This is a genomic window from Bradyrhizobium sp. STM 3561, from assembly GCF_045571455.1.
GTDB classification, from domain to species: domain Bacteria; phylum Pseudomonadota; class Alphaproteobacteria; order Rhizobiales; family Xanthobacteraceae; genus Bradyrhizobium; species Bradyrhizobium vignae.
Window position 1 is genome coordinate 2,897,634 of record NZ_CP120695.1, and the last position, 112,510, is coordinate 3,010,143.

Below are 112,510 nucleotides of genomic sequence, written 5' to 3' on the forward strand. Positions count from 1 at the left end.
GAGCCGGGAGAGCGAGGAATCGATCGACAGGTCCACGGGAGCGCCGACCAGGACCAGCCGCCGCACCTTGGCCGGAAAGCGCGCCGCGTAGAGCAGCGACAGCCATCCGCCTTGGCAGAGCCCGACGAGATCGACCGGCGCGCCGATCTCGTCGACGGCGACGTTGAGATCGCCGAGATAGCTGTCGATCGAGAGATAGCGCATGTCTGATGTCGCCGACCGCCAGTCGGTGAGATAGACCCGGTCGATACCGCCATTCTGCAATGACTGCACCACGCTGTGGCCCGGGGCGAAATCGGCGATCAGGGCCCGATGCAGCGCATAGGGCGCGCAGACCAGCGCCGGCTGGCCGGACCGAATCTGCGAGCAATCGCGCAGCTGCATTGTTGCGAGCTCCAATGCAACGCTGTTGGGTGTCGTCCATGCCAGGCTGCTGTCACGCGGCTCCGCGGGTCCACGATCCAGCCACCAGAAGCAGGCGTCCATGGCAAGCTGCGCTGCCGCAAACGGCCACAGCCGCGGATCATCAGCAGCATGCCCTGATCCGCGTGTCTGTTTGGCGGTCTTTTCCACCATGGCTACCTCGATGTCCTCACAGGAAAGCCTCGAGGCTGACGACGGCGATCCCGAGATCCCGAAAGCTTTGATGGGTCGCGGCCACCGAGCCGTCGAGATCGATGCCTCGGCAGGCATCCTCGATGACGGCCACCTCCAACCCCGCCTTGCGCGCATCCTCCGCCGAGAAGCGGACGCAGAAGTCCAGCGCCAGACCGGCGACGAAGACGGTCTTCAGCTCGCGTTCGCGCAAATAACCGAGCAGTCCGGTCGGCGTCCGATGGTCGTTCTCGAACAGCGCCGAATAGGAATCGATGCCACGGCGAAAGCCCTTGCGCACCACGAGGCTCGCCCGGGTCACGTCGAGATCGCGATGAAATTCAGCCCCCGCCGTGCCTTGCACGCAATGCGCTGGCCATAACACCTGCCGGCCGTAGTCGAGCTCGATCGCCTGGAACGGCTGCTTGCCAACATGGTTCGACGCGAACGAGACGTGGTCGCGCGGATGCCAGTCCTGGGTCAGTACTACATTGGTGAATTTTTGGGCGATCCGATTGATGGCGGGGACGACCTTTTCGCCGCTGGGAACGGCAAGCGCTCCACCGGTACAGAAATCGTTCTGTACGTCGATCACCAGCAGCACGTCGCGGTCGGAAATCTTCATCGCAAGGTCCCGTTCGAGCCGCCCGGTGTCGAGCACCGGACGCCCCCTCCCAATGTCGATCTTCCGGCGCAGCTTCGCAACCACAGACCGCGTGCGGCGATACCGCGCTGATGGACGCTGATGGACAAGGTCGTCCAGGATGCAACGGTTTGACCTTATCCGTGTTGACTAGGAACAACCAAGCGAGGATCCTCAGACCGTCCGCGTTTGCGGATCGGATCAGGAACGGAGGCGAAGGTTCCCGAGGGCCGCCAGGGCCGCGGAAGCCGCAGGGCCATGGGCATCGGCAGGACAGGAAAGATTCTTCTCGCCGATATCGGCGGCACCAATGCGCGCTTCGCACTGAGCCTGAGCGATCAGACCGGACCGATCGATATCGATTATGTGAAGGTCGCCGACTTTCCGACCGTCCGCGAAGCCATCGCGGACGTCCTGGCGCGCCGGTCGGGCGGCGATCAGCCCAAAAGAGCAGTGCTGGCGGTGGCGGGTCCCGTCACCAACAACCGCTGCGTCATGACCAACAGCCCCTGGGTCATCGACGGCAACGAGCTGCAGCCCGCGCTCGGCTTCGACAGCGTCCATGTGCTGAACGACTTCGAGGTGGTGGCTTGGTCCCTGCCCGCCTTGCAACCTGCCGACCTCCTCCCGCTGGGCGGAGGCGATGGCTTGCCCGGAGAGCCGTTGCTGGTGGTCGGGCCAGGAACCGGTTTTGGTGTCTCCTGTCTGATTGAACGCCATGGCGCGCGACTGGCCGTCGTCACTGAGGCCGGGCACGCGACCCTGCCGGCTGAGAACGAGCGCGAGGAACGTGTGATTGCGTGCTTGCGCCGACGCCTCGGCCATGTCTCCATCGAGCGTGGCGCACTCTCGGGTTCCGGGCTGCAGAATCTCTACGAAGCGTTGGCTGAGATCGATGGCGTCCAGGTGCCGCATCGCGATGCCGCGGCCATCACCAAATCCGCGCTGGAGGGCAGTTGTCCCGTCAGCCGCGCGACGCTGGAGATGTTTTGCGCCATCCTTGGCTCGGTCGCCGGCAATCTCGCGGTGACCTTCGGAGCCCGCGGTGGCGTCTATATCGCCGGCGGAATCGTGCCGCGCTTTCACGAATTCCTTGCGGCCTCCGCGTTCCGGGCGCGCTTTGAAGCGAAGGGACGCTTCCAGGATTATCTGCGCAACATCCCGACCAGGCTCGTGATCAAGCCTGATGCGAGCTTCGTCGGCCTGAAGATGTTTGCCGACCACACTTCGGATTGACGGGCCGTTCGCTCTTTGCCGCTCACGGGCGACGGTAATTCACAGCAGATTTCTGCGGGCGCCCGGTTCCAGGCAGGAACGCGCTTGCGTACACATCTCAGATGAGAAACAATCTCATCGTGTGTGGCGTAGTTGCGGGGGCGTGACATGCGTAAACAGGATTTCGGTTTCGACTATCACCGCTATCACCGCCTGTTGCGCGAAGCCGACAGCGAAGACAAGCGGTTGGCCCTGATCGAACTCCTGATCGAGGAAAAGGCCCGTGACCGGCTGGCTGCGCAGCGCGCTTCGGATCGCGCGGCCATGACGGCTCACACCATCGCCATGGTGCTGAGGAACGGTCGCAACTGAGGCTTGCAATCCGGTCGCGCCCGCTGAGAACGCGGGATTCGTTTCCGATTCCGTTAACGACGCCTCGCAATCTCATGTCAAACTTTTTGCTCTAAAGGTTCCCTCACCTGATGCAATTCAGGATCAACAAGGGGGGAATGAACATGAGCATGATTTCACTTATCGCGATGCCGGCCGCCGTCGAGACGCGTTTCGCCGATTCGTCCTTCAAGACCATCTTGCTGTTCTGCTGCACGGGCGTGGTCGCCTCGTTCGGTCTGATGGCGCGCGGCATCGACCTCGGCGCCGGCCTGATGTGAGAGCGCGACGAATTCCGTCGTCAAATGGCCGCCCAGAGGGGCGGCCATTTTCGTTGGTGCTCAGTGTTGAGCTTTGTCCGGGGCTCCCGGAAACATCGAATCGATCATCGCCTTGAGCTGATCGATCGCGATCGGCTTGCGCAGGATCGGCCTGCGCCGGAGCAAGGACGGCAGCAGTTCCGGGCCGTAGCCTGTGGCGAACAGAAACGGTTTTCCGCGACGCTCGATCAAGTCGGCGACCGGATCGACGTAGACGCCCATCAAATTGATGTCGAGGATGGCCAGATCGTATTGCGCGGTCATGGCAAAGGCGCTGGCGTCGCGCACATTGTCTGCTTCCGCGACGACGTGGTGGCCGAGTTCCTCCACCATGTCGGCGATCATCATCCGGATCAACGCCTCGTCTTCGACCAGGAAAACGGAGAGTCCGTCCGCCATATCAACCCCGCAGTCAGCCTTGCGAAGCTAACCATAACCGAATTGCGGAGAGGATTCACGAATTCGTGGCGGGCGCGTCAATTCAGATGCGTCCGAGCCGATTCAACTTGATCAATCCAATCCGCGCTCGCGGCTGAGGCGCACCATCTCCTGAATGAAGACCTGCTTCTGCTTGTCGTCGAGGCTCGAATAAAGCGGCTCGGCGGCGTCGGCGACGTTGCGTTGGTCGGCAGCCCGATCAATCAGGAACTGGGCTTCGTTGCGCATCTGCTCGATGATGTCGTCGGGTGGATCCCGCTTGGCGCGCGCAACCCGCAGGTTGAGCCGCTCTGCACCATTATGCCCGAGGTAGTGCATCGCGCTCGCGAAGCCATACCAGTGCTTCTCCTGATCCGCCGTCAGATTCAGCTCGGTCTTGATCCGCTCGATATAGGAATCGCTGTTGGCGACAATCTGCTCGGCCGTCAGCTGCGGCGCGCCGGTCTGGGTGAGGACCGTGACATCCTTGTTGTCTTTATTGCCCTTGTTGTCCTGCGGCGCGTTCTTCGCCTCCTTGCTCGCCTTGGCACCCTTGCCCGCCTTGGCGCTCTTGGCATCCTTGTCCTTGGCCGCCCCCTGCTGCTTGGCGTCCTTGCTGGACTCCTTGGCGGGCGGCGGCTGATTGTTGCCGTTGCTGTTGCCGACGCCGAGCACGCCGGTGAAGACGCCAACCACGCCGCCGATCGCGCCGCCGAGCACGCCACCGACCGGACCTGCCGCCTTGTTCCCGGCCGCGGCGCCTTCCTGAACGCCTTTGACCAAACCTTGAGCATTCGCCACCGCGGCGGCACCGAGCAACAGCGTAAGCACGGCGCCCAGCGCGAGGCATCGCCGCAGGTAAAGCCGCGCTGACGGCGCCGTGTCGGTCATTCTCGTCTCCATCTCTGTTCTGAGTCTTTTCTGACTGGCCTATCGGGGGGAGTCACGGGCCAGCTGCAACTCTATCGTTTCCGCCGGTTCGAGGTCCAGACGCATCCGATCCGCTGTCCACGCCCGAAAAGTCTTTGGCGCGAAGCGGTTATGCAGGCTTATTCGAAACTGCGGCGTAAATGCGCACCGATCCTTCCAGACGGATCGACGCGAAGTGTGCGTCGCAAAAACAACGAGCGCCCTGCCCCTGCGATCCGTCGCCTCGACACGCGTCCGACGTTTTCCGGACACAACGTTAGTTCTAGACGCGGAGCCATTCGGCTTTCTCGACAGACGCGATCAATCATGATCTGATCGCGCTACCAATTTGCCGCGGCATCCGTGAATTGACCACGCGGGCCGACGGCGCAAATAAGAAAATCGAGCAACAAGAACTCAATAAAGAAGTCTCTCAGAGGAAGCTCCAACAACAACACCCAAGCGAGGAAACGAGATGTCACGAAAGACACTGACGCGACGTCAATTTGTGGCTGCCACAGCAATGTCCTCCGCGGCGCTGATCACGGCGCCCTATGTCCGGGGCGCCTACGCTGCCGGCAAACTCTCGATCGGCTTCTGGGACCATTGGGTGCCGGGCGCCAACCAGGCCTCGACCGATCTCGTCAATGAATGGGCGGCGAAGGAGAAGGTCGAAGTCTCCATCGACTACATCACCAGCAACAACAAAAAGATCGAGCTGACCGCCGCCGCCGAAGCCCAGGCGAAATCTGGCCATGACATTCTCCAGATGCCGAGCTGGTGGCCGCAGGCCTACGCCGAGAATCTCGAGCCGCTCAACGACGTCATGGAGCCGCTCCTCAAGCAGAATGGCGAGGTGAACGGCACCGTCAAATATCTCGGACAATCCGGCGGCAAATGGCTCGCGGTGCCCGCGACACCCGGCAGCCAGATCAAAGGCCCCTGCTCCCGCATCGATCTGATGAAGAAGCACGCCGGCATCGACGTGCAGGAGATGTATCCGGTCGGCGCTCCGCCCAAGGCGGAGAACTGGACCATGGAGACCTTCCTGAAGGCGGCCGAGGCTTGCCAGAAGGCCGGCTTTGCCTTCGGCATCGGTCTCGGCGAGACCACCGACAGCGTGGATACCGCCGGCGCGATCTTCCAGTCGTTCGGCGCCGAGCTCGTCAATGCCAAGGGCGATATCACGGTGAAGACCGATCAGGTCCGCCAGGCCATGGAATTCTACAAGAAGCTGATCGCGTTCCTGCCGCCGGATGCGCCGTCATGGGACGACGCTTCGAACAACAAATGGCTGATCTCCGGCCGCGGCGCGATGATCCTCAACCCGCCGAGCGCCTGGGCCGTCGCCAAGCGCGATGCGCCGCAGGTCGCCGAGCAGTGCTGGACGCACGGCTTCCCGTCCGGTCCCAAGGGCCGGTTCGCACCGTACCTGCCCTACTTCTGGGGCGTCTGGAGCTTCGGCAAGAACAAGGAGGCGGCCAAGAGCCTGCTCGTTCACCTGTCCGCGCCATCGTCGATCGAGAAGTTCGTTGCGGTGAGCGGCGGCTACGACCTGCCGGCCTACGCGAACATGACCAAGTTCAAGACCTGGGCGGAGGAAGGCCCGCCGAAGGGAACGCTCTTCCACTATCCGGATCCCTACAAGCATCAGACGCTGTCGATCGCAGCGTCGCCCGCGCCGCCCAAGATCGCGCAACAGATCTACTTCCAGGCGACGCTGACGAAGATGGCGCTGCGCTATGCGCGCGGCGAGAGGTTGGATCAGGCGCTCGCCTGGGCCGAGGGCGAGTGCGAAGGCTTCATGCGGAGCTAAGCCGGGCGTGTGCCAGGGCGGCTCGCGCCACGCGCGTGAGCCGCCAGGGCTCCGTCATCGGATCCGCAAGACCTTGAAGCCGACCGTTATGGCCGGCTCCAAGCTTGGACTGCTTGCAAGAAGACTGACCTTAAGGATTCTGACATGGCCGATGTCGTCGTTGAGCGAGGTCGCGTCGCACGTGCCACGGGCGCGCGCAAGGGAAAGAGCCTGCGCAATGCGCTCGGGCGAAAATCGACGGTTGCGTTCTTCCTGACGCTGCCGCTGATCCTCCTGATCGCGCTGCTGGTGCTCTACCCCGCCTTCTACTCGGTTCACCTCGCGACGCTGAACAAGGCGATGACGAAGTTCGTCGGCCTCGGCAACTTCACCTTCCTGTTCAAGCGCGAGACGTTCTGGATGGTGGTGCAGCAGTCCTGCATCTTCGCGATCACCGCTGTCATTTTCAAGGCGATGATCGGCTTCGTCGTCGCGCATTTCGTCCATAACATCCCGGCCAAGGGCCAGCGCAAATGGCGCGGCATGCTGCTCGTGCCCTGGGTGATCCCGCCGGCGATGAGCACGCTGGCCTGGCTGTGGCTATTCGACCCCTCCTACAGCGCCTTCAACTACACCTTGTCCTTCTTCGGCGTCGGTCCGATTCCCTGGCTCGGCGAAACCTTCTGGGCGCGCTTCTCCGTCATCCTCGTCAACGTCTGGTACGGAGCGCCGTTCTTCATGATCATGTATCTGGCCGCACTCAAATCCGTGCCCGATCAGCTCTACGAGGCCGCGGCCATCGACGGCGCCAATTGGTGGCAGCGGATCTGGTACGTCACGCTGCCGATGATGCGCAACATCATCGCCATCACGACGCTGTTCTCGCTGATCGTCACCTTTGCCAATTTCGACATCGTGCGCATCCTGACCTCAGGCGGCCCGCTGGATACGACCCACCTGTTCGCCACCTGGGCGTTCCAGGTCGGCATCCAGAGCAGCGACATTCCGCTCGGCGCCTGCGTCTCGCTGTTCATGGTGCCGATCCTCGCCGTCGCAGCGATCTTCATCCTGCGCGATGTCACCAAACGCGGAAACGAAGCCTGATGAGCACGGTTGCAATCGACAAGGCCGGCCCCTCCCGCAAGGTCAAGTATGGCAGCATGAGCCGCGACCGTGCCTGGGCGCTGCGCTGGTCCTATTTCTTCCTGGTGCTGTTTGCGATCTTCTTCCTGACACCACCGGTCTACATGCTGATCACCTCGCTCAAGAGCAGCGCGGAGATCTCGGCGGCGACCAACCCCTGGTGGGTATTCCACCCGACGCTGTCGAACTATGTCGAGCTGTTGAGCTCGAACCAGTTTCTGCGCTTCTTCTGGAATTCGTCGATCGTGTCGATCGTGGTCGTCATCATCACGATGGTGATCAGCATTCCCGCGGCCTTTGCCCTGGCCCGGATGAAATTCTGGGGCTCGGCGACGCTGGCCACCGGCGTCTTCCTGACCTACCTGATCCCGGACAGTCTCCTGTTCATCCCGCTGTTCAAGATGCTCGGCGTGGTCCAGGATTATACCGGCATCACGCTGTTGAACCGATGGTATGTGCTGCTGTTCATCTATCCGACGCTGACGGTGCCGTTCTGCACCTGGATCATGATCGGCTATTTCGCCTCGGTCCCGAAGGAGCTCGACGAGGCCGCGCTCATCGACGGCGCCTCCTGGCTGCAGACGCTGACACGCATCTTCATCCCGGTCGCGCTGCCCGGGCTGATCGCAGCGACCATCTTCGCCTTCACGGTGTCCTGGGCCCAATTCCTCTATCCCCTGGTGTTCACGACATCGGTCGACCAGCTGGTGCTGCCGGTCGGTATCACCACCACGCTGATCAAGGGCGATGTGTTCAACTGGGGTCAGATCATGACCGGCGCGCTGCTCGGCGCCGCGCCGCCGCTGATCATCTACGCGTTCCTGATGGACTACTACATTGCCGGCTTGACCGCCGGCGCGACAAAGGGCTGATGACTCATGGCTGACGTTGCTCTGCGGAAAGTAGTTAAGCGTTACGACGATGTCGAAGCCGTGCGAGGCATCGACCTCGACATCGCCGACCATGAGTTCATCGTGCTGGTCGGCCCCTCCGGCTGCGGCAAGTCGACGACGCTGCGGATGATCGCAGGGCTCGAGGACATCAGCGACGGCGACATCATGATCGGCGGCGACGTGGTCAACGACGTGCCGCCGAAGGACCGCGACATCGCCATGGTGTTCCAGAATTACGCGCTCTACCCGCACATGACGGTCGCGGAGAATATGTCGTTCGGTCTGCGCCTGAAGCACTACCCCAAGGCCGAGATCAAGGCCCGCGTGACGGAGGCAGCCCGGCTCCTCGACATCACCGACCTGATCGACCGCAAGCCGAAGCAGCTCTCCGGCGGCCAGCGCCAGCGCGTCGCCATGGGCCGCGCCATCGTGCGCAATCCCAAAGTCTTTCTCTTCGACGAGCCGCTCTCCAATCTCGACGCCAAGCTGCGCGTGCAGATGCGGATCGAGATCAAGAAGGTGCACCAGAAGGTGCGCACCACCACCGTCTACGTCACCCACGACCAGGTCGAGGCGATGACGCTGGCCGACCGCGTGGTGGTGATGAACAAGGGGCGCATCGAGCAGATCGGCACGCCGAACGAGCTCTACCACAAGCCGGCGACGCGCTTCGTCGCAGGCTTCATCGGCTCGCCGGCGATGAATTTCATCCCGTGCCGCCTCGAGGATGTCGGCGGCACGCTCCAGATCCGCCTCACCGACCGTATCGCTTTCCCGCTGCCGCCGGCCCGTGCCGCGCGATACAACGCGTTGCCGCGCACCGACAAGCTGCTGCTCGGCCTCCGGCCCGAGCATCTGACGGAGTCGCACGCGCATCTCGAGCCCGGGGTCGAGACCTTCGAGACCGTGCTCGACGTGACCGAGCCGATGGGAATGGAGACGCTGGTCTATTTCGGGCTCGACGGCACGCCGGTGTGCGGCCGCGTCAATCCCAATGCCGGCGCCAAGGACGGGGCACCCATGCGCCTGGCGATGGACCTCAACAACATGCACCTGCTAAATGAGGAAACCGGCGTCGTGTTGTGACGCCGTGAAGAAACGCTAGCAGGCAGGGAGCGATGGCGACCAACAAGAAGAAGATTTTCGTTACTCAAACTTTGTCGCAAGGGGCGCGCGCCCTCCTCACCCAGCGGGACGATATCGAGCTCGTCGAGTTTTCCAACCTGATCTCCGCGAAGGACTTTGAGGCGCTGCTGAAGAGCCATGCGCCGGTCCATGGGGTGGCGTTAGGTGCCACCGCCTTCGGCGAGACCGAGCTCGAGGCGGCCCGCGACATGAAGGTGGTGACCCGCATCGGCGTCGGCTACGACGCCGTCGACGTGCCCGCGCTCTCCCGCCGCAAGGTGCCGCTGATGGTCGCCGGCAGCGCCAACTCGCCCTCGGTCGCGGAAGCGGCGCTGTTCATGATGCTGACGCTGGCCAAGCGCGCGCAGGAGCTGCATGCCTGCGTCAAGGATGGCACATGGGCCGACCGGCTCGGCATGCTGCCGTTCGACCTCTACGGCAAGACCGTGCTGGTCATCGGGTTCGGCCGCATCGGCAGTCGTACCGCCAGGCGCTGCCTGGCGTTCGAGATGAAGGTGCAGGTCTACGATCCCTATAAGCCCGCCGCCGAAATCAAGGCCGCCGGCTGCGAGCCCATCACTGACCTCGACGCCGCGCTAGCTCACGCCGATTTCGTCACCATCCACTGCCCGAAGACGCCGGAGACCGTCGGCCTGTTCGATGCGGCGCGGATCGGCCGGATGAAGCCGAAATCCTACCTCATCAATACCGCGCGCGGCGGCATCGTGAAGGAAGCGGCGCTCTGCGACGCCCTGGTGTCGGGAAAGCTCGCCGGCGCCGGTATCGACGTGTTCGAGGTGGAGCCGCCGCCGGTCAGCAACGCGCTGTTCGCGCTGTCCAACGTCATCATGGCACCGCATGTGGCCGGCGTCACGGTCGAGGCTGTCCAGCGCATGAGCGAGCAGACCGCGCGCAACATCCTGAGCGTGCTGGACGGCGATCCCATCCGGCAGAACGTGATCAATCAGGACGTGCTGGGCTGAGCGACAGGCGGACGCATGGCGCGGGCGGTCGCATCGCGTCATGAGTGACCTTAACATGTTGCGCGGACCCGGCGGCTGCGAGCGCACGGAAGCCGAGTATCGCAGACTGGCCGTCTTGGCCGGCTTCTCTTTCGCAGGGACGACTGATATCGGCTCGTTCAGCCTCATCAAATCAGGAAGGTCGGTGAGTGAAGCGGACACTGTTGTGCGCACCGCCGCACCTGCATGACAAACTCCGATTTTCCTGGAGGACCATCGGCCCATCCTGATGCCCGCTCCGGGTCACAACCGGGCTTGGGACCATTTAGCGGAGTGGCCGACGGTCTCTGCAGGTTGAAAGGCGATAATGTCCGGCGGCCCCCGACGGGAGGATTCCTTTTTGCTCGCCGGTGTTTCCTCTGTACGGTGGAGAACGGGCATGCAGGGATCACTAGGGAAAAAGATCGGTGAAGGCGCCTTCTCCGAAGCTTACGCCTGGGCGCCCGGTCAGGTGGTGAAGCTGTTCAAGGCCGGCGTCTCTCATCAGCTCGGTCGGCATGAAGCCCGAATGATCCGCGCTGTCCATGCCGCCGGCCTCCCGGTGCCGGCGGTGTTCGGCGAGGTGATCTTGGACGGGCGCTTCGGCATCGTGCTGCAGCGGCTCGACGGACCGACCCTGTGGCAGCTCTCGCGGACCGGCGCGGTGACGTTCGAACGGGCGGGAGCGATTGTCGCCGCGCTTGCCATGTCCGTTCACAAGACGCCCCCGCCGCCGGAGGTCCTCTCCCTGCGCGAGTATATGGAGGCGGAGTTGCGGCACGACGACGGCAAGCTTCCGAAGCACGTCGCCACCGATGTCCTCGCGCTGATCGAGCGCTTGTCGTCCGACGACAGGCTCTGCCATTGCGACCTGAGCCCCGGCAACGTGATCATGACGGCGGAAGGCCCAAAGCTCGTCGACTGGACTTTCGTGATGCGCGCGCCCGCCGCCGTCGACCTCGGGTTCTTGCATGTCATCCTGTCCGAGCTCGCCCCGGAAATCGCTGACAATCCCGAGCGGCCGCGCGCGACCAATGCGGCGGCGCAATCCGAATATGCGCGGCTGGCCGGCACGTCTCTCGCGGAGCTGACGGCGGCAATGGAGCCGTATTTGCCCATCGTCCGCACCTTCGTCGTCCTCGGCAACGTGGTGCCGTCCTTGCGGGAGCGGCTGATCCAACGCATTGAGGCGGGTTTGCGCTCGGAAGACTGAACAGTCTTGGTCGCGCGCGCGAGCCGTTCCTCGAGTAAACGACGCGTAAACGACGTCGTGTCCTTAATGGCATTTTCTGGGTCTTGCGATCCGGGGCACCTGGCGTGATCTGCCCGAGGCATTTGGTCCGCCACGTGCTACAACCGCTTCATCCGCTGGCGGCGGGCTGGTGTCGTCGCATGGTGACACGCTACGACAGGCTTGCCGCCAACTACCCTGCTTTCGTTCAACTGGCGTCAATCAGGCTATGGCTGCGCCTTAATGAGTTCGCGTCCTGGAAAGCATGAGTCCGCGTCCCAGAAAGTGTCCCATTTTGGTGCAGATCGAGCCCCAACTCAGCCTCAATCGAACGCGCGTAATAGGACCGGCCGCGGCGGCAGCGGGACAGACTGGCCGGCCGCGTCGAGCTGGAGGATGACCCTTGGCAGAGATCGACCCGACCGACCACGCGCTGGCGACCATCGCCAGCATTTTGGAGCACCCCGAGCCCGTCCTCGTCGTCCGCGATAGCGCGACCGAGACGGCGGTTGCCGATGAGCAGGCGGTGGCCCAGGAGCAGGTCGTTACCGACGAGCATCCTGTCGTCGAGGAGCAGCCGCTGGTGCCGGAGCACACCGATGCCGATGGCTACAGCAAGGTCGGTCCCGGCCCCATGGTGGCGATCCGTCTCAAATGGACGGTCCATCGCGGCGATGACGGCCAGTATTACGTCCACGAGACCATCGGCGAGCAGTCCGCCCCCGTGGTCAGCGGCCCGATGACGAGCGAGGCCGCTGTGCGTTTCGTCGATGCGCAGGAGGAAGAGGCCAATAAACGCTTCGAGCTGCTCCGCAGCGAGATCGCCGGCCGCAGCTCGCTCGCCGATTACGAGCGCAAGGGCGAAGCGTAAGGCAGCTAGCAGACCAGGTCTCGCTACACCTCTCCCGCAGGGAGAGGCAAACACGGAGCCCTACTTCCGCCCGAGATAATCCTTCTTCACGAGCTCGACGCCGGCGTGCCGTAGCAGGTCGTAGGCCGTGGTGACGTGAAAGAAGAACTGCGGCACGCTGAACGTCAGCAGCAGCGTCCGCCCTGTGAAGGGCAGCTCGGTGCCGTTCTTCAGCCTGAAGAAGACGTTCTGCTCCGCCGCGGCATCGATCTCCGCACGCGGCAAGCTTTCGATGAACTCGATCGACGTTGCGATACGCGCTTGAAGCCCGGCCATATCGTGCTCCAGCGCCGGCAGCGCCACCGGCTCGCGCTGCGCCAGCAGGGCCGGCGCAACGGTAGCGTGGCGGCAGGCCTCACCGACCTGCTGCGCCAGGTCGTACATGTTCGGCGCAAGGCGCATGCCGAGCAGAACCGTCGGGTTGAACTTGCGGGCCTCTGCATAAGCGACGCCCTTGTCGAGCAGCGCGGACAGGTTGCGCAAATAGGGCACGAACAGGCCGACCGAGGCCTCGTACATCGATATCGTCACCTCAAGGATTCCCTTCAATTCTGCCTCGCCCGCGACGGGCATCTGGTCTAAATCCACGTCCGAACGGCTGCACAATGACAGCTCGCGCAGGGGTAGAAAAGAGATGATCGTTCGAATCGTGGCGGCCTTGGCCGTGGTGTTGCTGGCAAACCTTTCGGCGCAAGCGCAGCAGGCGCCCTCGCGTCTCGACGAGATCGTCCAGCGCGGCACGCTGCGCGTCGGCATGACCGGCGACTACAAGCCATTCACCTACCTGGACAAGACGACGCAGCAGTTCAGCGGCTTCGACGTCGACATGGCGCAGGCGCTCGGCAAAGCCCTCGGGGTCAAGGTCGAGTTCGTGCCGACGGCTTGGCCGAAGCTGATGAAGGATTTCGAGGCCGACCAGTTCGACATCGCCATGGGCGGCGTGTCGGTCACGCTCGACCGGCAGAAGAAGGGCTTCTTCTCGACGCCGATCATGCGCGAGGGCAAGACGCCGATCACGCGCTGCGCCGACGTCGGCAAGTACCAGAGCCTCGCCGACATCGACAAGAAGGGCACCCGCATCATCGTCAATCCCGGCGGCACCAACGAGCGCTTTGCGCGTGCCAACATCAAGGATGCCGAGATCACCGTCTTCCCCGACAACACAGCGATCTTCGACGAGATCGCCAAGGGCAACGCCGATCTGATGATGACGGACGCCTCCGAGACACGCTACCAGCAGAAGCAGCACGCCGGCGTGCTGTGCGCGGTGCATCCCGAAAAGCCGTTCGACTTCTCCGAGAAGGCCTATTGGCTGCAGCGCGACATGGCGCTGAAAGCCTTCATCGACCAATGGCTGCACATTTCCATGGAAGATGGCAGCTACAAGAAGATCTACGCGGCCTGGTTCGATTAAGGCCGCGTCCTCCTGTCGCTTGCCCCGCCAAACTTTGGACCGGCCCCAGGCCTATTGAACCCGGAGCCGCCGGAAGACGACTCATACCAACGACAGTGATCTAGATCACTTTTTGCGATGTTGCCGGCGCGTAAGCGTCGGTGCGGGGACGATCTGTTGAGGAGACGGAAATGAGGAAGCTGTTGGCCGCGGCCGCATTCCTTTTGGCGAGCACCGCCGCGCAGGCGCAGTACACCTTCGAATATGGCGGGCGCACCATCCGCATCGATCCGGACCGCGGCACCGTGCAGATCCCCGGCGTGTTTGACAACACCGGCCAGGGCAAGGCCAAGAAGGCCAAGAAGAACGAGCAGGCGCCGAACCAGCAACCGCAACAAGCGACGGTCGAGCCGCAAACGCCGGCGGCGCCAGCTCCGGTTCCCGCCCCGGTCACCCCTCCGCCCGTGGCCGCGCAGCCGCCCGCACCAGCGCCCACTGCCGCAGCAGCGCCGCCACCCGCTCCGCCACCACCAGCTTCACCGACGACCACGACGGCCACTAGCACGCCGGCCGATACGCCCTTGGTGCCGCCGCCGGCACCTGCGCCTGCCACGCAGCAGGCAGCGCCGGCCGCGCCGCCTCCGCCCGCTCCGGCGCCTGCCCCCGCCCCCGTTCAGGCGGCCGCGGCGGCACCCTCTCCGGCAACCGCGCCCACACGCGATCTCAATTCACCGGTCGGCGTCTGGCTCACCGAGGAGAAGGAAGGCAAGGTCCGCATCGAGCAATGCGGCACCAACCTCTGCGGCTACTCGGTCGACAGCAAGTCGAACCAGAACGGCGAGCAGGTTCTGATCAACATGAAACCCGGCAAGGACCAGAAATGGTCCGGCCGCATCCTCGATCCGAACTCGGGCTCGACCTATGATTCGACGATCGCCATGAAGGGCACCGACCAGTTGCGCGTGCAGGGGTGCGCCTTCGGCGGCATGTTCTGCGGCGGCCAGACGTGGACGCGGGTGAACTAGAGCCTCTCGAATTCTCCAGGACCGGGTGATTCCGGGGCACGCGAAGCGTGAACCCGGCATCTCGAGAATTCCGCGTTCGGCGACGCATCGCGTTGGGGCGATGCGTCTTGTCCGGGACACAGCAGCCTTAGCCCAACGCGGCCCCGTATTCCGCGTCGGTGACCGGCTCCAGCCAGGTCGAGTAGACGCCGTCGAGCGCTTCCTGCATGGCGATGTGGCACATGCCGTTGGTCGGTGATGCGCCGTGCCAATGCACTTCGCCCGGCGGAATCCAGATGGTGTCGCCGGGGCGGATCTCGCGGATCGGGCCGCCCTTGGACTGGACGCGGCCGACGCCGGAGATGACGTAGAGCGTCTGCCCGAGCGGATGGTGATGCCAATTGGTGCGTGCGCCCGGCTCGAATGCGACGCGCGAGCAGTTCAGCCGTGCCGGTGCGGGCGCCATGATGACGGGGTCCTGCCACACGGTGCCGGTGAAGTTTTCCTTGGGCGCGCGCCGGGTCGGCCGCGTGCCTGCAACAGTGATTTCCATTGGGATTACCTCGCTGCTTCCCGACTACTTCTTGCTGGCGGCGTAGCGCGCCTTGGTCTCGGCATTCATGGGATAGAGGCCCGGCAGCACGGCGCCGTTGTTCACCTCGTTGACGATCCAGGCCTCCATGCGCTCCTGCTCGACGCCCTCGGCGAGGACGTGGTCGAGCATCGCTTGCGGGATCAGCACGCAGCCGTCCTGGTCAGCGACCACGATGTCGTTCGGAAACACGGCAACGCCGCCGCAACCGATCGGCTCGCCCCAGCCGACGAAGGTCAGGCCCGCGACGGAAGGGGGCGCGGCATAGCCGTCGCACCACACGGGAAGATTGGTGCCGAGCACGCCCTCGACGTCACGCACGACGCCGTCGGTCACGAGCGCGGTGACGCCGCGCTTGACCATGCGCGCGCAGAGGATGTCGCCGAAGATGCCGGCATCGGTGATGCCCATGGCATCGACCACGGCGATGCAGCCCTCCGGCATCGCCTCGATCGCGGTGCGGGTCGAGATCGGCGAGGACCAGGATTCCGGCGTTGCCAGGTCCTCGCGCGCCGGCACGAAGCGCAGCGTGAAAGCCGGTCCGACCAGCCGCGGCAAGCCCGGGCGCAGCGGACGGGCGCCGCGCATCCACACATTGCGCAGCCCCTTCTTCAGCAGGACCGTGGTGATGGTGGCGGTGGTGATGCCGGCGAGGGTCTTGCGGGCTTCGGGGGACAGCGACATGGACGAGAACGAGCTCCGGATAGGCGGGAAAAGAACGCGCGCATCTTGCGAGCCGCAAGCCTTGCGTCAAGGGCCTCGAGGCTGGCAATAACGCAGGGCCGCTGGGCTATTATGCGACGCGATAACAAGGCTTTATCGCTTCCCCTTGCATTAATTTATTGGACTTGCGGGCGCATTTACGCGAAGCAGGGCAAAGCGGAACTCGAACGTCGGGGGCCGCATTCTTCAGAAGCCCGATTTCGACAGCTCCATGGCCGCGACGCTTCCCCCGCCCCGCCTTTTGCCCAGTGGCGACAGCGCCGTCACGGTCGAGTTCAGCCGCACCATCGACGAGGACGCCAACCAGCGCGTGCTGGCGCTGGACAAGGCGCTCGCAGCGAGCCCAATCGACGGCATCACCGAGACGGTACCGACCTATCGCTCGCTGCTGGTGCATTACGATCCCGGCAAGATCGGTTTCGACGCGCTGGGCGAAAAGATCCTCGCGATCGCCACCCAGCCGCTGCCGCCGGTCACCAAGGCGCGCCGCTGGCGCATTCCCGTCGCCTATGGCGGCGAGCATGGCATCGATCTCGAGGATGTCGCGAAGGCGCTGGGCACCACGCCCGACGATATTGTCGCCCGGCATGTCGGCGGCGACTACAAGGTCGCCATGATCGGGTTCACGCCGGGTTGGTCCTATCTCAGTGGCCTCGACAAGTCCCTGCACATGTCGCGGCGGCAAAACCCGCGGCTGCTGACACCCGCCGGGACGATCTCGATCGGCGGCGTCCAGGCCGGCATCCAATGCCTGGCCGCCCCGAGCGGCTGGCACCTCCTGGGCCGTACGCCTGTCAGAACATATCAGCTCCATCGCAATCCGACCTTCCTCACCGAACCCGGTGATCGCGTGACTTTCTTCGCCATCGACCACAAGACGTTCGAGGAGATGGATCGCGCTGCGGAAGCCGGCGAGATCATCGCTGAGCAGGTGGTCGCATGAGCCGGCTCGTCGTCCCCAGCATCGGCCCTGCAAGCTCCGTCCAGGATGGCGGGCGCTTCGGCGCGCAGCGCTATGGCTTGACGGTGAGCGGGGCGATGGACCGGCTGTCGCTTGCGGCGGCGAACACGCTCGTCGGCAACGAGCCTTTCGCGGCCGCCGTCGAGATCGGCCCGTTCGGCGCCTCCTTCACAGCCCGCGACGGCGCCGTGCGCGTGGCGCTATCAGGCGCACCGCGCAATGCGGACGTCGCCGGAAACCCGGTCGCGATGGACACATCGGTGACGCTGAAGGATGGCGAGACGCTGACGCTCGGCTTTGCCCGCGGCGGCGCGTTCACGTATCTGGCAATCGAAGGCGCCATCAAGGGCGAGCCGGTGTTCGGCAGTCTCGCGGTGAATGCGCGCGCCGGCCTCGGCAGCCCCTACCCGCGCCCGCTCCAGGCCGGCGACGAGTTCACGGTCGATGCCGCGAGCGGTGCACCGGAGCTGCGCATCGAGCTGCCGAAGCCGGCGAGCGGCCCGATCCGCGTGGTGCTGGGGCCGCAGGACGACGAGTTCGACGAGGCCAACAAGGCGCTGTTCCTGAACAGCGAGTGGAAGATCTCGGCCACCTCCGACCGCATGGGCTACCGGCTCGAAGGCCCCGCGATCAAGCATCTGCACGGCCACAACATCGTCTCCGACGGCACGGTCAATGGCAGCATTCAGGTGCCCGGCAACGGCGCGCCGATCGCGCTGATGATGGACCGCGGCACCTCCGGTGGCTATCCGAAGATCGCAACGGTGATTACGGCCGATATCGGCCGCCTCGCGCAGACCTCGGCAGGAACCGCGTTCCGCTTCAAGGCCGTCAGCATTTCCGAAGCGCAGGACGAGGCGCGAAAATTCGCGCAGTTGATCCGCAGCCTACCCGATCGCCTGCGCTCCTCCGACACCGTCGCGCTCAACATCGAGGCGCTCAGCGATGCTAACGTGGCGGGCTATGCGGTCAGCGCGGTCGATGCCGGGACGTGGCAAGTCGCGGCGGAGCCGTAAACGGCAACAAGACCAGAGGCGGAGAGCACCCCATGAAGACAGTCGATCTTAATTGCGACCTCGGCGAAGGTTTTGGCGCGTGGGAGATGGGCAACGATGCCGCCATGATCGAGTTGGCGAGCTCGGTCAACGTCGCCTGCGGCTTCCACGCCGGGGACCCCGACATCATGCGCAGGACGGTGGAGCTGGCAAAGGCGCGCGGCGTCTCGGTCGGCGCGCATCCCGGCTACCGCGACCTGCACGGGTTCGGCCGCCACCCGATCGCAGGGCTCAAGGCCTCCGAGATCGAGAACCTCGTCGCCTACCAGATCGGCGCGCTGCAGGCGATCGCGACCGCGGCCGGCCACAAGGTCACCCATGTGAAGGCGCACGGCGCGCTCTCCAATGTCGCCTGCGAGGACGACATGACCGCGAAGGCGATCGCCGCCGGCATCAAGGCGGTCGATCCCAGCCTGATCTTCGTCGTGCTCGCCAATTCGAAACTGGTGAAGGCCGGCGAAGCGGCCAATCTGCCGATGGTGCACGAGGTGTTCGCCGACCGCGCCTACGAGGACGACGGCAATCTGGTCTCGCGCAAGAAGCCGGGCGCGGTGCTGCACGATGCCAAGGCGATCGCCGACCGCGTGGTGCGCATGGTGCAGGACGGCGCGGTGGTCTCGGTGACCGGCAAGGTGATCAAGATGCGCACGGACACGGTCTGCATCCACGGCGACACGCCGGGCGCGGTCGAGATCGCGCGTGGCGTACGTCAGGCGTTGAAGGAAGCCGGGATCGAGGTCGCGCCGTTCAAGCGCGCGTGAGATACGTAAGAAGGGTACAGGGTGGGCGCGGCGCTATGCGCCTTTGCCCACCCGACGAGAGCATCAGAATGGGTGCACCGACAGCGTCCCGAACACGATCGCCGCGATCACCGCAAACGCGCTGTACATCGCAACGTGGTGCATGCTCGCCCCGGTCCGACGCGAGAGCGAACGCGCGTAGAAGTGCAGCCTGGCTTCAGCCGATAGTGCGCGCATGGTCGATCTCCAACGCCCCATTTGCGGGAGTATGAAGGATCAAGCCGGGGGGCAGGCAAGACGGTGGCGGAAATAGCGATGCGCCTTCTCCGAGGAGACAGCATCGCAGCTGTAAATTCTCTTGAAGTGCAGGTTCCGGGAATTTTATTCGTTCAAATCCGAGCCAGTTGGAACCGGCTCGGACGACGGCGGAGTGGCAGTGGTTAGTACACGTCCGCCTGGAAGCGGCCGGTCTTCTTGAGCTCGGCAACGAAACTGACGGCCTCATCCGTCGAACGCGCGCCGAACTGGGCGACGATATCGACCAGCGCGCGCTCGACATCCTTGGCCATGCGCTTGGCATCGCCGCAGATATAGAGATGCGCGCCTTCGGCGAGCCAGGTCCACAGCTCGCGGCCGACCTCGCGCATGCGGTCCTGCACGTAGAACTTCTTCTCGCCGTCGCGCGACCAGGCCAGCGACAGGCGCGTGAGCAGCCCAGAGGTCTTCATCGCGTTGAGCTCCTCCTGGTAGAAGAAATCGCAATCGCTGCGCTGATGACCGAAGAACAGCCAGTTCTTGCCGGGCGCGCCGGTCGCCTTGCGATCGAGCAGGAAGGCGCGGAATGGCGCGATGCCGGTGCCGGGTCCGACCATGATGATCGGCGTCTTCGGGTCTTGCGGCAGGCCGAAATTGTGCGCCTTCTGCACATAGACCTTGAGCTTCTCGCCCTCGGCGATGCGCTCGCCGAGGAAGGTCGAGGCGACGCCGAGGCGCTTGCGCTTGCCGATGACGTAGCGCACCGAGTCGACTGTCAGCGACAGTTTTCCCGGCGTCGCGTTGTGCGAGGACGAGATCGAGTAAAGCCGCGGCTGCAGCGGCTCCAGCGCCTCGACGAACGCCTCCGGATGCGGCCGCGTGCCGGAAAACTTCTGCAGCGCCGCCATCACGTCGAGGGTCGCGGCATCGCCATCGGGATCCTCGCCCTGCGCCAGCGCTCGCGCCTTCTCGCGCTGCGCGCCGCCGGTGATGAAGGAGATCAGCTCGAACAGCGTGTCGGGCGCCGGCGACAGCGAGACGTCATCGATCAGCACCTCGCGCAGCGTCTTGCCGTTCACTTTGGTGGTGTGGGAGGCGCCGAGCAGCGCGATGACCTGGTCGACGAGGCCGATATCGTTGCGCGGGAAGACGCCGAAGGAATCACCAACGACATAGTCGAGCTTGCTCTCGGAGAGATCGAACTCGATGTGATAGGTCTCCTTCTCCGACTTGCCCTTGTTGAGAAGACGGCGCGACAGGAACGTCGCTTGAATCGGATTGTCGCGCGAGCGGCCGGGCTCTGCGATGGTCACGGTCACGGCCGGCGCGGCCACCGCGTCCGTCTTCTCGGGAGCTTTCGCCACGGGCGCCTTGTCGAGCTCCTCGTACAGCGACTTCAGCATCCGCGCGGTTTCCTTGCCGCCGGGAACGCACAGATTGAGCCGCGCTTCGCTGCGGCTCGCGATCGCCTCCGAATAGTCGTGGCAATTGTAGCCGCACTGGCCGCAATCCTGCTGCGCCATCGCTGCCATCATCTTGCGCCGCAGGGGGCGTCCCTCGGCGAGCTTCATCCGCTCGGCGATCGGCATGGTCTGGTCATGCCATGGCGCTTCGCCGTCATCGCCGTCGCCGGCCGCTCCCTGCATGACGGCGGCGCCCTGCTCCGCCGACAGCGGCGCGGCAACGTCCGGCGACAGCAGCCCGGCGAAGAAGCCGTTCAGCCAGGAACGCTGCGCATCGGAGAACGGCGCGCTCGCGGGAATGAGGTCGAGTTTCGGCGGTGGGGTGATCTGGTTCATGCGGACACCTGTGCATCGGCCAGCTTGCGCAGCGTCTCGCCGTCGTGGCGGCGCGCAAAGGACAGGAAGGTTTCATCGGGAGACGAGCGATGGGCGATATAGGCCTTGAGCAGTTTTTCGACCGTCTTCGGTGCGTCCTCGGCCTTGAGGTCGTGATAGACTTCCTGCCCGACGTCGGCATCGGGGCCGAACCCGCCGCCGGTGAAGAGGTGATAGCCCTCGACCGTGTCTTCCTCGCCGACCGGCACACGCGCGCCAATCAGGCCGATATCGCTGATGTAGTGCTGCGCGCAGGAATGGTGACAGCCAGTGACATGGATGTTCACCGGCTTGTCCATCGCGACGCGCGGCTCGCACCAGTCGCCGATCTCGGCGGCGTGGCGCTTGGTATTGGCAGCGGCAAAGCGGCAACCGGCATTGCCCGTGCAGGCGATCAGGCCGGCGCGGATGTGCGAGGCCTCGACTGCGAGCCCGATCTGCTTGATGGCCGCGACGGCAAGCTCGACATTCTCGTCGCGCACGCCTGAAAGCAGGAGGTTCTGCCAGACCGTGAGACGGATCTCGCCGTCGCCGAGATCGCGCGAAACCTTGGCGAGGCCGCGCATCTGATCGGAGGTGAGCTTGCCGAGCGTCAGCGACACGCCGATCCAGTTGAGCCCGTCCTGCTTCTGCTTGTGCACGCCGATATGGGCCAGACGGTCGGCGGCAGGCCGCGGCGCAAACGCCTCTTCCGGCACACGCGTGAACGGCTTCTTCAGCCGCTCTTCGACCAGCTTGAGGAAGCCGTCGTGGCCCACGCTGTCGAGCACGTATTTCAGCCGTGCCTTGTTGCGATTGGTGCGGTCGCCATGATCGATGAACACGCGCACGATGGCGTCGGCGACGGCAGTCGCCTGCTCCGGCTTGACGATGATGCCGGAATATTTTGCAAAATCCTTGTGGCCGGTGATGCCGCCGAGACCGAGCCGGAACCAGATGCTGGGCTCGACGCCGAAACCGTCCTTCACCTCGTACGCGGTGAAGGCGATGTCGTTGGTCTCCTCGAGCACCGCGATCCTGCCGGCGCCGTCGAAGGCGACGTTGAACTTGCGCGGCAGGCCATAGAGCGAGCGGTCGTTGAGGATGTGATAGTGCCACTCGCGCGCATAGGGCCGCGTGTCGATGATTTCCTGCGGATCGATGCCGGCCGTCGGCGTTCCCGTCACGTTGCGGATGTTGTCGGCGCCGGAGCCGCGTGAGCACAGGCCGAGGTCCTGGATGCCTTCGATCATCCTGATCGCGTGCTTCGGCGGGATCTCGCGCAGCTGGAGATTGGCGCGCGTCGTGACGTGGCTGTAGGGACCGCAGAGCTCGTCGGCGAGATCGGCAAGGCCCGACAGCTGCCAGTGCTTCATGATGCCGTTCGGAATGCGCAGGCGGCACATGTAGGAGTCCTGCGTCGGCGCGACATAGAAGATGCCGTAATAGCGCCAGCGGAAATTGTCCGCCGGGCTCGGCGGGGTGTTGTCGCGCGCCTGCTGGCGCAGCCGGGGATAGGCGTCGAAGGGATGCTCCTCGCGCTTGAACTTCTCCTGGTCGGCAAGCTTCTTGCCCGCCGCGATCACCTTGTCCTGCGCCTTGATGTGAACGGCATCGGGACCGGTCGGCTCGGCATTCGTCTTGCCGGTGCCCGTGCCAAGGCCGCGGCCGACCCGGCTGATCTGCAGGCCCGTCGTGAAGCCTTCGAGATAGCGTTTCTGCTCGTCGGTAAAGTCGACTGAGACCGTATCGATTTTCATGGTGTGTAACGAAGCTCCTGCGGCCACCTCGGTGGCATCGACGGAAAATTGCGCGACCCGCGGGAAACTCAGCTGGCTCTGACGCCTGCTTCGCAACCCGACGGTCCGATCAGCTTCGTTGCTGTGGGACTTGGCTCAGCAGGCACCTATGACAAGCTGGCCGCAGTGCAATATTCAAGTTGCGTGCCAGCTTGGCGGGAATCAAAAATCTTGAAATTTCAGAGAGTTAAAAGGAGGCCGAGTGGATCCACGCCTGGGAACTCTCCCGAAATTCGAGCAGCGCGCTCAAACATTAGCCAGGCAGGCGGTATGCTCAAAAACGACGCAACTCCGAATCAGGCCTTCCAGCGCCCGACCCCAAAGGCCTCGAGATGTCCGCGGATATCGGTCGGGTCAAACGCCGGGCCGGCAAAGGCGCCGAACGCTGCGGGAGCTTCGGCCGGCGTGCTGTTGCCGAGCGCCGCGTCGTAGAGATCGGGCCTGAACACCGCCATCGCCGTCTTGACGCCGTCAGGGGTCAGCGCCGTCTGTCCCCACCGCACCATCTGCGCATAGAGCCAGGCGGCCTGGACCGGATCGGGCCGCCCTGCCCCTTCGCGTCCGACCAAAAGGTAGCGGCTGCTTTCGCGGAAAGTGCCATCGGGCGAGATCTTCAGGCGCCCGGTGAGGGTGCGCTGGATGACCTCTGCGTCGACGCCGATCCGTTCCGGCTGCGCCAGGATTTCCGCCGCCTCGGCCCGGTTCTCGGGATGCTCGATGAACTCGGCCGCCTTCACCGCGGCCCGCACCAGGGCTGCGACCACATCCGGATTCTTGTCGGCCCAGGTCTGGCGGACCGCCAGCACCTTCTCCGCTGCTCGGACCAGGATGTCGGAGACGAAATGCAGGATGTGGCCGATGCCGAGGTCGACCGCGATCGAGTTCCAGGGCGCGCCGACGCAGAACGCATCGACATGGCCGTTCTTGAGGCTGTCGACCATATAGGGCGGCGGCAGCACCACGAGGCGCACGTCCTCGTCGGGATCAACGCCCGCCGCGGCCATCCAGAACCGCAGCTGATAATTGTGCGTCGAGAACGGGAAGGTCATTCCGAAGGTCAGCGGCTCGGCGCCTAGCTTGCGCCTGACGGCAACGACCTTCGCCAGCGCCTTCGCGGTCGCCATCGGGTCGAAACGATCGCCCTCGATCTCCTCCATCAGCGCGGCATGGAGCGCCGGCGACACCGTGATTGCGTTGCCGTTGATGCCGAGATTGAAAGGCGCTGCGATCGGCACCTTGACGTGGCCGAGCCCCAGCGAGGACGCGATCGCGACAGGCGCCAAGAGATGCGCCGCGTCGAACAGGCCGATGTTGAGCTTGTCGCGGACGTTGGACCAGGAGACCTCGCGCACCAGCTCGACCTCGAGCCCCTCAGTGGCGGCAAATCCCTTGTCGACCGCGACGATCAGGGCGGCGGCATCGACCAGCGGAATGAACCCGATGCGGAGGGTGGCGGTCATTTCAGCATCTCCGACGCGGTGATGATCGACTGCGCAATCTCGCCGATTTTCTTCTTCTCGCGCATCGCGGTGGAGCGCAGCAGCACATAGGCCTCGTCCTCGGTCAGGCCCTTCACCTTCATCAGGATGCCCTTGGCGCGTTCGATGATCTTGCGGTCCTCGAGCTGCGACTTGGTGCGCTCCAGCTCCTCCTGGAGTTTGGCGAAGGCGTTGAAGCGGGACACGCAGAGGTCGAGGATCGGCTTGATGCGCTCCTTCTTCAGCCCGTCGACGATGTAGGCCGACACCCCCGCCTCGACCGAGGCCTGGATCGAGGCTGAATCGCTCTGGTCGACGAACATCGCGATCGGCCGCTTCACGGCGCGGCTGACCTGGAACATCGCCTCCAGCACGTCGCGGCTGGGGTTCTCCAGATCGATCAGAATGATGTCGGGGTCCACCGCATAAATACGGGCGAGCAGGCTCTGCATCTCGCGGATATGGACGACCTGGGTGAATCCGGCCTCCCGCAAACCCTCCTCCAGGATCGCGGCCCGGATCGGGCTTTCGTCGACGATCACGATTTTGGGCGACTGTTCGGCGCTCATGGCTCACTCACGGCAGGTGATTCATCCATAGCACGCCCGAACGCCCTGCAAAGGGTTGTAATTATGGGCAATTGGGACTAGCTCAGGCCGGTCAATCAGGCAGATCAGATATGGATCAGACGGCTGCGCCCAAGGTCAGCTTCGTGTCGCTCGGGTGTCCCAAGGCATTGGTGGATTCCGAGCGCATCATCACGCGCCTGCGCGCGGAGGGCTATGAGCTCGCCCGCAAGCATGACGGGGCCGATATCGTCATCGTCAACACCTGCGGTTTCCTCGACAGCGCAAAGCAGGAATCGCTCTCGGCGATCGGCGAGGCCATGGCCGAGAACGGCAAGGTGATCGTGACCGGCTGCATGGGCGCTGAACCGGAAGCGATCGAGCAGGCCTATCCCGGCGTGCTCTCCATCACCGGGCCGCAGCAATATGAGAGCGTGCTCGACGCTGTGCACCGCGCGCTGCCGCCGGCGCACAATCCGCATCTCGACCTGGTGCCGCCGCAGGGCATCAAGCTGACGCCGCGGCACTACGCGTATTTGAAGATCTCCGAGGGCTGCAACAACCGCTGCACCTTCTGCATCATCCCGAAGCTGCGCGGCGATCTCGTCTCGCGCCCGGCCAATGACGTGCTGCGCGAGGCCGAACGTCTGGTCGGCGCAGGCGTCAAGGAGCTGCTGGTGATCTCGCAGGACACCTCGGCCTATGGCGTCGACCTGAAATACGCCGAGAGCCCGTGGAAGGACCGCCAGGTCCGCGCCAAGTTCCTCGACCTCGCGCGCGAGCTCGGCGAGCTCGGGGCCTGGGTCCGGCTGCAATATGTCTACCCCTACCCGCATGTCGACGAGGTCATCGCGCTGATGAACGAGGGCAAGGTGCTGCCCTATCTCGACATCCCGTTCCAGCATGCGAGCCCCGAGGTGCTGAAGGCGATGAAGCGCCCGGCGGCGCAGGACAAGACACTGGCGCGGATCAAGCGCTGGCGCGAGGAATGCCCCGATCTCGCTTTGCGCTCGACCTTCATCGTCGGCTTCCCCGGCGAGACCGATTCCGATTTCGCCTATCTGCTCGACTGGCTCGATGAAGCCGAGATCGACCGTGTCGGCTGCTTCAAATACGAGCCGGTGGCGGGCGCCACCTCGAATGCGATCGAGAACCCCGTGCCCGAAGAGGTCAAGCAGGAGCGCTACAACGCGCTGATGGCCAGGCAGCAGAAGATCTCGGCGCGCAGGCTGAAGCGCAAGGTCGGCACGCGCCAGCAGATCATCATCGACGAGGTCGGTCCGACCGTGGCAAAGGGCCGCTCCAAGGCCGATGCGCCAGAGATCGACGGCGCGGTCTATCTCTCCAGCCGCCGCCCCTTGCGTGTCGGCGAGATCGTCACCGCGAAGATCGAGCGCGCGGACGAATACGATCTACACGGCAGCGTCGCGGGATTCTGAGGGGGCGTTTTGGGCTCACCGACGCTTCCACGTCGTCATGGCCGGGGCTTGACCCGGCCATCCACGTCCTCCCCACGCGCAAAGAACGTGGATGCCCGGGACAAGCCCGGGCAACTCCTGTGGGTACGAGAGTCCTAGCTGCTAACGTCGCCCTTCTACAGCCCCGTCACGCCAGCCACTTCGGCACCCAGCGCTCCGGCCTTGGCGCGCGGGCGAGATCGGCCTTCGCTTCGGACAGCAGCGCCGGCTCGCCATCGATGGTCGGGTGCAAATCGTATTCGAAGCTCGGCATGATGCGGCCATCGGCATGGAGGCCGAAATTCATCGCGTACCACAGCCCGAGCTCGGGCTGTGCGCGGCGCATCTCCTCGCGCAGATCGCGCAGCAGGGATTCGATCGAGGCGGCCTCCTCGAAAGGCTGCGGCCCGCGCCTCAGCACGCGCGCCTGATATTGTGCGCCGACGATGGCGATCTCGAAGCGCGTCTGGTCCCATGGCTTCTTGCCATCGGGCAGATGCGCGGCGAGTCGCCAGCCGAGCTCGGCCATCAGGCGGTGATTGGCCCAATATTCCTCGCGCTCCCGCACCCATTGTTCCATGAAGCCCCGGAAGTCGGGCAAATCCGAAGCGTCGCTCTCGGAAGGCGCCGGCTCGCCAATCGGCCGCCGTGCGAGCCACTGCGCAAGCTCGACGGTCTGACACTCGACCTCCTCATCCGGCAGGAGATCGCTCCAGGCCTTGTCGAACTGCTGCGACGTCAGTTTTGCGAGCAAGCCGTCGAGGCTCGGCGCCAGCAATTCGTAATCGCCCTCCGATCCCAGCCCGACGATCGGCGGATTGTCGCGGTCGAGACCGGCGCCATACCAGCCGCCGACGGCCGAACCATCCGGCAGTCGCATGAACAGCGAGAACCTGTCGCGCAACGGACTGCCGTCGACGATCGGCGCGGAATCGGAGAACTGGCCTTGCAAGGAGAAGCGGCCGACGCTGCCCCAGGGGCGCCCCTCGAGCCAGGCGGCAAAATCGACCAGCAGCGGCGGCGCGTCGATGCCCGGCGGAAATGCGCCGCGGATGCTGTCGAGGTCGATCGGGTAAGGCGTGTTGGACAAGGCTGAACTGTCTCGTTGGTCCCGCTACTCTTGGTCTGAGCCGAGTCGCGACCGGTTCGAACCAAATCGCGTGCTTTGATCACAAACGCGCCAGCGATGCGATGGTTGCTGCGCGACGAGCGATGAAACGGCGTGAAACAACCGGTATCGGGAGCAGGCTGCGTGAGCCATGCTGCAGCTATTCGTCACGCGCGACGTCACGACCGGCCTCGTCTGAGTGTTCAAGCTGCTGACCGACCCTTCCACAACATCGCGCTGTATTGGAATTCACCGCTGAAGCTGATGCGCGGCGAGCTGATCGACACGGCGATTGCGGATGCGGATTGGGGCAAAGGCGACAACGAGGAAGCCGCGCATTCGACCTGACCGATGCACGCTCGGCGAGCATCATGCAAAATGCCTGCTTGACAAGTTCTGCTATTCGGCTGTAGGGACGCGCCCCATGATCAACTCTCGGACCAACCTGCGCACCGAAATGCTCCGTCGTCGCTTCCGCGACGATGAGAGGGTGCGCCATGTCCGACGACGCCGCTGAACCACTGAATTCAGCCAGTTTTCGAGAAGGCCGCACCCGCAAGGTGCGGCCTTTCTGCTTTTGCGCCCGCTTTCCACCCGCCTCCAGAGGAGTTCGACATGACCACCGCCACGCATCCGTATGACGCGCTGATGGACATCACCGCACGGCCCAAGGCCGTGTTCGTCCGCGGCGCCGGCTCCTACCTCTGGGACGACAACCGCAAGCGCTATCTCGACTTCGTGCAGGGCTGGGCTGTGAACTGCCTCGGCCACTCGCCGCCCGTGATCGCCGACGCGCTTAGCGCGCAAGCCAAGCGGCTGTTGACGCCGAGCCCGGCCTTCTACAACGAGCCGAGCCTCAAGCTGGCGCAGGCGCTTGTCGAGAACAGTGCGTTCGATCAGGTGTTCTTTGCCAACTCGGGTGCGGAGGCCAATGAAGGCGCGATCAAGCTCGCGCGGAAATATGGCAGCCTGCACAAGGGCGGCGCGTTCGAGATCATCAGCTTCGAAGGCGGCTTCCACGGCAGGACGCTGGCGACGATGTCGGCCTCGGGCAAGAAGGCGTTCGCGCCGCTGTTCGAGCCGAAGGTCGCCGGCTTCAAGAAGGCGAAGCTGAACGACATTGCCTCGGTCGAGAAGCTGATCAACGACAACACCGTCGCGGTGATGCTCGAGCCGATCCAGGGTGAATCCGGCGTGTGGCCCGCGACTGATCAATTCTTGCAGCAGCTGCGCGCGCTGACCGAGGCGCACGGCCTGCTGCTCATCTTTGACGAGATCCAGACCGGCATGGGCCGGACCGGAAAACTCTTCCACTACGAGCACACCGGGATCGCACCCGACATCATGACGCTGGGCAAGGGCATCGGCGGCGGCGTGCCGCTCGCCGCCCTGCTCGCGACCGAACGCGCCTCCTGCTTCGAGCACGGCGACCAGGGCGGCACATTCAACGGCAACCCGATCATGTGCGCGGCGGGTCTTGCGGTGCTCGAGGAGATCAAGAAGCCCGACTTCCTCAAGGCGGTGACCGAGACCGGCCTCTTGCTCGAGAGCGAGTTGCAGAAGGTCTCCGCGCGGCATGGCCTGGGCGGCGTGCGCGGACGCGGGCTGCTGCTCGCGCTCGACCTCAAGCTGCCGATCGCGCCAAGCATCGTCGCGCAGGCGTTCGAAGCCGGCGTGCTGCTGAACGCACCGCAGCTTGACACGCTGCGCTTCATGCCCGCGCTGAACGTCACGAAGGCAGAGATCGCCGAGATGATCGATTGCCTCGACGGGATATTGACCAAGGCCGGCGCGGCACGGAGAGTCGCGTAAGATACGTCCCGTGCCCCGGACGCAACGCAGCGCCCCGTCGGCGGTGCGCTGCAGAGCCGGGGCCCATCTCTCCGCATCGCGCGCTGCATACGGGTCCCGGCTCAGCGCTGCAATGCTCGCGCATTGCAGCTCGTCCGGGACACGAGAGCGGACGGTGACGGAAGACCTAAGGCTTCAAGATCGACGCCCCCGTGGTCTTGCGGCTTTCGAGATCGATATGGGCCTTGGCGGCGTCCTTCAGCGCGTAGGCGTGGTTGATCGGCACGTGCAGCTTGCCGTTGATGACGGCGGCGAACAACGTGTCGGCGCCTTCCAACAGCTCCCTGCGCGTACCGACATAGTCGTTGAGCTTGGGCCGTGTCGCAAACAGCGAGCCGTGATTGTTTAGCTCGGCGATCGCGAACGGCGGCACGGGACCGGAGGCATTGCCGAACGAGACGAACATGCCGCGCGGCTTCAGGCAGGACAGCGAACCCGGGAAGGTCGCCTTGCCGACGCCGTCATAGACGACGTCGCAGCCCTCGTTGCGGCTGATCTGCTTCACGCGCGCAACGAAATCCTCCTCGTTGTAGAGGATGACGTGGTCGCAGCCGTTGGCCTCAGCAAGCTCGGCCTTCTCGCGCGAGCCGACGGTGCCGATGACATGGGCGCCGAGCGCCCGCGCCCATTGACAGGCAAGCAAGCCGATGCCGCCCGCCGCAGCATGGATCAGCACGCGATGGTGCGGCTCGACCTTGAAAGTCTTGTGCAGCAGATACCAGACGGTGAGCCCCTTCAACATCAGCACGGCGCCCTGCTCGTAGGTGATGTGGTCGGGCAGCTTGACCAGCTTCTCCCAGGGGATGTTGCGCTCGCCGGTATAGGCGCCGAGATTGTGGTAGTAGGCGACGCGGTCGCCGGGATGGAAATGCGTGACGCCAGCTCCAACCGCGACAACCTCGCCGGAAGCCTCATTGCCGGCGATGAAGGGCTGCTCCGGCGCCTTATAGAGGCCGGTGCGGTAGTAGACGTCGATGAAGTTGAGGCCCACCGCATGCTGGCGGATGCGCACCTCGCCCGGCCCAGGCGCCGGCACGTCGACGCTCTCATAGACCAGGGCTTCGGGGCCACCGACCTTGTGCACACGGATGGCTTTGGTCATCGCCTGACCTCCTCTTCTCCAGGGCTGAGCGAAAGACATCGCGCCCGCCTTGTCAACTCGACGCCGACGGGAACGACTAGACCGACTGCTTGCTGGTTTTCTTGCGGTTGCGCTTGGCCAGCACGTTGAAGAATTCGACCGCCGCCGAGAACGCAATTGCGAAATAGATGTAGCCGCGTGGAATGTGGAATTTGAATCCGTCCGCAACCAGCGCGACGCCGATCAGCACCAGGAAGGCCAGCGCCAGCATCTTCGTGGTCGGATGTTCCGCGACGAATCGCGACACCGGCCCGGACGAAATGTACATGACCAGGCAGGCGATCACGACGGCCGCGATCATGATCTCGATGTCCTGGGCCATGCCAATCGCGGTGATGATCGAGTCCAGCGAGAACACGATGTCGATGATCACGATCTGGACGATCACCCAGAAGAACGCGTTGCCCGCGGACCCCTCGTCGGCCTCGCCGTCATCGGCTTCGACCTCGCCGTGAATCTCGTGCGTCGCCTTTGCGATCAGGAACAGGCCGCCGCCGATCAGGATGAGATCGCGCCAGGAGAAGTCGTAGCCGGCAAACGAGAACACCGGCACGGTCAGGCCGATCAGCCAGACGAGGACGCTGAGCAGGATGATGCGAAACACGAGTGCCAGCGCGAGCCCGATCTGACGGGCGCGGTGCGCCTGCTGCTCGGGGATGCGCGAGACGATCACCGACAGGAAGATGACGTTGTCGATGCCGAGCACGATCTCGAGCGACGTCAGCGTCAGCAGCGCCGCCCAGGCTTCGGGGCTGGTCAGCAGGTGCATCACGCGAAGGATCTCGCGAGGCGGATCAAGGCATCGCTAAAGGTGATCCAGAGCGCGATGGCGCAGAGCGCGACGGTGACGCCGGTGCCGACGCGAAAATCCATCTCCAGCGTGTAGAGGCCGAGCACCGCCCAGATCGCGATCAGCGACATCGTCAGCCAGCGCAGCCGAACGACGCGGACCGGATGCAGCACATGGAACGGCACGAAGGTCAGCACGACGAGCGCGGCCACCAGCAGCGTCGACCAGAGCGGCGGCCAATGCAGCAGGAACAGGTAGAAGGCCGCCGCATTCCACAGCGCCGGGAAGCCGCGGAAATGATTGTCGTCGGCCTTCATGCGCAGATCGGCGAAATACAATGCGCTGGTGACGATGATGGCGACGCCGAGCAACGGAGCTGCGACCGGCAGCAACAGCCCGCTCGCCACAATCGCATAGGCCGGCACGAACACATAGGTGACGAAGTCGACCACGAGATCGAGCACGTCGCCCGACCAGTTCGGCTGCACGTTCTTGACGTCGAGCCGGCGCGCGATCGGCCCGTCGATCGCGTCGATGATCAGCGCGACGCCGAGCCATTGAAACATCGCCGCCCAGTGCTCGCGCACGGCCTCCAGCATCGCCAAGAGCGCGACCGCCGCACCGAACGCGGTGAAAATGTGCACCGAGAAGGCTGCGGCGCGGATCGCCGGTCTCGGCTTCAGGGAATCCTGCTGCGTGTCCATGGCTTCTGCTATCAGAATGCGACCGGTTTGCACATCCGACATTGCGGCGCACGATCGCACAATTCGTCATAAAATCAGGCAAAATCAGCGGGCTTGAATTTGCCGCGGGGCGTGTCAAATGTCGTTCCATGACAGATGCATCGACACTCCATGACGCGGCCGTGATCGGCGGCGGACCGGCGGGACTTGCGGCGGCCATCGCGCTGGCGCAAGCGGGTGCACGGACCGCGCTGGTGGCCCGGCGCGTGCCCTACGCCGACAATCGCACCACCGCGCTGCTCGGTGCCTCCATCGACCTGCTGGAGATGCTCGACGTCTGGTCGCGCTGCAAGGACAAGGCGGCAGCGCTGGAGGTCATGCGTCTCGTCGACGACACCGGCCGGCTATTCCGCAGCCCCGAGGTCCGCTTCTCCTGTCACGAAATCGGCCTCGATGCGTTCGGCTACAACATCGACAACCGCTCGCTGATGCTGGCGCTGGAGGCGCGCGCGGCTGAGCTGGCCAACCTCGTCCGCTTCGACGACGAGGCCGAAAGCGTCGTCATCGAAGCCGATGACGTCGCGGTGCGCACGGCCTCCGGACAGTTTCTCTCGGCCCGCCTGGTGGTCGGTGCCGACGGCCGGCACTCGCTGTGCCGCGAGGCCGCCGGCATCGCCGTGACGCGGCGCGAGCTGAACCAGACCGCGCTGACCTTCAACGTCGGCCACGCCCGGCCGCATCGCAATGTCTCGACCGAGTTCCACACGCCGCACGGTCCCTGCGTGTTCGTGCCCCTGCCCGGCAACCGCTCCAGCGTCGTCTGGGTCTCGGCGCCTGCGGAGGCCGAACGGCTTCGCGGCTTGAGCGATGAGGAGCTGTCCGCCGCAATCGAGAAGCAGTCGCATTCGATTCTGGGGCGCATGTCGGTCGAGCCCGGCCGTAACCTGTTCCCGCTCGCGATCGAACGTCCAAAATCCTTCGGCCGCGACCGCATCGCGCTGGTCGGCGAAGCCGCCCATGTCGTTCCGCCGATCGGCGCCCAGGGCCTCAATCTCGGCCTGCGCGATGCCGCCGACATGGCACGGCTCGCGGGCGAAGCCATCGCCTCGCGGCAGGATCCCGGCGCCGACGAGGTCCTGAAGCGTTACGAGCGCGCGCGGCGGCCGGACATTTTGAGTCGCACCTTTGCGATCGACATCGCCAACCGCTCACTGCTCAACGACTTCCTGCCGCTCCAGCCGGTCCGCGCCGTCGGCATGCACCTGCTCGGCGCCATCGGCCCGCTCCGGCGGTTTGCGATGCGCGAAGGGCTGACGCCGACGTGGCGGCGGTAGCCCGCGGGCTGACTCGCCAAGGGCGTGCTCGAACACCTCTCCCCGTTGCGGAGAGGTGCACATTCCGGCCCCTCACGGAAACGCCAGCCGCCCGCTCTGGATCGCCCACATCACGCTGGTCAGCGTGACCACGGACGCGAACGTTCCCAGCAGCACCGCCACGGAGGCAGATTCGATCCAGGCGTCGTTCTGTCGGGCGATCACGAACACATTCAGCGCCGGCGGCAGCGAGGCCATCAGGACGGCGGTGGCGGCCCAGGGCTGCGCGAACGGGCCGAACGCCAGCATCAGAGCGAACGCCGTGAGCGGATGGATCAGGAGCTTGACCGCGATCACGCCTGGCACCTCCCACGGCACCCGGTCGAACGGGCGGAGCGCCACCGTCACGCCGAGCACGAACAGCGCGGTCGGCGCGGCTGCGTTCTGGAGGAAGGTGATGGTGCGATCGAGCGCGACCGGCAGCTCGATATGAAGCGCTGCGACGGCCGCGCCAAAGCAGGCCGACATGATCAGCGGATTGAGCACGATCTGCTTCAGCACGACGCCAAAGGCGTGGACGAGCGAGGGATGATCGCGGTCGGAAAGCTCGATCAGGAGCGGCACGATCGTGAACAGGAAGATGCTGTCACAGCAGAAGATCAGCGCCGTCGGCGCCGCCGCCTTCGACCCCAGCACCGCGAGCGCCAAGCCCGGCCCCATATAGCCGATATTGCCGTAGCCGCCGGAGAGGCCGGCGAGCGTCGCTTCGCGCAGCGTCAGCCCGCCGAGCAGCTTGCCGACCATCAGCGCCAGCGTGAACGCTGCAACCGTCGACAGCGTGGTCGCTACCAGGAACGGCGGGTTATTCAATTCCGAAAACGGCGTCTTCGACATGATCGCGAACAGCAGCGCCGGCAGCGACACATAGAGGAGGAAGAAGTTCATCCAGGCGAGGCCCGATTCCGGGAGGGACTTGACCTTGCCGCACGCGAAACCAACGAAGATCAAGCCGAAATAAGGCAGCGCCAGATTGAGGATATCGACCATTGATGAAGTGTTTTCTGAAGTCTTGGGGGCTATCCGCCCCGGAAACGAAGGTTAATTCCAGACCTGGGCACTAGCATCGGCCACAATCCTGGTCTATCGACGGGGGATGATTAAAGCGCGGACCGCGAAATTCCAGATCGGACAGGTCGTTCGCCACCGGATCTTCTCGTTCCGGGGGGTGATCTTCGACATCGATCCGGAATTCAACAACACCGAGGAGTGGTGGCTGTCGATTCCCGAGGAGGTGCGGCCCCACAAGGACCAGCCGTTCTATCACCTGCTCGCGGAGAACGCGGAGTCGGAATACGTCGCCTATGTCTCGGAGCAGAACCTGTTGCCGGACGATTCCGGCGAGCCGGTCCGGCATTCTCAGGTCGCCGAGATCTTCATCAAGGACAAGGCCGGCGGCTATCGCCCGCGCAATCCCTCGCTGAACTGAAATTCGCCGTCAGCAAGCGGCAACAAAAAAGGCGCTCGAACCGAGCGCCTTTTTCATGTTTGGGATGCGATTACTTCTGACCAGCCGCAGATGCGCCCGGCGCGCCACCCTGCTGCTCGAGCTTCTTGCGCTGCTCCTCGGCCTTCTTCTGAAGCTCTTCCTGGAGCTTCTTCTGGGTTTCCTCGAACACCTTGGGATCGGTCGGCGGACCGTCATAGGCCTTCTGGAATTCGCCGGCGAGCGGCAGCGGCAGGGTCAGCGGCGCGCCGTTGGCATTGATCGCCTGGACAACGAGATTCTGGCCCTTCTTCATGTTGTTGATGAGTTCGGGCGTGGCCTCGTAGTCGGACATGCAGCCGTTCTGGAAGCAGATCACATACGGTTGCTGCAGCGGGGGATTGTTGTCCACGATGATGCGGGTGCCATGAACCAGCTGCATGCCGAGCGGCAGCGTCACGCGCAGGATCTTCTTGGGCTCGCCTTCCGGTTCGATGATGACGGCCGCGATGACCGGCTGGCCTGATTCGATGCGGCCGTCTTTGCCGGTGAAGCAGACCTGCTTGGCGTTGGCGTCCTGGCCCTTGAGGCAGAACTTGGTCCAGGGGGCGTAGATCAGCTGGATCTGCTGGTCGGCGGGCTGCGCCGCGCCCTGCTGGGCCGGAGCGCTCTGGGCGGGAGCCTGCTGGGCCTGCGGAGACGCCGCGGGCGCCGGAGCCTTTGGAGCAGCCTTGGGAGCCGCTTTCGGGGCGGCCTTCGGCGCGGCGGGCGCGCCCGGGGCCGGCGCAGGGGTCTGGGCCTCGGCGGCAAACGGAACGGCCAACGCCGTCGCCGTCAACAGGGCGAGAAGTCGCCCGCGCGGCCGGACGGACGCGGCCAAGTAACGAAAATTCATTGCGGAAAACCCTTTCTGAACGGGAAGTGCCCGAACCGCTCCGAAGCGCCGAACCTGGCCGCCTTGGGCGCGGCTCTCTCCCCGTCAATTGAGGCGGATAAGTGACGGGCTCGACGCTCTTGCGCGATTGCCCGCCTTCTTAACGTGGCCGACGAAAAGATCAATGCCGACAACCGTCTTTGACCGGGCTGGTGCCAACGCTCCATCAAATTCCCTGTGATAGGATTCAAGCCCGCCGGTCCCCGAATCACCGTGTGCCGATGTTCATGTTCCTGCGCCTTCTCGAGGGCTCCGGCGTCCGCCTCTGCGCCCTCGCCCTTGCTCTGGCCACCGGACTATCGGCAGGCGCCCGGGCCGAGGAGGCCCATGCCATCGCCATGCACGGCAAGCCGGCGATGCCGGCCGATTTCACCCACATGCCCTACGCCAACCCCGATGCCCCCAAGGGCGGCCGCCTGACCTGGGGTATTCTCGGCACCTTCGACAGCCTCAATCCCTTCATCGTGAAGGGATTGGCGGTGCAGCCGGTCCGCAGCTACGTCGTCGAGAGCCTGCTGGCGCGCGGCCAGGATGAGCCGTTCACGCTGCACGGCCTGCTCGCCAGGACGGTCGAAACCAATGACGAGCGAAGCTTCGTCACGTTCCGCCTCGATCCCCGCGCCCGCTTCTCCGACGGCAAGCAGGTAGCGGCCGAGGACGTGCTGTTCTCCTGGCAATTGCTGCGCGACCACGGCCGCCCCAATCACCGGCAGTACTACGCCAAAGTCGCCAAGGCCGAGGCGCCGGATTCCCTCACCGTCCGTTTCGACCTCACCGGCGCCAACGACCGAGAGCTGCCGCTGATCCTCGGCCTGATGCCGATCCTGCCGAAGCACGCGGTCGATGTCGCGACCTTCGAGGAGACGACGCTGGCGGCGCCGGTCGGCTCCGGTCCCTATCGCGTGACCGCGGTGAAGCCGGGCGCCAGCGTGACGCTCACCCGCAATCCCGATTACTGGGGCCGCGACCTCGCCATCAATCGCGGGCTCTACAATTTCGACGAGATCAGGCTCGATTATTTTCGCGAGGCCAACGGCCAGTTCGAGGCCTTCAAGCGCGGCCTCTACGATTTCCGGGTCGAGAACGAGCCCTTGCGCTGGCACGACGGCTACGATTTTCCGGCCGCCAGAAGCGGCGAGGTGATCCGCGACACCATCAAGCCCGGCGTGCCGCAGCCTTCCGAATTCCTGGTGTTCAACGCGCGACGTCCGATCTTCGCCGACGTCCGCGTGCGGCAGGCCTTGACGCTGCTGTTCGATTTCGAGCTGGTCAATCGCAACTATTTCTTCGGCCTCTATTCGCGTGTGGCCGGCTATTTCGCCGGATCGGAGCTGTCGGCCTATGGCCGCCCTGCGGATGCGCGCGAGCGTGAGCTGCTGAAGCCCTTCGCCGCGCAGATCCCGCGCGACGTCATGGACGGCAGCTACCGCCTGCCGGTCACCGACGGCTCGGGGCGCGATCGCACCACCCTGCGCGCCGCGCTCAAGCTGTTGTCGGAGGCCGGCTACGATCTCGAAGGAACAGTGCTGCGCAATCGCGCGACCAAGGCGCCCTTCACCTTCGAGATCATGGTCACGACCCGCGACCAGGAGCGCATCGCGCTCGCGTTCCAGCGCGACCTCAAGCGTGCCGGCATCGAGCCGAGCGTTCGCTCGGTCGATCCCGTGCAGTTCGACCAGCGCCGGCTCGCTTACGAGTTCGACATGATCCAGAACCGCTGGGACCAGTCGCTGTCGCCCGGCAACGAGCAGTATTTCTATTGGGGCAGCGCCGCCGCCGACAATCCCGGCACTCGCAATTACATGGGCGCCAGGGATCCCGCGGTCGATGCCATGATCGCTGCCCTGCTCGAGGCCCACGAACGTACGGATTTCGTCTCGGCGGTGCGCGCGCTCGACCGCGCCCTGATCGCGGGCTTCTATACGATCCCGCTGTTTAACGTACCGGAGCAATGGATCGCGCGCTGGAATCGGATAGAACGGCCCAAGGCCACCTCGCTCTCGGGCTATTTGCCGGAGACCTGGTGGTCGAAGGGGCCGCCGCAAGCTCAACAAGCAAAGTGACGCCGTGAACCAGCCAGCAATATCGCCGACGCTCGACACGCTGTTTCAGCGCACGCTGACGCGGCAGCCGCACGCAACCGCTCTGCTCGATCCCCTCAACAAGGCGCGCGTCACCGGGCATCAGCCGCGGCGGATGAGCTACGCCGAGGCCGACACGGCCATCGAGGCACTGTCGGCGCATTTCGTCGAATCGGGGCTGCCGGCCAATTCCATCGTTGCGATCCAGTTGCCGAACACGGTCGAGTTCGTGCTCACCGTGCTCGCCGCCCATCGCGCCGGCCTCGTCGTCGCCGTGCTGCCGCTGCTGTGGCGCCATGCGGAACTGACCGCGGCGCTCAACCGCACCGCGGCGCGCGCCATCGTCACCATGAGCACGGTCGACGGCATCGGCCATGCAGACCTCGCGATGCACGCCGCTGCCGAGGCGTTCTCGATCCGTCATGTCTGCGGCTTCGGAGGCAATCTGCCCGAGGGCATGGCTTCGCTCGACGACGTTCTGGCCCGCCCGCCCGGCACCACGCGCGCCGTGATCCAGGACGGCCGCAAGGCGGCGATGATCTCCTTCGACGTCACCGCGGAGGGCTTTCGCCCCGTGCCGCGGCCGCATTTCAGCCTGATTGCCGGTGGCCTCGCGATGTCGCTCGAAGCCGACATCAAGCAAGGCGCAACCGTGATGGCGGCATTCACGCCGATGTCGTTTGCAGGCCTCGCCTCCTCCCTCGCGGTGTGGCTGCTCTCGGGCGGAACGCTGGCGCTGCATCATCCCTTCGACAACGAGGTGCTGGAGCAGCAGATCAACGAGCACGAGTGCGAGGTGCTGATCGCGCCCGCACAGTTCGCGCTGCGCCTCGGCGATGCCGGCCTGGCGGCGCGGATGCCGAGCTTACGCAACGTCATCGGCCTGTGGCGCGCGCCCGAGCAGGTCGCGGCGAGCGATGCCTGGATCGCGCCGCATGCACCGCTGACCGACGTCTATCTGTTCGGCGAGGCCGGATTGTTCGGCGCCCGCCGCGGCGAGGACGGCATGCCGGTGCCGGTGATGCCCGGGCCGCACGGCGCCCCGCGCGAGCAGTCGGGCTCCTCCATCGCCGGCGAGATCCTGCTGACCTCGAAGGGCACGCTCGGCCTGCGCGGGCCGATGGTACCGATCGCAGCTTATGCCCCGCCGCAGCCGGTCGGCGAGACGCTGACGGCGCAGCCGCCGCGCGATTATGTCGACACCGGCTATGCGGCGCGGCTCGACCGTACCAGCGGCGCAATCTGCATCACCGCGCCGCCTTCCGGCATCATGGCGGTCGGCGGCTACCGTTTCCTCTCCAACGATCTCCAGGAATGGGCGCGCCGGCTCGGCCAGGGCGCCCTGCTCACGGCGCTGCCCGACCGCCTCTCCGGGCACCGGCTTGCCGGGCGCGCCCAGGACAATGCCCGCGCCCGCGAGGCGCTCAGCGAGCTCGGGCTTAACCCCCTGATGGTTGAGGCTTTTCGCGACCGCTCCGGGCCTGCTTGAGCACAGTTTCGCCTGTCACATTGACGCAGCATTAAGGCGACCCGACTAGACTGCGCGGCATCTGTTGCGTGATCTCGAGTCTATTGATGTCCCAGGCGGGCCCGATCCTGTTTGTGTCCGATGCCCAGCGCCCGGCCTTCGTGGCGGCGCTGGACGAGGCCCGGCTGTTTCCCGTGGTCGACAGCGATTGGGCCGGCGCGGCGCGCGCGGTCGAAGCGGTGCAGCCGGCCGCGGTTCTCGCCGCGATGCATGCCGGACACGAGCCGCATGTGACGCTCCTCGCAAGGAAGATCGCCGATCAATCGCCTTACGTTCCCTTGGTGGCCCTGGATGCGGCGGGCATGCTGCCGCACAACGCCCTGCCCTTCTCCTCGCGCGGCGGCAATCCCGACCGCCTGATCGCGCGGCTCCGTGCCGCGCTACGCGTGCGCACACTGCATGCAACGGTGCTGCGCCGGCTGCCGGAAGCGAAGGTCACGCTGCCGGCGGGCGATCCCGCACGCGACGCCACCGTGCTGCTGATCGGTCGCGGCGCTGCCTATCCCGCGCTCTCCGTCGCGCTGGGTGAGCGCGTCGGCGTGGTCGGCGCGCTCTCGATCGAGGCCGCCGCCAAACACCTCAACACCCGCGACCTCGACGGCGTTGTGCTCGCCGAAGGTTTCACCGCGCGCGTGACCGATGCCTTCCTCACGGTGCTCGCGGAGGACACCCGCTTCCGCAGCCTGCCCGTGATCGTCACCGCGCACCAGCTGACGCAAACTAACGACCTGCCCAATCTCGAGCTGATCCAGGGCGAGCCGGCCAAGGTCGCCGCCAACGCGCTGCCCTTGATCCGCCAGCACGCGATGGAAGCGCAGCTGAGCCGCACGCTGCGCTCAATCGATGCCGGCGGCTGGCTCGATCCACGCAGCGGCCTGCTCACGACGGAAGCCTTTGCCCGGGATTTTGCCAAGGCAGTGGAGCAGACGCTCGCCCGCGGCGGCGGCCTCTCGGTCGCCCGCTTCGCCTTCGATCCCAATAATTCCCGCGCCCAGCTCGATGCCGCACGTATCCTCAGCCGCCTGATGCGCCAGATGGATTTTGGCGCGGCACAGAAGGACGGCTCCGTCATCGTCGTGTTCGCGGAGACCGACTTCCGCACCGCTCATATGATCGCCCGCCGCCTGTCCGCGGTGATGCGGCACACGTCCAATGGCAAGCACGAGATGCGCAGCGATCCCGTCGTCAGCGTGGACTCGCTATCGCCGTCGGATACGGCAAGGTCACTGCTGGCGCGGCTGTCGGCGGACGCGTCGCGGGCGGCCTCGTAGTTTTCTCGCGCGCTATCGCAACAAGCACCGTCATTGCGAGCGCAGCGAAGCAAATCCAGACTGTCTCTGTGGGAAGATTCTGGATTGCTTCGTCGCAAGGGCTCCACGCAATGACGTGGTGAGACTGGTGCCCTACGCCGCCTTCTTGCTCTCGGCGAGCTGCGCCAGCTGCCGCATGATCTCGGTCGTGCCGGCGAGGCGCTCTTCCGGCGTCTCCCAGTCCTGCAGGAACACCACCTTCATGTCGGGCCGCACCTTGGCGGCCTGGCCATGGCTGCGGATGAAGGTCACGAGGCGGTCGGGATGGGCGAAGGAATTGTCGCGGAAGACGATGACGGCGCCCTTCGGGCCGGCGTCGATCTTCTCGACATTGGCGCGTCGGCAGAACGCCTTGATCGCGGCGACCTTGAAGAGGTAGCGCACCTCGTCCGGCAGCACGCCGAAGCGATCGCGCATCTCGGCGCCGAAGTTCTCGATCTCCTCCTCGGTGTCGAGATCGGCAAGACGCCGGTACAGCGACAGCCGCACCGAGAGGTCGCTGACGTAATCCTCGGGGATGAGCACGGGCATGCCGATGGTGATCTGCGGCGACCAGCGGTCGGCGGCGGGCTCGGAGACGCCGGCCTTGAGATTGACGATCGCCTCCTCCAGCATCGACTGGTAGAGCTCGAAGCCGACCTCCTTGATGTGGCCGGACTGTTCCTCGCCGAGCAGATTGCCGGCGCCGCGGATGTCGAGGTCGTGCGAGGCGAGCTGGAAGCCGGCGCCCAGTGTCTCCAGCGATTGCAGCACGGTGAGCCGGCGCTCGGCCTGCGCGGTGATCTTCTGCTGCGCCGGCAGCGTGAACAGCGCATAGGCGCGCAGCTTGGAGCGGCCGACGCGGCCGCGGAGCTGGTAGAGCTGGGCGAGGCCAAACATGTCGGCGCGGTGCACGATCAACGTGTTGGCGTTGGGGATGTCGAGGCCCGACTCGACAATCGTCGTGGACAGCAGAATGTCGAACTTGCCGTCGTAGAATGCGGTCATGATGTCCTCGATCACGGCGGGCGGCATCTGGCCGTGCGCGACCGCGACCTTCATCTCCGGCACGTTCTTGTCGAGGAAGTCCTTGACCTCGGCGAGGTCGTCGATGCGCGGCACCACGTAGAACGCCTGGCCGCCGCGATAGCGCTCGCGCAAGAGCGCCTCGCGGATCATCAAGGGATCGTGCGGGGCGACGAAGGTGCGCACCGCAAGTCGGTCGACAGGGGGCGAGGCGATGATCGAGAGCTCGCGGACGCCGGTCAGCGCCAGCTGCAGCGTCCGCGGGATCGGCGTCGCCGACAGCGTCAGCACGTGGACCTCGGCACGCAGCGCCTTCAGCCGCTCCTTGTGGCTGACGCCGAAATGCTGCTCCTCGTCGACGATGAGCAGGCCAAGGTCGCGGAATTTGATGGTCTTGCCGAGCAGCGCGTGCGTGCCGACGACGATGTCGACGGAGCCGTCGGCAATGCCCTTCTTCACCTCGTTGAGCTGTTTGGTGGGGATCAGCCGTGAGGCCTGCGCGATGTTGACCGGGAAGCCTTTGAACCGCTCGACGAAGGTCCTGTAGTGCTGGCGCGCCAGCAGCGTGGTCGGCACCACGACCGCGACTTGCTTGCCGTCGAGCGCCACCGCAAAGGCGGCGCGCAGCGCCACCTCGGTCTTGCCGAAGCCGACGTCGCCGCAGATCAGCCGGTCCATGGGGCGGCCCTTTTCGAGATCCTTCAGCGTGGACTCGATGGCCCCTAACTGGTCCTCGGTCTCGTCATAGGGGAAGCGCGCGCAGAACTCGTCGTAGAGGCCCTGCTGCACCGGCAGCTTCGGCGCCTCGTGCAGCATGCGTTCGGCCGCGATCTTGATCAGCTCGCCCGCGATCTCGCGGATGCGGTTCTTCAGTTTTGCCTTGCGGGTCTGCCAGCCCGAACCGCCGAGACGATCGAGCTCGACACTGGTCTGATCGGAGCCGTAGCGCGACAAGAGCTCGATGTTCTCGACCGGGAGGAACAACTTGGTCTCGGCGGCATAATGCAGCTCGAGGCAGTCATGCGGCGCGCCGGCAACATCCAGGGTCTGCAGGCCGATGAAGCGGCCGATGCCGTGCTCGACATGGACGACGATGTCGCCGGCAGCCAGACTCGTCACCTCCGAGATGAAATTGTCGAGCTTGCGGCTCGCCTTGCGCGGCCGCACCAGGCGGTCGCCCAAAATGTCCTGCTCGCTGATGACAGCGATCTCGTCGGTCTCGAAACCGCTTTCGAGGCCGAGCACGGCCAGCATGGTCTCGTTGCGCGGCGTCGCCTGCACCGTGCGCCAGCTGTTGACGCTGGTGGTATGGGCGAGCTTGTGGTCGCGCAGCATCGAGGTCATGCGGTCGCGCGAGCCTTCGGTCCACAGCGCAATCACCACCTTCTTGCGCTGCGCCTGCAGTGCCATGACGTGGCTGACCACGGACTCGAACACGTTGACGCTTGTGTCGTTGCGCTCCGGCGCGAAATCGCGGCCCTTGCGCGCGCCGGCATCGACGACGCCGGTGCCGTCGGTCGGCACCGAGAATTGCGTCAGACGAGCCAACGGGATCTCGCCGAGGCGCCTGGTCCATTCCTCGTCGGTCAGATAGAGCCGGTCGGGCGGCAGCGGCTTGTAGATGGCGCCGCCGCCGGGATGCTCCATCGCCTCGCGGCGGGCCTGGTAGTAGTCGAGGATCTGCTTGAACCGCTCGCGGACGGCGTCCTCGGCCTGCGGCTCGATCGCAACAGTCGCGCCTTGCAGATAATCGAACAGCGTGTCCATCCGGTCCTGGAACAGCGGCAGCCAGTGCTCCATGCCGGGATGGCGGCGGCCTTCGCTGACGGCCTCGTAGAGCGCATCATCACGCTCGGGCGCGCCGAACTCGGCGACATAGCCCATACGGAAACGGCGGATGGTATCGGTGACGAGCTGGAACTCGGAGACCGGCACGAGATCGAGCGAGCGCATGTCGAGCAGCGTGCGCTGGGTCTCGGCATCGAAGGAGCGGATCGATTCCAGGCTGTCGCCGAAGAAGTCGAAGCGGACCGGCTGCTCGAGCCCGGCCGGAAACAGGTCGAGGATGCCGCCGCGCACGGCGTATTCGCCGGGCTCGCGCACGGTAGAGGAACGGTTGTAGCCGTTGTGCTCGAGCCAGGCGACGACGGTGTCCATCGGCACGACGTTGCCCGGTGCGACCGACAGCGCCTGCGCCGCGACGAGCTCGCGTGCGGGCACGCGCTGCACCACGGCGTTCACCGTGGTCAGCACGATCAGTGGCTTGTCGCTGCCGGTGAGCGAGGCCAGCCGCGCCAGCGTGGTCAGGCGCTGCGCGAGGATGCCACCATGCGGCGAGACGCGGTCATAGGGCTGGCAATCCCAGGCCGGAAAGGTCAGCACCGGCAGATCGGGCGCAAAGAATTGCAGTGCGCGTTCGAGCTGCTGCATGCGCCCGCCGTCGCGGCAGACCACCGCGAGGCTGACCGCCGGCTTCTTCGGCCGCGCCGCAATGGCGCGGGCGAGATCGGAGACGACGAGGCCTTCCGCGCCTTCTGCGACATTGGCGAGCGTCAGCGCGTGGCCGGGCGCGAGCAGCTCGGCCGGCGATTTCATCCCCTGCTTCATACGCTACCGTCCGCGATCGGAAACGCCTTGATGCGGGCAAACAGCGCGCCGGTGACGTCAGCCGGCAGCACCTTGTCGCCGGTGATGGCGGCATAGAGATCGGGATCGTTGACTTCGAGCAGGCGCTCGAGCTCACCGAGCTCGGCATCGGACAGATTGCCGATCTCGGCATCGGCGAAGCGGCCGAGGATCAGATCCATCTCGCGCGTGCCGCGATGCCAGCAGCGGAACAAAAGCCGCTTGCGGCGGTCATCAAGGCCGCTGCTCGATCGTGTCGTTCCCGTCATGTCTCAAATCCAGTCAAACGCAGAAAGCCCGGACGTGCCGGGCGGGGGTGATATAGCCACTCGGGGTGGCCATGTCAGCCCTCGATTTGGCATGGGCCGGTGCCGGCGCAGGGCACGAAAAAAGACGTGGATGCCCGGCATAAAGCCGGGCATGACGGGCCGAAACGATCCTGGATTCGTCTCATGCGCCCCAGCCTGCTCAATCCACTGTTTGCTCCCGTGACCAGCCTGCCCGGCGTCGGTCCCAAGCAGGACAAGCTGCTGCAGTACCTGCTCGGCCGGAGCCAGACGCCGCGGCTGGTCGATCTGCTGTTGCATCTGCCGAGCCAGGTCATCGACCGCCGGGCGCGGCCAAAAATCCGCGACGCCGCCGTTGGAACCATGGTGACGCTGGAGGTCACCGTCGATCGCCACCGCCCGCCTCCGCCGCGCAACGTGCGCGCCCCCTATCTGGTGTACGCCAGCGACGACACCGGCGATGTCGTTCTGACCTTCTTCCGCGCCAAGCCGGGCTATGTCGAAAAACTGCTGCCGATGGGCGCGAAGCGCTACGTCTCCGGAACGCTGCAGATGTATGACGGCATCCCGCAGATCGTGCATCCTGATCGCGTGCTCGACGAGGAGGCGATCTCAAAGCTCTCCGGGATCGATCCGGTCTATCCGCTAACCGAAGGGCTCGCGCTCGGCTCGCTCCGCCGCGCGATCGCGCAGGCGCTGCAGAAGCTGCCCGCTCTGCCGGAATGGATCAGTCCCGAGGTGCTGCGCCGTTGCAATTTTCCCCCCGTCGCGGAAGCGCTGACGCGTGTGCACCAACCGGTCGAGCTCACGGACATTTTGCCCGATCATCCGTTCTGGTCACGACTCGCGTTCGATGAGCTTCTGGCCGGGCAGCTCGCGCTCGCGCTGATCCGCGCACAGCTGCGTCGGCCGGCCGGCGTCCGCAATGCCGGCGACGGCCACCTGCGCAACAAGATCATCGACGCCCTGCCCTACGCACTGACGCCCTCCCAGCGTGGCGCCGCGGCCGCTATCGCCGAGGATCTGAAGCAGCCGGTGCGCATGCTGCGCCTGCTCCAGGGCGACGTCGGCTCGGGCAAAACGGTCGTCGCGCTGCTCGCGGCCGCCGCGGTCGCCGAAGTCGGCAAGCAGGCCGCGCTGATGGCGCCGACGGAAATTTTGGCGCGCCAGCACATCAAGACCATCGCTCCGCTCGCCGAGCGCGCCGGCATGCGGGTTGCGATCCTCACCGGCCGCGAGAAGGGCAAGGAGCGGCGCGAGATCATCGCCCAGCTCGCAGAAGGCGAAATCGACCTTCTCGTCGGCACTCACGCGCTGATCCAGGATGACGTGATCTTCCATGATCTCGCGCTTGCCATCGTCGACGAGCAGCACCGTTTTGGCGTGCGCGAGCGCCTCGCGCTCACGTCCAAGGGCGAGGCCGTCGACGTGCTGGTGTTGAGCGCGACGCCGATCCCGCGCACGCTGGTGCTGACCTATTTCGGCGACATGGACATCTCCGAGTTGCGCGAAAAGCCCGCCGGGCGCCAGCCGATCGACACCCGCGCGGTGCCGATGAGCCGCATCAGCGAGGTCATGGAGGGTGTCGGCCGCGCGCTCGAAGCCGGCAAGCTGGTCTACTGGATCTGCCCGCTGGTCGACGAATCCGAGGCCGAAGGCACCGAGCACTTGACCAATGCGACCAAACGATTCGAGAGCCTGCAAAAACGCTTCGGCGAACGTGTCGGGCTCGTCCACGGCCAGATGAAAGGCACGGAAAAGGACCGTGTGATGGGCCGGTTCGCTGCGCATGAGATCGGGCTCCTGGTCGCCACCACCGTGGTCGAGGTCGGCGTCGACGTCCCGGCCGCGACCATCATGGTGATCGAGAATGCCGAGCGCTTTGGCCTCGCCCAGCTGCACCAGCTGCGCGGCCGCATCGGGCGCGGCTCGGAAGCCTCGACCTGCATCCTGCTCTACGATGAGCCGCTCGGCGAGATGTCGAAGGCGCGGCTGAAAGTGATTCGCGAGACCACCGACGGCTTCCGCATCGCCGAGGAGGACCTGAAGCTGCGCGGCGAAGGCGATGTGCTGGGCGTGCGCCAGAGCGGTCTGCCCGGCTACCGCATCGCGCGCCCTGAGGTGCACGGCCAGCTCATCTCCCAGGCCCGCGACGAGGCGTTGCGCATCCTGAAGGATGATCCGAAGCTAAAAGGCGAGCGCGGCGAGGCGCTGCGGTGCTTGCTGTATCTTTATGAACGCGACGAGGCGATCCCGTTGATCGGGGCGGGTTAGTACGGCGTTCCCCAAACAATCTTTACTCGGCGCGCAGTTCATCCAAGTGCTGGATGATAAAGCTACACTTCGTTGCGACGCGAGGCGCGCTGTCTTCGGCCTCATAGGCGCGCAGAGCATGTCCAATTGCTGATCGATCCCCACACCCCTTCAGCTTGGGATCAAGTATAGTCAAAATCCTCGCTTGGCCTTGTCGTGGAATACAGCTTGCCAGCGCATCCAGCGCTACAAGACTGAGCGGACGGCCGCTCTCAAGCCAACTCTGAACTCGGCTCCAATGAAGATCGGAAAGGGATGCAAGCTGCCCCCAGGACGCAGTGACATCCTGGCGCGGGACATGGCTCTCGATCCAATCCAGCACAACGGGCGCGCGAAACCACGACAAGGCTGACATTTGTTTCTCCAGATCTCGGCCGTGGACCGCTTGTAAGGCGTGGATCGTCTGATGAAGTCCCTCGGGAGCCGGCAAGCACTTTGCGGCCGCCTCGGCCCAGACGAACAGCGGTCCATCACGCCCAGCTCTGTTGAATTGCGCGCGCACCCATGGTGCAGCCGGGCTGCCGACGACATTCGCGCACAGTTGGACCATCGTCTCCCACACTTGCCGATTGCCCGCCTCCGCGCGATCCTCAATCGCCGCGAGAATCGTGCTGGTGGCGAATGGCCTGAACGCTTCAAGTTCCTCCTTTCCGAGATGCCACCGCGTGACGCAGAAATCGATCAGGCGCTCAAGCGATCCGGCGCACATTTCCAGTGTGGGCGCATGCTTCTCCTCGGGTACGTCCTCTTCCACGTCCGGTTGGCAGGCTCGTCCGTCCTGATCATAGAAATCGTCATGCAGCAGGAATTTGGTCCAACTATGCAAGGCAGCAAGGTTGAACCACTCGATGGGCCGGAGTGCATAGTGTCGGAGACGATCCGCACATTCGTGACATAGACTATACGGCTGCCGGGGATCATCGTCGCGAACGTCTTCAACAGCCGGTGCTTGGCGACACGCTTGGCAAATCCAATGAACTCCGATTTCCTTAGTCATGAACCCTCGGGGTGATAGGTGCGTGTTTTGGTCGGGTTGGCGGACTATGGGCAAGGCATGGCTCTTTGCCGCCCGACTTCGTAAGCCGCCACTTCGCTTCGATCGCAATGACGATGTGGGTGGAGTTCGGCACACGTCGCACGCTTGAAACGCGACCGGGACGTCCAAGGCTTTCTGGAGTCGGTTTCGGCAGCTCCTGACGACTAGGTCTTCTTCCGAGCGATGCTCGCCGCAAACGCCTTCATCAGCTCCGCATCCGCCGCCTCCCCCTTCGCATCCTCCGCGAGGTGCTCGAACCACCTCGCAAAGCCCTCATAGATCAGGCCCGCCGGATGTTCCGGGCCTAGGAATCCGGAAATCTCCCGCATCTCGGCGACCCAGCGATAGGCCTTCGGGATCATATCCGGCAGCGCGACTTCGAGCCGCGCCAAAATCGCGGGCTGGCTCTGCGCGAGTTCGTCGCGGAGCGCATCCGCGGCGCCTGCTTTCGTCGCCGCAATCACCATGGCCGAGCCGATGCCGGCGAGGCCCTTGACGATGCCGGCGTAGGACATCTTGAGCGCAGAGGCCGCGCCCACCGGGCCTTCGACGATCCGCACGTCGAGGCCGAGATCCTTCAGCACGGCGACGTCCTTGGCGTGCTCGCCCGACATGTAGAAGGCCGGGCTCTTGCCACCTCGCTGCGGCGGAAAGCCGATGATGCCGGCATCGACGAAGGGCGCCTGGGCCGAGCCGATGATCTCCTCGATCCGCTGCACGGTATCGACGTTGACCGCGTTGCAGTCGACCACGACCGGCTTCTTCGCACGCCGGACGATCAGCGACGCAAGGCGTTCGGCCAGCGCGACGGCTTCGCCCGGCGGCACGATCGAGAGGATGACGTCGGCGTCCGCAATCTCATCGTCCTCGGCGCCGACCATGCCGGCGTCTGCCGCCCGTTTCAGCGTCGCCTCGCTCCGGCCCTTCAGCGACGTCAGCACGCGTGCGCCGTTTTCGCTGAGCCGGCGGGCCACGGCACTGCCCATGGCACCGGGGGCGAGGATCGCAATGGTTTTGGACATCGTGCACTCCAGGTCGACTTCCGAGCGGCACGCTCGGCTCAACCCGAGAATAGCAGAGGCCGAATGCGGCCGCGTGGTCGTGGCCATCCCGCGACGGAATGGCCCTACTCCGCCTTCGCAGGCTCGGGTTGGAGCTTGGAGGCATTGGCAATACGCGCGGCGTTCGCCACGCCGGCAAGCGCCGCCGCCTTCTTCGGATCGGGTGCCGAGCCCGGCTGCACCACGCCGGCCGACATGATCAGCGTCGCGGCATCCTCGGCGCTGAGGTCGACCTCGATGATCTTGCTCTTCGGAACATAGAAGAAGAAACCGGTGGTCGGGTTTGGCGAGCACGGCAGGAACACCGAGACGTGCTCCTCCTGTCCCGGCAGGTTGCGTGCGATGTCCTCGTTCGGCGATTGCGAGATCAGCACGATCGACCACATGCCCGGCGAGGGAAATTCGACGAGGCCGACTTTGCGGAAGCTCGAGCCTTTGCCCGAGAACAGCGTCTCGAACACCTGCTTCAGGCCGCGGTAAATGGCACGCACCGCAGGGATCCGGCCCAGGAAGGTCTCGCCGACATCCACCAGCGTGCGGCCGATCAAATTGGCCGCGAGGAAGCCGACCAGCGTCAGCGTGAAGAATGCGACAATCAGCCCCCAGCCGGGGACGCCATAGGGCAGATAGGTTTCCGGCCGATAGGCCAGCGGCACGAACGGCCGCACCACGCCATCGACCCAGGTGACGAACCACCAGACCAGATAGAGGGTGATCGCGATCGGTCCCGTCACCACGAGGCCGGTGAGAAAATAGTTGCGGAAGCGGCCCATCAGGCCGGTATGCGGTTCCGGAACGGGGTCAAGAGGCGCAGGCGCGTCGTCGCGGGGGGTCATTCGGGTTCCAGGTCGGTCGCTTCAAACAAGCTAGGGTCTTCTAGCAGGTTTTGGAAGACTGCGACTGACCGATATCCCGTCTGCCTACTCCACAGTCACTGATTTCGCGAGGTTGCGCGGCTGGTCGACATCGGTCCCCATCACGACAGCCGTGTGATAGGCGAGCAGCTGCACGGGGACGGCATAGACCATCGGCGTGAAGGCCGCTGCCATATCGGGCATGACGATGGTGACGAGGGACTCGACGGTCGCCTCCGCTGCGCCCTTGGCGTCGGTCATCAGGATGATGTTGCCGCCGCGCGCGGCGACTTCCTGCATGTTGGAAACGGTCTTCTCGAACACGCGGTCGTGGGGTGCGATGACGACGACCGGCATGGTCTCGTCGATCAGCGCGATCGGCCCGTGCTTGAGCTCCCCGGCGGCATAGCCTTCGGCATGAATGTAGGAGATCTCCTTCAGCTTCAGCGCGCCTTCGAGCGCCAGCGGGAAGCTGGTGCCGCGACCGAGATAGAGCACGTCGCGCGACTTGGCGATCCGGTGGGCGAGCTTCTCGATCTGGAGCTCGGTGGTGAGCGCGTCTGCCATCAGGCGCGGGACCTCGACGAGGCCATGGACCAGCTCGGTCTCGTCCTCCTCGGACAATTTGCCACGGGCCTTGCCTGCCGCGATCGCAAGGTTTGCCAGCACCATGAGCTGACAGGTGAAGGCCTTGGTTGAAGCAACGCCGATCTCGGGACCGGCCAGCGTCGGCAGCACGATTTCGCTCTCGCGCGCGATCGTCGAGGTCGGCACGTTGACGACGGCGATCGTGTGCACGCCCTCGGCCTTGGCATAGCGCAGCGCCGCCAGGGTGTCGGCGGTCTCGCCCGATTGCGAGATGAAGATGGCGAGGTCGCCCTTGCGCAAGGGCGTCTCGCGGTAGCGGAATTCGGAGGCGACGTCGACCTCGACCGGCACACGCGCGAAGCGCTCGAACCAGTATTTTGCGACGAAACCGGCATAGCTCGCGGTGCCGCACGCCGTGATGTTGATGCGCTGGATGTTCTTGAAGTCGAAGGGGAGCTTGACCGGCAGCGCGACGCGCTCGGTCGCCATATCGACGTAGCGTGCCAGCGTGTGGCCGACCACTTCCGGCTGCTCGTGGATCTCCTTCGCCATGAAGTGGCGATAGTTGGCCTTGTCGACCAGCGAAGTCGAGGCGGCGTGCCTGATCTTATCGCGCTGGACGGTGTAGCCGTCCTTGTCGAAGATCGTTGCGCTCTTGCGGGTCAGCACGACCCAGTCGCCGTCCTCGAGATAGCTGATCGTATCGGTGAACGGCCCGAGCGCGATGGCATCGGAGCCGAGATACATCTCGCCGTCGCCGTAACCGATCGCCAGCGGCGGTCCGTTGCGGGCACCGATCATGAGGTCATTGTCGCCGGCGAAGATGAAGCCGAGCGCGAAGGCGCCGCGTAGGCGCGCCAGCGTCAGCTTGACGGCTTCCACCGGCTTGTTGCCGCGCGCCAGCAGATCGTCGACAAGATGCAGCACGATCTCGGTGTCGGTCTCGGTGTGGAACACCGTGCCCTTCGCCTCGAGCTCCTCGCGCAGCTCGCGAAAATTCTCGATGATGCCGTTGTGCACCACGGCGACATGCTCGGTCGCGTGCGGATGGGCGTTGTTGACGGTCGGCTTGCCGTGGGTGGCCCAGCGGGTATGCCCGATGCCGGTGGTGCCCTTGAGCGGCTCGGCCTCGAGCCGCTTCTCCAGATTCTTCAGCTTGCCCTCGGCGCGGCGACGCTCCAAGTGCTTGCCCTCGAGCGTGGCAACGCCCGCGGAATCGTAACCGCGATATTCGAGACGTTTGAGCGAATCCACCAGTTGCTCTGCAACCGCTTCGCGACCGAGAATGCCGACAATTCCGCACATGCGGATCACTATCCCCCAAATCCGTCGAAAAATCGCCTAAACGACGCGCTCGATTTTTAGCGAAGTTCCCAAGTAACCGGAAACTCAATAATTATTGCTGATTGAGACAGCACGGGGCCCGCGCCCCCTACTTCGCCTGCGTCGAATTGGCAGGCCTTAAACCGCGCGCGTTAACTCGTTGTCAACATGTTTGACCAACGATTCCAGTCAGGAGAACAAGCCCATGAAAGGCTCGTCCGACCGCAAGGGTCTGTCGTCGATGTATCTGCGCGCCAGCGAGACAACGGGCACGCACCTTGCGCATTGGCCGCCGCCCCAGCGCGGCAAGGAAAGCAAGCCGGTCTTCGTCAAGCATGTGCGAGGCGAACCGGCCAAGCGCGCCAAGCCCCGCGGCTGGCGCCTGACCCGCGCCATCTTCTCCGAATTCGCCGACGACGAATAAGGCGGCATAAGAAGACCCCCAAGGTGAGGAGCGCGAAGCGCGTCTCGAATCATGAAGGCCCGCATCTCGCTCGCGGCCATCCTTCGAGACGCCCGCTTCCTGCGGACCCTCAGGATGAGATCGGAGTATGCTGCGACACAATAGAAGCGCCGCTCATTTCTCCGGCTTCTTGCCGCCGGTCTTCATCTCGCGATAGCGAGCGGCGCCGCCTTCGCGGATGGTCTGCTGGTTGCGCTCCAGCGCCATCGCGTCGTCGGGTACATCCTTCGTGATCACGGAGCCCGAGCCGATATAGGCGCCGTTGCCGATTGTCACCGGTGCGACCAGCGAGGAGTTGGTGCCGACGAAGGCGCCCTGCCCGATCACCGTCTTGTGCTTTTTGAATCCGTCATAGTTGCAGGTGATGGTGCCGGCGCCGATGTTGGAATTGGCGCCGACGGTGGCGTCGCCGATGTAGGAGAGATGGTTGACCTTGACGCCGGCCTCCAGCGTCGCCGCCTTCGTCTCCACGAAATTGCCGATGCGAGCGCCGTCGCCGAGCGAGGTGCCGGGCCGCAGCCGCGCATAGGGGCCGATCGACACCTTCTTGCCGAGCTTGGTCTCGACGATATGCGAGAACGAATGGATCACCGTGCCGTCCGCGATCGACACGCCGGGGCCGATTACCACGAACGGCTCGATGGTCACGTCCTTGCCGAACACGGTATCGGCGGACAGATACACCGTCTCCGGCGCGATCAGCGTCACGCCGGCCTCCATCGCCGCTTTGCGCAATCGCGCCTGCATCACGTTTTCTGCTTCGGCAAGCTGTGCCTTGGTGTTGATGCCGCGCACCTCGTCCTCGCTGGTCTCGATCACCACGGCCTCCCATCCCTGCTTGCGGACGATTTCGACCGCGTCCGTCAGATAATATTCGCCCTTGGAATTGGCATTACCGATCTGTCCGAGGATGTCGAGCGCCCGGCGCCCATCGATCGCCATCACGCCGGCGTTGCACAGCTCGATCTTGCGCTCCTCTGCGCTGGCGTCGGCCTGCTCGCGGATCGCGACCAAACGCTCGCCCTCGACGATGAAGCGGCCATAACCGGTGGGATCGGCGGCGCGGAAGCCGAGCGCGGCGATTGCGGCGCCCCTTGCGAGCGGCGCGCGCAGCCGCGCAAAGGTCTCGGCCGAGATCAGCGGCGTGTCGCCGAAGGCAATGAGGAGATCATCCGCGCCTCGCGCGATTGCCTCCCGCGCCGCCAGCACCGCATGCGCGGTGCCAAGGCGTTCGCCCTGCACGAAGGTGAGCGCGTCGGGGCGGATGCGCTTTGCCTCCTCCACGACTGCCTGATGATCGGGGCCGACCACCACCGCCAGCGAGCTGCCGGTTTCTTTGGGCGCCGCAGCGAGCACATGGGCGAGCAGCGTCCGAGAAGCCACGGGATGCAGCACCTTCGGCAGGCTCGATCGCATGCGCGTGCCTTCGCCGGCGGCGAGCACGATCGTGAGACTGGAACGGGCGGTCATCGAAATCCTGACAGATAGTGCCGAATCAATTGGCGCGACGGGCAGCGAGGCCCTCAGAAGCTATCGCCTTGCTACCCCCGCAAACGCCCGGAATTCAAGTGCGGCGCGCTTTTCCTGTTAATGTTCCCTGATTGATTCGGGGAAGCCGGACAGGGCTGGGCGCTTAATATTCATGGCAAAGGATTCCGACCCACTGGCGGATGCCTTCGGCACCAAGGAGACCGGCGGGCTGTTCTCCGGACTTCTGGCCGAGGAAAACGCGCTCGACCGGCGCATGATGTGGCGGCTGGGCTCGTGGGGCGTGGCGGCCGTGGGCGCCGTCGTCCTTGCCGTGATGGCCAACCAGGCCCAGCTCGGCTGGCGACGCGACCAGGTTGCGTCCGTCGATCTCGCGCGCCAGGCCGACCGGCTCCAGATGCTGACGAAGGAGAGCCAGAACGAGGCGCGCCGACTCGCCGCTGCCATCGAGACGCTGAACAGCGACCGCGACCGCCTGTATTCGCGCGTCACCGTCCTCGAGCAAGGGCTCGATTCCGTCACCGGCGCCATTGCCAAGCAAACCGCCACGCCGCTGGGCCTGAAGCCGCAGGACGCAGCGCCAGCACCCAGCGTCGCGCCGGTCGCCTCGACTCCGACACCGGCGGGCGAGAAGCCGCGCACCGAAGCCGCCAAGGATTCTCAGAAGGACACTGCGAAGGAAACGTTGAAAGAGCTGGCGAGCCCACCGCCGCAGACCGCGGCCGCCGCCTCGCTCGTGCAACAGACGCCGGCAATGAACTCCGCGCTGCCGACCATTCCCCTGGTGCCGTCCAAGTCGCTCATGGCGCCGCCGGATCCGGCCGCATCGAAACTGGTTCAACCCGAGGCAGCTGAAAAGCCCGCTGAGAAGAAGGCCGAGCCGGCGTCCGGCGCGGCTGAGGTCGTCGCGGCAGCAACCAAGCCGCCGGACGCAGCCGAGAGCGAATCCGCAGCGATCGCGGTTCAGCAGACGCGCTTTGCGATCGATCTCGGCGGCGCCAACTCGATCGACGGCCTGCGCGCGCTCTGGCGCAGCCTGACCAAGTCCAATCCCGAGATCGCCGCGCTGCGGCCGATCATCATGATCAAGGAAGGCACCACCGGCCTCGGCATGCAGCTCCGCTTGGGGGCCGGCCCCCTGGTCAACGCCGCCGTCGCGGCAAAATTCTGCGCCGGCCTCGCCGAGAGCGACCGCCACTGCGAGACCACCATATTCGACGGCCAGCGCCTGTCGATGCGTGGCGGTCAGGACAAAGCGCAAGAAAAAGCGCAAGAAAAAGGGCAAGAAAAAGCGCAAGAGAAAACTCAAGACAGGGTTCAAGAGAAGAGTTCGGAGAAGAACCAGGACGCGGTCCCGCAAGCCGAAACCGCGCCCCCGCCGAGCGCAAAGCCCGAGAAGCCGCAGCGCCGCCGCAGCTATTCCTCAAAACGCTCGAAGCACGAGGAGCCCGCGCCCGCTCCCGCGGCGCAGCCTGCGCCGGCGCCGGCGAAACCGGAGGCGGCGTCAGCATCCACAGGATCGACGCTGTCGTCGTTCTTCAGGCGCTAGGATGGACTCCGCTTCCACCTGAACGCACGCTGAATGACGGTATCCTGTCGCGCGCGCAGGCGGACTCAATTCTCAGTCCGTCAGGGAAACCAGCCGCCGATTGCCAAGTTGTCCCGGTCGCGAACCGAAGCGGCCGACATGCGAAATCGCTCGTGCCCGCCTCCATGACCAAGGAAGACACAGGTGAAGACATTCATCATCGCAACGGCAGCTGTTCTCGCGGCATCCGCCGGACGGCGCCGACCTGGTCGGCGCCGTTGCCTTATCCGAGCGCATGGCGCGCGCCGCAAGATGATCGGTCAAAGGGATTGTAGCCCGCGCATCGAACAGAAACTTCGGCCTGCCCTGTTGCCTGCCCGCGCCATCCCGACCATATTGCCGCCATGACCAAAAAGCCCTTCCGCCTCACGCCCTACCAGGTGCAGTTCCTGATCGTCGTCGGCTTCGTCTCCGTCGGCTATGCGCTTTATCTGCGCTATCTCGCGATCGAGCTGTCGCAGGTCGCGCTTGCCTGCGACGCCGGCCTTCAGACGCTGATCTGCAAGGGGCGTTCGGTTGCGACCGTGCTGTTCAAGAATTCGGTGTTCGGGATCGTCGCGCTGGTGGTGGCGACGCTGAACCTGATGCGACCGTCGATCGTTCTGCTCACCGTCGGCATCGTCGCCGCCGGTCTCGGCATCGTGCTCTACAATGTCGTGCTGTCGGGCCTGGCGATCGGCCTCTTCATTCTTGGATTTGCTCGGCCCGCGCCCGCCACAGCGTGAGAGCGAACAAGAGATAGATCGCGCAGGTCCACAGCGACTGCCAATTGTCACGGCCTTCGTTGACCAGCACATACGCGGCCGACAACGCCAGCACGCCCGCGAACGCGGCTTCCGCGATCGGACGCTGGCCGATCTGCGGCCGGTTCAGCATCAAAAGCGCGAACGGCACCACCGCCATCGTCAGCGAAGCGTAGGGAAAATCCTTGTAGCGCGGGTCGAACACGAAGCCGAGCGCGGTCGCTGCCGCGATCACCGCCGTCGCCGCGAGCGTGAGGCCGAGTACCGCGGTGAGCTTCGACCATTTCCGGCCCTCGCGCGGGCCGAGCAGATCGAGGAAGGTCGGAAGGCTGCGGCCGATCACCATCGCCTGCGCACAGAAGATCGGCGACAGGATGCCGGCAAGCAACAGCGCGCCCCAGAGCAGCCAGCCGCCGATCCCGTAGCTCTCGTAATACATCTTGTCGGCGCCGATCCCGAGCAGGATGCCGGCAGTCGTCGCCGAGATGCCGACGCCGAGCCAGGACGAGAAGCGTGGCGTCCACGGCCTCCGGCGCAGCGTGATCAGTGCGACGGCGAACACCAGCACGGAAAGGCCCATGCCCGCGCCCATGTACCATTTCCAGTACGGGAAATTGCTGATCGGCTCTCCCGGCGGATATTTCAGGCTCCGGCGCACCGAGTCATACAGGCCCCAATAGCCGCCGACCGTGCCTTCCAGCCTGCGCTTCCACGGCTGGTCGTAGGATTCGATCAGATTGACGCGAAACTTCTGCGCCTTGGCAAGGCTCAGGATTTCCGAGACGACACGCGCCTGGTTGGTTCGCGACGGCAGCGCGCCGTCGCGCATGCGGCCCTCGCTCGGCCAGCCGGTTTCGCCGATCAGGATCTCCTTGCCGGGGAACGCCACCGCCATGCGCTCGCGGATCGCCTCGACATGGGCGGAGGCGAATTTCGCCCTCACGGGGAAATCCTCCCAATAAGGCAGGATGTGGATGGTGACGAAGTCGACGGCGTCGGAGACCTCGCGATTCCTCAGCCAGTATTCCCAGACGTCGGCATAGGTCACGGGCACGCTGACCTGCGTCTTCACCAGGCGGATGATCGAGACGAGATCCGCCGTCGTCATCTCACCGCGCAGCAGCACCTCGTTGCCGACGATGACCGCGGTGATGACGTCGGGGAATTGCTTGGTGAGGCGAATGGCGAGCCCGGCCTGTTCGAAATTCTTGGTGCGGTTGCTGGAGAGCCAGATGCCCTGGAGCACTTTCAACCCGCCGATCTTGGCGGCGATCGCCGGAACCTGATCGAGCCCGTTCTCCATCGAATAGGTGCGAACGCAGTCGGTGATTTGCTTGAGCTGGCGCAGGTCCTGCTCGATCTGGTCGGCTTCGATATGAGTCCATGCGTCCAGCGGCGACTGCTCGCCGCGGAACGGCGCGTAGGAGACGCATTGGACCTTGTCGGCGGGATCGATCGGGGCGCGCGCGAGTGTGATCGGCGTGGCAAGCCACCACCACACGGCAGCGATGGCACCCAACGAAACGAGCAGAAGCGCCAGTGGCGTACGAAGAGAAATCGGTTCCGTCCTCCGCGAAGGGTCCGTCGATTACCTGCTCGCACGCCATCTGCCAAGGGGGTGGTCCAAATGCCGATCCACTCTGCGGATCCGCCCTCCCCCAAAAGGAATCTCGCTGCGGCCGTTCGACCGTGCTCTAGGATTGTGACTTTGCTGGACAAAATTCGAAATACAGGTCATGGACTCGCAAAGACTTTTCCGCCGCATTGGAGACCCATTTGGACGCCATCACCGGCGCGTCCGCGGGATCTGATGCGGACGGCCAGCGGATACATTGGGGAATTCATGCGGCAACGGGTGTTCGAGTCACGAAATGCGGTCCTGCGGCAGTTCGCCGCCACCTTGGCCGTCTCCTCCCTTCTCCTTCTCGCCGGTCTTGGCGGCGTCTCCGCCCAGAGCGGCACACCCACCCCTGACCAGGGCAAGGCGGCTGCCCAGCCCGCCGACGCCGCCGCCAAGGATGCCGCCCAGAACCAGCGCCGCACCGACGAATTCGCCGAAGCGGCCCAGGTCATCAACGGCCCGGCCGGCAACCCCGAATGCGTCTGGCTCGGCCGGCGCGTGGTGCGGCTGATGTGGCGGGATGATCTGGACACCGCGTTTCGCCATCTCGACCTCTACGACCGTTTCGGCTGCCCGGGCGGCCACATCCAGGCCGCGTTCCGCTGCCTGACCCGATTCGGCGGGCAGATCGACCCCAAGGTCGCCGAAACGCTGGACAGCCGCGTGCACGCGTGCTGGATCAATCCGGCCGCCCAGCCGCAGCAGGCGGCGGCCACGGCCTCTCAGCCGGCGGCACCGGCAGCCGGCAATTCGCCGGCACCGCAGCCGGCCGCGAGCCCCTCGCCTGCAGCAAGTCCGACGCCGGCGCCGCAGAAATAGACGAGGGTCGTTTCACCTGCCGTTCAGGAACGATCAGCCATAGACGCGGTTGGCACTGCCGCGCGTCGTTCGAAAAGACCATGCCCTCATAAGGACATGAGGCCATGACAGTTGTGAAACCGCGCGGCAGAGGTATGCTCCCTTTGCCGGGGACACGGTCGGATCTCGGGGTCGGATCCGCTTCCCTGCCACCTCAGCCCCTTTTGGTTTAGCCGCGATGCGCGTTGTCGCCGCCGTTCTGTTGCTTGTGTCCGCGCTTCACGCTGGTCTGTGGGGAGTCCTGCGCGACCAGAAACCCGCGCCCGACTTCAAGGGCCTCCTGCCCAGTGTGTCCTACGCACCGTTCGAAGGCTCGGCCCACCCCGACATCGACAACATTCCGACCGTCGAGAAAATCCGCGCCGACCTGAAGACGCTGTCGACCATGACGCGCGCGATCCGCCTGTATTCGTCCACGGGCGGCGTGGAACTGGTGCCGCCGATCGCCGCCGAGTTCGGCCTCAAGGTCACCGTCGGCGCCTGGATCGACAAGGACAAGGATCGCAACGAGCGCGAGATCAAGGCCGCCATCGAGCTCGCCCGCAAGAACAGCAACGTCGTCGGCGTCGTGGTCGGCAACGAGGTGATCTACCGCGGCGAGCAGAAGGTCGAAGACCTCATCGACATGATCAAGAAGGTGAAGGGCTCGGTCCGCGTGCCCGTCACCACCGGCGAGATCTGGAATATCTGGCGCGACAATCCGGACCTTGCCTCCAACGTCGATTTCATCGCCGCGCACGTTCTGCCCTACTGGGAAAACTTCCGTTCGGACCAGGCGGTCGACCAGGCCGTCGACCGCTACAACCTCCTGCGCAACCTTTTCCCGGGCAAGCGCATCGTGATCGCCGAGTTCGGCTGGCCGAGCCAGGGCTACAATTTGCGTAACGCCGATCCGGGCCCGTTCCAGCAGGCGCTGATCCTGCGCAACTTCGTCACCCGCGCCGAAGCCATCGGCATGGAATACAACATCGTCGAAGCCATCGATCAGCCCTGGAAGTTCTTCGAAGGCGGCGTCGGCCCCTACTGGGGCATCCTCAATGCCAGCCGCGAGCCGAAATTCGCCTGGACCGGCCCGGTGGAAAACCCCGACTATTGGAAGCTGATGGGCATCGCGCTGTTGGTCGGCGTCCTGCTGTCACTGCCGATCCTGCGGATCGAAAAAGCGACCGCGAAGCAGGCCTTCCTGCTCTCGGCGACCGCCAACGGCGTCGGTGCCTGGGCGGCGACCGTGTTCGCGTTCTGGAACAGCCATTACTTCATCTTCGGCTCGGCCTTCGCGCTGACGCTCGGCATGATCCTCCTTGTTCCCCTTGTTCTCATTGCGATGGCGCGCATCGACGAGATCGCGGCCGTCGCCTTCGGCCGGCCGCCGCAGCGGCTGCTCTCCAAGGGCAAGCCGGTCGAGAACGTGCCGGAGAATTACTATCCGAAAGTCTCGATCCACATCCCCGCTTATTTCGAGCCGGTCGACATGCTCAAGCAGACGCTGGATGCGCTGTCGCGGCTGAACTATCCGAACTACGAATGCGTGGTCATCATCAACAACACGCCGGATCCCGCCTTCTGGCAGCCGATCCAGGACCATTGCCGTGCGCTCGGTGAACGCTTCAAGTTCATCAACGCCGAGAAGGTGCAGGGTTTCAAGGCCGGCGCGCTGCGCATTGCGATGGATCGGACCGCGGCGGATGCCGAGATCATCGGCATCCTCGATGCCGACTATGTCGTCGAGCCCGACTGGCTGAACGACCTCGTGCCGGCATTCGCCGACCCGCGCGTCGGCCTCGTGCAGGCGCCGCAGGAGCATCGCGACGGCGATCTGTCGATCATGCACTACATCATGAACGGCGAATATGCCGGCTTCTTCGACATCGGCATGGTCCAGCGCAACGAGGCCAACGCCATCATCGTGCACGGCACCATGTGCCTGATCCGCCGCGCCGCGATGGACATGGCCGGCGGCTGGTCGTCGGACACGATCTGCGAGGATTCCGATCTCGGCCTTGCGATCCAGGAGCTCGGCTGGACCACCCACTACACCAACACCCGCTACGGGGCTGGCCTGTTGCCCGACACCTACGAGGCCTTCAAGAAGCAGCGGCACCGCTGGGCCTATGGCGGCCTCCAGATCGTCAAGAAGCACTGGCGCCGTTTCCTGCCCGGTTCGAGTCGGCTGACGCCCGACCAGAAGCGCGAATATGGCTTGGGCTGGCTCAACTGGCTGGGCGCCGAAAGCCTCGGCGTCGTCGTGGCGCTGCTCAACCTCGTCTGGGTGCCGATCGTCGCCTTTGCCGACATCGCCATCCCCGACAAGATCCTGACGCTGCCGATCATCGGCGCCTTCATCGTCTCGCTGGCCCATTTCCTGTCGATGTACCGCGCCCGCGTCGCGATCAAGCCCGGCCAGATGCTGGGCGCCATGATCGCGGCGATGAGCGTGCAGTGGACGGTGTCGCGCGCGGTGGCGCAGGGCCTGATCACCGAGCACATCGCCTTCGCCCGCACCTCCAAAGGCGGCCTGTCCAGGATGTCGATCGAGTTCCAGGCGTTCTGGGAGGCCGTGATCGGCACCCTGCTGGTGGTCGGTGCCGGCGTGCTGATCGCCTCCAACAGCTTCCGCCAGATCACCGAGATCTACATCTTCGCCGGCGTGCTGGTGCTGCAAAGCCTGCCGTTCCTCGCCGCGGTCGCGATCGCCATCCTCGAGCTCAGCCGGATCAACTCGTTCCAGTTCTGGCGCGACAGCGCCATCCGCACTGCCGAGCTGATCGGCCTGCGCCCGGTCGCCCTGCCGACCCCCGTCGGCACGCCACAACCCGTGCCGAGCGAGGTGCGGCGGGAGCCGACGTGACGGGCGGCTTGTCCATCCTCGCTGTCCGGCGTGGATGACGGCCCGCCAATCAGGTTGAGAATCCCGGCTTAAGCCAACGATTCCGCGAGCAAATCTTCGTCCCTGCCAAGACTTTCGGCAACCACGCCCGCTATTGACCTCAGCGTCCCATCCCCCTACACAGCCCGGACCGAAAGCATGATCCGGAAACGGCCGGTTTTCCCCGCGACGCAAACTTGAAGCGCAGCGGCAAGACATGCTTCTCGAATGTCCGAACACGATGGCGATCTCGTCAAAGCCATCAGCGGCCATGGGAGCGCGTAGCTCAGCCGGTAGAGCACGTGACTTTTAATCACGGGGTCCTGGGTTCGAGCCCCAGCGCGCTCACCAAGCCGGATCAATGAGTTAGTTTAGATCGCAAGCCCACTGAAAAAGCTCTATGTGGGCACCGTGTTGGCAAATCGATTACGCGCGTGCGCAGCGCTCCGAGATATATGCCACTCAGCTCGGCAGTCCTGCCCGTAGCTTCCTTGCACTCGGCATTACGCCTCACCATAGGAACGTCTCCCTTCGGGATGCTTTCCGGAAATGGGACGAGCCGGAGCTGGCGAAGTTGGAGGTGCGGCCATGAAGCGGCACGCCATGAGCAAGCATTTCGGTAATGGCGCCGGCCACGTACTGCGCCAGCACAACAGTGCCGTGCTGCTGTTCAGCTGGCGCGGCAAGCCTGACGGATCGGCCAGCTATGTCGAGCACATCAACCGCTACGTCCGCAATGGCGTGGAATATCCCAGCCTTGCCGCCCTGCTCCGCGCCGTCGAGGCCGAACACGCTTACAAAGAAAACTGATATGCAGCTGCCCCGCAGAACGTCCCTACGCTCTTCTTCATTGGCTCAGATCAAACCCACGATGATCAAAACGCCGATCTCAATCAGTAGGAGCGCACCCGTTGCTGCGGAGACGAGACACAAATCACCTAGTGACAGGTGCATGATTTGCCTCACACTTTGCCCTAGAAGCGGCCTTACATCCTTGGCTGCAAGCAGGGCGGGATAATGGGGCCGCTTCTAGGAGGTCCTTGACGCGTTCGTCCGGCGCCAAGTGATTCTCATTCTAATCCAAATTTAAATCACGTCCAGCATTTAATTTATTTAATTTGGCTTATTGTCTTAATGTTTAATCGAGCCGCATCCGGACGATGCAGGCTGCTGATCACTGCGTGGAGCATCGTGATCGGCCGTACCGTCGGCAGAAGCACTGGAACGACGGACCGGATTGCGAGCGATGGGCGCGGAGCCGCCCTGCGCACGACAGCACCGCCGGATATGGCGACCACACGGCGGCGCTATTCCGTTTCGTCGCTCTGTGAATGCGCTGCCAGTGCTTTCCGCGCCTGCTGTTCGATGACCCTCACCGCCGCGTCGACGACCTGCTCGTGGGCCTCGTCGAGAGATTTGTCCCTCATCCAAGCATACACGTAGACCGCCAAAGCATCCTGCAGTGTCATGGCAGGCTCCTCTCTCGAACAGCGTCGTATGACCGTTCGGAATGATCCTGCTTTACGCACACCAAGGCAATCAGATGGAGCCTTTAAGTCGAGGTTAAGATTGATAGCAGCAATGCAATTCAAATGTACGTCTCCGGTGGCGCTGCCAAGCGTTGCGCGAAGACAGAGCGATGTTCTCAGCGAGTGGTACGGGTTGAGCTCTTGTTCGTGCAGCCTCAACGGTAAAAGGTTACACGTCAGGCCATCGCAACCATCGTGCTTCAACCATCGTGCTTCTTGGAAATTTGTCATCGGTGGCTGTCTTGTCGTACCGACGCCTGCATCCCAACTCACCATTGCAGGTCACATGTGCGGAGAAAGGGAAACCATGCGTGTATTGTCGGTGGCACTCCTCGCGGCGGCTTCGCTCACCCAGGCCAATGCAGAGGTGAAGATGAAGGACCCCAGTCCTTCGTGCAGCTATACGATAGCGAGCGTGGAAACGTACCAGGTGCCCGCGGGCCAGACTCTTTGCTGGCGCGTCCCCCCGCCTTCCTACAGGACGTACACGCTCCTGCGTTGCGATCCGCCATTTCAGGAACTCAATCGGGTGCAACTGGGCGATGGTCGCTGCAACAAGTACGAAGAACGGCAATAGACGGCGGCCGGATGCGCATCCTCGGTGGCGGCTCGCGTCGAGCGAGGCGAAGGAGACCGTTCGCGCGGGTCCAGCTTAGCGCGGATATCTTCTGAGTGCTTCGCTTGACTCGCCTTCAACTCTCCGGAGCCGCGCTCGCAGCCGGCACACTTCCCAGTTGAGTCTTTCGGCCACGCTCGAACGCCGACGAAATTGCCTACTCTTGACCGGACGTCATTGTCCGACGTTCGGCGGCCGCGCCAAGCGCTTCTTTGGCCGATCGGGATTTGCCGATGACGATTTGGACTTCGCACTCCTGCGAATTGCTGCGGCCGGTTTGCCGTCGAGCCTTTGCCGCTCTTGCATTTGCTCGGCCGCGATCACGCGGGAGCGCAAATCTTCAAGCTCGGAACGACCGAAAGCCAGCTCGTCCCCACGCTGCTTTAGGACAGCGGTGCGATCACAAGTGCCCATTGACGCCCCCAAGGCCCGACCGACCGGGAAAACCATGCAAGCGAGAAAACGCGCTGGCGAGGGTACAGTTCCTGCTTGGAAGTGCTGTCCAGGGGTCGCAGCGGCCTGCGCTGCAAAACGGCTCACCGACCCCAATGTCGCGAACGCTTAGAGGGCCAGCTTTACGGGATACGATCGATGGGTCGGGCTATCGCCAATGACGGCCCCGACCGTGGGGGCATTTGGGGTGTGGAGGCCGGGGCCGCTGGAGGTGCTTGGGCCTTTGGGAAAGGCCAAAGCCTCGAAAGACTAGGAAAAATCGGCAATCGCTTCTGTTCGCTTTCGGACATTGGTTGTACAGTTCCGCTTGCGGAGGACGGAGCCAGTTACCGATGAAGGATTATCTGGCCCAGCTTGAGAACTTCGGAACGATGCCGCTGAATGCGCCCTGGTCCGCGATTTGGCGACAGATCCCGCCAAGCGCGAAGTGTTCGACCGGCTTGCGTGCCACCTCACGATCCTGGCTGACCATGTTGAAATGGCGATGCTTGAGCGGAAGACCGGGACTGCCCCGTCGGCCTAAAAGCGTGCCGCCGCTAATCCAGCGGGCCAGGTGAGCGCGGACGCCAGCTGATTTCGTGTCTCCAGCTTTCGGAGCCGCAGATGCGGCTCAAATATGAGCACAGGAACGTTTCGACCCGCGGTGAGTCCTACAGGCGCAATCCATCCCGTATTCCTCGTGGATCGAATGATGGAAAAAGCACTCGCCTATGCCATCTCGGCGGCCCTCGTCGGCTTCGGTCTCCTGATCTTTTTCGCCGGCTTATCCTCCAGTTCGCCAGCCTTATGGACAATCGTCGCGCTGGTCCCGATCACGATCGGGATCGTGAGCGCCTTTGGTCCTGTGTGAACGGATGTGGAAATCAGGCCTTTAGGTCAGCGCGTCTGTATTTTCCGAATCGGCAACTCGTGTTCGCTCTCTCGTAGTTTCAAACTGCGGGTGATGCGCGTGAGCCATTTCGTCTCGATGCTTCTGCTTGCGACAGCCCTGGTCTTGACCTTGTGCTTCGGAGTGGCAGCCTGGCGCCTCTCAGCGGACAAAGAGGCCGACATCACCGCCGCGATTTCACATCAGGACTACGGCTGGAGGTTAAGGCCCAACAATTGACGCTCTTGATTAGGGTGACATTGCAGCGCGGCCGCGATCCGATCGGTTTTCCTGCCAATCCTCAACCCCCTTCGTCGCAAAAGAGCGGCAGATTCCGATAGAGCACCGTAGTCCCCCCGAGATGAACTGCCCGCAGCATCCGCGTAGTGTGCCCTACCCCTGGGCACTTTGGCGATGATCCGTACAGCGCAAGACGGGCCGCCCGTTCTGATCTGCTGCAAGTGCAGACGGCCGATGACGTTCCTGGCCACGCTTCCCGCCATCCTCGATCTGCCCGCGGTACACGCCTTCCAGTGCCGCCCCTGTCTGCGCGTCGACAGCATTCCGCTGGGGTAGGCGTCGTGGAGCAGCGTGGTCCTCCCGGACAGTCCCCGTGGAGCGCGCCTTGCGGACGCATTTGTACTTGCAAGCTTGCAACGCCACCGCGCGGACACTGGCGTTCAGTAGGTAGGTCAGTATTCTTCTAAGCCCGCCAGAACGTCGATCAGCAATCCGAGATGAAACGGATCGATAGTTATCGCGAGGCGCTACGAAGCGGTTCGTCGCTGACGAAGATGTCGCTTTCGCATTCACGCATGCGATTCAGACGGCAGCAATTTTGTGTTCTGGATCGGAGACAACGAGTCGATCTTGGGGAGATGCGGTTCAAGAGCACACTCTGCCGCGCCCTGCTCGCGCCTCAAAATGCTTGCCGGAGCGAGACAGCCGCCGCTTGGGCAGGATAGTCTCCACATCGTCATGGCCGGGCTTGTCCCGGTCATCCGCGCCTTGCCATGCAGCACAAGAACGTGGATGGCCAGGCCTTCGCCTCGCCGAAACGGCTTCAGCCGCGCAGGCGCGACGAGCCCGGGCATCACGACTTCTGATGAAGGTTCAAATGCGATTAGCCTGCCTCACTGGTGGAGAGGCAGCCGAGCCCGCGCCTCAGCTCTCCGGAGCTGACGTCGCAGCCGGCACACTCAGCGGGGCTCCGCCGACCGAAATGGGCCCTACGGGCTTGGACTCCCGAGCCAAGCGCTTCCGCATTGCCGCGGACAATCCATAGCGGGCATTCGCTCGTCGAATGGAGGACGTGACGTCCGACATCATTGCGTTTTGCAGCGAGTCGACCTTCGCGATCAGCGTGGACAGCTGCGAAGATATCTTCTTCACATCGACCCGCTCGTCCGTGATGCTCTGTCGCAGGGACAGCAGCACCATCGAATCCTGCTGCATCAGAGCTGCATTTTGCTGCAAGGCCTGATTGTTCTCCTGCAGCGATGCCGTGTGTTGCTGCTGGGCCGACTGGATCTCCTTCAAGGCGGCGACAACCGGATCCGGCTTCGGCGCGGGCGCTTCGCGGCGTGGAAGCAGCTCAGCCAGGCTGCTGACATTCAGCGGCGGCAAATCGGGCGGCAACGTATAGATGGCCGCGGCGCCGTTGATGGCCAGGGCACATACCGAGAGTGCCAAGACCGATTTCCGCCTGGAGCGCTTGATCGGTGCTGGAGCCTCCAGGGCCGGGGGCTCGTGCGCTGCGGCGGCGGCAGCAAGTGCTACCGCGTCGAGTTCTTCGGCGAAGCTTTGCGTTTCGAAGGTCGTGGTCACGTGCATTGACCCCAGTGAGCGAGCAACAGGAAGCCGCCCCTGGAACGTCCTCGCGACGAGTCCTTGTACGCAGCACCCAACTCCAACTGCCTAAAATTGTGAGCATTTCGGATTAATTTCACGTTAGCGACGCTGCTGGCCGACGGCTCAGCGACCCCGGCCGATTACGGGGTTGATGCGATGCAGGGACGAAGACAGCCGGGAAGCTACCCTGATGGTGCAGTCGCCCCGGCCCTGCGCTCGCGTCGAAACGGATTTTCCGAAGCTGGCAGAATACCCCTGTTTTGCCCGACGGTGCAATTGCTGTGTGCTGGAACTCCGGGGCGAGAGAATGCGGCATGCGCCGTTGGGCCCATCCTGATCACAGACCGACAGCTGTGTCGGCCCGGTGCAGCGATCGCGACCGACTTTTGCGCGATGCGGAAGACATTATGGCAGAAGCACTTAGCTACTGTGCATGGGGTTGTTCTCGCATTTTTGATGCGTCCTACCCCTCATCCAGCAGCTCGAACAACTCCTCCACGCGCTCCAACCACGCCTCCCGCATCGGGCTGTGGTTGAGCGCGACGATCCATTGCGCCGATCCTTTGCCCTTCGCTCGCAGACTATAGACCTGGCTTTATCGGGCTCGAACCGCGCCTGGGCGACACATTCGTTCGTCGCTCGACCTGCGCTTTGGCATCCAGCACCTTGTCTCCAGCTCGTGCGGCTCGCCGGTGACTGATCTGATCCGAAAGACTCGAGCCTCTCCCCGACAGACCGTGTGAACCAGCACCGGTGTTTCCTTGAGCCTGTGTCGCCGGCCGGAATCTGTCTTGGGAGGACGTTGAGCCAGTGGCCAGTTGATCCTCATTGCTCGTGCCGCTCCCAATGGCGCCGATGGGCAGGCCATTTTGGGCGTGACCAGCCCCGGCATTTCTCGCGGCCTGGGCTGCCGCCCGCGACCTCGCGGGCGTGGCGGGCTGAACGTTCGGATTGGCCGGTTCGCTGTTGGTGCCCGGATTTCCGCCGGTGGCGGTATCTTTCGTCCCCATCCCCGGGGGCGCTGAGGGAGCCGCATTGCCTGCACTCGTCCCCATTCCAGAAGGTGCCGACCCGCCAGCGGTATTCGGCCCCGTTCCCATGCCCGCCCCTGCGGACCCGGCATTTGCGCCGCCTGCTTGCGCCAGGACCAACAAACATGAGCTTGCGATAATCGCGACAATGACCGGAGGAATGGCATGGGACATCGGACAATCTCCTGCGCCAAGCCCCCATTAACTATAACGGTGTAACAGGGTTCCCGCCACGAATTGGCAATTGAAAAGGCCCGGCTGGTGAGCGACCTCGAATGCGCGATCCGCGCTGGCGATGACGTCAGGCTGCTGTCGAAGGAGGACGCCAAGGCGCGGGCGCCCTCACCCCTCATCCAGCAGCTCGAACAACTCCTCCACCCGCTCGAATGGCGCATCGCGCATCGGGCTGTGATGAACGACGCGATCGCCGTCGCGTTGCAGTGACTTGCCCCGCGACTTCCGCAAGCGCCCCGGCAGGAACGTTGCAGCCGCGGCCTCAGGCCCGACATCGAGCCGGATGATGCCGCGTCGCTTGCACTCGATCCTGAGCTTCGCCGCAGCGAAGAAGTCGCGGGCGATCTTCGGCAAAGGTCCGAAGCGGCGGGAGGTTTCCTCCTCGAGATCGTCGAGATCATCCTCGCTGCTGCATCGTGCGGCGCGCGCATAGAGCTCGAGCCGCACGGGCTCGGACTGCACGTAGCTCTCGGGGAGCATGTCCCCGACCGGCAGGTTCAGGTCGGGCACCCACACCGCGGCGCGCTCCTCATCGGCCTTCTCCGAAGCCATTTTCAGGAGGTGGCTGTAGAGCACGGGCCCGAACACCTGGACATGGCCCGATTGCTGCTCCGAGAACAGGTCGCCTGCGCCCCTGAGATCGAGGTCGCGCTCGCTGATGGCAAAGCCGGCGCCCGGCCGGCTGAACTCCTCGAGCACGGCGAGCCGCTTCTCGGACTGTCCGGACTCCGTCTCGGTCAGGAGATGGGCGAAGGCGCGGATGCCGCCGCGGCCGACGCGTCCGCGCAGCTGGTGCAGCTGGGCAAGGCCGAACTTTTCCGGCCAGCACACCACGATGGTGTTGGCGCGGGGAATGTCGAGGCCGCTCTCGACGATGTTGGTCGCGAGCAGGACGTCGGCATCGCCTTCGACGAAGCTCATCATGCGATCGTCGATCTCGTCGGCGGGCAGTTTGCCGTGCAGACAGACGATGCGCAGGTCAGGCGCCACCGCTCGCACCCGCGCCAGCATGGGATCGAGATCCTGGATGCGCGGACAGATCAAAAAGCTCTGGCCGTGGCGGCGTTGCTCGCGCAGCAGCGCGGAGGCAATGGCCGCATCCGACAGCGGCGCGATCCGGGTTGCGACCGGAAGCCGGTGCACCGGGGGCGAAGCGATCACGCTGAGATCGCGGAAGCCGGCAAGGCCGGCGGCCAGCGTCCGCGGGATCGGCGTCGCGCTCATCATCAGCACATGGACGTTCTTGGCGAGGCCGGCGAGCTTTGCTTTCTCCGCCGCGCCAAAATGCTGCTCCTCGTCGATGATGACGAGGCCGAGATCGTCGAACTTCACGTCCTTCCCCGTAAGCGCCTGGGTGCCGATCACGACCTTGATCCGGCCGCGGCGCAGTCCCTCCTTGGTCTCCCGCAGCTCCGCGCCCGAGGTCGCACGCGACAGGTTGCCCACCTCGATGCTGAACGGCGCGAAGCGCTTCTGGAACGTCGCGACATGCTGCCGTGCCAACACCGTCGTCGGCACCGCGATCGCCACCTGCTTGCCCGACAGCACCACCGCGGCCGCGGCCCGCAGCGCGACCTCGGTCTTGCCAAAACCGACGTCGCCGCAGATCACCCGGTCCATCGGATGACCGGATGCAAGATCGTCCAGCACGTCGTTGATCGCCTTGGCCTGGTCGATCGTCGTGAAGTAAGGGAAGCGCGCGACGAACTTCTCGTAGGTCGATCCCGGCGGCACCAGCTTTTCGCCGCGCCGCCGGCGGCGTTGGCTGATGTGCTTGGCGAGCACCTTGCCGGCGATCTGGATCTCGCGCTCGGCTTCGGTACGACGCGCCCACCATGTGCTGCCGTCCGCCTTGTCGAGCGCCAGCTTGCCGAGCTCGGTCGCGTAAGGCCACATCAAGGCGAGATCGGGCGGCGGCACCAGAACCGCGTTTTCGCCCGCGAACTTCAGGCGGATCATCTCGCGCATGGCGCCGCCGCCGGTGTTGACGGTCTGCAAGCCGTCGAGCACGGCAAGGCCGCGCTGGAGATGGACGACCACCGTACCCTGCTCGGGCACATCGGCATGGTCGAAGGCCGCGCTCCAGGCGCGCGCCATCGGTTGCGGATGATGGGCGCGGCTGCCGAGCACGTCGGACGCCGTCACCACGACCACAGGCTTCTTTCCTGGCAAGACGAAGCCTGCATCGAGATCGGCCAGCAGCGCCGTCTCGCCGTTCCGCCCGCGCGTCGCCTCGTCCCAGTCCTCGCAGCGCTGCGTCTTGATGCCGCTCATCCGCTCCATCACGCGCAGATCGTCCTCGTGCGCGGCGATGAGGATCAGTCGCGATCCGGCCCGGCGTGTCTCCTCGACGAAGGCCCGCAGCGCCTTCCTGGAGGACGTCAGCTTCGAAAATTCCGGAACGGGCTGGAACGACGCCGTCCGCGGCAGCATCTTCATGCCCTTGGAGAGCTGCTTCCAGTCGCGCCGCCCGAGATATTCGCGCTGGCGCTCGCTGCGCGGCGCGGCCTCCTCGATCGTGTCGAGCCATCCGTCGGCGTGCGAGGGGACGCTTGCATCGGCGATCCATTTGGCACCCGCGCAATAATCGAACAGGCTCGCGCGCTTGCCGCCTTTGCCGGCAAGGCCGAGCCGCTCCGACATGGGATCGACGAGCAGCTCCCTGGTCTCGAAGATGATCCGATGCTCATGCGGGTCGAACGCCACGATCCGTCTGATCGCATGCTGCGAATGCTCGATCCGGAACGGCCCCAGTGCGCCCGCGGGAAATATCTCGAAGGTCTGACCGTGGAACAGCGCTCCGCCTGGATAATCCGGTTCGTCGTCGAGATCGTATCCCAGGGCCGCGAGGCGAGTCTCGAGGTCCCGCTCGGAGAACGTGCCGCCCACCTTCAAGCTCAGGCTCAGGCGCGACAGGCTCGCCGGCGGCGGCAGGCGCTCCATCACCGCTTCCGCGGTCGACACCAGAAACAGGGGTTTCTTGGATCTTGCGAGGCGCCTCAGCACGGAAGCTCTGCGCCCCGCGAGCTCGTGCGACGGCTCCAGCTGATCGAACGGCAGCGTGTTCAATCGCGGAAACACCAGCACCTCGCAGGACGGGTCGAGCGCGTGAATGACGCTGCCCAGCCGCTCCGCCCTGTTCTCGCTCTCGGCGAGAAAGACGATGCCACTGCGTCCAGACTGCTTCCATTGTGCAAGCAGATGGAGGGCCATCATGCCGAGGGGCGACGAAGATGAGATCGTGGCGCGCTGCGATCCTTTGCCCTTCTTCGGCGCCTTCTTGGCCACCCCTGCCTTTTTGGAAAGCCTCACTTGAACCCGCTTCTGGTCTTGAACCGTCGCAAACTGAATGCGAGCCGCCTTCATCTCGAATCGGCAGCTCGCCGCCATGCATATGGGATTTGCCCCGCGAACGCATCCCTCGCAGGCAACGTCCGGGGACGCCATCGCGATCCCGGCAGTAGCAGGCACGAAAAAGCCCCAGCGCTTGGAGCCACGCTGGGGCGTTCGTTTAAAATGAAGCGGTTAAGCAATGACGTCTCCATAGCAGAGGTTTCGCCGCGCGCTTGTGAACTGGTTCACACGCGTACGCCAAACGACCTCAGTGCGAAGGCCTGAGGTCGCCAACCTTTATGGGGAAGGTTTTCTCGCGGCCCGGGGGCTTTTGGGGTTGGGGATGGGCCGGGAGCCAAGAATCTACGCGCGACGCGCAGAGTCGTTCCAAGGGGTCGGGCAGAAAGTCCACCGGCGCGACCTATCGGGAACGGGGTACCGCATGCTTTCCGGTTTGGGCTTGCGCAAGCGGCACGCTAGGATACCTCCTTTGACGGAGGCTCATTTGAAACCATTCATTTTCATCGGCGCCATCGCGCTGCTTGCGACGGCTCCCGCCCATGCACAGACGCTGGTCGATCCCAACAAGGTTGCTCCCGAATATCGCGAGGCAGCCGAGAAGCGCCGGGCCGAGCAGTTGCGCCAGCGTGAATGCGCGCTGAAGGCGGATCTCGAGAAGATACTGCCCAGGGATCGCACCGCCTTCCTCAACCATTGCCTGGACGCGATGGTGGCCAGGCAATAGCGGCTGGCTGACTGTCCCAACCGGTCTTCTGCCGTTGGCCGCGCGTTCTGCCGGCGTCCGGCCGCAAATGCATTCAAGCTTTCTTCAGATATTTCGGATCAGCTGACGATCCATTTTCAAAGTGATTGTTGTCCGCGCATGAGTTCGGTCCAGATTCAGTGCACGCGGTGCAAGAACGTGTTTCGCGATCGCGCCGGGCGGTTGCAGGACGGCTATTCCAGGCAATGTCCGAGTTGCGAAGTGGTGCTGTTCTTCGCCGAGGACTCCCAACATCCCTTCATCAAGCGGGCGATGCGCGATGCGCGCAAGGTCCGCAAGGAGATGCGGGAGGCCGAGGCTGTCAGGCTCGCGGCTCTGGAGCAGCTCGCGACGCGGTCGAGGTCATTCCCTGGGCGGACGCGATCGGCGGAACGCGAGGATTAGCTCAGCTCCGCCGCCGCTTCCTCGGGAACAGGCGGTCGCGGATGTAGCGCGAGGTCGGCGTCAGGCGGATGCCGCGGGGCTTCTGCCAGGCGGCGCGATCGATCTCCTTCTTGTCGCCGATCGCCAGCCTGCCCTTCGCAGACTTGGTGAGGAAGATCGCGTCGCTCATCTTGCGGCCGGAGCGCTTGTTCCTCGCCTTGACTTCCTTCCAGAGGCTGATCCTGCCGAGCTTCAGCTTGGGCAATTCCTCCTTGATCTCCCGCCGCAAGCAGTCTTTCTCCGACTCGCGCGCACGCTTGCGGCCGCCCGGGAACATCCACCGGCCGTCGGACCGGCGTCTGACCAACAATACCTTGCCGCGCCTGACGGCAACCAGCTTGGAAGACTTCGCCATTGCTGCCGTCATCGAAAACAGAATCGAGCCAATCGTAACTTGTCTAGTGGAACAGACAAGTTCGCGGCACACCTTGATCACAGGACGCCAGCCACCGGGGGCCTGGCGTGGCACGGCCGGCAGACCGCGCCGTTCGGGGGCGAGATCAGCCCTTGCCCGCCTCCGCCCGGTCCTCGGTCCTGATCCAGGCCATCATCATTTCCCAGGCCACCGACAGGACGATCGGGCCGATGAACAGGCCGACGATGCCGTGGGCGAGCGTGCCGCCGATCACGCCGACGAAAATCACGATGGTCGGGGTGGTCAGGCCGCGTCCCATGACCAGCGGCTTCAACATGGTGTCGATGAAGCCGACGACGACGAGAAACACGGTGAGGAGCAGCGCCGTGGTGACGTCCTTGGCGGTCCAGATCCAGATGATCACCGGCAGCAGCACGAGGAAAGCACCGATCTGTACGATCGAGAGCAACAGCACGATGAAGGCGAGAAGGCCCGCGCTCGGCACAGAGGCGAGCTTGAAGCCGATGCCGGCGAGCAGCGCCTGCACGATCGCGACGCCGATCACGCCCTGCGCCACGGCGCGGATGGTCGCGCCCGCAAGCGATAGGAAATGCTCGCTCTGTTCCGGCACGATGCGAAACAGGAAGCTGCGGCCGGCGGCGACCAGCCGCGGCCCATGCGGAAACAGGAAGCCGGCCACGAACACGGAGACGAGAAACTGAAGCGTGCCCACGCCGGCATCGCCCGCGAGCGAGAGCAGCGGGCCTGCCAGCGGCTGGAGATACGGCGCCACCTCGCGCACGACCGCCCGAACGTTGGTATAAGCTTGGTCCCAGAGATCGTAGAGCCAGGGGCCGACGAGCGGCCACGCCTTGAGCTGCTCCGGCGCCGACTGGAGCACGAGGTCGCCGGTGCCGAGCTGGTGCGCCAGCTCGCGCACGCCGTCCACCGCGCTGATGCCGAGCCAGGTCGCCGGACCAATGACGATGCCGAGCGTGATCAGGGTCAGGATCGCCGCTGCGGTCTTGGGCCGGCCGCCGAGGATCTTGGCAACCCAGCTGAACGCCGGATAGAACGCGACCGCCAGCACGCCGCTCCAGGCCAGGATCGGTACGAACGGGCGGATGATCAGGAAGGTCCAGATGATCAGCAGGGCGAGCAGGCCGAGCCGGATCACGAGCTGGATGACGTCCTCTCCCGTCAGGAGCTGACGGAGGTTTTTCACGGGCACAGCTTTCCTTGCGGCATGAACGCAACTTCCGGCGCTTGCGAGGCCCTGCCGTTATGCCAGCAACGCATCCTGCGTCAAGGCGACTGGAACTGCCCATGCTCCCGATTGGGAACAGATCGGGGCCATTCCGCATTCCGAGACGATGACGCGCCCTCCCGAAGAGCCTCTTGCACGCGCAGGGACGCACCGCGGCATCCGTTACTCTCTGAGGCCAAACGCCGCGCCCGGCTTTTGGCGCTATACCTATGCGATCAGGGACAAGGTCCGCTCCGGGCGAGTGCAAGGCAGGCTGTCGCTGCTCGCCATCAGACGGGTGCAGATGCTCATCGACCGGGACCTTCGAAGCGCTCGAGGCGGCTGATATGGATGGGCGGCGGATGGCCTCCCCTCCAACCCGGGCTTGGCTAATGGCCATTAACCGGATTTCCCCGCGCCAGTTTACGCTGCTGCAAACGCTGCTGACTACTGTGGATCGAGACCACCGAAACACATTCTGGGCAATGGCCAACAGCATCTGGACGATCGAAGAGTTCACCTGTGCGGGTTGCGGCATGAACTACACCGCGACCAGAGAGGAGCACCGCGAGGCCCACACCGGCAGCTTCAAATGCGGCATCTGTAGCGGCCTGGTGCACGCCTGGTCCGGCAAGCATCATTTCTTCGGCTGGCAAGCCGTGAAGACGAGGCCGCCTGTGTTCGGGAGGCGCTGGGCGGGCGTCGAGTGGTAAGCCGTCCACGGCGTTCGCAGGATCGGCCGAATTGCACCGGCGCCGTTTGGATTCCGTTCACCGATCGCCGCTAAAGCATGATCCGGAAAAGTGCGAAGCGGTTTTCCGGAAAGATCATGCGTAAACAACAAGCTAAAGCGCGATGACGATTCATCCAAATCTCATCGCGCTTTAGATCAGGATGGATCCTCCGCGTCGAACCCATGGCCGATCTCAACGCCGTCCTGACCAGGCTCAACGACCGTCTGCTCCGCCTCGAGGGCGAGCTGTTCGTGCTGCGCTCGCTGGCGCGAGCGACGCTGACGGCGGGCGACGACCATGCGGCACGCATGCGCAAGCTGGTCGAGGCCGCGAAGGTCGCGCTCGACGACGAGGCCAAGCGCCCTCTCGACAGGCCGACCCGCAAATATGTCGATGCGGCAACCGCACTGGTGGAGGAGCTGCTGGTCGAGCCGACTCCGGCGCGACCGCTGTTCACGGTGATTGACGGCGGCCGGCGCGACTGAGCGATAGACGCTCGACTCCTCCAAATCGCAGGGACAAAGCCTCGGGATGGTGTCCCACGGAACGACCCGACGATTGAGACACTGCCGCCCCCAACCATGCATGAACCGGGCGCGGACCAAGACGATGCATCGGCCTCAGATCCCCCGCAACGACGCAGACCTCTAGATTGCCGTGGAATTCTCCGCGTTGAGCCGGCTGAGCCCTGCCTCGATGATCGCGATCTCCTCGTCGATCTTGCCGATCGGCAGGCTGAAATCATAGCCGGACCGGCTCTTCAGATCGACCGCGAGCCGCTGCCTGTGCATCATCAGCTCATCGAGTCCACGGCGGTTCTTCAGACGCACATAGGCGTCCACGATCTGCTCGATTGCACTCGGCATGAGATCCATCCCGGCGAAAAGGCGCGGCGGCGCGCCCACGCCGGCGGACGTCTTCGTGTCGCGGTACGCAATACAAATCCGCGACAGATTCGTCGATACACGAAGCTGGTTGAGATCGTGTTACCGCCCGATGATTTCGCGATGCATGGGCGCAAAGGCCGCCGGCGATCAGCTGAGCGATCGACTGCGCAATCCCAGAGTTCGTCGCAGCCAGCGCCCAGCGCATTGTTGATAACCCACGCAAATGCCGCGCGGGTGGTGACAGGGCATACGGACGTGTTATCGGGAGGATGACGCAGTTGCGAGACGGATCGGACACATATGCGCATTACCCTCGTCGGCTCCCGCCATTTCGGCGTGACCACCCTCAACATGTTGCGGGAGCACAGCGTCGCGGTCGTCCGGGTCGTCGTGGCCGATGCCGAAGATCGCCTCGCCGCGACTGCCAGGGCTGCCGGCATCGAGGTCGTGGTCCAGGCCAATCCGAAACTGGTGGTGGCGTCCGAGATTGCCCCGGATACCGATCTGATCATCACGGCGCACAGCCACGCCCGAATCGGCAAGGACGCGCTCGCCTCCGCCAAGTTCGGCGGGATCGGCTATCACCCCTCACTGCTGCCACGCCATCGCGGCAAGGCCGCGGTGGAATGGACCATCAAGGAAGGCGACCCGATCGCCGGCGGGACCATCTACCATCTCGCCGACCGCATGGACGCAGGCGCGATCGCCGCCCAGGACTGGTGCTTCGTCAAGAAAGGCGAGACCGCACGGGAGCTTTGGGAGCGTGCGCTGGCGCCCCTCGGGCTCAAGCTGCTCGCCGATGTGATCGACTACATCAAGGTGCACAAGGCGCTGCCCGCCAAAGTTCAGGACGAGCAGTTCGCGACCTCCGCGCCAAGCCTTTCCTGACCGAAGCCTTTCCTGAGTCGCCCTGACGTTTACTCTTAACGTGAAGCGACCTTGATTCCACTTCGGAAATTGGGACCAAGAGCGCAAATAAACCATTGTTCCCACAGGAACAATTTTGCCTTTGGCATTGCAACAAATTTCGGTCACATTTCGCCCGAATAAGCGTCAGCATATCGGACACATTCGAGGACGAATTCATGCGTTTTGGTCGCATTGCGGTGTTTTGTGCCGCCTCAGTTTTCGCCGGCACCCTCGCTGCCCCCGCCTTTGCCCAGAACCCCTATGATGGCAACTGGCAGGTCACCATCGTGACCAAGAGCGGTTCGTGCGAACCGACCGCTAGCTCCATGCTGACGGTTGCCGATGGCAAGATCACCGCACCCGGCGCTAACGTTTCCGGCACCATCGGCAGCGGGGGACTTGTGAAAGTTTCGATCAATGGTGCATATGCCAACGGTCAACTCAACGGCAACGCCGGATCGGGGAAGTGGAATGGAGCATCTGCAGGCATACCGTGCAGCGGGCGGTGGGAAGCATCGCGCCAATAAGCCAACTGAGACTCGCGCTGGAAGCCGGCGGCTGCTGATCGCGGCCGCCGTTTTGTTTGCAGCGGGCATCGCCCACACCGAAAGCAAAGCTCAGTCAGGCCCGTTTGCGCCGATGGCAGGCACCTGGAGCGGCGGCGGTACTGTCGTCCTCGACGACGGCTCGACCGAGCGAATCCGCTGCCGGGCCAAGTACGCCCCGATCGGCCCGACCATGGAGATGTCGCTGACCTGTGCCAGCGACGCATACAAGTTTCACCTCTCCGCCAATGTCCGTGCCGAAGGCAGCGCCGTCACCGGCAGCTGGGCCGAAGCCAGCCGCAACATCTCCGGCTCGCTCGAGGGCCGCGGTGGTGGCGGAAACTTCGAGGTGGTCGCCTCGGCCGCCGGCTTCAACGCCAACATCGCGCTGAGAACGAGCGGCAACAAGCAGACCGTCACGATGCGCGCCGACAGCCAATTCCGCGGCGCCAACATCGCGATGACGCGCTGAGCCAGATCACGTTCAAGACCATCGACCCGGCGACCTCGCCGGGTCTTTTTTATGCATTCGGCACGAACGCCGTGACCTCGATCTCGACCTTGGCCCGCTCATCCACGAGACCGCCAATATAAAGCAGCGTCGAGGGCGGGAAATTGCGTCCGAGCGTTTCCTTCCATGCTGCGCCAATGCCAGCAGCGGCCGCTTCATATTCGCTGCGGCTGGTCAGGTACCAGGTCAGACGGACGATGTGCTCGGGGCCCGCGCCGGCCTCGCCCAAGAGCTTGATGATCCGCTTCAGCGCAGTCGCGACCTGCGCAGCCATGTCGGGCGCGTAATTGCCGGCCTCGTCGCCACCGGTTTGGCCGGCCAGAACCACCCACCGGCCCGGCCCCTCAACCACGACGCCATGGGAAAAGCCACGGGGTTTCTTCCATTCGGCCGGCTGCAAGATATGCATGAGCGAGATCTCCCGATTTTTCTCGTTGTTCGCTGATGCATTAACACGCCGACCTGCATTGCTGCATCCGCAGATTTGGCCGTTGCAAACGGCAGCGACGTCGCCGATACCGGCCGTCCCTTCGGAATTTCACCCTTTCGCATCCGCCGCAATGAGCACGACACCGTCCAAAACGATGGCTGCACTGTGGATGGCCGGCTGGCTGTCGCTGATGCTGATCATGGCGGTGGCTGGGCGCGAGACCACGCGCGAGCTGAATGTCTTTCAGATCATGGAAGTGAGGTCGCTGGTCGGCTTCCTGTTGCTCTCGCCGATCATCTCCCGCGCCGGCGGCTTGAAGGTGCTCAAGACATCGCGCCTGCCGCAGCATGTCGGGCGCAATTTGGTGCACTACGTCGCCCAGCTCGGCTGGTTCTTCGCGCTGACGCTGATCCCGATCGGCCAGGTGGTGGCGATCGAGTTCACCATGCCGATCTGGACGGCCATCCTCGCGGCAAGCTTCCTGTCCGAGCGAATGACGCCATGGAAGATCACCGCCATTGTGCTCGGCCTCGTCGGGGTGATCGTGATCGTGCGGCCGGCTACTGGCGAGATCAATCCGGGCCAGCTCATCGCGCTCGGGGCCGCCATGGGATTTGGCGTCTCGATGGCGCTGGTCAAATCGCTGACCCGCACCGAAAGCGCGCTCTCGATCCTGTTCTGGATGCTGGTGGTGCAATCGGTCGCAGGCTTCGTTCCGACGCTGTTCGTCTGGACGTGGCCATCGGTCTATGTCTGGGCCTGGGTCGGCGTGATCGCCATCTGCGGCACATTCTCGCATTATTGCCTCGCCAGCGCGATGCGCTACGCCGACGCGACGATCGTGGTTCCCATGGACTTCCTGCGGGTCCCACTGACCGCGACCGCCGGCTGGTTGCTGTATTCCGAGCGGCTCGACGCCTGGACCGTACTCGGTGCGGCGCTGATCCTTTTCGGCAATCTCCTGAATTTAAAGCCCGCTTCGCCGGTTCCCGCTCGCGCGCAGTGAACCTCGCGCCACCTCGCGCGACAAAACGAAGTGGCCGTGTGATTTGGGTCACGTTGGAGTGTCCCTCCATCGTGCACATTCGGCCACACAGCAGCGGGTTGGTGCAACGGACTGCCGTTTTGGTGGCGCGAAGTCGGGCACTTCGTGTAGCTTCGTTGCCGATTTGTTGCTGCCTGCAATTCGATTCTGGGGATTTCAGAATGCGCTATCTCACCCTCCTCGCTTCGCTGATGTGCATGGCCATGTCGGTCAGTGCCGCCAAGGCTGACCGCCGTGTCGCCTTCGTGGTCGGCAACGGCTCGTACAAGAACGTCGCGCAATTGCCGAACCCGCCAATCGATGCCAAGGCGATGGCGGCGACGCTGCGCAATGTCGGCTTCGAGGTGATCGAAGGCTCCAACCTCAGCCGCGACCAGATGACGGAGAAGCTGCTCGATTTCGGCCGCAAGGCGCAGGGCTCCGACATCGCGCTGTTCTATTATGCCGGGCACGGCATCGCCGTCAGCGGCACCAACTATCTCCTGCCTGTCGATGCCGACATCAAATCGGAGATGGACGTCAAGCTGGGGGCCGCCATCAACATCGACCTGACGCTCGAGCAGACCATGGGCGATGCCAAGGTCAAGCTCGTCTTCCTCGATGCCTGCCGCGACAATCCATTCGCCGCCAAGATCAAGTCGAACTCGGCGACCCGCAGCGTCAACGTCCAGAGCGGTTTGGCCGAGATGAAGTCCGGCGAAGGCACGCTGATCGCGTTCGCGACCGGCCCGGGCCAGACCGCGCTCGACGGCCAGGAGGGCAACAACAGCCCGTTCACCCGTGCACTGATCGACAACATCACCAAGCCCGGCGTCGAGATCCAGCAGGCGATGACGGCGGTGCGCGCCCAGGTCAATGAAGAGACCCGCAAGAGCCAGCTGCCCTGGGGCCACACCAACCTGACCGGCTCGGTCTATCTCAACCAAGCCCCGACGACCCAGGTCGCCAACGCGGCCCCGACCGCTTCCGCGGTCGTGCCGGCGGCGGCCGGGAGCTCGGACGGTGTCGAGCTCGAATATTGGCGCTCGGTGAAGGAGTCCAACAAGCCGGAGGAGCTCAACGCCTATCTCTCCGCCTATCCGAACGGTCAGTTCAAGGCGCTGGCGCTGGCACGGCTCGCGGCGATCAAGAGCGGACCCTCGACCGCGACCCGTACGCTCAACGCCGGCGTCGATCCTGCGACCTTCACCGACGAGGCCACCCAGCTCACCGAGGACCAGATCGGCCTCGACAAGACCCAGCGCCGCGACGTGCAGCGCCGCCTCACCGGCCTCGGCTTCGACACCAAGCAGACCGGCGTGTTCAGCGACGAGACCCGTGCGGTCATCAAGCGCTGGCAGGCAGCGCGCGGCTATCCATCGTCCGGCTACCTCAACAAGCACCAGCACAAGGCCCTGCTCTCGGAGGTCGTGGCCGCTCCGCCCGTTGCGAGCGACAACAGCCAGAAGGCGGCCCGGCGCGCCAGCGCTCCGCCTCCCAGCAGCGCGCCGGCGCCGGCCCCTCAACGCAGCAGCCCCGGCGATGCTGCCGGTGCCGCCTTCGTCGGCGGTGTCGTCGGCGGCATGATGGGCGGCATGTTCCGCCGCTGAAACGAAGCCAAATTGACAACACAAAAGCCCGGCTCGCGCCGGGCTTTTCGTTGGCACGACGGCGTCGCAGCATGCTCCGTCATTGCGAGGAGCCCTTGCGACGAAGCAATCCAGGCTGTCAACCGTGGAAAGATTCTGGATTGCGTCGCTGCGCTCGACGACGATGTTGGCTACGACTTCCCCGCCGCTTTCCGCAGCGCCTCGTTGATACGGTCCTGCCAGCCGGGACCGCCCTCCTGGAAGAACTCCAGCACGTCCTGGTCAATGCGGAGCGTGACCTGCTCCTTGATGCCGGGAACGGCGTTTTGCTTGGGCGGCGCCGCGGCGACCTTCGCCGTCACCTTCTTGAACGCCGCCTCGGCCTCCGTTCTGGCATCGCCAAGCGTACGCGGCCGCCTCGGTTGATCTGCCATGTCCTAGATTCCCTCGAATAGAGCCGTCGAAAGATAGCGCTCGGAGAAGGACGGTACGATCGCCAGGATCGTCTTTCCCGCAGCTTCGGGGCGTTTGCCGATCTGCAGCGCGGCCGCGATCGCCGCGCCCGAGGAGATGCCGCCCGGAATGCCCTCATGCCGCGCCAGCGCGCGCGTAGTCTCGATCGCCGTCGTCGAGTTGATCTTCACGATCTCGTCAATCACGGAACGATCGAGGATGTCGGGGACGAAGCCGGCGCCAATCCCTTGGATCTTGTGCGGGGTATGCTGTCCCCCCGACAGCACCGGGCTCTCCTCCGGCTCGACCGCCACCACACGCAGCGAGGTCTTGCGCGGCTTGAGCACCTGGCCGACGCCGGTGATCGTGCCGCCGGTGCCGACGCCGGCCACGAAGAAATCAATGTTGCCGCCGGTGTCGTTCCAGATCTCCTCCGCGGTGGTGCGGCGGTGCACCTCGGGATTGGCGAGGTTCTTGAACTGCTGCGGCATCACCGAGTTCGGCGTCGTCTTCAACAGCTCCTCGGCGGCCGCTATCGCGCCCTTCATTCCTTGCGCTGCCGGCGTCAGCACCAGCTCGGCGCCGAGAAAAGCCAGCATCTTGCGTCGCTCGATCGACATCGATTCCGGCATCACCAGCTTCAGGCGGTAGCCGCGCGAAGCCGCCACGAATGCGAGCGCAATGCCGGTATTGCCGGAGGTCGGCTCGATCAGCACGGTGTCGGGCTTGACGATGCCCGCCTTCTCCATGGCGATGATCATGGCCGCGCCGATGCGGTCCTTCACGCTTGCCGCGGGATTGAAATATTCAAGTTTTGCCAAAATGGTCGCGTTCACGTCGTGCATGCGCGGCAGTCGCTGCAAGCGCACGATGGGCGTGTTGCCGAAGGCATCGACGATCGAGTCATAGATCCGGCCGCGGCCGGGTTGGTGCGCTGCACCCGTGGTGGACGATGCGTCCATGATGAACTCCTATGGCGACGATCTGTGCTTCTGTCGCGACCATTCTGGCAGTTACAGACAGCTTGCGGCGACACGCAAGCGACAATGCGGCACATGCTAAATACGCTGCATCGCAAAATCACGTGAGCGGCAGCGATCAGAAAACCAACGCATTTGTGTTGCGATCTCGTCAACTGGTTCTGCTTATGTTAGACTTACGTCTCAAAGCAGGGAGGTCACCGCGATGTCAGCAGTTGCTGAAATGTTGTCGACCGTCGCGACCAACCGCGATCCGCGTTGCAGCGAATTGCCCACCTGCCCTGTCTGCGCCGACTCCATGGTCGCCGCCGAAGCATCCGCCTACGTGTCGGACCACGTGATCAGCTATCTCTGGACCTGCGATAATTGCGGCTACGGCTTCGTGACCAAGCACGCCGTGAAGCATCGCTTCACTTGCAACTGATCTAGCGTGGGGCGATGTCGCCCCTCGCCCAGTCCTCGCGCGTGCGCTGATAGAATTCGTCGAACTTTCCGTGTGCGATCGCGTCCCTGACGCCCCGCATCAGGGACTGGTAGTAAGCGACATTGATTTCGGACAGCAGCATCGCCCCCAGCGTTTCGCCCGCCTTGACGAGATGGTGCAGGTAGGCGCGCGCGCAGTTGCGCGTCGACGGCCATGAGCTCTCTTCATCGAGCGGGCGCGGATCGTCGGCGTGGCGCGCATTGCGCAGATTCACCTGGCCGAAGCGCGTGAACGCGACGCCGTGCCGGCCATTGCGGGTCGGCATCACGCAATCGAACATGTCGATGCCGCGCTTCACCGCTTCGAGGATGTCGTCAGGCGTGCCGACGCCCATCAGGTAGCGCGGCCGCTCTCTCGGCAGCAGCGGTGCGGTCTCGTCGATCATCGCCAGCATCACCGCCTGCGGCTCGCCGACGGCAAGACCGCCGATCGCATAGCCGTGGAAGCCGACTGCGACCAGGCCTCTGGCGCTCGCGTGGCGAAGCTGCGGCACGTCGCCGCCCTGCACGATGCCGAACAGCATGTAGCCTGCGGGCGCGCTCTCGAAGGCGCGCTTGCTTCTTTCCGCCCAGCGCAAGGACAATTGCATGGCGCGCTCGATGTCCGCGTGCTCGGCCGGCAGCCGCACGCATTCATCCATCTGCATGGCGATATCGGAGCCGAGCAAACGCTGCACCTCGATCGAGCGCTCCGGCGACAGCTCGACCTTGGCACCGTCAATATGCGAGCGGAACGTGACGGCGTTCTCGCTGACTTTGCGCAGATCCGACAACGACATCACCTGGAAGCCGCCGGAATCGGTCAGCATCGGACCGTTCCAGCCGGTGAACCGCTGCAGGCCGCCGAGCGCCGCGATCCGCTCGGCGCTCGGACGCAGCATCAGATGGTAGGTGTTGCCGAGCACGATATCGGCGCCGGCATCGCGCACCTCGCGCCAGTGCATGCCCTTCATGGCACCGGCGGTGCCGACCGGCATGAAGGCCGGGGTCCGCACCACGCCGTGCGGCGTGGTCAGCCGCCCGGTGCGCGCGGCGCCATCGGTGGCGAGCAACTCAAAGTGATTGGGTACGTCATCGTCGGGATTCATGGCGGTGCTTATTGCTTGTCGGAGGGAGCCGATCAACCCGCAAGGCCGCGCTCGGGGCCCGTTTGTGCTTCAGACCGGGACAGCAAGCAGCGCGAGGATATTGCTTGTCCCTCTTGTCGAACAAAACGATACAGTATAGTTTCGTCATGGGGGCTGGACGAGATGCCGCGGTGAACTTTGCCGGCGGCGCTAGATGCGTGATCGCCAGCCACCGACAATGCCGTATCCTTCGTGTTCGACCGACGCATCCGTCTCCTCGCGTGACCGGATCAGGCAGAGGTGTCAGCCTGGTCGAATTGCTGGTCCTTATGTGCAGCCTTGCGCTCGGCGCCTGCACCTCCCTGCCGCGTACGCCCTACACGGCCGCTGAAGCCAGCGTCTCGCGCGTGCTGGATATCGACGGCCTCAGGCGCTACGCCGACGAGCCAATCACGAAATTCAGCTTTGAGAAGGGCACCAGCGCCGCGACGAAAACCTATCTGGCGCTCTCCGGCGGCGGCGCCGATGGCGCCTATGGCGTCGGGGTGCTCAACGGCTGGACCGCGGCCAAGACCCGCCCCACCTTCTCGGTCGTCTCGGGCGTCAGCACCGGCGGCCTGATCGCGCCCTTCGCGTTTCTCGGCCCGCAATATGACGACACGCTGAAGGAGGTCTATACCAGCGGCATTGCGGAGAGCCTCCTGAACGATCCCAGCATCATGCGCGTGCTGTTCGGATCCGGCCTGTTCGGCAACACAAGGCTGCGCGAGCTCGTGGCGCGCTATGTAGGTCCGGAAATCATGGCGCAGGTCGCGCGCGAGCACGCGAAAGGCCGGAAGCTACTGGTGGTGACGACCGATCTCGACACCCAGCGGACCGCGATCTGGGACATGGGCAAGATCGCCGCTGTTGGAACGCCCGAGGCCTTGAAACTGTTTCGCGACGTGATGGCGGCTTCCGCCAGCATCCCGCTAGTGTTTCCGCCGATCATGATCGATGCCGAAGGCCAGGGCCGCCGGTTTCAGGAGATGCATGTCGACGGCGGCGTGACGGCGCCGGTGCTCACCTTGCCGGAAGCCCTGTTGTTCCAGAGCAGCCGCCTGCCCGGCAATGCAAAGATGGACATCTACATCCTCGTCAACAAGAAGATCGAACGCAACTTCGAGCTCGTCTCCAATGGCACCATCGACGTTGCCTCACGGAGCCTGTCGGCGATCACCCAATCGCAGACGCGGTCGATCATCTTCTCGACTTACGATTTCGCCAAGCGCAACCGACTGGGCTTCCATCTCTCCTACATCGCGCGCGATTACCCGGCGCCGCCGTCGGAAGGGTTCGATACCGTCTATATGCGGGCGCTGTATGAGTACGGATACGAGAAGGCCGCATCCGGGCGGGCCTGGACCTCGACGCTTCCGTAAGCCGGCACGACGGAACGGGGTCGGATCGAGACCGTTGACGATACGGCCAATTCGGCCAGATTCGCGATGACGCCTCGATTGCTGCGCGTTATAGAGCAAAGACGACTGTCAGAAACGCGCAGGAATCATTGGGCATGGGATTGACTGCGACCAGGACGAGACCGGCAGCGCCACGGCGCGAGGTGCCGAAATCGCGCGGCGGCCGGCCGACGAAGTCAGCCGCGATCGAGCGTGATCAGCGGCTGATCGAGGTCGCCACCCGCCTGTTCCTGGACCGCGGCTTCGATGCGACCTCACTCGACGCGGTCGCGGAAGCCGCGCGGGTGAGCAAGCCCACGGTCTATTCCCGCTATGGCGACAAGCGCGGGCTGTTTGCGGCCGTGCTGAGGCGCGAGATCGCGCGCTGGCTCGCGCCGCTCTCGGCGGCGGCGGAGACGCAGCTCTCCAGCGCCTCGAACATCTCGGTCGAGCAGCGGCTGGTCGAGATTGGGCGCGAGATGCTGACCTTCACCTGCGGTCCCGACGCCGTCGCCTTCAGCCGCATGATGACGTCGCAGGCCATCAACTTCCCCGACGTCGCCAAGCTCGGCAAGGAGGAAGGCTGGCTCAAGGCCGTCGCCACCACCGCGCGCTTCTTCGACCATCTGGTGGCGCAAGGTGCGCTCGATGTCGAAGACACCACCATTGCAGCCGAGGTATTCCTCGACGTCGTCGTCGGTCACACCCACCGCATGGCGACGTTCGGGACGGCGCTGGAGCTGAAGGCCGCCGAAAAGCGCATGCGCGCGGCGATCAAGCTGTTCCTGGCCGGCGCGCTGGGGCCCCCCGACCGCGTCCAGGACGCCGCCAAAGTCACGCCACGGCGCCGCTCCTCCCGCTGACAATTCCGTGAGCTTGCGATCTTTCCCCAAAGGGGACCGCGCGGCAGCGTTGACCAAAATAAAACGATACGGTATGGTTTAGTTATAAGCCGGGTACGGATCGCTTTTTCACCAGCCCCAAAGAGGTCCGGACCGCTTCGATCGTCACGGCGGGTATAGCCCGCCGCGGCGCTCCGCGGCCGGCCGATGCCCAAGGCCGGCCGCGAATTCTTTACGATCATCCGGCACACTCGCTGGCCGAGGGTTTCGAGCATGACGACAGCCAAACGATGGACCTCGCAACTGCTTGCGATCGCCTTGCCCGCGCTGCTCATCACCGCGCCGGCGCAGGCAATCGTGACTGCGGGCACGCCGACCGCGCTTCACAGCGAGACAGATGGTGATGCTGAAGCGGACCGCCAGGCGGTCAGCCGCGAAATAGAACGATTCCGCAGCTCGTCGATCACGATCAGCCAGGCCATGGCGATCGCGGAAGCCCGCCATGCCGGCGCCACGACGGCGGATGTGAGCTTCGACGGCGCCTCGGGCGTGCCGGTCTACCGCGTCAAGACCCTGCACAACGACCGGATCTGGCGCCACACCATCAATGCTGCGACGGGCGAGCTGGTCGGCGGGGAGGCCGCCCTCCCCCTCACTGAGCTCGACCACGAGGACCGCAGCAATCTCGCCGCGCTCGGTGCGATCAGGCACCGCCTCGCCGACGCCGTACGCGTCGCCGAGCGCGCAGCCTCGGGCAAGGCCATCAGCGGCGGCTTGGTGCGCGAACGCGGCCGGCTCAATTTTGCGATCGTCGTGATCAGCGGCGACGACCTCAAGGAGGTCATCCTGGAGCCGCCGGCTGCCCGGGCCAAATAGCGACAGGTCCCCGCGCTGCCACGTTCCCGCCGAAAACCCATTGACGGACGCAAGACTCTCCCGCATAAGTCGCCGCCATGTTCACGATCACCAAACGCACGACCAAAACCACCACGGCCTCAGGGGCCCGGGGAGGCGTGCGCACGTAGGTCGTCGACTTAAACGCATCAGCTCTACGGCAAGCCCCGCCCTCGATGGTCCGGGGCTTTTTTGTTGTCTAATTCGCAAATTCAACGGAGGACAAAGTGAGTAACGATCCCGTCGTCGCGATTGTCGGCGTCACCGGTGCGGTGGGCGCCGAATTCATCGCCGCCATGGACAAGCGCGGCTTTCGCATCAGTAAGCTCAAGGCGCTGGCGAGCGCCCGCTCCGCCGGCAAGACGGTGTCGTTCCGCGGCCAGAACGTCGTCATCGAGGAACTGACCGAGCGGTCTTTCGAAGGTGTCGATATCGCCCTGTTCTCCGCCGGCGGCAGCATCTCCAGGAAGTATGCGCCGATCGCGGTCAAGTCGGGCGCGGTCGTGGTCGACAATTCCTCCGCCTTCCGCATGGACCCGAACGTGCCGCTGGTGATTCCCGAGATCAACGCGAACCGCATCCGCGATCACAAGGGCATCATTGCGAACCCGAACTGCGCCGCGATCACCGCGCTGGTGCCGCTGTGGCCGATCCATCAGAAGAACCGGATCAAGCGCGTGATCATCTCGACCTATCAGGCGGCCTCCGGCGCCGGCGCCGCCGCGATGGAGGAGCTCGTCGAGTCCACCCGCGCCAATCTCAACGGGCAGGTCTATACGCCCAAGGTGATGCCGCACCCCTACGCCTTCAATCTCTTCAATCACAACACGGCCGTCGATCCCGAGACCGGCTACAACGACGAAGAGACCAAAGTCATCAAGGAGACCCGCAAGATCTTCGAGGACGACAGCATCGCCGTCGGCGTCACCTGCGTGCGCGTACCGGTGCTGCGCGCCCATTGCGAGGCCATCACCTTCGAATGCGAGCAGCCGATCACCGAAGACCAGGTCCGCGCCATCATGGCGCAGGCGCCCGGAGTGAAGGTCGTCGACGACCGCGCCAAGAACTACTTCCCGATGCCGATCGACGCCTCGGGCCAGGACGACGTGCTGGTCGGCCGCATCCGCAAGGACCTCAGCGACGCTAGCGGGCATTCGATCTCGATGTTCGTGGCGGCGGACCAGCTGCTCAAGGGCGCGGCGCTGAACGCGGTGCAGATCGCGGAGCTCTTGCCGCAGCGGGTGATGGCGTAACGGAGCACGCCCGTCGATCCGTCATCCTGAGGTGCGAACCATGCCGCGCCAGGCGCTGCATGGTGAGCCTCGATGAGCGGCCGAGATGCAGCAGCCGGGCCGTCGCCCTTCGAGGCTCGCCGAAGAGCCGAGCACCTCGGGGTGACGGCGATGGGTTTGCGTTGGTCGCCTACGGCACCGACGGAAACAGCAAACACGCATCCCCGTACGAATAAAACCGGTAACCATTCGCGATCGCATGCGCATAGGCCTGCTTCATGGTCTCCAACCCCGAAAACGCCGACACCAGCATGAACAGTGTCGACTTCGGCAGGTGAAAATTGGTCATCAGGACATCGACGGCGCGGAAGTGATAACCCGGCGTGATGAAGATCGAGGTCTCGGCCGCGAACGGTTGGATCATGCCGTCCTCGCTCGCCGCGCTTTCGAGCAGACGCAATGACGTCGTGCCGACCGCGACGATCCGCCTGCCATTTTTCCGCGCGCTGTTGAGCCGCTCCGCGACCTCGGCCGAGATGGTGCCCCACTCGGCGTGCATCTTGTGGCCCTCGGTGTCCTCGGCCTTGACCGGCAGGAAGGTCCCTGCCCCGACATGCAGCGTCACGCGGTTGATCCCGATGTCGCGCGCGCGCAGCGCCTGCTCCAGCGCGGGCGTGAAATGCAGACCCGCGGTCGGCGCTGCAACTGCGCCCTCGTTGGCCGCGAACATGGTCTGGTAATCCGCAAAATCCTGGTCGTCAGGCGTGCGCTTGGAAGCGATGTAGGGTGGTAGCGGCGGGCTGCCGAGATCGGCGATGGCCTGGTCGAGTGCCGGGCCGTGGAATGAGAACGACAGCGTCACCTCACCCTCTGCCCCCTTGGCCTCGACGTCGGCGTCGAGGTGGCCGAGCAGGCAGACCTTGCCTTCATTACCGAAGCGGATGCGATCGCCGGCAACAAGCTTCTTTGCCGGCTTCACCAGCGCCTGCCAGCGCGAGCCGTCGACGCGCTTGATCAGCGTCGCTTCGATCTTCGGCTCCGTCTCGCGGCCGATGCGGCGGCCCTTCAGCTGCGCCGCGATCACCTTGGTGTCGTTGACGACGAGCTGGTCGCCGGGCTTAAGCCATTGCGGCAGGTCAGAGATGGTCTGGTCGCGCAACGCGCCGTTCTCCACGACCAGCATCTTCGCGGAGTCGCGCGGACTCGCCGGACGCAATGCGATGCGCTCGGCGGGCAGGTCGAAATCGAAGAGATCGGTGCGCATGTGCGGGCCTAGCGCGACACAGCCAGCCCTCATGGTGAGGAGGCGCGTAGCGCCGTCTCGAACCATGAAGGCCGAACTGCAGCAGCGGAGCCTTCATCCTTCGAGACGCGCGTTCCGCGCTCCTCAGGATGAGGGTCGCGTGCTTACTCCTTGTCCGCGGCCATCCGCGCCTTGACGATCTTGTCAGGATTCATCACGGGCTCGCCGCGCTTGATCTTGTCGACGTTCTCCATGCCCTCGGTGACCTTGCCCCAGACCGTGTACTGGTTGTCGAGGAAGCGGGCATCGTCGAAGCAGATGAAGAACTGGCTGTCGCCGGAATCGGGATTGGCGGCGCGGGCCATCGAGGCGGTGCCGCGCACATGCGGCTCCTTGTTGAACTCGGCTTTCAGCTTCTTGCCGGAGCCGCCGGTGCCGGTGCCATGCGGACAGCCGGTCTGGGCCATGAAGCCCTCGATCACGCGGTGAAACACGATGCCGTCATAGAAGCCCTCGCGCACGAGCTCCTTGATGCGCGCGACGTGGTTCGGCGCGAGGTCGGGCCGCATCTCGATGGTGACGGGACCCTGCGTTGTCTCGAGGATCAGGGTGTTTTCGGTGACGCTCATGCTCGTCTCTCTTGTGTTGGAGGTGAAGTCTTCCGGTTGCGGAACTGGATCGCGAATGGACGTCCCGCCGCGGCGCCGGCCATTGCATCGGTAAATGGCACCGGCGTGCAGCGTTGCAACGCCTCCATCACCGCGATCCGGTATTGCAGCCGGTCGTTGTCGGAGGCCTCCGCGGATTCATAGGTAATCCTCGGATGGCCCAGAATGTTTCCGGCCCGGTTAAAGCTCACGACGACGGTGATGTCGAGGGGGCGCGCCTTGGCCGGCGACGGCGGTCTCCAGCAGGTACGCAAGTGCCGGAAGATGTCCTGGATGGTGTTGACCTGCGCGTCCTCCGCGGCCGCACGGGGAACGCCGAGCAGCAGCATCGCGGCAACCAGCAGGAGCTTGCCACCGCGGCGCGCCATGGCCGCTCCTACTTGATGTCGGAGGCGACCTGCACCTTCACCATCTTGTCGGGATCGGTGACGGTGCCGCCGGGCGAGCCGGGGGGCGCCTTCTTCAGCTTGTCGACGACGTCCATGCCCTGCACGACCTCGCCGATCACCGTGTACTGGCCGTCGAGGCTGCCGCCGTCGGCGAACATGATGAAGAACTGCGAGTTGGCGCTGTCGACGCTGTCGCCGCGCCGGGCCATGCCGACGATGCCGCGGGCAAAATGCACCTTGGAGAATTCCTGCTTCAGGTTCGGATATTTCGAGCCGCCGGTGCCGTTGCCGTTCTGGCCGTCGCCCGTCTGCGCCATGAAGCCGTCCATGACACGGTGGAACGGCACGTTGTTGTAGAAGCCCTCGCGCGCGAGCTGCTTGATGCGCTCGGCATGCTGCGGCGCGATGTCGGTCCTGAGCTTGATGACGATGCGGCCTTTGGTGCTGTCGATGACGATGGCATTGGCCTTGTCGAGGTTTGCCGGCAATTGCTGCGCCACCGCCGGCACCGCGAACACAAGCGCGGCAAGAACTGCGAAAATTCGGATCATGACAACTCCGGTCAGGATGAGAAAGGAAGCGGGCCGTTAACCGGCGAATTTGGCCTTGAGCTGTGCCGCGACCTGCGGCGGGACGAAGGCCGAGACATCCCCGCCCATGCCGGCGATCTGGCGCACCAAAGTGGCGGTGATCGGGCGGACCATGGGAGAGGCCGGCAGGAAGACCGTATGCACTTCAGGCGCCATGGCCTCGTTCATGCCGGCGAGCTGCATCTCGTAATCGAGATCGGTGCCGTCGCGCAGGCCCCGGATCATGATGATCGCGCCGTGCTTGCGCGCCGCGGTCACCGACAGATCGTCAAACGTCGTCGCCTCGAGCACGCAGCCGGCCTGGGCCGCGATTGGCCCGCAGACGTCATGGAGCATCTTCAGCCGCTCCTCGGTGGAGAACAGCGGTTTCTTGCCTGGGTGCACGCCGATCGCGACCACCAGCCGGTCGCACAGCGAGACGCTGTGCCGGACCACGTCCAGATGGCCGTTGGTGATGGGGTCGAAGGAACCTGGGTAGAAGGCAATGCGCGACATGGCCCCGTCCTACCGCGCCCGGCCCGGCCCGGCAAGCCGGGCAGGTTCCTTGTCCGTTTCCGGACCTTTTACACGGAAAATGTCTCGCCGGACGTCGGCAATGGCCGTTTTGTTTCGTCCTCGGGCAGCGACGAAACAAAACGGAGCGCGAACGAAACCATTTCCAGCCTCCGCGAAGACGTCCGGAAACTGGCCATGGTTACTAATCCAGCCAACGAATGACGGGCCGCACACTGGGCGAGGCGGCCGCATCACAGGGGACCGTCAATGATCAAGACCATTTCAGCGATCGCAGTCTCTGCGTGTGTTGCCGCAGCCCTCACCCTCCTGCCCGGCTTTGCCCCGACCGTCGAAGCCAGCGTGCCGCAGCCGCTGGCCAAGAGCGACCGGCTCGACATCCGCACCATCGGCCGCGACTGCTCACAGCAGGCCTGGCCGAATTTCGAGGCGTCCTGCCTGCGCCGCGCCGGCAGCAAGGCCGGTGTCCGCGAGGCCCGCCTCGTGACAGCCGACCGCACCCCGTAGTCGGACCTGTAAGTTTCGCGTCAGGAAGCCCCCTCAAGATAAACCCCGTGGATATTTGCGACGTCTCGTCGCAAACTGCATCGTGCTCGCCCCCATCGGAATGACCCGACGGGCGCGTTTCCATCGGGGGAGTTGCCGTTGTCCAGTACGCCCGCAGTCGCCTCCGGCCATCGCCCCGACGCGCTGCCGCTTGCCATGACCATGGGCGCCCTTGGGGTGGTCTACGGCGATATCGGCACCAGTCCCCTCTACGCCCTGAAGGAAGCCGCCAAGGCGGCTGCTCATGGAGGCACGCTGAGTCAGGACGCTGTCCTGGGGGTTGCCTCGCTGATCCTTTGGGCGTTGCTGCTGATCATCTCGCTGAAATACGCGCTGCTGATCCTGCGCGCGGATAACCGCGGCGAAGGGGGCATCGTCGCGCTGCTGGCACTGCTGCATGCCCGCCACGCCCAGCCAGGCACATGGCGCGCCCATCTCCTGGTGGTCGGCCTCATCGGCGCCGCCCTGCTCTATGGCGACGGCGCGATCACGCCGGCGATCTCGGTGCTCAGCGCCATCGAAGGCCTCAAGGTCGACGCCCCCTCGCTGGCGCCCGCCGTGGTGCCCGTGACCGTCGCCATCCTGATCGGGCTGTTCATGATGCAGAAGCAGGGCACCGGCTTCATCGGCCGCATCTTCGGCCCTGTGATGCTGGCCTGGTTCGTCGTGCTTGCCGCGCTTGGCATCCACGGCATCGTCAAGGCGCCGGCGGTGCTGGCGGCGCTCAGCCCGCTCTATGCCTTCGACTTCCTGATCCACCAGGATTTTCACGTCTCCTTCGGAATTCTCGGCGCCGCCTTCCTCGCGGTCACCGGCGGCGAAGCCATGTATGCCGACATGGGGCATTTCGGGCGCTTCCCGATCCGGCTCGCCTGGTTCGCGGTCTGCCTGCCGGCGCTGGTGCTGAATTATTTCGGCCAGGCAGCGCTTCTGATCACCGATCCCGCCATGATCGAGAATCCGTTCTTCCAGCTCTGCCCCGACGCCCTGCACTATGTGCTGGTCGCCTTCTCGGCGGTCGCGACCGTGATCGCCTCGCAGGCGATCATCTCCGGCGTGTTTTCGCTGACACAGCAGTCGATCCAGCTCGGTTTCCTGCCGCGCATGCAGATCCGCCACACCACGAGCGCTGCGATCGGCCAGATCTACGTGCCGCTGGTCAATTGGCTGCTTGCTGCCGCAACGCTCGGGGCGGTGCTGAGCTTCGGCAGCTCGGACGCGCTCGCCGGCGCCTATGGCATCGCAGTGTCGCTGCTGATGGCGATCACCACGTTGCTCGCGGCGCTGGTGGCGATCCAGTGGGGCTATTCGCCCTGGCTGGTGGTTGCCGTGAACGGCGCCTTCTTCGTGATCGACGTGATCTTCTTCTCGGCCAACTCGATCAAGCTGTTCGAGGGCGGCTGGTTTCCGTTGCTGCTCGCGGCCCTCGTTGCGTTCCTGATGCTGACCTGGCGCGGCGGCGTGAAGCTGGTCGAGGCGGCGCGGGCGCGGCTGCGCCAACCCGAGGAGGACCTGATCGAGACCGTCGTGAACCAGTGCAGGGCGAGGCTGCCCGGGACCGCGGTGTTTTTGGCCTCCGCGCCGCGCGGCGTGCCGCTGGCGCTGACCCAGTTCGTCAAGCACAATCGCGTGCTGCACGAACGCGTGCTGCTGGTCACCGTGCTGATCGAGGAATCGCCGCACATTCCCGACGAGGAACGCGCCGAGGTGCTCGAGATCATCCCGGGCATCACCCGCGTGATCCTGCATTACGGCTTCATGCAGAACCCGACGATCTATGAAGGACTGAAGCTCATCTGCCGCCTGGGCAAGCTGCCCGGCATCGACCTCTCCGACATCACCTACTACGTTGGCCGCGAGACCATCATCCCGCGCGAGGACGTCCCGGGAATGTGGGTCTGGCGCGAAGGCGTGTTTGCCTTCCTCCAGCGCAACGCCGAACGCTCCGCCGCGTTCTTCGGCGTGCCGACCAAGCAGGTGGTGGAGTTCGGGACGGAGCTGGAGATTTAGCGGAAGCGCGTAGCCCGAGTGGAGCGGCAAGCGCAATCCGGGTTTCTCGACAAGCGTGAGAGCCCCGGATTGCTGCATGAGGCAGGTGCGAAAATGTCCAGCGATCCGCCTCTGCAGTTGAAACCTCGGCTGACAATCTCGTTCGATCAGGTGCAGTCGATCATCGGTCGGATCTTTCCGCAGGCCTCGGTGCTGGACGTCGCCGAACTGCATGGCGGGGAGATCGGTACCGTCCTGGAGATCATGGCGGCGGATTCGCCTGCTTGCGTCCTCAAGGCCTACCCTGCATCGCTGCAGTGGAAGATGGCAAAGGAGGGTCTACGTTCTGGGCTTCTTCGCGACGTTGACGATGCGCCGAAACGAGAGGGACTGCTCGCGGGCTATGGCAAGATTGAGCGTCCCCTTTGGTGCTGGATGGCACAAATCGGAAAGCGGGAGGCGCTTGCCGATTTGACGAGAGAGCTTTCGACCGCCTCGTAGCCCACCAGCGAGCGCGCCTGGCCCTGGAGGCGTTGGCTTCAGCAAAACCGCGTCCGCTGCGGATCCAATCTGAAATTGCCCGTCGGCGAATTGGAACCAGGTGGATCGGCTTTCGGTTGGTTCCGGCGAGATCAATCCCGGGCTGGTGCTCCCCCATGAACTCTGGCGCCAACGTCACATTCAGCAATTTGCGCGCCGTCGTCATCCTGATCGTGGTCGCCTTCCATTCGGCCCTTCCGTACCTCGCCTCTCAGCCGCCGCATCCGTTCGCCTTCGACGCGTCGCCCTATCGCTGGATCGCGTTTCCGATCATCGACAGCGAGCGCTGGTTTGGGCTGGACCTGTTCTGCGCATGGCAAGACGTCAGCTTGATGTCCCTGATGTTCCTTTTGGCGGGCCTGTTCACCCCGCGTGGCCTGATCCGCAAGGGCGCCGCCGCCTATCTCGCGGATCGCTGGTGGCGAATTGGATTGCCCTTCGTCCTCGCCGTCGTCCTCCTCAGTCCGGTGGCGTACTACGCCTCGTATCTGACGACCGCGACCGACCCGTCGCCTGCGGCATTTTGGCAGCACTGGCGCGCTTTGCCGATGTGGCCCTCGGGCCCGCAATGGTTCTTGTGGCAGCTTCTGCTGCTCAGCGCACTGGCTGCTGCGCTGCATGAGCTCGTGCCATCGTGGCCACGCGCCGCGAGCTTCATCGTCGCCAAATGCGACGATCGTCCCCTGCTCCTCTTCGCAGGCCTGACCAGTCTGTCGGCACTGGCCTATGTCCCGCTCGCGATGATCTTCACCCCCTGGGAATGGACCTTTTTCGGCCCATTGTCTTTCCAGCTAAGCCGCCCGCTGCACTATCTCCTCTATTTCTCCGCGGGGCTCGCCATCGGCAGCTACGGCTCTGATCGCAGCGTCTTCCGCATCGACGGCCCCCTCGCGCACCACTGGCCAACGTGGGTTGCCGCAGCTTTCGCCTGCTTTGCCGTATGGGGCGGGCTGACCGCACTGACCATGCCGGACTGGAATGCCAGTCCGCCGGCGTACCGGATCGCCGCTGCTTTCGCGTTTCCCCCTGCATGCGCGACGGGCGTGATCGCTTTTGTGGCGAGTTCGCTGGCATTGTTGCGTCGCAGGTCGGCGGTCGCCGACAGCCTTTCCACCAATGCCTACGGCATCTACCTCACGCATTACCCGTTCGTGCTGTGGCTGCAATATGCACTGCTCGACACGAGACTGAACGCCGCCGCCAAAGCCGCGTTCGTCCTCATTGTGGCGCTGGCTCTGAGCTGGGCCGCGAGCGGATTCCTGGCCGCAGGCGCGAGACTGCTGGGCCACCGGCATTCCGGATTCCCCGGTAAGGGCGCTATCTCAGATCAACCTCGATGACGGAACGTCCATGTCACTGGTCCCGACGCTCGCGTCCCGCAATCTCTTCCACGACCGCCTGCGCTTTGTCGCGACGCTCGTCGGCATCGTTTTTTCGGTCGTCCTGGTGATGATCCAGATGGGCCTGTTCCTGGGCTTCGGTCGCATGGTGACGACGATGATCGACCATGCATCGGCCGATCTCTGGGTGCTGCCGAAGGGAGCGAAATGCTTCGAGGATCCCTCGCTGCTGGATGCGAAGCTGCGCGACAAGGTCATGTCCGTCGACGGCGTCGCCTCCGTGGTCCCGCTGGTCATCGGCTTCTCGGACTGGCGCCTCGAGAGCGGCGAGATGACACCCATCTTCGTTGTCGGCGCCGATTTGCGTGATGGAAGCCTGAGGCCATGGAACGTGGTCGAGGGTGACGTTCGCGCGCTGTCGCAAAATGGAGCGGTGGTCGTCGACCGCTCCTACTACGATCGCCTCGGCGTCTCAAAAATCGGATCAACGGCCGAGATCCGCGGCCGCCGCGTGAAGGTCGTGGCCTTGACCGACGGCATCCGCTCCTTCACCACCACGCCCTACGTCTTCGTGGACCTGAAAAACGCTCGCACCTACACCGGAACCTTCCCGGATCGCGCCAGCGATCTCCTGGTGCGCCTCAAGCCCGACGCCGATCGCGACACAGTTCTCAAGGCCATTCGCTCTCAAGTTGGTGAGCACGAGGTGCTCACCACCGATGAATTCCGCAGCCGTAGCCGCTCGTTCTGGCTGTTCGGAACGGGCGCCGGCGCTGCGCTATTTGCAGGTGCATTGCTGGGAGTGATCGTCGGCACCGTCATCGTCGCGCAAACGCTCTATTCGAGCACCAAGGATCACCTCAGTGAATTCGCCACCCTGCGGGCAATGGGTTCTTCGAATGGATATATCTACAGGGTCATCATCTATCAGGCGCTCCTCAACGCGATCATCGGCTTCGTCATCGCGGGTGCGATTGGCGCCGTCGTCGTGGAGATGACTGCCAAGAGCGCGCTGCCGATCGTCATCACGCCGTGGCTGATTGCAGCCCTGTTCGTGCTGACGGTCGTGATGTGCGTGGCGTCGGCGATCGGTGCAATCGTGCGCGTGGTGCGGATCGATCCAGCAACGGTATTCATGCGATGAACGAAATCATCATTGAGGCGGCCGGAATCAAGAAGACGCTTGGGCGTGGCGCCGGTGAGGTGAAGGCGCTGCGCGGGATCGACCTGACGCTGCGGCGGGGCGAGTTCACACTGCTGATGGGGCCCTCGGGCAGCGGCAAGACGACGCTGCTGCTCGTGCTCGGATGCATGCTGGCACCAAGCTCGGGTACACTCACCGTGTGCGGCACGCCCACGTCGGGTGTCGACAAGGAGGGACTAGCCCAAATCAGGCGCGACCATATCGGCTTTGTGTTCCAGTCCTATCATCTGTTTCCGACGCTCACTGCAGCGCAGAACGTGCAGCTCGCGCTCGACATCCGTCACGAGCGTGGGCGCAAAGCCGGGAAACGCGCGCGGGAAGCGCTGAACCTGGTTGGTCTGGAGCAGAAGGCCGATACCTTGCCGGGCGAGCTCAGCGGCGGTGAGCAGCAGAGGGTCGCGATCGCGCGAGCCTTCGTCGCCAATCCCTCGGTCATTCTCGCCGACGAGCCGACGGCCGCGCTCGACGGCAATAACGGACGAAGCATCATGCGGATTCTCGCAGACGCCGCACATCAGCGCGAACGCGCCGTGCTCGTCGTGACCCATGATCCGCGAGTCATTCCCTTTGCGGATCGCATCGTCGAGATCGAGGATGGCCTGCTGGTCGACACCGGATCCGGCGAACCCGAACGGCTGCATTTGCCAAAGGCGGCCGCATTCAGGTCGTAAGACCCACGCGAATGAATCAAAAGGACGCACCATGAGCCTGCGCGGGGAAATGCTGCGCCTCGGCATCCGCATGTTCCTGAAACGGCACCGTCGGCCATTCGATGTCGGAACGTGGCGGGCAAACATGCATCGCATGGAGAGGTGGGTGCCTCGCCCGCCACGCAGCACCAAGACAAGCGTCGTACAGGTCGGTCACCTCAGATTGCACCGGATCGCCACCCCGGCGTCGCGCCCGGGGCGCAACATGCTGTATCTTCACGGTGGCGCCTATATTTCGGGCGCGCCGATCTACTATCGGCATTTCACCTGGCGCATTGCCAATGTGACCAAGTCGACGGTCTGGGCGCTTGAATATCGCCTCGCCCCCGAACATCCGTTTCCGGCCGCACTGGACGATGCCGTGGCGGCTTTTCTCTGGCTCGCCGGCGAGACGGCCGATCCAAGCGAACTGTTCGTGATGGGTGATTCAGCCGGTGGAGGATTGGCTCTGTGCCTTCTCATGAGACTGCGTGACGAACGCAAGCCGCTTCCTGCCGCCGCGGTTGCCATGTCGCCCTGGACCGATCTGGCGCTCACCGCGCCCTCGTTGACCGAGAATGCCGCATCAGATCCGATGCTGAACGTGGACGATATTCCGGAATTCGTGCGTTGCTATCTGGCAGGCGCCGACCCGTATAACCCCCGTGCATCGCCGCTCTATGGCGATGCATTCGGCCTTCCGCCGGTGCTGATCCAAGTCGGCAGCGACGAGATCCTGCGCGATGACGCGGTCCGTATGGCCAACAAGCTGAAAAACGGTGATCCGCGGAGCCGCCTGGAGGTCTGGCCGCGCATGCCGCACGTGTTCCAGCTCTTCGTCCCGGTGCTGCCGGAAGCCCATGCGGCCATCGCCCAGATCGGAGAATTCATCTCCAACCTGCGTTGCGATACAACTCCATCGGCTTCCGGGCTCTGAAGCGCGATGAGATCAGGATGAAACGTCATCGCGCTTTGGGTTGCGACTTGAGCATGATCTCTTCGGAAAACCGCTGCGCACTTTTCCGGATCATGCCCTAGGCCCCGCTACCGTTGCTGCTCTCTCCGTTCCCGTTCTCGGCCTCTTCGGTGATGTGCTCGACCGAGACGACGTGCTCGTCCTCGGCGGTATCGAACACGATCACGCCCTGGGTCGAGCGGCCGGCGATGCGGATACCTTCGACCGGGCAGCGGATCAGCTGGCCCTTGTCGGTGACGAGCATGATCTGGTCGGCCTCCTCCACCGGGAAGGACGCCACGAGGTTGCCGTTGCGGTTATTGACGCTCATGGCGACGATGCCTTTGCCGCCGCGGCCCGTGGTGCGGTACTCGTAGGACGAGGTCCGCTTGCCGTAGCCGTTGACCGAGACCGTCAGCACGACCTGCTCGGCCGCCGACATCTCGGCGTAGCGCTCCTGCGGCAGCTGGAAGCTGCCCGAGCTCTCCTCGGCCTCGGCATCCACCGGTGCCTCTTCCGCGGCGGCTTCGCCTGCGACCGCGCGGCGCATCTTCAGGTAGGCCGAGCGCTCGTCCGAGGTGGTCTCGACGTGGCGCAGGATCGCCAGCGAAATCACTTTGTCGCCTTCGCCGAGCGCGATGCCGCGCACGCCCATCGAGGTGCGCCCGGTGAACACGCGCACGTCGGTGACGGGGAAGCGGATGCACTGGCCGCCGGCAGCCGTCAGCAGCACGTCGTCGCGCTCGGTGCAGATCTGAACGTCGACGATCGCCTCGTTGTCGTCGAGCTTCATCGCGATGATGCCGGAGCGGCGGACGTCGACGAAGTCGGACAGCTTGTTGCGCCGGACATTGCCGCCCGTGGTGGCGAACATCACGTCGAGCTGGCCCCAGGTCGATTCATCCTCCGGCAGCGGCATGATTGTGGTGATGCGCTCGCCCTGCTCCAGCGGCAGGATGTTGATCATGGCCTTGCCACGCGCGTTCGGCGCGGCCATCGGCAGCCGCCAGACCTTTTCCTTGTAGACCTGGCCGCGCGAGGAGAAGAACAGCACCGGCGTGTGCGTGGAGGCCACGAACAGGCGGCTGACGAAATCCTCGTCGCGGGTCTGCATGCCCGAACGGCCCTTGCCGCCGCGGCGCTGCGCCCGGTAGGCCGACAGCGGCACGCGCTTGACGTAGCCGGCGTGCGAGACGGTGACGACCATGTCCTCGCGCTGGATCAGGTCCTCGTCCTCGACCTCGCCTTCCTGCTCCATGATCACGGTCTTGCGCGGCGTGGCGAACTCCGCCTTGACCTCGGCAAGCTCGGTCTTGATGATGTCGAGGATGCGCGCGCGTGAGCGCAGGATCTCGAGATATTCGCCGATCTCGCCGGCGAGCTTGGAAAGCTCCTCGCCGATCTCGTCTCGGCCGAGCGCGGTGAGGCGCGCGAGGCGCAGCTCCAGAATCGCCCTCGCCTGCTCCAGCGACAGGCGAATGGTGCCGTCGGCATTGATGCGGTGGCGCGGATCGTCGATCAACGTGATGATGTCCTCGACGTCGCGGGCGGGCCAGTCGCGCGTCATCAGGGTCTCGCGCGCCGCAGCCGGCGTCGGCGAGTGCCGGATCACCTTGATGATCTCGTCAATATTGGCGACCGCGATGGCAAGGCCGACCTGCTCATGCGCGCGCTCGCGCGCCTTGCGCAGCTTGTACTTGGTCCGTCGCGTGACGACCTGCTCGCGGAAGCCGACGAAGATCGTCAGCATGTCCTTCAGGTTCATGGTCTGCGGACGGCCGGAATCGAGCGCGACGGCGTTGACGCCGAAGCTCGTCTGCAGCGGCGTGAACTTGTAGAGCTGGTTCAGCACCACGTCGGGCACGGCATCGCGCTTGAGCTCGACGACGACGCGATAGCCGTCGCGGTCGGACTCGTCGCGCAGGTCGGAGATGCCCTCGATCTTCTTTTCCTTGTAGAGCTCGGCGATGCGCTCGACCATCGTCGCCTTGTTCACCTGATACGGGATCTCGGTGATGACGATCGCCTCGCGTTCTTTCCGGATCGTCTCGAAGGTGACCTTGCCGCGCATCACGATCGAGCCGCGGCCGAGATGGTAGGCGCTGCGGATGCCCTGGCGTCCGAGGATGATACCGCCGGTCGGGAAATCCGGCCCCGGAATGATGTTGTTGAGCTCGTCGATGGTCAGCGACGGATTGTCGATCAGCGCCACACAGGCGTCGATCACCTCGCCGAGATTATGCGGCGGGATGTTGGTGGCCATACCGACCGCGATGCCGCCGGCGCCGTTGACCAGCAGGTTCGGGAACCGCGCGGGCAGAACCACCGGCTCCTTTTCAGAGCCGTCATAGTTGTCCTGGAAGTCGACCGTGTCGTCGTCGATGTCCTCGAGCAGCTTCAGCGCGATCTTGGTCAGACGGGATTCGGTGTAGCGCATCGCCGCCGGCGGATCGCCGTCGACCGAGCCGAAATTGCCCTGCCCGTCGATCAGCGGCGCCCGCATCGAGAAGTCCTGCGCCATGCGCACCAGGGCGTCGTAGATCGCCTGGTCGCCGTGCGGGTGATATTTACCCATGACCTCGCCGACGGCACCGGCAGACTTCTTGTGCTTCTTGTCCGGGGTGTCGCCGCGATTGTTCATCGCGAACAGGATGCGGCGGTGCACCGGCTTCAACCCGTCGCGCGCATCGGGCAGCGCGCGCGCCACGATCACGCTCATGGCGTAATCGAGGTACGACTTCTTCATCTCCTCGTAGATGGAAACGGGGCGAATGTCCGAGGGTTGCGCCGGCTGGTCGCCGGGCTTGTTGTCGTCGTCAGCCAAGGGGAAATCCGGTGAGGTTTTATCTGGGAATCATATAGCGCATCCAGGGTCGGATAACCACCCTTGCAGCCCCCTCGAAAGCGCTTTTTCCGCTTATTTTTCCAATAACTTAAGGCTCCGGACCAGCCCCTGAACCGCTCCCGGAATCGGCCCTTCAGAACCACCCGTCGCGCCTGGCTGATCACGCGAGAAGCCGCCCCGTCGGCCAACTTCGCATGGGCGCAATGCGGACCTCATCCCAAACATGAAGCGGGCCCGGAAAATCCGAGCCCGCCCTATCAAATTAGTAAGAATTGCTGACACGACGCACGCTCAGAACGGGATATCGTCGTCCATGTCGCTGTTGCGGCCACCGCCGGCGGCGACCGGACGGCGCGGAGCGCTGCTGACGGGACCGGAGGAGCCGAAATCGCCGCCCGGCTCGTCGCCGAAGCTGCCGGCTCCTCCGCCGCCACCGCGGCCGTCGAGCATGGTCAGCGTCGAGTTGAAGCCTTGGAGCACGACCTCGGTCGAGTACTTCTCGACGCCGCTCTGGTCGGTCCATTTGCGGGTCTGCAGCGCGCCCTCGATGTAAACCTTCGCGCCCTTCTTCAGGTACTGCTCGGCGACCTTGCAGAGCCCTTCATTGAAGATCACGACGCGATGCCATTCGGTCTTTTCCTTGCGCTCGCCGGTGTTCTTGTCGCGCCAGGTCTCCGAGGTGGCGATGCTCAAATTCGCGATCGGCCGCCCGTCCTGGGTGCGGCGGATTTCAGGATCCTTGCCGAGATTTCCAACCAGAATGACCTTGTTGACGCTTCCCGCCATCGCCGCTCTCCACTCCGAATGCCACTGAATTTCAAAAGGGCGAATCCGCTGCCCGCGTTGCTCTGCGCCCCGTCGAGGCGACCCTATACGCTTGCGGGCACCGGTCAGCCCGGCACCCCCAGGGTTATCCCCACATATAGCATCACCATCGGCTTTGTTCCAGATTTGTTCTTTGCGGCGACGCACCAGAACATTCGGTCGCGTGCCGATAAAAAGACAATTCCTCCGATGGAACCTTTCCGGGTTCCCGTGAACGGCAAAAACCACTTAACATTCATCAAGTTGCAGCCACTTCAGTCGGTCGCCGAGTGTGGCATTTCGGAGACGGACTCTGCTCTTTCCTTAGGCTACGGTTGCCTCGGAATTAGTTCATATGGGCGTCGCGCCTGATCAGCCGCTTTGGGGATTTCGAGAAGCGGACGAAAGTGGGGAGACTGCAATGAATAAGATTCTGTTTAGTGCAATCGGTGCAATGGCGTTGGTCCTGTCGGCTCCTGCAAGCGCGGCGGATCTCGCAGCGCGTCCTTACACCAAGGCTCCGGCGCCGGCGGTCGCTGCCATCTACGACTGGAGCGGCTTCTACATCGGCATCAACGGCGGCGGCGGCACGAGCCACAAGTGCTGGGACTTTGTGACGCCCGTGACGGGCGTTCTGGTCGGTGAAGGCTGCCACAACGCCACGGGCGGCACGGTCGGTGGCCAGGTCGGCTATCGCTGGCAGTCGGCGAACTGGGTGTTCGGCGTCGAGGGCCAGGGCAACTGGGCCGACTTTTCCGGCGACAACATCAGCCCGCTGACTGGCCTGCGCGATCGTTCCAAGATCAACGCTTTCGGTTTGCTCACCGGCCAGGTCGGCTACGCCTGGAATAACGTGCTGCTCTACGTGAAGGGCGGCGGCGCCGTCGTCGGGGATCGCTATCGCACCTACGATCTGGCGACAGGCCTCGAATTCGATCGCGCCAACGAGACCCGTTGGGGGGGCACGGTCGGTGCAGGCATCGAGTTCGGATTCGCGCCGAACTGGTCAGTCGGCTTGGAGTACGACCACATCTTCCTCGGCAACCGCACGATCAACTTCACCGGATCCGGCAATTTCGCCATTGCCCCGCTCGGTGTCGTCACACGGTCCGAGCGCATCAGCCAGGACGTCGATATCGGCCTCATCCGCGTGAACTATCGCTGGGGTGGCCCGGCGATCGCGAGGTACTGATATCTCGCTGAAATTATTCGGAGATCAAAGGCCGGCCTTGCGCCGGCCTTTCTTGTTTCGGCTCGATCGCTTGGAAGTAATAAGTCAGTAACCATCACCTTTTGCGGCTATGTGGCTTTTCGGAGACACAACGTGCGCCTTTGGTGGTGTAGAGATGGCATCAGTTGGGCCGTTGAGTCCGCTGCCCTTCCGTCGCGGAAGGCAACAACAGAAACTGGGACTGGGATTAAGTTGAAAATGAAAAAGGTTTTGCTGGCTTCGGCCTGTTTGTTTGCTCTCGCCGCTCCGGCCTCGGCCGCTGACCTCGCGGCGCGCCCCTACACCAAGGCTCCGGTCGCTCCGGTCGCTGCTGTCTACAACTGGACCGGCTTCTACCTCGGTATCGTCGGCGGCGGCGCGTGGGAAAACGCTTCGGGCGACCCGAAGATGAAGGGTGGCTTCGTCGGTGGCACCGCCGGTTACAACTGGCAGACCGGCAACGTGGTGTTCGGCGTTGAGGCCGATGGCGCCTGGGCCGACGTCAGCGCGACGGCTGCAGGTGTGGTTTTCGTCCCCGGCGTCGGTGGCGTCCCGGCCTCGCTGACCTCGAAGACCGACGCGATGGGCACCGTGCGCGGCCGCATCGGCTGGGCTGTCAACAACGTGCTGTTCTACGGCACCGGTGGTTACGCCTGGATCGACAACAAGCTCACCGCCAGCCTGGGAGCCCTCTCGGTCTCCGACAGCAAGTTCCACTCCGGCTGGACCGTTGGTGCGGGCGTCGAGGCGTTCTTCGCTCCGCAGTGGTCGGTCAAGGGCGAGTACCTCTATCGCAGCCTGGGCGGCGAGACCTACTTCTCGGGCGCCATTCCTACCGGCACGCTCAACTTCCACACCGTGCAGGTCGGCGTGAACTATCACTTCGGCGGCCCGATCGTCGCGAAGTACTGAGCTGCGTCTCTGACGCTACCCGCGTTACGAAAGGCCGGCCTCGCGCCGGCCTTTTTGTTGTTTTCAGGCGCGTAGCAATACGCCAGCCCGCCCCCAGCGTTTTCGCCGAGATGTGGCTCCAGGGAGACACAACCTTTGGCTTCGATGGTCTAAAGTCACGGCGTTACTTGAGTCATAGGGTCCGCTGCTCTTCCGCTCTCCGGAAGGCCGGAATGGAAACGGAACTGGGGAATGGATATGAAGAAGCTTTTGCTGGCTTCGGCCAGTTTGTTCGCGCTCAGCGCGTTGGCACCGGCCTCGGCAGCCGATTTGGCGGCCCGCCCCTACACCAAAGCTCCGCTCGCGCCAGTCGCGATGTACAATTGGAGCGGCTTCTACCTCGGCATCAACGGCGGTGGTGCCTCGAGCCGCAATTGCTGGGATCTCAATGCTGTGCTCGGCGCGCCAATCCCGGTCGTGTCCGAAGGTTGTCACAACGCGACCGGTGGACTCGTCGGTGGTCAGGTCGGCTATCGCTGGCAGGCGGCCAACTGGGTGTTCGGGCTCGAAGCTCAAGGAGACTGGGCCAATCTGAAGGGGTCGAATGCGAGCCCGCTTGCCGCATTCGCGCCGGTCGTCAATCAGACCAAAATCGATGCGATCGGCCTGTTCACCGGCCAGGTCGGCTATGCCTGGAACAACGTGCTCTGGTACGTGAAGGGCGGCGCCGCGGTCACGCACGCCAAATATAACGGCCTTCTGGGCGGCGTGGTCGTCGACAGCGCAAGCGAGACCCGCTGGGGTGGTGCGGTCGGCACCGGCCTCGAATTCGGTTTCGCACCGAACTGGTCCGTTGCCATCGAATACGACCACCTGTTCATGGGCGGCCGCAACCTCAATTTCACTGTGCTTGGCATCAACGACCGGACCGATCGTATCAAGCAGGACGTCGACATGGGCACCGTCCGCCTGAACTACACTTTCGGCGGCCCTGTCGTCGCGAAGTACTGATCGCTGACCGACGTCACATCGCCACGAAAGGCCGGCCTCGCGCCGGCCTTTTTGTTGCGGCGGGCTGTTGAGGTGCAGTTCCGCGCCCGCTTGCTGCCAGATGCCGCCAGCGCGCCAACAATCCGTTGACGATTCGCAAGTCCCACTGGAAATCCTCCGCCGTTCTTCCTACGTTCGCTGCCATACCCATCGGCGCCGATCCCGGTTCCGGGCGAAGCGCGCCTTTGCATTGGCGCGATCGCGCGTCTTTGGATTCCTTGAGGGACCAGCGGGATGGACGAAGTGATCAGGGCGAAGCGCCAACAACAGAACGCGGGCTCCAGCCTGCGCGCAATTACGATCCGCGGCGCACGCGAGCACAACCTCAAGAACATCGACGTCGAGATTCCCCGCGACAAGCTGGTGGTGTTCACCGGCCTCTCCGGCTCCGGCAAATCCTCGCTCGCCTTCGACACCATCTATGCCGAGGGCCAGCGCCGCTACGTCGAGTCGCTGTCGGCCTATGCCCGCCAGTTCCTGGAGATGATGCAGAAGCCCGACGTCGACCAGATCGACGGCCTGTCGCCGGCGATCTCGATCGAGCAGAAGACGACATCGAAGAACCCGCGTTCCACCGTCGGCACGGTGACCGAGATCTACGACTATATGCGCCTGCTCTGGGCCCGCGTCGGCGTGCCCTATTCGCCCGCCACGGGCCTGCCGATCGAAAGCCAGACCGTCTCGCAGATGGTCGACCGTGTGCTGGCGCTGCCCGAAGGCACCCGCCTCTATCTGCTGGCGCCGGTCGTGCGCGGCCGCAAGGGCGAGTACAAGAAAGAGCTCGCCGAATGGCTCAAGAAGGGCTTTCAACGCGTTAAGATCGACGGCACCTTCTACGAGCTGGCGGAAGCCCCAAGCCTCGACAAGAAATTCCCGCACGACATCGACGTCGTGGTCGACCGCATCGTGGTCCGCTCCGACATCGGCCAGCGCCTCGCCGAGAGCTTTGAGACCGCGCTGAAGCTCGCCGAGGGCCTCGCCGTCGTCGAGTTCGCCGATGCGCCCGCAGCCGCGCCCGCCGAAGAGAAAGAGAAAAAGAAGACCGCCAAGATCCACGACAAGAGCGGCCCCGAGCGCATCCTGTTCTCGGAAAAGTTCGCCTGCCCGGTGTCCGGCTTCACCATTCCCGAGATCGAGCCACGCCTGTTCTCCTTCAACAATCCCTACGGCGCCTGCCCCGCCTGCGGCGGCCTCGGCGTCGAGCAGCATGTCGACGAGGATCTCGTCATCCCCGAGAAGGATCTGACGCTGCGCAAGGGCGCGATCGCGCCCTGGGCCAAATCGTCATCGCCCTATTACGTGCAGACGCTGACCGCGCTCGGCAAGCACTACAAGTTCACGCTCGACACCAAGTGGAAGGATCTGCCGAAGAAGACGCAGAACGCGATCCTCTACGGCTCGGGCGAGGACGAGATCAAGTTCTCCTATGAAGACGGGGTGCGTTCCTACGACACTAAGAAACCGTTCGAGGGTGTCATCACCAACATCAACCGCCGCTACCGCGAAACCGAAAGCGAGTGGGCCCGCGAGGAGCTGGCGAAGTACTTCCACGACGTGCCCTGCGAGGGCTGTAATGGCTTCCGCCTGAAGCCCGAGGCGCTTTGCGTCAAGGTCGGCGGCAAGCATATCGGCGAGATCTCGGAGCTGTCGGTGAAGAAGGCCGGCGAGTGGTTCGCGGGCGTGCCCGAGGCGCTGAACAAGCAACAGAACGAGATCGCCGGCCGCATCCTGAAGGAGATTCGCGAGCGCCTCACCTTCCTGCTCGACGTCGGCCTCAACTATCTCACGCTGTCGCGCTCCTCCGGCACGCTGTCCGGCGGCGAGAGCCAGCGCATTCGCCTGGCCTCGCAGATCGGCTCCGGCCTGACGGGCGTGCTCTACGTGCTCGACGAACCCTCGATCGGCCTGCACCAGCGCGACAACGCCCGCCTGCTCGATACGCTGAAGCGGCTGCGCGACCTCGGCAACACCGTGGTCGTGGTCGAGCATGACGAGGACGCCATTCGCCTCGCCGACTACGTGCTCGACATCGGCCCCGGCGCCGGCATGCATGGCGGCAACATCGTCGCCGAAGGCACGCCCGCCGACATCATGCGCAACCCGAAATCGCTCACCGGCAAGTATCTCACCGGCGAGCTCGAGGTCGAGGTGCCGGAGCGGCGTCCGCCGAACCACCGCCGCACCATCAAGGTGGTGAACGCGCGCGGCAATAATCTCAAGAACGTCACGGCGGAGATTCCGCTTGGCCTGTTCACCTGCGTCACCGGCGTCTCCGGCGGCGGCAAGTCGACGCTGCTGATCGACACGCTCTACCGCGCCATCGCCCGCAAGCTGAACAATGCCAGCGAAGGTGCCGCGCCGCACGATCGCATCGAGGGCCTGGAGCACATCGACAAGATCATCGACATCGACCAGTCGCCGATCGGCCGCACCCCGCGCTCCAACCCCGCGACCTACACCGGCGCCTTCACGCCGATCCGCGAATGGTTCGCGGGTCTTCCCGAAGCCAAGGCGCGCGGCTACGAGCCCGGCCGCTTCTCCTTCAACGTCAAGGGCGGCCGCTGCGAGGCCTGCCAGGGCGACGGCGTCATCAAGATCGAGATGCACTTCCTGCCCGATGTCTACGTCACCTGCGACGTCTGCAAGGGCAAGCGCTACAACCGCGAGACGCTGGAGGTGCTGTTCAAGGGCAAGAGCATCGCCGACGTGCTCGACATGACCGTCGAGGAAGCCGCCGAGTTCTTCAAGGCGGTGCCGCGCGTGCGCGAGACATTCCAGACCCTGCACCGCGTCGGCCTCGACTACATCCATGTCGGCCAACAGGCCACCACGCTCTCAGGCGGCGAAGCCCAGCGCGTCAAGCTCGCCAAGGAGCTGTCCAAGCGCGCCACTGGCCGCACGCTCTACATCCTGGACGAGCCGACCACCGGCCTGCACTTCCACGATGTCAAGAAGCTGCTGGAGGTGCTGCACGAGCTGGTCGCGCAGGGCAACACGGTCGTCGTCATCGAGCACAATCTCGAAGTCATCAAGACCGCCGACTGGGTCATCGACCTCGGCCCCGAAGGCGGCGACGGCGGCGGCGAGATCGTCGCCTGGGGCCCGCCGGAAGATATCGTCAAGGCGCCGCGGAGCTATACGGGGAAATTCCTGGCTCCGGTGCTGGAGAAGGCGCGAAAGCCGAAGCGGAGGCGTGCGGCGAGCGAGGCGGCGGAGTGAGGGTCGGTTTGGACTCGGCCAATCTACGCGAAACCAACGGTCTGCAATCAGACAATCATCGGAGACCGGGCTGCCACATCGGGCGGCCCCTTCGCAGATGCGCAAAGTTGTTCAGACGACTACGCTATTAGCCGACACAACCTATGGTTATCTCGCGGGTGATGACTATACTCAATTGGCTTCGCCGCGGAGATGAGATTTGAGCGACGTAATTGATCAGTCAAGCTTTCGTTTCCAATTCAACATCACAATAGAGGAAGATAGATCCTTCCGAAAACTTGTAGGCAAACGTCTAAAGGTGCACTTCGATACGGAAGCCTACCAAGTTCAAGCGCTCAACGTTTGGGCTGTCCTGATGATAGCGGGTCTTCTTGCCGTGGCTCTAGAATGGATCACACCGCAAACACTGTTTGTATTGGTAGTCTGCCTCGTACTTGGGCAGATTCAGGCATTTTTCCTAACATTGCGGATCATCTGACAAATCCAGGACAACCTGTTTGAGGTAGATCGCGTAGCGCAAATGACATGGAACGTCACTCTTGACGATAGCTCGATTGTCGTCAGAACCCCCGGCAGCGAACGCCGGACGTCCTGGCATTCCATCAAGGGCGTGACAGATGCACCGACCATGGTGGGGATATGGTACAATTCAGGGCAAGGCTTTTTCATACCAGCGCGAGCCTTTTCCGATCCCTCCGCACGCGCTGCTTTTGCTGAATGGGCCAGTGAGCGGCTCCGGTCCGCCACCGTTTCCTCGAGCGCCGTCAATTCCGCTTAATGGCGATACCGGGCCGCGCGCGCCCTTAACTCCATGTCGCTCAGGCTCGCGGCATATTCGGCGATATAAGGCACGTCGCGACCGGCGCGCGGCTCTCGTACAGGGGAGGCAGCGATGCACTCATCGGCGAGCCAGAGCATTGGCTTGCCGTCCATGACCGCAGGGTTGATTTCGATCCGCTCGTGTCGCATGGCTGTGCTCGAACTCGCGAATACTAGCACGCGACCTCTCGCTCGTCGGTGAGCTCAAAATCCGCCCCCATGCCCTACGCCCTCGTCATCTTTGACCTCGACGGAACCCTCGCCGACAGCTTCCCCTGGTTCCTGCGCACCATCAACGACGTCGCCGATCGCTTCAATTTTCGCCGCGTCACGCATGAGGAAATCGAAGAGCTCAGGCATGCGTCGAGCCGCGAGATCCTGACCCGGCTCGAGGTGCCATTGTGGAAGCTGCCGGCGATCGCGCGGCATGCGCGGCGGTTGAAGGCGGAGGCAGCTGGCGAGATTTCGCTGTTTGCGGGCGTTGAGACGATGCTGCGGACGCTGGCCGACAACGGCGTGCAGCTCGCGCTGGTCACCTCCGACAGCGAAGCCAATGCGCGCGAGAAGCTCGGCGAGTCCGCCGCACTGTTTTCGCATTTCGACTGCTCGGCGTCACTGTTCGGCAAGGCCGCAAAATTCCGTCGAGTCATCCGGCGCGCGGGTGTTGAGCCTGGCAAGGTCATCTCGATCGGCGATGAGGTCCGCGACATCGAGGCGGCACGCACTGTCGGAATTGCCTGCGGCGCGGTTTGCTGGGGCTACGCGGCCCCGGCGGCGCTGCGAGCTCGGGGGCCCGACCACATGTTCGAGCGGATGAATGAGATCACGGATATCGCTGGCCGCATCCCGGCCAGGATATGATCCGCATTTGCCAAGCAAGGCCCAGGGAGATGGTGATGACGCTCACGGACGCAGCCCGCCTGAACTCCTGACGTCGCCGGTCGGCAGGGTGCGCGTCGTGCTCGATACCGATATCTACAACGAGATCGACAATCAGTTTGTCGCTGGTCCAGATGCTGCTGTCGACTTTTTTTCGGATAGCAAACCACAAGTAGAAAAATCTGTGGTATCGTATGCACTCCCAAGTTTCTTCAGCGACTATTGTGCACGGTGGTATCCCGACAAAAGCCCGGAGAAGCTGAATGTTGGGCCGGTTTGCCGAAATCTTCGCCAAAGAGATATCAGCGCTGATCGACGCGCTCGTGAAAGCCGAGCCGCTAAAGGCGCTATCTGCAAAGATCGTATTCATCGCGACCCTCGTCGCCGAGTCCATCTACACCGACATCTTTGATCGCGTGGCCCTACTCCTTGCTACACGGCTTGCCGAGAGGTTAGCGACGAAACCCCAACAGATCGAAGCTACGCAGAAGCTGGTCGGCCAGATAGGTAGGGAGATCGCCATCGATCGAGGCGCGATTTTTCTGAGCGGCGGGCTCTGCCTCCTGATGACAATCGTGTGTCTCGTCGCCCCCTTGCTGTATCGGTTCGCTTCGCGACGTCGCCTACGCATTTTCGTCTCGTTCAACCGTGTTCGCGGCGATGCCGCAGAACAGTTGCACGTCTTTCTTGAGAGAAAAGGGTTTGCGGTATCCCGGCTCCCGTTTGACGACAAGGCGGAGCATCAAGCTCTTCTACGGAAGATTGTCGAGCTGCTGAAGAAAACCGAGCTCGTGGTTTGCATTCCCGGTCCATCAGATTCATTCGTGGAACACGAAATCCTGGCCGCGACGACGATCGGTCACCCGGTCGTCCTCCTGATATCAGGGGACGACGGCACGATCCCGAACACGGCAGACAAGCGCTACCCGGTCTTTCAGATCGAGGCTCTCGCCGACAACGGTTTCCATCCCCTCGAGATATTTCTCAGCTTCATCGGCGGTGACTTGCAGTCCATGCTGGAAATCTGCAAGCGATCGCTTCGACAGGGAAAGGCGCTATCGTGGGCAATCGCAATGACGTTTCTTCTCGTCACCATGGCGTTGTGGCTCCTGTCAGCATTCCTGGTGTACAGTAAGGCCGCGTCGCTTCAGCCTGAAGCAACCGATCCGTTGCCGATGATGTTGGCTGTCGGCGTCCAAGCATTGGTTTTCACCAGCCTTTGCATTGTCCCCGCGACGTTTTGCGCATTCATCAGCATGCGGATTCTGCTCAGTCTGTATCGACAATTGCGAGCGCAATGGCTGGCGGAGCTTAAGGTCGAGGTCGCTGCGTTCAGTCGCGACGATTGGGCTGACCTGATGCACGACGTATCTTCCGGTCCGGCGATCTACGAGGCAATGCTCCAGCTGGCGCCCCTGGCCCATCATGAAAGAGCTGCCGGCATCGCCTGAGCTTCAGCGAATCCGCCTCCACCCCCTACTCCGTCCTCCGCAAAAACGCCCCGAACGCGCGCGGGCCGTCGCCGGTCTTGACCTCGCCGATCACCTTCAGCTCGACCGCATCGATGATGTCCAGAACGTTGCTCTCCCAGCAGGCGACGATGACGCGCTTGCCGTCGGCGGTCGCGTTGATGCCTTCGGGATAGTCGCCGACATTGATGCGCTTGATCGGCTTCAGTGTCGCAAGGTCGAACACGCTGACAGTGCCGCCATATTGGTCGGTGACGAAGCCGCGGTCCTGCGCCAGCGCCACCGCATAGGGGCGCATGCCGACCGGCACGCGGCCGATCTCTTTGCCTTCGGCGATGTCGATCACCGAGACGTCGTCGGAGCCGACATTGGCGGTGTAGGCGCGCCTGCCATCGGCGTCGATGGTGACGCCGAACGGACGGGTGCCGACCTTGATGGTCGCCTTGCGCTGGCGCGTCGCGGTGTCCACGATCGAGACGCTGTCGTCGTCGCGGTCCGCCGAGAGCAGCAGCTTGCCATCAGGCGTGACGGCGAGGCCCGACGGCGAGG

Annotated in this window: 106 protein-coding genes, 1 tRNA gene and 1 pseudogene (2 of these 108 only partly in view); 62 read left to right on the forward strand and 46 right to left on the reverse strand. The window is 64.3% G+C overall.

What is annotated here, in order from left to right; all coding sequences use genetic code 11:
* Together P6U28_RS13545 and pncA are read right to left on the reverse strand one after the other, a co-directional pair.
* A protein-coding gene (locus tag P6U28_RS13545; RefSeq protein ID WP_122403242.1) for an alpha/beta fold hydrolase crosses the window boundary here: on the reverse strand, positions 1-576 show its 5' portion. Its footprint begins 540 nt before the window's first position; 576 of the gene's 1,116 nt are visible here — the first part of the coding sequence; its start codon is at positions 574-576; the stop codon falls past the left edge of the window.
* Between the two features lie 16 nt (positions 577-592).
* Complete coding sequence (gene pncA / locus P6U28_RS13550; RefSeq protein ID WP_122406669.1) at positions 593-1,219, reverse strand: bifunctional nicotinamidase/pyrazinamidase; 627 nt, start codon at positions 1,217-1,219, stop codon at positions 593-595.
* Positions 1,220-1,495: 276 nt separating this feature from the next.
* Between pncA and glk the strand changes: the two genes are divergently transcribed.
* The 3 genes from glk to P6U28_RS13565 all read left to right on the forward strand — a co-directional run bounded on the left by glk (position 1,496) and on the right by P6U28_RS13565 (position 3,123).
* A complete protein-coding gene (gene glk / locus P6U28_RS13555; RefSeq protein ID WP_129143477.1) occupies positions 1,496-2,473 on the forward strand; it encodes a glucokinase in 978 nt (325 codons plus the stop codon).
* 147 nt (positions 2,474-2,620) lie between these two features.
* The gene (locus P6U28_RS13560) at positions 2,621-2,824 is read left to right on the forward strand and encodes a hypothetical protein (protein ID WP_122403241.1); all 204 of its coding nucleotides are present in this window, start codon (positions 2,621-2,623) and stop codon (positions 2,822-2,824) included.
* Between the two features lie 143 nt (positions 2,825-2,967).
* On the forward strand, positions 2,968-3,123 hold the full coding sequence (locus P6U28_RS13565) for a hypothetical protein (RefSeq protein ID WP_164936885.1): 156 nt from the start codon (positions 2,968-2,970) through the stop codon (positions 3,121-3,123).
* 60 nt (positions 3,124-3,183) lie between these two features.
* On the opposite strand, the gene P6U28_RS13570 is transcribed toward P6U28_RS13565, so the two are convergent.
* Together P6U28_RS13570 and P6U28_RS13575 are read right to left on the reverse strand one after the other, a co-directional pair.
* On the reverse strand, positions 3,184-3,561 hold the full coding sequence (locus tag P6U28_RS13570) for a response regulator (protein ID WP_122403240.1): 378 nt from the start codon (positions 3,559-3,561) through the stop codon (positions 3,184-3,186).
* 111 nt (positions 3,562-3,672) lie between these two features.
* The gene (locus P6U28_RS13575) at positions 3,673-4,470 is read right to left on the reverse strand and encodes a Spy/CpxP family protein refolding chaperone (protein WP_407122431.1); all 798 of its coding nucleotides are present in this window, start codon (positions 4,468-4,470) and stop codon (positions 3,673-3,675) included.
* Between the two features lie 493 nt (positions 4,471-4,963).
* On the opposite strand from P6U28_RS13575, the gene P6U28_RS13580 reads away from it, so the two are divergent.
* The 8 genes and pseudogenes from P6U28_RS13580 to P6U28_RS13615 all read left to right on the forward strand — a co-directional run bounded on the left by P6U28_RS13580 (position 4,964) and on the right by P6U28_RS13615 (position 12,547).
* Complete coding sequence (locus P6U28_RS13580; RefSeq protein WP_122403238.1) at positions 4,964-6,304, forward strand: ABC transporter substrate-binding protein; 1,341 nt, start codon at positions 4,964-4,966, stop codon at positions 6,302-6,304.
* A 144-nt stretch (positions 6,305-6,448) separates the two neighbouring features.
* Positions 6,449-7,387 carry a carbohydrate ABC transporter permease gene (locus P6U28_RS13585; protein ID WP_122403237.1) on the forward strand — a complete coding sequence of 313 codons (939 nt, stop codon included), beginning with the start codon at positions 6,449-6,451 and terminating at the stop codon, positions 7,385-7,387.
* Entirely contained in the window at positions 7,387-8,298 is a 912-nt protein-coding gene (locus tag P6U28_RS13590; protein ID WP_122403236.1) for a carbohydrate ABC transporter permease, read from the forward strand. Before P6U28_RS13585 ends, P6U28_RS13590 begins: the two co-directional genes overlap by 1 nt.
* 6 nt (positions 8,299-8,304) lie before the next feature.
* Entirely contained in the window at positions 8,305-9,405 is a 1,101-nt protein-coding gene (locus tag P6U28_RS13595; protein WP_122403235.1) for an ABC transporter ATP-binding protein, read from the forward strand.
* A 32-nt stretch (positions 9,406-9,437) separates the two neighbouring features.
* Positions 9,438-10,427: a hydroxyacid dehydrogenase gene (locus tag P6U28_RS13600; protein ID WP_407122435.1), complete on the forward strand. Its 990-nt coding sequence runs from the start codon at positions 9,438-9,440 to the stop codon at positions 10,425-10,427.
* Between the two features lie 418 nt (positions 10,428-10,845).
* The gene (locus P6U28_RS13605; protein WP_122403233.1) at positions 10,846-11,658 is read left to right on the forward strand and encodes an aminoglycoside phosphotransferase family protein; all 813 of its coding nucleotides are present in this window, start codon (positions 10,846-10,848) and stop codon (positions 11,656-11,658) included.
* Positions 11,630-11,832: pseudogene (locus tag P6U28_RS13610) on the forward strand (transposase); the annotation flags it as partial. The gene P6U28_RS13605 and the pseudogene P6U28_RS13610, both read left to right, overlap by 29 nt.
* A gap of 247 nt (positions 11,833-12,079) precedes the next feature.
* A complete protein-coding gene (locus tag P6U28_RS13615) occupies positions 12,080-12,547 on the forward strand; it encodes a hypothetical protein (RefSeq protein ID WP_162500273.1) in 468 nt (155 codons plus the stop codon).
* Positions 12,548-12,607: 60 nt separating this feature from the next.
* On the opposite strand, the gene P6U28_RS13620 is transcribed toward P6U28_RS13615, so the two are convergent.
* Positions 12,608-13,105: a DUF1993 family protein gene (locus P6U28_RS13620; RefSeq protein WP_122406666.1), complete on the reverse strand. Its 498-nt coding sequence runs from the start codon at positions 13,103-13,105 to the stop codon at positions 12,608-12,610.
* Positions 13,106-13,220: 115 nt separating this feature from the next.
* On the opposite strand from P6U28_RS13620, the gene P6U28_RS13625 reads away from it, so the two are divergent.
* Both P6U28_RS13625 and P6U28_RS13630 read left to right on the forward strand, forming a co-directional pair.
* Positions 13,221-14,000, forward strand: a complete 780-nt coding sequence (locus P6U28_RS13625; protein ID WP_122403232.1) for a transporter substrate-binding domain-containing protein — start codon at positions 13,221-13,223, stop codon at positions 13,998-14,000.
* Between the two features lie 170 nt (positions 14,001-14,170).
* The gene (locus P6U28_RS13630; RefSeq protein ID WP_122403231.1) at positions 14,171-15,004 is read left to right on the forward strand and encodes a DUF2147 domain-containing protein; all 834 of its coding nucleotides are present in this window, start codon (positions 14,171-14,173) and stop codon (positions 15,002-15,004) included.
* A 127-nt stretch (positions 15,005-15,131) separates the two neighbouring features.
* On the opposite strand, the gene P6U28_RS13635 is transcribed toward P6U28_RS13630, so the two are convergent.
* Positions 15,132-15,536, reverse strand: a complete 405-nt coding sequence (locus tag P6U28_RS13635) for a cupin domain-containing protein (RefSeq protein ID WP_209296197.1) — start codon at positions 15,534-15,536, stop codon at positions 15,132-15,134.
* 24 nt (positions 15,537-15,560) lie between these two features.
* Positions 15,561-16,259: a ribonuclease activity regulator RraA gene (locus P6U28_RS13640; protein ID WP_027550912.1), complete on the reverse strand. Its 699-nt coding sequence runs from the start codon at positions 16,257-16,259 to the stop codon at positions 15,561-15,563.
* Between the two features lie 250 nt (positions 16,260-16,509).
* On the opposite strand from P6U28_RS13640, the gene pxpB reads away from it, so the two are divergent.
* The 3 genes from pxpB to P6U28_RS13655 are packed head-to-tail and all read left to right on the forward strand — an operon-like array spanning position 16,510 to position 19,075.
* Positions 16,510-17,241 (forward strand): 5-oxoprolinase subunit PxpB, encoded by a 732-nt coding sequence (pxpB, locus tag P6U28_RS13645; protein ID WP_122403229.1) that lies wholly within the window; start codon positions 16,510-16,512, stop codon positions 17,239-17,241.
* Complete coding sequence (locus P6U28_RS13650) at positions 17,238-18,275, forward strand: biotin-dependent carboxyltransferase family protein (protein ID WP_122403228.1); 1,038 nt, start codon at positions 17,238-17,240, stop codon at positions 18,273-18,275. The genes pxpB and P6U28_RS13650 overlap by 4 nt, the downstream gene beginning before the upstream one ends.
* A 32-nt stretch (positions 18,276-18,307) precedes the next feature.
* Entirely contained in the window at positions 18,308-19,075 is a 768-nt protein-coding gene (locus P6U28_RS13655) for a LamB/YcsF family protein (RefSeq protein WP_122403227.1), read from the forward strand.
* A gap of 63 nt (positions 19,076-19,138) precedes the next feature.
* Here the strand turns inward: P6U28_RS13655 and P6U28_RS13660 are convergent, their stop codons facing one another.
* The 5 genes from P6U28_RS13660 to P6U28_RS13680 form a co-directional block, all read right to left on the reverse strand.
* The gene (locus tag P6U28_RS13660) at positions 19,139-19,291 is read right to left on the reverse strand and encodes a hypothetical protein (RefSeq protein WP_164936884.1); all 153 of its coding nucleotides are present in this window, start codon (positions 19,289-19,291) and stop codon (positions 19,139-19,141) included.
* A 203-nt stretch (positions 19,292-19,494) separates the two neighbouring features.
* Entirely contained in the window at positions 19,495-21,108 is a 1,614-nt protein-coding gene (locus P6U28_RS13665) for a sulfite reductase subunit alpha (RefSeq protein ID WP_122403225.1), read from the reverse strand.
* Complete coding sequence (locus P6U28_RS13670; protein WP_162500272.1) at positions 21,105-22,886, reverse strand: NirA family protein; 1,782 nt, start codon at positions 22,884-22,886, stop codon at positions 21,105-21,107. Before P6U28_RS13670 ends, P6U28_RS13665 begins: the two co-directional genes overlap by 4 nt.
* Before the next feature lie 335 nt (positions 22,887-23,221).
* Complete coding sequence (locus tag P6U28_RS13675) at positions 23,222-24,385, reverse strand: CmpA/NrtA family ABC transporter substrate-binding protein (protein WP_122403223.1); 1,164 nt, start codon at positions 24,383-24,385, stop codon at positions 23,222-23,224.
* Positions 24,382-24,972, reverse strand: coding sequence for an ANTAR domain-containing response regulator (locus P6U28_RS13680; protein ID WP_008564898.1), 591 nt, complete (start codon positions 24,970-24,972; stop codon positions 24,382-24,384). Before P6U28_RS13680 ends, P6U28_RS13675 begins: the two co-directional genes overlap by 4 nt.
* Positions 24,973-25,082: 110 nt before the next feature.
* On the opposite strand from P6U28_RS13680, the gene rimO reads away from it, so the two are divergent.
* Complete coding sequence (gene rimO, locus P6U28_RS13685; RefSeq protein ID WP_122403222.1) at positions 25,083-26,408, forward strand: 30S ribosomal protein S12 methylthiotransferase RimO; 1,326 nt, start codon at positions 25,083-25,085, stop codon at positions 26,406-26,408.
* Positions 26,409-26,574: 166 nt separating this feature from the next.
* Here the strand turns inward: rimO and P6U28_RS13690 are convergent, their stop codons facing one another.
* Positions 26,575-27,516 carry a hypothetical protein gene (locus P6U28_RS13690; RefSeq protein ID WP_122403221.1) on the reverse strand — a complete coding sequence of 314 codons (942 nt, stop codon included), beginning with the start codon at positions 27,514-27,516 and terminating at the stop codon, positions 26,575-26,577.
* A 162-nt stretch (positions 27,517-27,678) separates the two neighbouring features.
* Here P6U28_RS13690 and P6U28_RS13695 point away from each other — a divergent pair, with 162 nt between their 5' ends.
* Together P6U28_RS13695 and P6U28_RS13700 are read left to right on the forward strand one after the other, a co-directional pair.
* A complete protein-coding gene (locus tag P6U28_RS13695) occupies positions 27,679-27,882 on the forward strand; it encodes a hypothetical protein (protein WP_376707312.1) in 204 nt (67 codons plus the stop codon).
* Between the two features lie 267 nt (positions 27,883-28,149).
* Positions 28,150-29,346, forward strand: a complete 1,197-nt coding sequence (locus tag P6U28_RS13700) for an acetylornithine transaminase (RefSeq protein ID WP_122403220.1) — start codon at positions 28,150-28,152, stop codon at positions 29,344-29,346.
* Positions 29,347-29,512: 166 nt separating this feature from the next.
* On the opposite strand, the gene P6U28_RS13705 is transcribed toward P6U28_RS13700, so the two are convergent.
* The 3 genes from P6U28_RS13705 to pcsA form a co-directional block, all read right to left on the reverse strand.
* Entirely contained in the window at positions 29,513-30,487 is a 975-nt protein-coding gene (locus tag P6U28_RS13705; RefSeq protein WP_122403219.1) for a quinone oxidoreductase, read from the reverse strand.
* A gap of 76 nt (positions 30,488-30,563) precedes the next feature.
* The gene (locus tag P6U28_RS13710; protein ID WP_122403218.1) at positions 30,564-31,298 is read right to left on the reverse strand and encodes a TerC family protein; all 735 of its coding nucleotides are present in this window, start codon (positions 31,296-31,298) and stop codon (positions 30,564-30,566) included.
* Positions 31,295-32,062: a phosphatidylcholine synthase gene (pcsA, locus tag P6U28_RS13715; protein WP_122403217.1), complete on the reverse strand. Its 768-nt coding sequence runs from the start codon at positions 32,060-32,062 to the stop codon at positions 31,295-31,297. The genes P6U28_RS13710 and pcsA overlap by 4 nt, the downstream gene beginning before the upstream one ends.
* 86 nt (positions 32,063-32,148) lie before the next feature.
* Here pcsA and P6U28_RS13720 point away from each other — a divergent pair, with 86 nt between their 5' ends.
* Positions 32,149-33,333, forward strand: coding sequence for a UbiH/UbiF family hydroxylase (locus tag P6U28_RS13720; RefSeq protein ID WP_122403216.1), 1,185 nt, complete (start codon positions 32,149-32,151; stop codon positions 33,331-33,333).
* 72 nt (positions 33,334-33,405) lie between these two features.
* Here the strand turns inward: P6U28_RS13720 and P6U28_RS13725 are convergent, their stop codons facing one another.
* The gene (locus P6U28_RS13725) at positions 33,406-34,359 is read right to left on the reverse strand and encodes an AEC family transporter (protein WP_122403215.1); all 954 of its coding nucleotides are present in this window, start codon (positions 34,357-34,359) and stop codon (positions 33,406-33,408) included.
* Between the two features lie 106 nt (positions 34,360-34,465).
* On the opposite strand from P6U28_RS13725, the gene hspQ reads away from it, so the two are divergent.
* A complete protein-coding gene (hspQ, locus tag P6U28_RS13730; RefSeq protein ID WP_008564941.1) occupies positions 34,466-34,798 on the forward strand; it encodes a heat shock protein HspQ in 333 nt (110 codons plus the stop codon).
* A gap of 70 nt (positions 34,799-34,868) precedes the next feature.
* Here hspQ and P6U28_RS13735 read toward each other — a convergent pair whose 3' ends face one another.
* Positions 34,869-35,690 carry an invasion associated locus B family protein gene (locus P6U28_RS13735; protein WP_122403214.1) on the reverse strand — a complete coding sequence of 274 codons (822 nt, stop codon included), beginning with the start codon at positions 35,688-35,690 and terminating at the stop codon, positions 34,869-34,871.
* Positions 35,691-35,950: 260 nt separating this feature from the next.
* Between P6U28_RS13735 and P6U28_RS13740 the strand changes: the two genes are divergently transcribed.
* From P6U28_RS13740 to P6U28_RS13750, 3 genes are all read left to right on the forward strand, one after another.
* The gene (locus P6U28_RS13740; RefSeq protein ID WP_162500598.1) at positions 35,951-37,792 is read left to right on the forward strand and encodes an extracellular solute-binding protein; all 1,842 of its coding nucleotides are present in this window, start codon (positions 35,951-35,953) and stop codon (positions 37,790-37,792) included.
* A gap of 4 nt (positions 37,793-37,796) precedes the next feature.
* A complete protein-coding gene (locus P6U28_RS13745) occupies positions 37,797-39,299 on the forward strand; it encodes a class I adenylate-forming enzyme family protein (RefSeq protein ID WP_122403212.1) in 1,503 nt (500 codons plus the stop codon).
* A gap of 86 nt (positions 39,300-39,385) precedes the next feature.
* Positions 39,386-40,609: a GGDEF domain-containing protein gene (locus tag P6U28_RS13750; RefSeq protein WP_407122439.1), complete on the forward strand. Its 1,224-nt coding sequence runs from the start codon at positions 39,386-39,388 to the stop codon at positions 40,607-40,609.
* A gap of 132 nt (positions 40,610-40,741) precedes the next feature.
* On the opposite strand, the gene mfd is transcribed toward P6U28_RS13750, so the two are convergent.
* Both mfd and P6U28_RS13760 read right to left on the reverse strand, forming a co-directional pair.
* Positions 40,742-44,260, reverse strand: a complete 3,519-nt coding sequence (gene mfd, locus P6U28_RS13755) for a transcription-repair coupling factor (RefSeq protein WP_407122441.1) — start codon at positions 44,258-44,260, stop codon at positions 40,742-40,744.
* On the reverse strand, positions 44,257-44,547 hold the full coding sequence (locus P6U28_RS13760; protein ID WP_407122443.1) for a succinate dehydrogenase assembly factor 2: 291 nt from the start codon (positions 44,545-44,547) through the stop codon (positions 44,257-44,259). The genes mfd and P6U28_RS13760 overlap by 4 nt, the downstream gene beginning before the upstream one ends.
* A gap of 183 nt (positions 44,548-44,730) precedes the next feature.
* On the opposite strand from P6U28_RS13760, the gene recG reads away from it, so the two are divergent.
* The gene (gene recG / locus P6U28_RS13765; protein WP_407122444.1) at positions 44,731-46,839 is read left to right on the forward strand and encodes an ATP-dependent DNA helicase RecG; all 2,109 of its coding nucleotides are present in this window, start codon (positions 44,731-44,733) and stop codon (positions 46,837-46,839) included.
* Positions 46,840-46,861: 22 nt separating this feature from the next.
* Here recG and P6U28_RS13770 read toward each other — a convergent pair whose 3' ends face one another.
* The 4 genes from P6U28_RS13770 to glmS all read right to left on the reverse strand — a co-directional run bounded on the left by P6U28_RS13770 (position 46,862) and on the right by glmS (position 51,722).
* A complete protein-coding gene (locus P6U28_RS13770) occupies positions 46,862-47,875 on the reverse strand; it encodes a hypothetical protein (protein ID WP_407122446.1) in 1,014 nt (337 codons plus the stop codon).
* Between the two features lie 203 nt (positions 47,876-48,078).
* Entirely contained in the window at positions 48,079-48,936 is an 858-nt protein-coding gene (locus P6U28_RS13775) for a DUF1932 domain-containing protein (RefSeq protein WP_407122448.1), read from the reverse strand.
* A gap of 104 nt (positions 48,937-49,040) precedes the next feature.
* Entirely contained in the window at positions 49,041-49,811 is a 771-nt protein-coding gene (locus P6U28_RS13780; RefSeq protein WP_122403204.1) for a DUF502 domain-containing protein, read from the reverse strand.
* Positions 49,812-49,895: 84 nt separating this feature from the next.
* Entirely contained in the window at positions 49,896-51,722 is a 1,827-nt protein-coding gene (gene glmS / locus P6U28_RS13785; RefSeq protein ID WP_407122450.1) for a glutamine--fructose-6-phosphate transaminase (isomerizing), read from the reverse strand.
* Between the two features lie 223 nt (positions 51,723-51,945).
* Between glmS and P6U28_RS13790 the strand changes: the two genes are divergently transcribed.
* Positions 51,946-52,164 carry a hypothetical protein gene (locus P6U28_RS13790; RefSeq protein ID WP_122406665.1) on the forward strand — a complete coding sequence of 73 codons (219 nt, stop codon included), beginning with the start codon at positions 51,946-51,948 and terminating at the stop codon, positions 52,162-52,164.
* 153 nt (positions 52,165-52,317) lie between these two features.
* Here the strand turns inward: P6U28_RS13790 and glmU are convergent, their stop codons facing one another.
* A complete protein-coding gene (gene glmU, locus P6U28_RS13795; protein ID WP_407122452.1) occupies positions 52,318-53,673 on the reverse strand; it encodes a bifunctional UDP-N-acetylglucosamine diphosphorylase/glucosamine-1-phosphate N-acetyltransferase GlmU in 1,356 nt (451 codons plus the stop codon).
* A gap of 172 nt (positions 53,674-53,845) precedes the next feature.
* On the opposite strand from glmU, the gene P6U28_RS13800 reads away from it, so the two are divergent.
* Positions 53,846-55,240: a hypothetical protein gene (locus P6U28_RS13800; RefSeq protein WP_407122453.1), complete on the forward strand. Its 1,395-nt coding sequence runs from the start codon at positions 53,846-53,848 to the stop codon at positions 55,238-55,240.
* Positions 55,241-55,623: 383 nt separating this feature from the next.
* Complete coding sequence (locus P6U28_RS13805; RefSeq protein ID WP_407122454.1) at positions 55,624-56,004, forward strand: hypothetical protein; 381 nt, start codon at positions 55,624-55,626, stop codon at positions 56,002-56,004.
* On the opposite strand, the gene P6U28_RS13810 is transcribed toward P6U28_RS13805, so the two are convergent.
* Positions 55,964-57,541 carry a beta-(1-6) glucans synthase gene (locus P6U28_RS13810; RefSeq protein ID WP_407122455.1) on the reverse strand — a complete coding sequence of 526 codons (1,578 nt, stop codon included), beginning with the start codon at positions 57,539-57,541 and terminating at the stop codon, positions 55,964-55,966. The two genes, P6U28_RS13805 and P6U28_RS13810, sit on opposite strands and share 41 nt — an antisense overlap.
* A 324-nt stretch (positions 57,542-57,865) precedes the next feature.
* Between P6U28_RS13810 and P6U28_RS13815 the strand changes: the two genes are divergently transcribed.
* The 4 genes from P6U28_RS13815 (at position 57,866) to P6U28_RS13830 (ending at position 62,177) form a co-directional block, all read left to right on the forward strand.
* Complete coding sequence (locus P6U28_RS13815; protein WP_122406664.1) at positions 57,866-58,462, forward strand: beta-1-3, beta-1-6-glucan biosynthesis protein; 597 nt, start codon at positions 57,866-57,868, stop codon at positions 58,460-58,462.
* A 217-nt stretch (positions 58,463-58,679) separates the two neighbouring features.
* Positions 58,680-61,349, forward strand: coding sequence for a glycosyltransferase (locus tag P6U28_RS13820; protein WP_122403198.1), 2,670 nt, complete (start codon positions 58,680-58,682; stop codon positions 61,347-61,349).
* 293 nt (positions 61,350-61,642) lie between these two features.
* Positions 61,643-61,718 (forward strand) — tRNA-Lys (locus P6U28_RS13825).
* A gap of 237 nt (positions 61,719-61,955) precedes the next feature.
* Positions 61,956-62,177 (forward strand): hypothetical protein, encoded by a 222-nt coding sequence (locus P6U28_RS13830; protein WP_122403197.1) that lies wholly within the window; start codon positions 61,956-61,958, stop codon positions 62,175-62,177.
* 497 nt (positions 62,178-62,674) lie between these two features.
* Here P6U28_RS13830 and P6U28_RS13835 read toward each other — a convergent pair whose 3' ends face one another.
* Positions 62,675-62,836: a hypothetical protein gene (locus tag P6U28_RS13835; RefSeq protein ID WP_160118827.1), complete on the reverse strand. Its 162-nt coding sequence runs from the start codon at positions 62,834-62,836 to the stop codon at positions 62,675-62,677.
* Between the two features lie 1,817 nt (positions 62,837-64,653).
* Here P6U28_RS13835 and P6U28_RS13840 point away from each other — a divergent pair.
* Positions 64,654-64,815, forward strand: a complete 162-nt coding sequence (locus P6U28_RS13840) for a hypothetical protein (RefSeq protein ID WP_407122457.1) — start codon at positions 64,654-64,656, stop codon at positions 64,813-64,815.
* Between the two features lie 827 nt (positions 64,816-65,642).
* Here P6U28_RS13840 and P6U28_RS13845 read toward each other — a convergent pair.
* The 3 genes from P6U28_RS13845 to P6U28_RS13855 all read right to left on the reverse strand — a co-directional run bounded on the left by P6U28_RS13845 (position 65,643) and on the right by P6U28_RS13855 (position 71,165).
* Entirely contained in the window at positions 65,643-65,927 is a 285-nt protein-coding gene (locus P6U28_RS13845) for a hypothetical protein (protein ID WP_407122459.1), read from the reverse strand.
* Positions 65,928-65,997: 70 nt separating this feature from the next.
* Complete coding sequence (locus P6U28_RS13850; RefSeq protein ID WP_407122460.1) at positions 65,998-66,666, reverse strand: hypothetical protein; 669 nt, start codon at positions 66,664-66,666, stop codon at positions 65,998-66,000.
* A 1,391-nt stretch (positions 66,667-68,057) separates the two neighbouring features.
* Positions 68,058-71,165, reverse strand: a complete 3,108-nt coding sequence (locus tag P6U28_RS13855) for a DEAD/DEAH box helicase (RefSeq protein ID WP_407123064.1) — start codon at positions 71,163-71,165, stop codon at positions 68,058-68,060.
* Between the two features lie 622 nt (positions 71,166-71,787).
* On the opposite strand from P6U28_RS13855, the gene P6U28_RS13860 reads away from it, so the two are divergent.
* Together P6U28_RS13860 and P6U28_RS13865 are read left to right on the forward strand one after the other, a co-directional pair.
* Positions 71,788-72,027 (forward strand): hypothetical protein, encoded by a 240-nt coding sequence (locus P6U28_RS13860; protein WP_122403191.1) that lies wholly within the window; start codon positions 71,788-71,790, stop codon positions 72,025-72,027.
* A gap of 138 nt (positions 72,028-72,165) precedes the next feature.
* On the forward strand, positions 72,166-72,450 hold the full coding sequence (locus tag P6U28_RS13865; protein ID WP_407122461.1) for a hypothetical protein: 285 nt from the start codon (positions 72,166-72,168) through the stop codon (positions 72,448-72,450).
* Between the two features lies 1 nt (position 72,451).
* Here the strand turns inward: P6U28_RS13865 and P6U28_RS13870 are convergent, their stop codons facing one another.
* Positions 72,452-72,844, reverse strand: coding sequence for an NUDIX hydrolase (locus P6U28_RS13870; protein WP_122403189.1), 393 nt, complete (start codon positions 72,842-72,844; stop codon positions 72,452-72,454).
* Positions 72,845-72,989: 145 nt separating this feature from the next.
* Complete coding sequence (locus tag P6U28_RS13875; protein WP_407122462.1) at positions 72,990-74,069, reverse strand: AI-2E family transporter; 1,080 nt, start codon at positions 74,067-74,069, stop codon at positions 72,990-72,992.
* A gap of 506 nt (positions 74,070-74,575) precedes the next feature.
* On the opposite strand from P6U28_RS13875, the gene P6U28_RS13880 reads away from it, so the two are divergent.
* Positions 74,576-74,803, forward strand: coding sequence for a hypothetical protein (locus P6U28_RS13880; RefSeq protein ID WP_407122464.1), 228 nt, complete (start codon positions 74,576-74,578; stop codon positions 74,801-74,803).
* A 203-nt stretch (positions 74,804-75,006) separates the two neighbouring features.
* The gene (locus P6U28_RS13885; RefSeq protein ID WP_122403185.1) at positions 75,007-75,309 is read left to right on the forward strand and encodes a hypothetical protein; all 303 of its coding nucleotides are present in this window, start codon (positions 75,007-75,009) and stop codon (positions 75,307-75,309) included.
* A gap of 162 nt (positions 75,310-75,471) precedes the next feature.
* On the opposite strand, the gene P6U28_RS13890 is transcribed toward P6U28_RS13885, so the two are convergent.
* Positions 75,472-75,690, reverse strand: a complete 219-nt coding sequence (locus tag P6U28_RS13890; RefSeq protein WP_122406663.1) for a hypothetical protein — start codon at positions 75,688-75,690, stop codon at positions 75,472-75,474.
* 321 nt (positions 75,691-76,011) lie between these two features.
* On the opposite strand from P6U28_RS13890, the gene P6U28_RS13895 reads away from it, so the two are divergent.
* The 3 genes from P6U28_RS13895 (at position 76,012) to P6U28_RS13905 (ending at position 77,637) form a co-directional block, all read left to right on the forward strand.
* Positions 76,012-76,599, forward strand: coding sequence for a formyltransferase family protein (locus P6U28_RS13895; RefSeq protein ID WP_122403184.1), 588 nt, complete (start codon positions 76,012-76,014; stop codon positions 76,597-76,599).
* A 197-nt stretch (positions 76,600-76,796) separates the two neighbouring features.
* Entirely contained in the window at positions 76,797-77,147 is a 351-nt protein-coding gene (locus P6U28_RS13900) for a hypothetical protein (protein WP_122406662.1), read from the forward strand.
* Entirely contained in the window at positions 77,092-77,637 is a 546-nt protein-coding gene (locus P6U28_RS13905; protein WP_407122466.1) for a hypothetical protein, read from the forward strand. The genes P6U28_RS13900 and P6U28_RS13905 overlap by 56 nt, the downstream gene beginning before the upstream one ends.
* A 49-nt stretch (positions 77,638-77,686) precedes the next feature.
* On the opposite strand, the gene P6U28_RS13910 is transcribed toward P6U28_RS13905, so the two are convergent.
* On the reverse strand, positions 77,687-78,085 hold the full coding sequence (locus tag P6U28_RS13910; protein ID WP_407122467.1) for a RidA family protein: 399 nt from the start codon (positions 78,083-78,085) through the stop codon (positions 77,687-77,689).
* Between the two features lie 151 nt (positions 78,086-78,236).
* On the opposite strand from P6U28_RS13910, the gene P6U28_RS13915 reads away from it, so the two are divergent.
* Positions 78,237-79,112 (forward strand): DMT family transporter, encoded by an 876-nt coding sequence (locus tag P6U28_RS13915; protein ID WP_407122468.1) that lies wholly within the window; start codon positions 78,237-78,239, stop codon positions 79,110-79,112.
* 200 nt (positions 79,113-79,312) lie between these two features.
* The gene (locus tag P6U28_RS13920) at positions 79,313-80,740 is read left to right on the forward strand and encodes a caspase family protein (RefSeq protein WP_407122469.1); all 1,428 of its coding nucleotides are present in this window, start codon (positions 79,313-79,315) and stop codon (positions 80,738-80,740) included.
* A gap of 170 nt (positions 80,741-80,910) precedes the next feature.
* Here P6U28_RS13920 and P6U28_RS13925 read toward each other — a convergent pair whose 3' ends face one another.
* Positions 80,911-81,153, reverse strand: a complete 243-nt coding sequence (locus P6U28_RS13925) for a BrnA antitoxin family protein (RefSeq protein WP_129143470.1) — start codon at positions 81,151-81,153, stop codon at positions 80,911-80,913.
* Between the two features lie 3 nt (positions 81,154-81,156).
* Positions 81,157-82,134 (reverse strand): cysteine synthase A, encoded by a 978-nt coding sequence (cysK, locus tag P6U28_RS13930; RefSeq protein ID WP_122403178.1) that lies wholly within the window; start codon positions 82,132-82,134, stop codon positions 81,157-81,159.
* A gap of 223 nt (positions 82,135-82,357) precedes the next feature.
* On the opposite strand from cysK, the gene P6U28_RS13935 reads away from it, so the two are divergent.
* Positions 82,358-82,576 (forward strand): hypothetical protein, encoded by a 219-nt coding sequence (locus P6U28_RS13935; RefSeq protein WP_407122472.1) that lies wholly within the window; start codon positions 82,358-82,360, stop codon positions 82,574-82,576.
* Between the two features lies 1 nt (position 82,577).
* On the opposite strand, the gene tgt is transcribed toward P6U28_RS13935, so the two are convergent.
* On the reverse strand, positions 82,578-83,723 hold the full coding sequence (gene tgt, locus P6U28_RS13940) for a tRNA guanosine(34) transglycosylase Tgt (protein WP_122403176.1): 1,146 nt from the start codon (positions 83,721-83,723) through the stop codon (positions 82,578-82,580).
* Positions 83,724-84,031: 308 nt separating this feature from the next.
* Between tgt and P6U28_RS13945 the strand changes: the two genes are divergently transcribed.
* The 4 genes from P6U28_RS13945 (at position 84,032) to P6U28_RS13960 (ending at position 88,130) form a co-directional block, all read left to right on the forward strand.
* Complete coding sequence (locus P6U28_RS13945) at positions 84,032-85,123, forward strand: patatin-like phospholipase family protein (protein WP_407123065.1); 1,092 nt, start codon at positions 84,032-84,034, stop codon at positions 85,121-85,123.
* 134 nt (positions 85,124-85,257) lie between these two features.
* Positions 85,258-86,004 (forward strand): TetR/AcrR family transcriptional regulator, encoded by a 747-nt coding sequence (locus tag P6U28_RS13950; protein ID WP_129143469.1) that lies wholly within the window; start codon positions 85,258-85,260, stop codon positions 86,002-86,004.
* A 252-nt stretch (positions 86,005-86,256) separates the two neighbouring features.
* Positions 86,257-86,859, forward strand: coding sequence for a PepSY domain-containing protein (locus P6U28_RS13955; protein ID WP_162500269.1), 603 nt, complete (start codon positions 86,257-86,259; stop codon positions 86,857-86,859).
* Positions 86,860-87,104: 245 nt separating this feature from the next.
* The gene (locus P6U28_RS13960) at positions 87,105-88,130 is read left to right on the forward strand and encodes an aspartate-semialdehyde dehydrogenase (protein ID WP_122403172.1); all 1,026 of its coding nucleotides are present in this window, start codon (positions 87,105-87,107) and stop codon (positions 88,128-88,130) included.
* 169 nt (positions 88,131-88,299) lie between these two features.
* Here P6U28_RS13960 and queA read toward each other — a convergent pair whose 3' ends face one another.
* From queA to coaD, 5 genes are all read right to left on the reverse strand, one after another.
* Positions 88,300-89,373 carry a tRNA preQ1(34) S-adenosylmethionine ribosyltransferase-isomerase QueA gene (gene queA / locus P6U28_RS13965; RefSeq protein WP_122403171.1) on the reverse strand — a complete coding sequence of 358 codons (1,074 nt, stop codon included), beginning with the start codon at positions 89,371-89,373 and terminating at the stop codon, positions 88,300-88,302.
* Between the two features lie 143 nt (positions 89,374-89,516).
* Complete coding sequence (locus P6U28_RS13970) at positions 89,517-89,981, reverse strand: peptidylprolyl isomerase (protein WP_122403170.1); 465 nt, start codon at positions 89,979-89,981, stop codon at positions 89,517-89,519.
* Positions 89,978-90,388 (reverse strand): hypothetical protein, encoded by a 411-nt coding sequence (locus P6U28_RS13975; RefSeq protein ID WP_122403169.1) that lies wholly within the window; start codon positions 90,386-90,388, stop codon positions 89,978-89,980. The genes P6U28_RS13970 and P6U28_RS13975 overlap by 4 nt, the downstream gene beginning before the upstream one ends.
* A gap of 8 nt (positions 90,389-90,396) precedes the next feature.
* Positions 90,397-90,960: a peptidylprolyl isomerase gene (locus tag P6U28_RS13980; RefSeq protein WP_122403168.1), complete on the reverse strand. Its 564-nt coding sequence runs from the start codon at positions 90,958-90,960 to the stop codon at positions 90,397-90,399.
* A 36-nt stretch (positions 90,961-90,996) separates the two neighbouring features.
* Positions 90,997-91,494, reverse strand: coding sequence for a pantetheine-phosphate adenylyltransferase (gene coaD, locus P6U28_RS13985; RefSeq protein ID WP_122403167.1), 498 nt, complete (start codon positions 91,492-91,494; stop codon positions 90,997-90,999).
* A 267-nt stretch (positions 91,495-91,761) separates the two neighbouring features.
* Between coaD and P6U28_RS13990 the strand changes: the two genes are divergently transcribed.
* The 7 genes from P6U28_RS13990 to P6U28_RS14020 all read left to right on the forward strand — a co-directional run bounded on the left by P6U28_RS13990 (position 91,762) and on the right by P6U28_RS14020 (position 98,757).
* The gene (locus tag P6U28_RS13990; protein WP_407122474.1) at positions 91,762-92,019 is read left to right on the forward strand and encodes a hypothetical protein; all 258 of its coding nucleotides are present in this window, start codon (positions 91,762-91,764) and stop codon (positions 92,017-92,019) included.
* Positions 92,020-92,214: 195 nt separating this feature from the next.
* Positions 92,215-94,068 carry a potassium transporter Kup gene (locus tag P6U28_RS13995; RefSeq protein ID WP_122403165.1) on the forward strand — a complete coding sequence of 618 codons (1,854 nt, stop codon included), beginning with the start codon at positions 92,215-92,217 and terminating at the stop codon, positions 94,066-94,068.
* A gap of 93 nt (positions 94,069-94,161) precedes the next feature.
* Entirely contained in the window at positions 94,162-94,548 is a 387-nt protein-coding gene (locus P6U28_RS14000) for a hypothetical protein (protein WP_164936881.1), read from the forward strand.
* Between the two features lie 32 nt (positions 94,549-94,580).
* The gene (locus tag P6U28_RS14005) at positions 94,581-95,927 is read left to right on the forward strand and encodes an acyltransferase family protein (RefSeq protein WP_129143467.1); all 1,347 of its coding nucleotides are present in this window, start codon (positions 94,581-94,583) and stop codon (positions 95,925-95,927) included.
* Positions 95,928-95,937: 10 nt separating this feature from the next.
* Positions 95,938-97,071 (forward strand): ABC transporter permease, encoded by a 1,134-nt coding sequence (locus tag P6U28_RS14010; RefSeq protein ID WP_129143466.1) that lies wholly within the window; start codon positions 95,938-95,940, stop codon positions 97,069-97,071.
* A complete protein-coding gene (locus tag P6U28_RS14015) occupies positions 97,068-97,802 on the forward strand; it encodes an ABC transporter ATP-binding protein (protein WP_122403161.1) in 735 nt (244 codons plus the stop codon). Before P6U28_RS14010 ends, P6U28_RS14015 begins: the two co-directional genes overlap by 4 nt.
* Before the next feature lie 31 nt (positions 97,803-97,833).
* The gene (locus P6U28_RS14020; protein ID WP_407122475.1) at positions 97,834-98,757 is read left to right on the forward strand and encodes an alpha/beta hydrolase; all 924 of its coding nucleotides are present in this window, start codon (positions 97,834-97,836) and stop codon (positions 98,755-98,757) included.
* Between the two features lie 97 nt (positions 98,758-98,854).
* Here the strand turns inward: P6U28_RS14020 and gyrA are convergent, their stop codons facing one another.
* Together gyrA and P6U28_RS14030 are read right to left on the reverse strand one after the other, a co-directional pair.
* On the reverse strand, positions 98,855-101,599 hold the full coding sequence (gyrA, locus tag P6U28_RS14025) for a DNA gyrase subunit A (protein WP_407122476.1): 2,745 nt from the start codon (positions 101,597-101,599) through the stop codon (positions 98,855-98,857).
* Between the two features lie 312 nt (positions 101,600-101,911).
* On the reverse strand, positions 101,912-102,406 hold the full coding sequence (locus tag P6U28_RS14030) for a single-stranded DNA-binding protein (RefSeq protein ID WP_407122478.1): 495 nt from the start codon (positions 102,404-102,406) through the stop codon (positions 101,912-101,914).
* Positions 102,407-102,845: 439 nt separating this feature from the next.
* On the opposite strand from P6U28_RS14030, the gene P6U28_RS14035 reads away from it, so the two are divergent.
* The 6 genes from P6U28_RS14035 to P6U28_RS14060 all read left to right on the forward strand — a co-directional run bounded on the left by P6U28_RS14035 (position 102,846) and on the right by P6U28_RS14060 (position 109,572).
* The gene (locus tag P6U28_RS14035; protein WP_122403157.1) at positions 102,846-103,616 is read left to right on the forward strand and encodes an outer membrane protein; all 771 of its coding nucleotides are present in this window, start codon (positions 102,846-102,848) and stop codon (positions 103,614-103,616) included.
* Positions 103,617-103,853: 237 nt separating this feature from the next.
* A complete protein-coding gene (locus P6U28_RS14040) occupies positions 103,854-104,546 on the forward strand; it encodes an outer membrane protein (RefSeq protein WP_407122479.1) in 693 nt (230 codons plus the stop codon).
* A gap of 237 nt (positions 104,547-104,783) precedes the next feature.
* Positions 104,784-105,536, forward strand: coding sequence for an outer membrane protein (locus tag P6U28_RS14045; protein ID WP_407122480.1), 753 nt, complete (start codon positions 104,784-104,786; stop codon positions 105,534-105,536).
* A 273-nt stretch (positions 105,537-105,809) separates the two neighbouring features.
* Positions 105,810-108,794, forward strand: a complete 2,985-nt coding sequence (gene uvrA, locus P6U28_RS14050; protein ID WP_122403155.1) for an excinuclease ABC subunit UvrA — start codon at positions 105,810-105,812, stop codon at positions 108,792-108,794.
* A 199-nt stretch (positions 108,795-108,993) separates the two neighbouring features.
* Positions 108,994-109,272, forward strand: a complete 279-nt coding sequence (locus P6U28_RS14055; protein ID WP_407122482.1) for a hypothetical protein — start codon at positions 108,994-108,996, stop codon at positions 109,270-109,272.
* 42 nt (positions 109,273-109,314) lie between these two features.
* A complete protein-coding gene (locus P6U28_RS14060; protein ID WP_407122483.1) occupies positions 109,315-109,572 on the forward strand; it encodes a YcxB family protein in 258 nt (85 codons plus the stop codon).
* Here the strand turns inward: P6U28_RS14060 and P6U28_RS14065 are convergent.
* Positions 109,569-109,763 carry a hypothetical protein gene (locus P6U28_RS14065; RefSeq protein ID WP_407122484.1) on the reverse strand — a complete coding sequence of 65 codons (195 nt, stop codon included), beginning with the start codon at positions 109,761-109,763 and terminating at the stop codon, positions 109,569-109,571. The genes P6U28_RS14060 and P6U28_RS14065 overlap by 4 nt on opposite strands.
* A 69-nt stretch (positions 109,764-109,832) precedes the next feature.
* Here P6U28_RS14065 and P6U28_RS14070 point away from each other — a divergent pair, with 69 nt between their 5' ends.
* Both P6U28_RS14070 and P6U28_RS14075 read left to right on the forward strand, forming a co-directional pair.
* A complete protein-coding gene (locus tag P6U28_RS14070) occupies positions 109,833-110,474 on the forward strand; it encodes an HAD family hydrolase (RefSeq protein ID WP_407122486.1) in 642 nt (213 codons plus the stop codon).
* Between the two features lie 281 nt (positions 110,475-110,755).
* Complete coding sequence (locus tag P6U28_RS14075) at positions 110,756-111,943, forward strand: hypothetical protein (protein WP_407122487.1); 1,188 nt, start codon at positions 110,756-110,758, stop codon at positions 111,941-111,943.
* A 25-nt stretch (positions 111,944-111,968) separates the two neighbouring features.
* Here the strand turns inward: P6U28_RS14075 and P6U28_RS14080 are convergent, their stop codons facing one another.
* On the reverse strand, positions 111,969-112,510 hold the 3' portion of the coding sequence (locus tag P6U28_RS14080) for a cytochrome D1 domain-containing protein (RefSeq protein ID WP_407122488.1). Its footprint extends 412 nt past the window's final position; the window shows 542 of its 954 coding nt (coding positions 413-954); the start codon falls outside the window, past its right edge; its stop codon occupies positions 111,969-111,971.

Excerpts from the sequence above, each read along its gene's own strand:
- P6U28_RS13900 (WP_122406662.1), top strand. The coding sequence starts at position 76,797 with ATGCGTTTTGGTCGCATTGCGGTGTTTTGTGCCGCCTCAGTTTTCGCC.
- P6U28_RS13905 (WP_407122466.1), top strand. The coding sequence starts at position 77,092 with ATGGAGCATCTGCAGGCATACCGTGCAGCGGGCGGTGGGAAGCATCGC.
- P6U28_RS13830 (WP_122403197.1), top strand. The coding sequence starts at position 61,956 with ATGAAGCGGCACGCCATGAGCAAGCATTTCGGTAATGGCGCCGGCCAC.
- P6U28_RS13995 (WP_122403165.1), top strand. The coding sequence starts at position 92,215 with ATGACCATGGGCGCCCTTGGGGTGGTCTACGGCGATATCGGCACCAGT.
- P6U28_RS13650 (WP_122403228.1), top strand. The coding sequence starts at position 17,238 with ATGAGCCGGCTCGTCGTCCCCAGCATCGGCCCTGCAAGCTCCGTCCAG.
- P6U28_RS14065 (WP_407122484.1), bottom strand. The coding sequence starts at position 109,763 with ATGCGACACGAGCGGATCGAAATCAACCCTGCGGTCATGGACGGCAAG.
- P6U28_RS13920 (WP_407122469.1), top strand. The coding sequence starts at position 79,313 with ATGCGCTATCTCACCCTCCTCGCTTCGCTGATGTGCATGGCCATGTCG.
- P6U28_RS14015 (WP_122403161.1), top strand. The coding sequence starts at position 97,068 with ATGAACGAAATCATCATTGAGGCGGCCGGAATCAAGAAGACGCTTGGG.
- P6U28_RS13955 (WP_162500269.1), top strand. The coding sequence starts at position 86,257 with ATGACGACAGCCAAACGATGGACCTCGCAACTGCTTGCGATCGCCTTG.
- queA (WP_122403171.1), bottom strand. The coding sequence starts at position 89,373 with ATGCGCACCGATCTCTTCGATTTCGACCTGCCCGCCGAGCGCATCGCA.
- P6U28_RS13880 (WP_407122464.1), top strand. The coding sequence starts at position 74,576 with ATGGCCAACAGCATCTGGACGATCGAAGAGTTCACCTGTGCGGGTTGC.
- P6U28_RS13945 (WP_407123065.1), top strand. The coding sequence starts at position 84,032 with ATGTGCAGCCTTGCGCTCGGCGCCTGCACCTCCCTGCCGCGTACGCCC.
- P6U28_RS13890 (WP_122406663.1), bottom strand. The coding sequence starts at position 75,690 with ATGCCGAGTGCAATCGAGCAGATCGTGGACGCCTATGTGCGTCTGAAG.
- P6U28_RS13595 (WP_122403235.1), top strand. The coding sequence starts at position 8,305 with ATGGCTGACGTTGCTCTGCGGAAAGTAGTTAAGCGTTACGACGATGTC.
- P6U28_RS13680 (WP_008564898.1), bottom strand. The coding sequence starts at position 24,972 with ATGAGCGCCGAACAGTCGCCCAAAATCGTGATCGTCGACGAAAGCCCG.
- P6U28_RS13855 (WP_407123064.1), bottom strand. The coding sequence starts at position 71,165 with ATGATGGCCCTCCATCTGCTTGCACAATGGAAGCAGTCTGGACGCAGT.
- P6U28_RS13910 (WP_407122467.1), bottom strand. The coding sequence starts at position 78,085 with ATGCATATCTTGCAGCCGGCCGAATGGAAGAAACCCCGTGGCTTTTCC.
- P6U28_RS13625 (WP_122403232.1), top strand. The coding sequence starts at position 13,221 with ATGATCGTTCGAATCGTGGCGGCCTTGGCCGTGGTGTTGCTGGCAAAC.
- P6U28_RS13640 (WP_027550912.1), bottom strand. The coding sequence starts at position 16,259 with ATGTCGCTGTCCCCCGAAGCCCGCAAGACCCTCGCCGGCATCACCACC.
- P6U28_RS14035 (WP_122403157.1), top strand. The coding sequence starts at position 102,846 with ATGAATAAGATTCTGTTTAGTGCAATCGGTGCAATGGCGTTGGTCCTG.
- P6U28_RS13620 (WP_122406666.1), bottom strand. The coding sequence starts at position 13,105 with ATGTACGAGGCCTCGGTCGGCCTGTTCGTGCCCTATTTGCGCAACCTG.
- recG (WP_407122444.1), top strand. The coding sequence starts at position 44,731 with ATGCGCCCCAGCCTGCTCAATCCACTGTTTGCTCCCGTGACCAGCCTG.
- P6U28_RS13580 (WP_122403238.1), top strand. The coding sequence starts at position 4,964 with ATGTCACGAAAGACACTGACGCGACGTCAATTTGTGGCTGCCACAGCA.
- P6U28_RS13575 (WP_407122431.1), bottom strand. The coding sequence starts at position 4,470 with ATGACCGACACGGCGCCGTCAGCGCGGCTTTACCTGCGGCGATGCCTC.
- P6U28_RS13800 (WP_407122453.1), top strand. The coding sequence starts at position 53,846 with ATGGCAAAGGATTCCGACCCACTGGCGGATGCCTTCGGCACCAAGGAG.
- P6U28_RS13815 (WP_122406664.1), top strand. The coding sequence starts at position 57,866 with ATGCGGCAACGGGTGTTCGAGTCACGAAATGCGGTCCTGCGGCAGTTC.
- P6U28_RS14000 (WP_164936881.1), top strand. The coding sequence starts at position 94,162 with ATGTCCAGCGATCCGCCTCTGCAGTTGAAACCTCGGCTGACAATCTCG.
- rimO (WP_122403222.1), top strand. The coding sequence starts at position 25,083 with ATGGATCAGACGGCTGCGCCCAAGGTCAGCTTCGTGTCGCTCGGGTGT.
- pxpB (WP_122403229.1), top strand. The coding sequence starts at position 16,510 with ATGGCCGCGACGCTTCCCCCGCCCCGCCTTTTGCCCAGTGGCGACAGC.
- P6U28_RS13895 (WP_122403184.1), top strand. The coding sequence starts at position 76,012 with ATGCGCATTACCCTCGTCGGCTCCCGCCATTTCGGCGTGACCACCCTC.
- P6U28_RS13850 (WP_407122460.1), bottom strand. The coding sequence starts at position 66,666 with ATGCACGTGACCACGACCTTCGAAACGCAAAGCTTCGCCGAAGAACTC.
- P6U28_RS13725 (WP_122403215.1), bottom strand. The coding sequence starts at position 34,359 with ATGGTCGATATCCTCAATCTGGCGCTGCCTTATTTCGGCTTGATCTTC.
- mfd (WP_407122441.1), bottom strand. The coding sequence starts at position 44,260 with ATGAAGCAGGGGATGAAATCGCCGGCCGAGCTGCTCGCGCCCGGCCAC.
- P6U28_RS13570 (WP_122403240.1), bottom strand. The coding sequence starts at position 3,561 with ATGGCGGACGGACTCTCCGTTTTCCTGGTCGAAGACGAGGCGTTGATC.
- glmS (WP_407122450.1), bottom strand. The coding sequence starts at position 51,722 with ATGTGCGGAATTGTCGGCATTCTCGGTCGCGAAGCGGTTGCAGAGCAA.
- P6U28_RS14060 (WP_407122483.1), top strand. The coding sequence starts at position 109,315 with ATGACATGGAACGTCACTCTTGACGATAGCTCGATTGTCGTCAGAACC.
- P6U28_RS14030 (WP_407122478.1), bottom strand. The coding sequence starts at position 102,406 with ATGGCGGGAAGCGTCAACAAGGTCATTCTGGTTGGAAATCTCGGCAAG.
- P6U28_RS13970 (WP_122403170.1), bottom strand. The coding sequence starts at position 89,981 with ATGAGCGTCACCGAAAACACCCTGATCCTCGAGACAACGCAGGGTCCC.
- tgt (WP_122403176.1), bottom strand. The coding sequence starts at position 83,723 with ATGAATCCCGACGATGACGTACCCAATCACTTTGAGTTGCTCGCCACC.
- P6U28_RS13980 (WP_122403168.1), bottom strand. The coding sequence starts at position 90,960 with ATGATCCGAATTTTCGCAGTTCTTGCCGCGCTTGTGTTCGCGGTGCCG.
- P6U28_RS13605 (WP_122403233.1), top strand. The coding sequence starts at position 10,846 with ATGCAGGGATCACTAGGGAAAAAGATCGGTGAAGGCGCCTTCTCCGAA.
- P6U28_RS13790 (WP_122406665.1), top strand. The coding sequence starts at position 51,946 with ATGAAAGGCTCGTCCGACCGCAAGGGTCTGTCGTCGATGTATCTGCGC.
- P6U28_RS13885 (WP_122403185.1), top strand. The coding sequence starts at position 75,007 with ATGGCCGATCTCAACGCCGTCCTGACCAGGCTCAACGACCGTCTGCTC.
- P6U28_RS13835 (WP_160118827.1), bottom strand. The coding sequence starts at position 62,836 with ATGACACTGCAGGATGCTTTGGCGGTCTACGTGTATGCTTGGATGAGG.
- P6U28_RS13670 (WP_162500272.1), bottom strand. The coding sequence starts at position 22,886 with ATGAAAATCGATACGGTCTCAGTCGACTTTACCGACGAGCAGAAACGC.
- pncA (WP_122406669.1), bottom strand. The coding sequence starts at position 1,219 with ATGAAGATTTCCGACCGCGACGTGCTGCTGGTGATCGACGTACAGAAC.
- coaD (WP_122403167.1), bottom strand. The coding sequence starts at position 91,494 with ATGTCGCGCATTGCCTTCTACCCAGGTTCCTTCGACCCCATCACCAAC.
- P6U28_RS13705 (WP_122403219.1), bottom strand. The coding sequence starts at position 30,487 with ATGACCAAAGCCATCCGTGTGCACAAGGTCGGTGGCCCCGAAGCCCTG.
- P6U28_RS14045 (WP_407122480.1), top strand. The coding sequence starts at position 104,784 with ATGAAGAAGCTTTTGCTGGCTTCGGCCAGTTTGTTCGCGCTCAGCGCG.
- P6U28_RS13915 (WP_407122468.1), top strand. The coding sequence starts at position 78,237 with ATGAGCACGACACCGTCCAAAACGATGGCTGCACTGTGGATGGCCGGC.
- hspQ (WP_008564941.1), top strand. The coding sequence starts at position 34,466 with ATGATTAAAGCGCGGACCGCGAAATTCCAGATCGGACAGGTCGTTCGC.
- P6U28_RS13870 (WP_122403189.1), bottom strand. The coding sequence starts at position 72,844 with ATGGCGAAGTCTTCCAAGCTGGTTGCCGTCAGGCGCGGCAAGGTATTG.
- P6U28_RS13840 (WP_407122457.1), top strand. The coding sequence starts at position 64,654 with ATGATGGAAAAAGCACTCGCCTATGCCATCTCGGCGGCCCTCGTCGGC.
- P6U28_RS13805 (WP_407122454.1), top strand. The coding sequence starts at position 55,624 with ATGACCAAAAAGCCCTTCCGCCTCACGCCCTACCAGGTGCAGTTCCTG.
- P6U28_RS13740 (WP_162500598.1), top strand. The coding sequence starts at position 35,951 with ATGTTCATGTTCCTGCGCCTTCTCGAGGGCTCCGGCGTCCGCCTCTGC.
- P6U28_RS13865 (WP_407122461.1), top strand. The coding sequence starts at position 72,166 with ATGAGTTCGGTCCAGATTCAGTGCACGCGGTGCAAGAACGTGTTTCGC.
- P6U28_RS13845 (WP_407122459.1), bottom strand. The coding sequence starts at position 65,927 with ATGCCCGGGCTCGTCGCGCCTGCGCGGCTGAAGCCGTTTCGGCGAGGC.
- P6U28_RS13565 (WP_164936885.1), top strand. The coding sequence starts at position 2,968 with ATGAGCATGATTTCACTTATCGCGATGCCGGCCGCCGTCGAGACGCGT.
- P6U28_RS13700 (WP_122403220.1), top strand. The coding sequence starts at position 28,150 with ATGACCACCGCCACGCATCCGTATGACGCGCTGATGGACATCACCGCA.
- P6U28_RS13780 (WP_122403204.1), bottom strand. The coding sequence starts at position 49,811 with ATGACCCCCCGCGACGACGCGCCTGCGCCTCTTGACCCCGTTCCGGAA.
- P6U28_RS13585 (WP_122403237.1), top strand. The coding sequence starts at position 6,449 with ATGGCCGATGTCGTCGTTGAGCGAGGTCGCGTCGCACGTGCCACGGGC.
- P6U28_RS13760 (WP_407122443.1), bottom strand. The coding sequence starts at position 44,547 with ATGACGGGAACGACACGATCGAGCAGCGGCCTTGATGACCGCCGCAAG.
- glmU (WP_407122452.1), bottom strand. The coding sequence starts at position 53,673 with ATGACCGCCCGTTCCAGTCTCACGATCGTGCTCGCCGCCGGCGAAGGC.
- P6U28_RS14075 (WP_407122487.1), top strand. The coding sequence starts at position 110,756 with ATGTTGGGCCGGTTTGCCGAAATCTTCGCCAAAGAGATATCAGCGCTG.
- P6U28_RS13990 (WP_407122474.1), top strand. The coding sequence starts at position 91,762 with ATGATCAAGACCATTTCAGCGATCGCAGTCTCTGCGTGTGTTGCCGCA.
- P6U28_RS13770 (WP_407122446.1), bottom strand. The coding sequence starts at position 47,875 with ATGACTAAGGAAATCGGAGTTCATTGGATTTGCCAAGCGTGTCGCCAA.
- P6U28_RS14070 (WP_407122486.1), top strand. The coding sequence starts at position 109,833 with ATGCCCTACGCCCTCGTCATCTTTGACCTCGACGGAACCCTCGCCGAC.
- pcsA (WP_122403217.1), bottom strand. The coding sequence starts at position 32,062 with ATGTCGGATGTGCAAACCGGTCGCATTCTGATAGCAGAAGCCATGGAC.
- P6U28_RS13975 (WP_122403169.1), bottom strand. The coding sequence starts at position 90,388 with ATGGCGCGCCGCGGTGGCAAGCTCCTGCTGGTTGCCGCGATGCTGCTG.
- P6U28_RS13560 (WP_122403241.1), top strand. The coding sequence starts at position 2,621 with ATGCGTAAACAGGATTTCGGTTTCGACTATCACCGCTATCACCGCCTG.
- P6U28_RS13720 (WP_122403216.1), top strand. The coding sequence starts at position 32,149 with ATGACAGATGCATCGACACTCCATGACGCGGCCGTGATCGGCGGCGGA.
- glk (WP_129143477.1), top strand. The coding sequence starts at position 1,496 with ATGGGCATCGGCAGGACAGGAAAGATTCTTCTCGCCGATATCGGCGGC.
- P6U28_RS13600 (WP_407122435.1), top strand. The coding sequence starts at position 9,438 with ATGGCGACCAACAAGAAGAAGATTTTCGTTACTCAAACTTTGTCGCAA.
- P6U28_RS13925 (WP_129143470.1), bottom strand. The coding sequence starts at position 81,153 with ATGGCAGATCAACCGAGGCGGCCGCGTACGCTTGGCGATGCCAGAACG.
- cysK (WP_122403178.1), bottom strand. The coding sequence starts at position 82,134 with ATGGACGCATCGTCCACCACGGGTGCAGCGCACCAACCCGGCCGCGGC.
- P6U28_RS14020 (WP_407122475.1), top strand. The coding sequence starts at position 97,834 with ATGAGCCTGCGCGGGGAAATGCTGCGCCTCGGCATCCGCATGTTCCTG.
- P6U28_RS13935 (WP_407122472.1), top strand. The coding sequence starts at position 82,358 with ATGTCAGCAGTTGCTGAAATGTTGTCGACCGTCGCGACCAACCGCGAT.
- P6U28_RS13630 (WP_122403231.1), top strand. The coding sequence starts at position 14,171 with ATGAGGAAGCTGTTGGCCGCGGCCGCATTCCTTTTGGCGAGCACCGCC.
- uvrA (WP_122403155.1), top strand. The coding sequence starts at position 105,810 with ATGGACGAAGTGATCAGGGCGAAGCGCCAACAACAGAACGCGGGCTCC.
- P6U28_RS13635 (WP_209296197.1), bottom strand. The coding sequence starts at position 15,536 with ATGGAAATCACTGTTGCAGGCACGCGGCCGACCCGGCGCGCGCCCAAG.
- P6U28_RS13655 (WP_122403227.1), top strand. The coding sequence starts at position 18,308 with ATGAAGACAGTCGATCTTAATTGCGACCTCGGCGAAGGTTTTGGCGCG.
- P6U28_RS13665 (WP_122403225.1), bottom strand. The coding sequence starts at position 21,108 with ATGAACCAGATCACCCCACCGCCGAAACTCGACCTCATTCCCGCGAGC.
- P6U28_RS13675 (WP_122403223.1), bottom strand. The coding sequence starts at position 24,385 with ATGACCGCCACCCTCCGCATCGGGTTCATTCCGCTGGTCGATGCCGCC.
- P6U28_RS13660 (WP_164936884.1), bottom strand. The coding sequence starts at position 19,291 with ATGCGCGCACTATCGGCTGAAGCCAGGCTGCACTTCTACGCGCGTTCG.
- P6U28_RS13820 (WP_122403198.1), top strand. The coding sequence starts at position 58,680 with ATGCGCGTTGTCGCCGCCGTTCTGTTGCTTGTGTCCGCGCTTCACGCT.
- P6U28_RS13750 (WP_407122439.1), top strand. The coding sequence starts at position 39,386 with ATGTCCCAGGCGGGCCCGATCCTGTTTGTGTCCGATGCCCAGCGCCCG.
- P6U28_RS14040 (WP_407122479.1), top strand. The coding sequence starts at position 103,854 with ATGAAAAAGGTTTTGCTGGCTTCGGCCTGTTTGTTTGCTCTCGCCGCT.
- P6U28_RS13950 (WP_129143469.1), top strand. The coding sequence starts at position 85,258 with ATGGGATTGACTGCGACCAGGACGAGACCGGCAGCGCCACGGCGCGAG.
- P6U28_RS13735 (WP_122403214.1), bottom strand. The coding sequence starts at position 35,690 with ATGAATTTTCGTTACTTGGCCGCGTCCGTCCGGCCGCGCGGGCGACTT.
- P6U28_RS13590 (WP_122403236.1), top strand. The coding sequence starts at position 7,387 with ATGAGCACGGTTGCAATCGACAAGGCCGGCCCCTCCCGCAAGGTCAAG.
- P6U28_RS13775 (WP_407122448.1), bottom strand. The coding sequence starts at position 48,936 with ATGTCCAAAACCATTGCGATCCTCGCCCCCGGTGCCATGGGCAGTGCC.
- P6U28_RS14010 (WP_129143466.1), top strand. The coding sequence starts at position 95,938 with ATGTCACTGGTCCCGACGCTCGCGTCCCGCAATCTCTTCCACGACCGC.